Raw genomic sequence first — 112849 nt, 5'->3', positions numbered from 1 at the left:
GCAGTCTGCTATCGCTACCGCGGTCACTTTGAGGGGGATGCCGAGGAGTACCGGACGCGCGAGGAGGTCGAGCGCTGGCAGGCCCTCGATCCCATTCCTCGTCTGGGGGAGCGCCTCAAGACGCTCGGCTGGGCCGATGAGGCGATGCTGAATCGCCTGCGAGATGAGGCTCAGCAGGAGGCGGAAGCAGCCATCCAGTTTGCAGAGAGCAGTCCATTGCCGGAGCCGCAAGAGGCTCTGATGGGGGTCTTCCAATGAGAAAGCTCAAAGGGTTGGCTTTTGCTATTGCTGAGGCCATTGATCAAGAGATGGCTCACAACGAACGCCTTGTGGTGCTGGGGGAAGATGTCACCTACTGGGGGGCCGTCTTCGGCTTTACTATGGGCCTCTTCCCGAAGTATGGTCGTGAGCGGGTTGTGGACACGCCAATCACCGAGCAGACCTTTATGGGAATGGCCGTCGGAGCTGCCTCGGTTGGCCTCCACCCGGTAGTCTCTCTGATGTTCGTCGATTTCTGTGGGGCTGGCTTCGACCAGATGTTTAACCACATGGCCAAAAACTACTACATGTCTGGGGGGCAGTTGCCGATGCCCGTGACGGTCATCACCGCCATCGGCGGTGGTTATGGCGATGCCGCCCAGCATTCACAGGTCCTCTATGGTCTCTTTGCACATCTGCCGGGCTTCAAGATCGTGGTGCCTGCCACGGCTTACGATGCCAAGGGGCTGACGATGCGCGCACTGGCGGACCCAAACCCGGTGATCATCTTCGGGCACAAGCTGCTAACGGGTCTGCCCTTCTTGCCTTTCGAGGGCGAGGAAGAGGAGGTTCCCGAGGAGCGCTACACTGTCGAGTTGGGACAGGCTGCCGTTCGTCGGCAGGGGCAGGACCTGACCATTGTGGCTGCAGGCCTGATGGTTCCTCGCAGTCTAAAAGCTGCCGAACGGCTGGCCCAAGAGGGGATCTCAGCGGAAGTCATCGACCTGCGGACCCTGGTACCTCTAGACGAGGCCACGCTGGTCGCTTCGGCCCGTAAGACTGGCCGGGTGCTGATTGTGGATGAGGATTACATGAGCTACGGGCTGAGCGGTGAAGTGGCCTTCCGCATTCAAGCTGGCGCCCTCCGCTCGCTGAAGGCTCCAATCCAGCGGCTGGCAGTGCCCGATGTGCCAATCCCCTTCTCCGAGCCGTTGGAGCGCGCCGTTATTCCCAGTGTCGAGCGCATCTACGAGGCTGCCCGCAGCCTTGTCGGGGCGCAGGCGCTGGCGTGACAGTCTGGTACATTGCGCCTCTGATTCTCGCTCAGAGAGAGGATACAGGCGGGGCTGCTGACTGACTGGCCGACTGGCTCAGCCCTGCCTGTTGGCGAGGGGAGGGAAACTTGCACCTCTCGGCTCCCCCTGCTATACTGGGCAACAGCCGACGGGCAGGTCCCTCCAGGCAGGAGAACAGCGCCGATCCAGCCTAAGGCAGGATCTGGTGCTGCCCTGCCGGACTCTGCTCCCGGCGTCGGTCGCTCGCTTCCCCGACGGGCGACGGTGGGTCGCCTGCTCGGCTGATGAGGAGTACACTACAGCAAGTAAAGAGCAACGGAACCGTATGGCTGCGAGACACAAACCCGGCCTGCCGGCCCTTCCACCTGTGCAGGCCGGTCCTATTCTACATGCCACACCGCTGGTAGAGCGCTGGTTTTGGCACTACTGGCAGCGCTTAGGGCTGCCCGAGAGCGAGTTAGTACTGTTGGCGCTGACCCAGGATCGTCGTGAGTATCAGCGCTGGACAGGCAAGCGGCTCAACTTCATGGTGCTCGGTTGCTATTGCTACGTGCAGCTTGGCGGGAAGGCCAGTTCTTCAGTAGCCGATCGAGCCAGTCGCAAGCCGGGCCAGCTGGAGAGTGGACGGACCAGCCCCATGCTGCCGCTGCCGGGTTTTGGAGAAAGGGCGTTGTCTCGCTCGGCCTTCGCTGCGGGCGAGGTGCCGCGCCACCGGCACTGCATTTTCATCGAGCCAGATATGCAGCCGCGCTCTATTGAGGTCACGGTCGCTCATGAGCTGATCCATCTTGCTGACCGGGTGCGCGGGACCCCACGGCGCCATCGCCATCATGGCTATGATTCCATTGCCGCTGATGAAGCCGCCATTACCGGCTATGATCTGGAAGAGCTACGGCAGCTACTCTATGAAGAGAGCGCCCGTCGCGAACAGCTGCGACGGGCGCGAGCGCCTCTACGTTATATCTACGTCTGTCCTAACTGTGGCAAGGAATACCCACGGGCACGTCGTTATAGCCGTCCTGTTTCCTGCAGCCTCTGCGACAAAACCTATAACCCGCGCTATAGGCTCTTGCTAGCACGTGAGCTGCTCTAAGCCCTCTGTGGAGCTGAGTTGAGTAAGTCGGACTAGAGAGCCGACGGCTCTCTACTTTGCGTAGCTATGCAAGCTCGGCACCAGGAAACTCACGCCGTAGTAAGTGAAGAGCGTGGCGGCAAAGCCAATGACCAGCAGCCAGCCGATGCGCTTGCCGCGCCAGCCGCGGATGCCGCGGGCGTGCAAATAAACGGCGTAGATCAGCCATGTGATCAGCGCTGATGTTTCCTTGGGGTCCCAGCTCCAGAAATGGCCCCAGGCGTAGTTTGCCCAGTAGGCCCCCAGAATCAGATTGAGCGCCAGCAAGGGGAAGCCAATGATCACCGCCTTGTACCCTAGCTCATCGGCAGCCTCCGCTGAAGGCAGCCAGGCGATACGCTGGCCGCTCCCGCCCTGGAGCAAGATGATCAGGCCGGTCCCGAAGGCCACGCTGAACAGGGCGTAGGCAAAGATGGCCATCGAAACATGCAGCGTCAGAATGGGCTGGTCCTGTAGAGCTGGAATCAGCTGAGCTGAACCAGTAATCAGGTTGTAGGTGGTGCCCACATAGATAGCGATGACCAGTGTCACCACCGAGAGCAGGCAGACATAGAGACCCCAGGCCCGCACACGCTCGTGAAAACGCGCCTCGAAAATCAGATAGCTGAGCAGCAGGGCCGCAGTAAAGCTGACACTGAACTCGAAGAGATTGCTCCAGGGAGCGTGCCTCGTGACAATCGTGCGCAGCACCTGCGAAAGGATCAGGGTCAGGGTCGCAAACCAGCCTACTGTTGTGCCAATGCGTCCGACGGCAACGAGGCTGCGGTTGAGCGGAATCGGCTTCTCCCCGTCGGGCTGTTCATTAAGAATGACCTCGCTGCGCACCAGGGTGGCAACTCCCCCTTCACCGCCTGCGGAGACAGCAGCGGCCTGTCTCGTTCCTTGCGCTAACTTGCCTTTGCTCCGTTGACGCTGCTCCTGGCTGGCGACCTGCCTGGCCAGGCGCGCGGTGCCGATGGTATACCAGAGGTAGGCCACCGTCATGACGCCGATCATACAGAGGCCAGTAGTAAACAGATACTTGGACAAGGTCGCCAGTCCCTGCAGGGCCGCCGTGTCGCTACTGGCCGTCACCATGAAAAGCTGCATCACTAACCTCATTGATCATGTCATATCAGGACTGCCAGGCTGATTCTATTCGTCTCGCTTTCCACTCCTTTCGCGCATCAGAGGCGCGGAAGAAGGAGAGATCAACGGAAGGTTTGGATCTGGTTATTAGAGATAGTAGCATAGCCAGGAAGGGGCGTCAAATGAAAGAAGATGGGGCTGAGCGAGGGAACCGTGTCCCGCTAGGCGTAGCCGGGGAAGAAAGACTGATGATGACCGGTCTGGACGCTGGAGAGGGAGCAGCTTCCTATGAAGACGTGCCCACGAGACGGTAGTCATGTTGTAGCTCTTGCAGCCAGGCAATGAGCGCGCGCGTCTGGTGAATACGGCTGCGCAGGACCACCCGATCGAAGAAGGCCAGGTCCTGAACGGGCGCGAGCTGCTCCTGACCCCCCTGCAATCCTTCGAGGTGATGCAAGAATTCCTGGCAGGCAGAGATCTGGCGCTCAATCAGGGCCGGCATCTCTGCGGGCAGGACATGCCGGATAAAGTAGAGTTTCAGTAAGAACAGGATGCGAATATCACGCGGGCGCTCGACCGGCTCCTTCAACCAATGTCGAAAGTAGTCTCTGCCGGCGGGAGTCAAGTGAAAGACCTTCCGTGGTGGACGCGAGCCTTGCGGCTCCAGCTGCGCTACAATGTAATTGAGCCGCTCCAGCTTCTTGAGGAACGCATACATCTGACTCATTTCCAGGTGGACAATCTGACCCAGGGTACCGCCCTGGAAATGCTGGAACATCTCGTAGCCATGCATGGGGCGCGCCTCCAGCAGCCCCAGAATGGCGTATTCGGCAGGCTCGCTGACGTGCATACACCGCTCCTCTCGTACAACAACCCGGCTCCTCGCAGGCGCGGTCTGTGCTCTCATTATAGTCTACTCATGGAGACGCAGCAAGCTATCTCCGTCGCGAAGAATGGCAGCTCACCCAACGGGATGAGCGATTGGAAGACAGGGCGGGACTGTTAAGCAGAGGGGAGCGCAGCCAGCCCCCGAGGAAGGACGACGTGAGGAAGAGCGCGCCCCTCTTCCGGACCTCATTCATATGAGGGAGTCTGAGCGAGGGTCTTCGCTGGGAGCAAGGGAACTCTGACCCTGGCTGCGGTGGGAGGCTTTCTTCCGAGGAAAGGAGCGCGGACCTGAGCGCCTGCCTCGGCCTCGCCAGCGGTGGCGGCCCAGGTGCCAGACTATCCACCCGATCGCGATTCCGGCCAGCAGCCAGCCGAGGACCCAGCCACTTCTCTGGAGTAGCCGACTCAGAAGAGCGTATTCGCTCGCCAACCAGTAGCCGAGGCCGCAATAGAGCAGACTCCACAGGCCGGCAGCCAGCAGCTCCCAGAGCAAGAAGCGCCAATAGCGCATGGCTAACAAGCCCGCGCTCAGGGCGGCCAGCGAGCGCATGTGGCCGACCAGATGGGAGAGGAGAATAGCCTTCCCACCATGATGCTGAAGCCAGCGCCGGGCCAGTCGCAGACGGGCGGCCAGTCGCCAGCGTCGATCAAGCCATGCGGGCAGATGGTGGAGCAGGGTTCTGGCGAGTAGCAGGCGTCCGATCAGATAATCGCAGTGGTAGCCGAGCACTGTGCCCAGCCAGACGCAGAGGAAAACACTCACGATATTGAGCTGACCGTCTCGTGCCAGGAAGGCCGCTAGCAGAGCCAGGGAGCCACCCGGCAGCAGCAAGCCCAGGAGGGCCGTATTCTCAGCGAAGGCGCCCAGCAGCGCCGCGATATAGCCATACTGCTCGTAGAGCTGCTCTAGTCGGACCAGTGCCTTATCGCTGAGAGCGTTCATCGGGCTTACTCCGCGGCAGGGCCTCATCCCGAGTTGGGCCGCTGGCCGACGGCTGGGCTTCTACGGGGGCCCTCGATGGCGAGGGGGAAGAGGAGGGGGAAAGTGAACGTTGCCGACGGGCGCGCAGGCGTAGCGCGATATCGACAGCCAGTACCAGGCCCAGACAGCAAGCATAGACCGCGTACTCGCTCCACCAGGCCTGCTTCAGGAATGGCCCCAGACGGAGATCTCCCAGGATCATATGGCCTGCCGTCCAGCCGAGCACCAGAGCAGCCACATCAAGGAGCCAGGGCAGGCGTCCGATCAGCTCAGCGACCAGAGCGCTCCCGAAAAGCAGAATAAGCAGGCTAAGCAGAATGCCTGCCACCAGCAAGAGCAGGTTGCCGTGAGCCAAAGCCCCAACGGCAATGACATTGTCCAGGCTCATCGTGGCATCGGCGATGATGATCGTCAGCAGTGCCTGCCACAGCGAGTGTCTGCCTTCCCGCGATATTGCCCTGGCCTGGGTGGAACTGTCAGAGCCAGCTGTCTGGGTACTCTCCGGGTGATGGAGGCGGTCCATCAGCAGGTGTATTGCGATGTAGAGCAGCAGCGCTCCTCCTAGCGCCTGCAGGAGCGGAAAGATCAGCAGCAGCGTCGCGACAATCGCAAAGAGGATGCGCAAGACTACTGCCCCGCCGCCTCCGATCAGAATAGCCAGCCAGCGCTCTCGACGCGGTAGCCGGGCCGCGGCAGCGCCGATGACCAAAGCGTTATCACCGCTGAGCACCAGATCGACCAGAACAATGCCACCGATAGCCCCAAGTAATTCCAGCACCGTCTCTCTATCCTCTTCTCCTGGCTAAAATTGTTCCTCGCAGGCTTGCCTCCCCTGGGCTGTTGTAGAGAAGCTAAGACCGACGCTGACTCAGCCAGAGTGGTCTCCGTCGCGAGATTCCTAGTGGAAGTACGAGGGACGCGCGCCATGAGTTGTCAGCAATCCTACTGACAGCGATGCTGAGGCATATGTTACCTGAAAGTAGTGACTCTCTTCCCTTGTAATTGAGGGTCTCAACTGGCATTTTTAGCAGGTCTATGGTATGCTCTCTAGTGCTAAGACAAGTGCAGGTAGATGTCAACCTATCGCTGCAGCAGAGCATGCAGTCACTCCTTGCATCCGAGCAAAATGCTGTGTTACAATAGGCACATCTTTGCATCGCAAGATGCGAACAAAAGTTCTAAGGGGCCTGTGCATGGCTAACGGGAGCAGCTACGGACGCAACAGCCGATCAGAAGATCAACCGGTCTTATTCGTTCCCCCGCGACGCCGGGCGACCCGCATCCTGCCCGCGGAGGGAGGAGGAGTGACGGAGCCGCCGCGTGTGCGGGGGAGAGCCTCGTCGATACCGGTGACCACCATTGAATTGCCGGAGAGTCGACCCTCGCCGGTGGGGCTATTTGGAGCACACGGGCACTGGCTGGGGCCATTTTTGCTGTGCCTGGGAGCCGTTGTCCTCGGCCTCCTGGTCATGTTGAGCGCCGCCATTTATGAACGGGGTGCGCATCTCGACCTGGTAACCGTGCCTGGCCAGGTCTATCCGGTGCAGATTGGTGGCTCGTTCGACGCCTTCAACACCTGGGAAACCAGCACTGGCCCGTTGCCGCCCAAGCAAAGCATCCCCTCTCATCCAGGACCCTACTCGGTCCTGGGGAAGCCCACAATCACTGCCGACTTTATTAATAAGGTCCTCGCCGCTTATCACTCGCCGGCGGCTGGCAAAGGGCAGGCGCTCTACGACTATGGCGTGCAGTATGGCATCGATCCGGTCTACGCGCTCGCCTTCTTTATGCATGAAAGTACCTTCGGCACCCAGGGAGTAGCGCGTGAAACGAAGTCGCTCGGCAACATTCGCTGCATTCCCACTCGCCCCTGTACCAGTCCCGACGGGCATGGCTTCGCCGTTATGTACAGCTGGGAAGATGGCTTCCTCCAGTGGTACAAGCTGATCCGCAATCTCTATGTGGCCCAGTGGGGACTGGTGACCATTGAGCAGATCATTCCGAAATATGCCCCCGCAGCCGATCACAACGACGAGCAAGCTTACATTCAGGCAGTTGAGCATGCCGTCGACACCTGGCGCGCTGGCAGCATCTATGTAACCTGAATGGAAGCCCGGCTCTGGGGTGACCAACTCGCTGACCCGGCTACGCTACTTCTCTCTGAGACCTGCCCTGTGCTGCGGATATGTATGGGTGCGGGCTGAGAAGTCTGCTCGGCCTGTTTCTTTTCCCTGTCCAGGGTAAGCGCCAGGGCTGAGCGCAGCTTATTTCCTCCCCAGCTTGGCCATCACAGCCCGAGTGAGCAGATGGATCTCCTCAACCCGCAGCACGAGAATGCAGGCGAAATAGACCGCGGCGGCCACCCCTCCGGCCACCACCACTGTCAGGAGGGCGCCCAGGGTCGTCGCCGGGGAAAAGAAGGGCAGATGTCTCAGGCTCATTTGCAGTACCCAGGCAATGGCGCCCATAACGGCAGCGGCCAGCAGGATCTTGCCCAAAGCTGGCAGGGTCTTGCGCAGGCGTAAAGAGCCGTGTTGTACTCGCCAGATCAAAAGCAAGATCAGGGCGTGCGAGGAATTTTGTACGGTATTGGCAAGGGCCAGGGCGGGCATGCCGATCGTACTGTAGCCTGGCAGCGCCACTGCCAGATAGCCCAGAATAGTGATGAAGCCCACGGCCACCGGCACGATGGTATTTTTGCGGGCGAAGAAAGCGGCCATCAGGAGCTGGTCGACAGCCACAAAGGGCAGCTGGTAGGCGTAGTTTTGCAGGGCTGTCGCCGCCAGGATAGTATCGTGCTGCGTATAACGCCCGTGGCGATAGATCAGGTCGCAGATCGGCTGACGCAGAATGATCAGCCCCAGGGCTGCCGGAATCATCACCAGCAGTCCCAGGCGGATACCGGCCATCAGCGTCTCTTTAAACTGCTCCTCCTCGCCAGCGTTGGCCTGGACCGAGAGCAGGGGCAGAATCGAGAAAGCCAGAGCCGAGGCCACCAGCCCAATAGGGAACTGCAGCAAACGGGTGGCATTCTGCAGAGCGGTAACATTGGCCGCGCCGTCGCCGGGCGTCAGCGAAGCCAGGTGCAGATCAAAGTTGGCCAGCAACACGTTGAGGACAAAGTAGCTGACAGCCACCGGGGCATAGAGCTTAAGAATGCGCGGAATGCCTGGATGGCGTAGTTGAAAGGTGAAGAGATAGCCCAGCTTCTGCCGCCGTATCCCTGGTAAAAGCAGGAGAATTTCGCCGACGGCCCCCACTAACACGCCGCAGGCGATACCGTACTGGCCAAAGTGTTGCTCGCCTACCAGCGCTCCAACAATGACGCCAATAATGATGCCGATGTGAAAAGCGGCGGTTGCAAAAGCTGGCCAGCCAAATTCACGGAGGGTATACAGGGCAGCTAGAAGGACCGAGAATGGCCCGAGGCCAACCAGGGAGAAAAAGATGATCTGCGAGTAATGCAGCGTCAAAGTTTTCTCTGCCCCTGTATAACCCTGCGCGATGAAATTAACAAAGAAGGGCGCGAGTAAGGCGTAGCCAGTGGCTATCAAGAGCATGAGAAGGGTGACAACATTCACCAGGGTAAAGACCAGCTGACGGAATTCCTGGCGTTTCTCGGGCGCGACATAGTCGCTAAAGGTTGGGATGAGGGCCTTATCGACCGAGCCGTTAATGACGAAATCATAGAAGGTTTGCATAGAGACGCTGGCGGCTAGAAACGGCCCGGCGACGCTCTTGCCCAGGGCCGCAATGACGATCTGGCGCACCATGCCCATGATGCTGCTGCCCAGGTTACCGAGCATGACCAGTGAGGCCCCGCGCGCAACCTGGCCGTGGGGGCTGGATGAGCCTGCCGGGGCAGAGGCGGATTCCGCCCTCGTCTCGCTCTTCTCCTCTATCTCGACTGGCAGCGGTAGCTCTCCTTCCACTGCTGTGGTCCCAACGGTGATCAGCGGCAGCGGACCAGAAGCGTGCTCCTGTGTTGATAATTCCTCCGCTGCCCCTTCTGCCTGAGCTGGATGATGTGCTTCGTAGTCTGCCATAGGTTGGATCGGTCCTATCTCCGTGCGATATGGGGCCTGCCTGGCTATCTGGTGGGCCACCATGCTCGCTACAACAAGACGATCGGCGTGGCTGGCGAGCGTCAGTGTGAACTGAGCGTTCCCCTGGCCCGCGCGCTTCCGTCCGGGAGAAGCCCATCTGTAGCAGGAGCAGACGAGCTGACCATCCAGCCAGGCGGCAAAAGAAAAGTCAGACCAACAGGCTGCGCAGAGATCATGGCAGGCGCTTGATAGCCATGATCAACTCTGTCGTCGAATGATGTGCCAGGTATGGGATCAGGCGGACGCTGCCGCCGTAGTTCTGGACTACCCGGGCCTCCGGCAGGCGGGTGAGATCGGGCGCGCTGTCCCTGGCCGAGGCCGAGAGCGGAGAGGCGGCGTAGTCGCCTCCTTTGACATAGACGGCCGGGCGGAGCAGGGCCACCAGATCGCAGGCCGTTGGCTCGCCGAAGATAGTCACATAGTCGACGCAGGCCAGGGCCGCCAGAATCTCGGCCCGCTCCTCCTGGGGGACCAGAGGGCGCCCCGGGCCTTTGAGGACCCGTGTGCTCTCATCGCTATTGAGCCCAACGATCAGAAAGTCGCCCAGGGCACGGGCCTCCTGAAGATAGCGCACATGGCCCAGGTGGAGCAGGTCGAAGCAACCATTAGTGAAAACCGCCCGTTCACCAGTCTCCTGTCGTTGGCGCACCAGGGCAGCCAGCTGCTCGCGCTCCATTATCTTGGCGCGTGTTGCCAGAGGTGAGCCGGAGCAGCCCGTTAACGGAGCCGGTCCGGCGGGGCGGACATTGCCGCCCTGAGTTGTCTGCCTGGATTCTCCTCCATTACTCATGCAGCGCATCCATCAATTCTTCGGGCGTATTGCTGGCGCAGCCGAGGCGGCGTACTACCAGCGCAGCAGCTACATTCGACAGGAAAGCTGCCTCGGCCATCGTCGCGCCGGCGGTCAGGGCCAGTGTGAAAGTTGCGGCCACTGTATCGCCAGCTCCATTGGTGTCGACCACCTCGCTGCTATGGCGGTTCAGGCGGTAGATCGGCAGATGCAGCGGCTCCCTGCCGATCTCGAAGAGGCTCATTCCCTCGCTCCCGCGTGTGATCAGCACGCCGCGGGCCTGGCTGCCCTCCAGCAGGCGCCGCCCGGCCTCGTTCAGCTCCTCCTCGTTATGGATCGTCATCCCCAGCGTCGCCTCTGCCTCTGGCTGATTAGGAGTCAGCGCTGTGACGCCCTGGAAGCGGAAGAGTGAGCCATGCGAATCCACGACGATGATTTTGCCCAGCTCACGTGCCAGTGGCAGGCAGGCAGCAATGATATCGGGGCTGATGACGCCGTTCTCGTAATCGGCGACCATGACCGCGTCCATCAAAGGGAGCATGCGCTGAATATAGGCGATAATCTGGCTCTTGCAGGGTTCAGCGACCTCCGATGTGTCGACGCGATCCAGGCGCACGATATGCTGGCGCACTACCTGCGGGCTGCCGGCCAGGATGCGGGTCTTCGTCGAAGTCGGGCGGCGCGGGTCGGTAAAGAGGCCCTCCTGGTGAATGCCCCAATCGCGAATGGCCTGGCGCAGGCGGGCACCGGGGGCATCATCGCCAACCACGCCGGCCAGAAAGACCTCTGCGCCCAGCGCGCGTGCGTTAACGGCCACATTGGTAGCGCCACCTGGAATCGTGCGTTCTTCGCTCAGCTCAAGGATCAGGACCGGAGCCTCGCGTGCAATGCGCGTCGGACGCCCGATCAAATACTCATCGGCGACCATATCGCCGATGACCAGCACGCGCTTGCCGGCGAAGGCTGAAATAAGAGTGTGCAGGCGTTCAAGCCTGCTGGCGCCAAGCTCTTCCTGCATCATGCCTCTGAGTGCCTTCCTCGTCCCTTGAAGATTACCACCAGTGCAAAGCGGGGCAATGCCAGCATCCGGCGCCAGCGCCACGGCTCGTGATAGAGGCGATAGAGCCATTCCAGGCCCAGGCGCTGCCAGGAGCGGGGAGCCCGCTTCTTGCGGCCTGAAAGGAAATCGAAGGCGCCGCCAACTCCCATTGCCACGGCCACCGGCAGGCGTGACAGGTTGCGCCAGATCCACAGCTCCTGAGCTGGCGCGCCGTAGGCCACACAGAGCAGGTCGGCCTGGGCGGCGACCAGACGCTGCAGGATTGCCTCCTCTTCGGCGGGATCGGGCGAACCGGCGTAGGTGCCGGCGATCTGCAAGCTGGGGAAGCGCGCGCAGAGGCGAGCGGCAGTGGCCTCGGCCACACCGGGTGCAGCGCCAAGTAAATAAAGGCGATAGCCGTGAGCGGCGCAGCGCTCCGCCAGGGCCGGAATCAGATCGGTGCCTGTGATGCGTTCAGGGGCGGGCTGGCCCAGATAGCGCGTCGCCCAGACCACGCCGATGCCGTCGGGCACATTCAGCGCCGCCTCATTGATAGCCTGGCGAAAGGCCGGGTTGCGGCGCGCCTCCATAACAAACTCAGGGTTGACTGTCACAACCTGACAGCAGGGCAGACGATTACCACTGGCGCGTCGGCGGCGAATCTGCTCCTCGATAAAGGTGAGCGCTTCCTCCTGCGTAACGCGATCGATGCGCACGCCGAGCACAGAGACAGAACGAGGGCTTCCCCGACTCTGGCTGGGCGTGCTCTCCACTTGCTCTACTGACATAGTGCCTATCGTAACTACTCAGTCCGGTCAGGCGAGCCTGGCAGGGGTGGGCATCACCATCACCAGCTCATAATCTCGGTCCTGGCGTCGGTCACGATCACATCGGGGCGTGTCTCTTCAATGAAGCGCCAGACATGATCAAGGACCTCTTCGGCGTGCTGGCTGCTGGTGCTCACGTAAGACAGCCCCAGGTAGGCGATCTGCCAGCGGTCATGCCCATCTACCTCGGCAATCGCTACCTCGAACTGGTTGCGCACGCGCGCCATAATCGATTTCAGAACCTGCCGTTTCGCTTTCAGCGAGTGGCACGACGGCAGATGCAATGTGATTTGACAGACTCCCACGACCATGAGGCTAGTATAGCACAGTTGGTCGGCTCTCGTGACCTGCTTGTCTGCACTTCACGTACTTCCAGGTCCCGGACCAGCCTGGCCAGTTCCCCGGCAAGCTCTCTGACCGCTGGGACCAGTTTACTCGCTTGCCGCTCGATTACTTGCCACGGCTTCCTCGTTCATCCATTTGTTGGCCTGCGCCAACGGATGGCCTGGAGGCCATTCCTGCGGCGGGGCGTAACGAGCGCACAGAGTAGCGCTGGCTAGGTGGCGCAGGGGCTGGCTCCGCCGTGCCAGCTGCCAGCCAGTCGCTGAGGAGCTTGCTGGCAGCTGGCGGGCGGGATGGGACACTCTCGACGCCCTTCATTATGTCTGATAGTCTATTGTAGCATATTGGCTTGTGGAGCGGGCTGGTTTGGTATTGAGGGATGATTGTGAAGACTATTGTGGTTGGGAGACTACTGTTTGGTACGATTTGGTACCTTGAGGTGGGTCTTGACATTTTTGGGGTTGTTATGGTACCCTTCCTTGTGGAAATTGTTGTTGGTCGTTATGTGGTGAGGTGAGGAAGGAGCTTAGGAGGTGTTTCTGTGGAGGTCCAGAGGTATCAGGATCTTTTGGGTTGGACTGATGCCGATCTTATAAGGAGGGCTGAGGTGACCTATGATACCTTGAGAAAGGTGAAAAGCGGTTTGCCGGTTCGTCGTTTTGTTGCAGTTAAGGTGTGGAGGGCAATTAATCGGGCCTTGCAGGAGCAGGGTTATGATCCTGTTTCTCTAGAGGGTCTGAGGATTGCTATCTCTGGCAGGTGAGTGTGGTGGAGCGCCCAAGTTGGGGCCTTGAGCGCTCCGGTTACTCGCTGATTGCTCGTTGTGTACTGACAAGTATGTGACTTGGCCGGTCAGAGCTTGTCAGCACGCGTGAAGTTGACAGCGAGGTTCATGGGTAATTATGCCATTTGGGCCTGGGGCTGTCAAGCGCAGCGATCAGCGAGCTGTGAGTGATGTCTGTTGATCGTTGGTTGGCAGCCCTGGGCCTTGTTGTCTTTTGGTGGTCTGGGTCTGGGGCTGTGGTCATGCAAAGGAGGTATGTGATGGAGATGCCTGTTGAGCTGCATCGGGATTGGTCGGGAACGGTCTATGTGCTTGGGGTGGCTGAGCAGTGTCAGCGGTTGGTCCTGGTCCGCTTTGGAGAGGGGTGGTGTGAGCTGGTCGAGGCGGTGCCTGGGACTGATCGCTATCCGCCGGGGCGTTGTACGCGGATAGAGCTGTCGGAGGAGCAGCTTGAGCGGTTGTGGCAGTGCTGGCAGCGTTGGCGTGAGGAGCGGGAGCATGGTGGGCAGGTAGGGCAAGAGGGTGAGTTTGATGATGATCAGCCCTTCTGAGGGGGAGTGATGATGTCGTCTGAGAAGCGGCGTGGGTTGTGGCCTGGGGTAGCTGCGGTTGTGGGGGATGCGGCGTTGTGGTGCTTGCCTTGTGCTGATGAGCGCTATGGGGGTGAGGTGGTGGAGGCTCTGGTGAGGGGAGAGGAGTGTGAGGGGCTGGTGGATGACGAGGGGAACCCGTTAGGGGTGGTGTTGGTGGGTTCTGAGGATTTGCATGGGCAGTACTGTGATTGTTGTTGGGAGCCGTTGTGTGATGAGGAGTGTGTGTGTTATCGGAAAGGTGATGCCGATGGAGATGTGTCCTGAGCAGCAGCAGGTGTATCGGCGAGTGGCACGGGTGTTGACCTGGGGACGGTTTCAGCGGTGGGTGAGACAGCAGTCTCTGGAGGGAAAGCGGGTGGTTGCTTGGTCGTGTTCGGGGTGGGCGTGTCCGCTGTCGCGGTTTTTGGCGGAGGAGGTAGGAAGACCGGTCTATGTGGGGCGGACACGTGTGTTTCTGTCGGAGCCAGTGGAGGAGGTTGAGGAGGAGCTGGAAAGGGTGGAGGAAGAGGGGCAGGAAGAGGAAGGGGTGGAGCTGCCTGAATGGGCGAGGAAGGTCGTGGCCTGGGCGGATCGGTTGGGGCAGGGGCGAGAGCTGCGTTTAGCGGATGTGCAGATGATCGTAGGAGAGGTCAAGCGAGAGTTAGCGGCTCGGAGGTGGTAGCGATGTCGACCGCAGGGTTTGTCTGGGGAATAGTGCTCATTTTTGTAGGAATGGTGGTGGCGATGCTGGTGGCACCGGTGACGGTGGTATTGATGGGAGCAGTGGCAGTGGCAGGGGTCTGGTTTGTGGTGGGGCTGGTGATGCTTCGTCGTGGGATGAGGTCAGGGGAGTGCTTCGTGTGTCCATCGTCCTCGGAAGAGGAGGCTGTGGGTGAGCGAGCTGGGGATCGAATGTTCCTGTCGTGAGGGTGAGGGGTGTGTAGAGGGGGTAGCATTGTGGGAGCAGGTGGAGGCGTCTTATCGTGCGCTGCACGCGGTGTTGCTGGTGGGGGAGTATGCGGAGCGGGAACGGGCCTGGCGTGCGTATCAGGCGGCGTTGTGTGCATATGAGCAGCATTTGCGGGAGGGAAACGATGGAGCTGACTCAGTTTGAGGGAGTGCTTCAGCAGTGCGCGGCTGAGGAATGGTGGCCGGAGGAGATGGGTGCGGAAGTCATGATGTTGGCCATCTGGGGCTTGCAGGAGGTGATGGTGATGACAGGGGATTTGGTCGAAGGGATGTGGGTGGTTGATTGGATTGGGTTCGCGGCGCGGGCAGAGCGGTTGGCGCAGTTGTGTCAGCGTTGTGGGCGAGGACGGTGGGCAGAGCGGTTGCAGCGGTTGTCTCGGGAGGCGCTGGAGCAGTATGGCAAGTTGCTGGAGGAGTTTGGGCAGATGGAGCGGCGTGCTCGGCAGCGGTCTCGGGGGGAGTCCAATTGAGTGATGAGCCGGTTGGCAGAGGGGAAGTGTTCCTCTCTGCTGACCTGGCTGAAAGGCGTGGTGAGAGGGATGTTTCTCTCAAAAGAGCATGCGGCGCGGTTCTGGGAGGTATGGCAGCGGTTGGAGAGGCGTTCGGAGCAGGAGGATGGTTGTCTGCTGTATGTGCTGACGGCCTTCTTGGATGTGTGGCGGGAGGCGCAAGCGGTGGGGGTTGATCAGGGGCAGGTGTTGGATTGGAGGCCGGTAGTGCAGATGATTTCGGGGGCTTCGCATGGGCGGCGTGTGTTGCTCAACTGGGCGCTGGGGTTGGCAGCGGTGGCTGAGGACGAGATGGACCCGGTGGTGTTGATGATCCTGGATGAGGAACATTTTTGTGTCGCTGTAGAGGCTCTGTTGATCCGTCGATACGGGCTACGGGTGTTGATGCCTAGAGAGGGAGGTGTGCGATGAGTGAGCAGGAGAAGCGATTGGAAAGGCTCTTTGAGCAGATGCTTGATCGGTTGGTTGCTACGGGGCGTTGGGAGCTGCTGGCCAGGATGGCTGTGGCGCTTCCGTTTCTTGTTCCGGCCTGGTCGTGGATTGATTTGCCTGTGATGCGGGGCGGGTCGAGGCGAGTTCCTGTGGAGAATTTGGCGGGGAGTGCAGCTTGTATGCATGAGTTGCTGATGATTTTCGAGGAGCTGGGAGAGCAAGAGTTGTATCGGGATTACGAGCGTTGGGTGTTGGCGATGCAGCGAGAGGAGGCGAAGCAGGTGGAGTGTCTGGTGGCAGTGATGGAGGGGAAGAAAGAGGCTGAGGCCCTGTTACAGGAGCGCTATCGGGCGATGGTATTGGGAAGCGAATAGCTTGAAAGGAGGATGTGATGCGGGAATGGCTTCCAGTGCAGGGGCTGGTTCATGAGGGGAAGTGGATTGGTCAGGGGGATGAGCGGCGCTGGCGTTGTGAGCGGTGTGGGTATGAGTGGCAGTGGCGTCCACCGGCCTGGCGGCAGTGTCCAGGGGTTCCTCGCTATCGGGATGGGGAGTTTCCGCCTGGGCTGGTGACGGTCTCACAGTTGCGGCGGAAGGGATTGGAGCCGCGGGATCGGCTCCGACCTGTGGGGTGTTATTGGTGTGGTCGTGGGACCCGGTATGTGCCTTTGTATGACGAGCGGGATGCGGTGCGTCTGTCGCGTGTTCGTCGGAAGGAGGGAAGGTCATGATTTTGACTGGGCGAGTGGAGTCGGCGCAGGTAGGGATGTTTGGCGATAGCATCGATCTGGTGGTGGTGGATCGGGAGGTATTGACGCCTCGGGGAGAGCGGCCTCAGTATCATGTCAAGCTGATTGGGGGCTGGCCTGGGTTGGAGGAGCTGCGAGCGTTGCAGCGGGAGGTGAAGGCGGGTCGGAAGTCGCAGGAGGAGCTGTTGCAGATGGCGCAGCGGTTGCAGGTGCCGGAACAGGACCAGCTGATGAGTCTGGTGGTGGTGGATAAGCGGGCCAAGGGGTTCTTGCAGTTGGTGGCGATGGTGACGCGATGAGAGAGGAGGGGACAGATGCGGTGGTTTGATCGGTTGGTGGGTGAGTTGCTGCATGGGTTGTTGCGGCTGGTGGCGTTGGTCTTCTCGGCGGCCTCGGCGGCCTCGATTTACTGGTTGTTTTCCGGTCTGGCGGATGGCTGGGTAGCGATGCTGGAGGCCGGGGCGGTCACCGCGGCTTTTGCGCTGACGGGGTTCTTGGTGATGCGGGCGATTGCCCTGCGGGTGCTTTCTAAGCGGCGGCTTGGGATGTTGCTCGGGATTGCCCTGGTCTATGAGTGGGTGGAGGTGGTGGCCAATGTGTTGCATGCCCTGGTCTCGTTGCCGCGGTTCGGTTGGCTGGGTGGGCTGGTAGGTCGCTGGCCGTTGATCTGGTTGATCGTGGTGGTGACGTTGTCGATTTTGCCGGTGACGACGTTGGTGCTGGCGGCGTTGGATGCCGATCTGATGCGAGAACGTGGGGAGGGACGGACGGTTGTGGGAATGGGGCCGGTGCCGTTGTCGCCGTCGTCTCCGGTGCGACCGGTGTCTCCATCGCCGGGGCCTGTCTCGTCGGTGGGAGCTGGAGGGAATGCTGGTGGAGGGTTGCCGGTCCCGTTGAATGGGTTGCAACGGTATTGGGAGAGTCGGCGAGCAGGTGGCGCGGGGAACTAGGAAGGGAATGGGCTGCCCTGGGCGGGTGGAGTCGGCTGCCCGGGGTGGCCCCGCGCCCTTTTTTCCGCGCCCGCTCCATCTCCACAAGGAAGAGCCAGCCAGGCGCCGGGGTCAAGGCTGCGCGTGGCGCACTTGTCTTGGCCTTGACGCCGGCGGGGGAGGAGAGCGGGAGTGGTGGGGCCTGGCTGGCGGACGCTGGACCGTTGAGCGGGCGCGGAACAGGGGCGGTCTGGGTGGTGGTGGCGTCTTCCAAGAGGGGCCGCTGCGCGCGTGTGGCTGCCTGGCAGACAGCGGGCCGACCCGTCGGGCGCAGACGACCCGGGGGCCTGCGCGTGCGCGGGTTGGCGTGCGCAGTGGCCCTGCCGCTTGGTGTGGGGGAGGGTTGGCGGCGAGCAGCCGCGCGTCAGCGCGGCGTGCGCGCGCGTAGCGCGCGACTCGCTCTCTTTCACTTGATCTCTAGAGGCGTAAGTCACACAAGTGGGTTCGGTGAGGGAGAGCGCGATGGGTGTCTGTGAGGAGGGAGTGTTGACCTGGGTGCGGCACGTGCTGCCGAGAAGGGAGGAGGACCGATGACACCGGGTGAGTTGGTGCAATGGTTGGAGCAAGCTGGTCTTGGGGCATATAAGCAGGTGATGGGTCGGTGCTGTGAGCAGTGGGCAGAGCTGGGGGGAGAGGTGACGCAGTTGCTGCATCGGGCGGTCTATGGGAGGTTGCGCTATGGGGCGATGCTGTTGGTGGATCTGCTGATTTTGTTGGGAGGGCCTGCGGCGTATCGGGTGGCGGTAGGAGGGCGAGAGGTGGTGCTCTATGATTGGGGAGGGTTTCGTCTGGCGATGCAGAGTTTGCGGCTGGAGGCGACGGTACAGCGTAAGAGAGTGGTTGAGGGGGTCTGTGTGATGTTAGAGGCGTGGGCGGAGAGCCGAATGGAGATGCAAGAGGATCTGCTTCGGGGGTTGTGATAGAGAGGAGGAAGCTTGATGGTGTTGGTGCTTGATCCGATCTGGGTGGAAGTTCTGCGTTGGGGAGCGGTGGTGTTGGTGGCAGGTGGGTTGATGTGGAGTTACAGCGGGGTGCGTGCTCAGGGGTGCCGGTATGCGCTTGTAGGGGTGCTCTTGGGAATGCTGATTGGGTGGTTGCTGTTGTGGGCGGCTGGTTTGGTGTGAGAGAAGGAGTGTGAGCGCGATGGCACAGCGGTATGTGGTGGGTCTCCGGTTACGGCCTGGCTGGGGAGAGATGGAGGTATGGAGAGAGGAGGAGGCAGAGACGCCGGAGGAGGCAGTGAGACAGGTGTTGCGTCGAGTGGGAGTGGCTCGGTGTTGTGAGGCAGTGGTGTATTGGGGAGGTGGATGGATGCGCTGGTTTGTTGAGGGGTTGGCAGTGGAGTCGGGTGATGCGGAGAGGTGAGCGGTATTCGAGCTGGCGGCGGCCCTTCCGCTTGCAGCTGTCGGCGGTGGCAGCGCAGGGTTTTTGTGGGCCAGCGGATCGGGGTCGGTGTCAGTGTGAGGGGTGTGGACGCTTTGAGTGGTGTAATGGGGCGCGGTTCTGCCGAGAGCACTGGTTAGAGGTGTATGGGCAGGAGCAGTTGCCGGATCGGTTAGGGATGTGGAGGAGACAGGAGTGAAGCAATGGGGAGAGTGAGTGGAAGGAGCCTGGGGGGAGAGCAGTCAGAGGCTGTTCTCCCCCCATTGGAGGAAAGCGTGGAGGAGCGGTTAGCGGATGGAACGGCGGGTTGGTTTGTCTGTTCGTCGCGTTGGGCGCTGCGGCATCAGTGGATCGATCGGGAAACGGGGGAGGTCAGGCCGGTGCGCTGCGGGCGCTGGGATTGCCGGCATTGTGGGCCGCGGAAGGTGGTGACCTGGGGACGCTTGATCGAGGCAGTGCAGCCTGAGCTGTTTGTGACACTGACGAAGGCGGGCCGGACGCTGCTGGAGGCATCGCGGGCACTGACGACGTTTCTGCAGGCGTTGCGTCGGGGATCGAAGCGGGCAGGGAGGCCAGCGTATGCGGTGGAGTACCTGGCGGTGCCAGAGTGGCATAAGAATGGGTGGCTGCATTGGCATGTGTTGGTGAAGGGAGTGGACTTCTTGCCGCATGAGGTGCTCTCGGAGCTGTGGCGCTCGGCGACGCGGGGGAAGCGGCAGGGAGCAGAAGCAGAGGAGAGAGAAGCATATGTGGTCTATGTGGAGCGGGTGCGATCGACGCGGGTGGTTTCGTATGTGACCAAGTACCTGCTGAAGGTGGCAGGTTGCTGGCAGCGGCGGGTGAGGCGGGTGCGCTACTCGCGGCGGTTCTTTGGGGAAGCAGGTCGGCAGGTGCTGTTGCGCTGGTTGATGGGGCAGGAGGCAGAGCAGGAGCAGGGGCAGGAAGGTGGGCAGGAGGTGGTGAAGGAACAAGAGGAGGATGGTGGGCAGGAGGGCCAGCGGTCTGGGGGAAGTCGATGGCTGTTGTGGGAGCAGGTGCCTGGGAGAGCGCTGGTCAGGTCGACGAGCTATGGGCTGCTGCTGCGAGAGCGGTTGCGCAGGCAGGTGGAGCGGTTCCGGCGAGGGGAGCTGCGGCTATCCAGGCGAGTGCTGTCGATCTGGGAGCGCTGGCGGGTTGAGGAAGAGGGGTCATGAGCTGGGGAAGGTGGTGCACTGATGCGATTTTCTGATGCAGTTGAGCAGTTTCTGTTAGATCTGGAGGCCCTGGGGCGGTCGGAGAGTTTGTTGGGGCAGTGTCGCTTGGTGTTGGGGCAGTTGGAGCGCTGGCTGTATGGGCAGGGGATAGAGGAGCTTGAGGAGGTAGACTTATTGCATTTGAGGAAGTTTGTACAGTTTTTGCGAGGGGCCTCAGCGGAGGAGCGTGGGGTTGAGAAGCGCGGTACTGGGCGGTTGGTGGTTTCGTCGGTGGCGTTGTATGTTCGGCTGGTGAAGCGGTTTTTTCGGTGGTGTTATCAGGAGGAGTTGTTGGAGGAGGACCCTGCTGGTCGGTTGCGTCAACCGCGAGTGGAGAAGAAGGTGAAGCCAACGTTGAGGCCAGAGCAGGTAGAGGCGTTGTTAGGAGTGTGTGATGTGTCGACTCGGGATGGGTTGCGAGATTATGCGATCGTGGCGGTGTTGTTGGATACGGGGATCAGGGTATCGGAGCTGGTGGGCTTGAGGTTGGTGGACCTGGATCTGAAGCATCGGTGTCTGAAGGTGAGGAAGGCGAAGGGGAAGAAAGAGCGGGTAGTTGGGTTGTATCCGTTGGTGGCAAAGGTGTTGTGGCGGTATCTCCATATGTCGAGGCCAAAGTATGGGGTGGCTAGAGTTGATGAGCATGTGTTTCTTGGTGCTCGTGGGCCGTTGAAGGCGCAGGGGGTTCGGGCGATACTGTGGCAGTTGGTAAGGAGGGCTGGTTTGGAGGAGAGTGTCAAGCGCGGGGAGTGTCCTCGGGTGACGCCGCATGTGTTTCGTCATACCTTCTCGAAGCGGTACTTGTTGCGAGGTGGAGATCTCTTCAAGCTGTCGAGGATGTTGGGTCATAGCTCGGTGCAGGTGACGTCTGAGGTGTACCTTTCTGATTTTCAGTCTGAGGATGCGCTTGGGGATCATGATGAGTATTCTCCATCTGGGGAGATACGGTTTCCCTGGGGAGGTCGGAGGAAGAAGCCTCGTTCTTGAGGGGCAGTAGTGATGCTGGGAGTGTTAGGAGTTGTGATGATTATTGTGTGGGGAGAAAGGTAGTGTGTTGAGTTGGTGGAGAAGAGTGGGTGTGCTGAGCTGGCTTTTTTGGCTGGATGGTTTTGGCTTTTTTGGTGAGCTGGGCTGGATTGACTCTATTATGTCTGATAGAATGCATAAAGGCAACCATACAGGCCACTTTTCTTCCGCCACAAGCATGAAGGAGAAGGCAAGATGACAGAAGTTGGTACGCGGAGCGAAGAACAGCCCGTGCTCCCAATGCGGGGAGTGCCACAACCTCGTCGAGAAGAGGTCCTCAATCTACCACGTGTGCATATATCTCGTCACCCTGTAGTGGCGCATAAGATGACAGCCTTGCGCGACAGGCGCACGCCGCCGACCGAATTCTATCGCCTGGTGAAGGAGATCGGGGCCTTGCTGGCCTATGAGGCCACGGCCCACCTCTCGCTAGAGTCGGTCGAGGTGGAGACGCCGCTGCAGAAAACCGTTGGCCAGCGTCTGGCCGGCGGCATCGGCATTACGCCGATTCTCCGCGCTGGCCTGGGGCTGGCGGAGGGGTTTCGCGAGGTCATCCCAGATGCCCAGGTCTGGCATCTGGGTCTGCGGCGCGATGAGCGGACGCTCCAGGCCCAGGAGTACTATAATCGGCTTCCCAGTACTGTCAACCTGCAAGTCTGCTACGCCGTCGATCCAATGCTGGCGACTGGAGGCTCCGCGATCGATGCCATTTCGATCCTGAAGCAGCGGCATATTCCACGCATCTGCTATGTGGGCATTATTGCCGCCCCCTATGGATTGCTGCGGCTCTCGCGGATGCATCCAGATATCGACATCTACATTGCTGCTCTTGATGAGAGCCTGAACGATTACGGCTTTATTCTGCCGGGCCTGGGCGATGCCGGCGACCGGCAGTTTGGAACCTTCTGAGGAGGACAACGAAGGGTGCGATGTCGGATGTAAACCATGACCCGGAACAGCTCCATTCGGAGGCAGCTCAGGAGTCAGACGGGCATGACCAGACAGACGGGGAGGCCGCTGTCTCTGAAGCGGCTCCCCAGGCCAGTGCCGGGGAGACAGTGGCCAGCCAGCCCGCGCCAGTAGAGGCAGCCATGCCAGAGTGGGAAACAAACGGTGGTCCACTGGGCTGCTGTCTGGGTGTGACTGTCGGCCTCTTACTGAGCCTCTGCCTGCCTGTGGCCGTGCGCCTCGCTGGCTCGCCGCTCTCCGATTTCTTCAACGGTGCTCTCCTGCGGGTGATGATGGCTCTGGCCGCAGTGGTAGCTGCCATCATCTGCGGCTACTTTGGCTGGAAGATCGGGCGCCGCCTCTATCGCGAGTATGAGCTGAGTCCCCGCCAGCGGCGCCGTCTGGAAGAGCTGGAGCGCAAATACGCGCAACGTCAGCGACGACACCCCTGAGCGAGCGGCAGCAGTGGCAAGGCTGGGTGAATCTGATCCGTTCTCCAGTTTCCAGAGCAGCGAAGATCGCGAAACTGTAGGAAAATAGGGGCTTTGATTTTTTGCCTTTTGGTCTCCTGATACGTCATATAAGATAGAGAGGGCCAAGATGCTACTGACAGACATCTATAAGCGATTCTACAGTGCTTGAGGGAGAGCTTCCCCTATGCGGATCGTTATCTTTTGCGATATGGAAGGGGTAGCCTGCATTGAGAACTGGGAGCAGGTTACGGCAGGTCGCCCGCTCTATGAAGAGGCGCGCAAGCTCTATACTGACGAGATGAATGCGGCGGTGCGCGGAGCGCGCGCTGCCGGAGCCACAGAAATCATAGTGGTAGACTGTCACGGGGCCGGCGGAGCTTATAACTTCAAAAGTTTTCTCCCGGAGCGTCTGGAGTCTGGTGCTCAATATGTTCTGGGCCACCCCTGGGCACGCTACGTCGAAGCCTTCGAACGCGGCTGTGACGCCGTTCTCTTCGTCGGCGCTCATGCGATGGCCGGCACGCCCGATGGCGTGCTCTGCCATACCGTTTCTTCCGAGGCCTGGTACAATGCCTGGATCAATGAAGTGCGCGTTGGCGAGAGCGGCATCCTTGCTGCCATCGCTGGCTGCTGGGATGTACCTGCTGTCTTTGTCTCCGGTGACGCGGCTACCTGTCGCGAGGTGACGGCCCTTCTCGGCCCACAGGTGGTCACTGCTGAGGTCAAGCGTGGACTGAGCTGCTTCTCCGCCGTTCATATGGCGCCACGCGATGCCTGTTCACTGATCGAGATGGGCGTGGCTCGAGCGCTGAGCACGCGCAACTGGCCCAAGCCCTACAAACCGACCAGCAGGCCGGTCACTTTCAAGGTCGAGTTGGCCGAGCCGGGACGGGCGGGTGACTTCAAGGGCCGCCAGGGAGTGGAAATTGTTGGGCCACGGACGGTCGTTTCAACAGCCGCAACCTTCTGGCAGGCCTGGGACCAGTTTTGGTATCACCACGCTTAACTGAGGAGCGCGCCGGTCCGGTTCGACTTGCTCGAAGCGGCCCCGCTCCGGCTCTCCCAGAGCAGCCTGGGGTGGGAGCTCAGGCTCTGTCGCATAGGGATTCTGCCTGTCTCCAGGCCACATGGCTCCATCCACCTCGGCCTCCGAGCCGGATGCGCGCAGAGTACAACAGGCTGGCAGAGCGCGTAGCCTGCGTTCTACAAGCCTGGCCTGGCGAGCCTCTTCCCCATCTGGAGAGCGACGCACTGTGACGCGACCGCCGCCGAAACAGGCAGTCTGACGCCTTCACAGCTCTTCTTGCACCTTGAACGGTGCCAGGCGTCGGCGCAGGCTCTCGGTTAGACTGACCATGGCATCAACGGCCTGTTTGCTGTGCTGCAGATGCTCGTTGAGTTCCGCGCTCATTCGCGACATTTCCCCTATGGAAGCGACAGCCAGCTGCGAGCTTTTGCTCTGGCGTTCCGTATCGACATGGATCACATCGGCCAGATCGGCGATCTGCTCAGCCACTGTCAGAATGGCATCCAGTTCAATGCCGGTCTGGGTGACCAGATCGGTCTGAGTGATCACCTGCTGCGTATTGCGCTCCACGCTCTGGGAAATGGCCGTTGTCTCGTGCTGCACCGTACGGATGTGGGTAGCAACCTTGCGCGCCGCTTCGGCACTGCGCACCGCCAGGGTTCGAATCTCCTGGGCGATCACCGCGAAGCCCTGACCGTACTCGCTGGCACGCACGGCCTCGATAGCCGCGTTGAGCGCCAGCAGATTCATGCTGGCCGTCAGATCAGTAATGGCCGTCACCGTTTCGTTAATCTCCTGACCGCTCTCGCTCAGTCGTTTCATGAGGCGGGCAGACTGCATGGTCGCCTCGCGCACCTGCCGGATACCTTCCACGGCACGATCCACCGTCTCCTGTCCTTTGGCCGTCACGTCCAGGGCCTCCGAGGTCATCTGCGTTAGCCTGGCGGCGTGTTCACCCAGCTGGCGGATCAGGGTCGTCAGCTGATCGACCTCGTGGGAGAGATGATAGACCTGGCGCTCCTGTTGATCGGCGTCGCGCACCAGCAGCTCGGCGCTTCGCTGCAGGCCGTGAGTGTAGTCATCGAGTGTGCGTGTGCTTTTCTGGAGGTCGGAGACAATAGCATGGAGCTGCTCGATCAACGTATTGAGTACCACCACCACCGGCTCCAGGGAAGCATGGCGAGCTTGTAGTCGGACCCGCAGATCGCCGCGACTGAGCGGCTCCAGATCGGCGCGCAGAGCGGCAATAGCCTCCTGCAAGGAGCGATGTTCGGCCTCTTGCTGAGCGAAGACCTGAGCGTTGTCGATCGCAATGGCCGCCTGGTTGGCAAAGAGTTCGAGGATCTCGATGCGCTCCAGCGTCGGGATCTGGCCATCCTCCGGCTCGTCGAGAGAGATAAAGCCAACCAGCTGCCTCTTGCGCGGACTGTAGAGCGGCACAATCAGCATATCGAGCGGGTGCCAGCCACCGGGCTGATAGTCGCTGAGTGGCATATTGCCGACCAGGGTGACATCAGCAAACTCATGGATATGCTCATGTGAAATAAAGTAGCTCTGGCTGATGCGGAACTCTGGTCTCATCTGGCGCAGCATCTGCTCCACCCGCATTGGATGCTCGATAAGGCGACGCTGGTCCTCGGCGGAGATGCCGGCGAAGGCTACAGCTTTCAGGTACTCGCTATTCTCCTGCAGCAGCTTAATCACGGCGCTGCGGAAGCCAGTGCAGGCGGTGATCGAAGCGGCAATCTGCTGGAGCACCTCCTCCAGGCCCAGCTCAGCGCGCAGCATGTTGCCCAGGCGGATCAGCTCCTTGACCTGGCGCGTATAAAGCGCCTGCTCCTGGGTTGTCGCAGGACTGGCCGTACCGGTCGCGCTGGCGGGGCTGGTGGCGGGCACTGCTGCAGGTACGGCGGACTGAGGTCGTGAGGCGAAGCGTTCGCGCTCCGCTGAGGTATTGAGCGAGGGGAAGGTAGTCATAGCAGCCCTACTCCGTGCATGGTTAGTCTCGTGATGAACGCTCCGTTCCTGGCGTGTCGGCTCGTTGCCGCTGCGCAGGCGTACACGCAGGGGAATAAACCAATTCTGCTGTTTTCTCTCTGCCATGCCAGCATCGTATTCCTTTCCAGTGCGGCCCGCGCGGTCTGGCCTGGCGGCAAAAAGCGAGGCAGCCGGTCTTGCCTCCTGTGCTTCCGGTGGGCGAAAAGGACTCCCATGCCGCGCTAAAAAGTCGCCTCCAGTCTTAGGGTGAGGATAGCATATTCTCATGCAAGAGTACAAGGTGGGTGGGAAGATGGTTTGAAGAAGATCTCGTTTTGAGGAATCCGGGCCTGCCGGCGGCCAACCGGGCCACCTCAGAGCGGCGCTTGCTCAGCTCTTCTCTTGCTCTCAAGATTCGGCGGATGCCAGGGCGTCGAGTGGGAGCAGGCCCTCCTCTATAGCTCGACTGAGGGCCTCGGTGCGTCCCGAGACCTGCAGCTTCTGATAGATATTGGCCAGATGGAAACTCACTGTGCGCTCGCTGACCTGCAGGCGACGCGCGATTTCTTTGTTGCGCAGGCCGCGAGCCAGCAGCAGCAGAACCTGACGTTCGCGAGCTGTCAGTGAGCTGGAGATAGGGCTTACCTCTCCCTGGCTGAGGCGCGTCAGCAGGCGCGCCGCCAGTTGAGGCTGAACCACGGTCTCTCCCCGGGCCACCGTACGGATGGCCTGGACCAGCTCGTCAGGGGCTACTTCCCTGAGCAGATAGCCGTCGGCTCCGGCCCGCAGCGCTGCTGAAAGGTGCTCGGGGCGACTGGAGGCAGAGAGCACAAGAATATGGGTATCGGGACTCAGCTGCTTCATTTGACGCAAGATTTCTACTTCTTGCTCGTCGGGCAAAGGAAGATCGAGCAGTACCACCTGTGGACCCAGTTCCAGGGCTTCGCCGCTAGCCTGGATGCCACTGGCGGCCTCGCCGATGACCTGCAGATCGGGGTAGCTCTCTAGCAGACGACGTAGACCGGCGCGCATCACGGGTTGTGCAGCGACCACCAGCAGGCGCAGGCTCTGAGGGGATGTTTCCGCTCCTCCGGCGGGCAAGAGCGGGCCAGGGCTAGAGCCAGGCGGACGCCTGTAGGGCAGACTGAAACTGATCCGGTGATCCTGGCCTGGCTCGTTGCTGATCGTCAGGCTGCCGCCCAGAGCATGCAGCTGCTGGCTCAGGGCCTCCTGATCAGGGATAGCCGGCGCAAATGGAGGTGCTGCCACAACCGTGCCGGCCTCGTCAAGGGTGCCGTCATCGCTCAGGGTCAACTCCAGCCTCTCGCGGCCATAGTGCAAGGTCAAGCGCAGATGGCGGACGGCGCGATGATAGGCCACCATAGCGAGGGCCGCGCGCGTCAGGCGGTAAAGCAGGACTGCTGCCGAGGGGTCCAGCTGCCGCATCTCGCCGGTCACCTGGACCCGGCTGGCGGCCCCAAGGGCTTCGGCGCGCTCCTCCACCAATCGCTCCAGCGCTTCCGCCAGCCTCTCCGTCTGTTGCGCCGGCTCCCCGTCGCTCGGGGTCTCGCTGGCGAGGCGCAGCTCGGTCAGCAAGATTGTAACCTCTTCCTCTACTAGTGCCAGGCCCTGAGCCAGGCTGGAAAGCTGCTCAGGGGCAAGAGGCTCGGTCACCAGCGTGCGCAAAGCTCGCAGCTGCAAAACGATCGTACTGAGCGCCTCAAGCAAACCTTCGTTGCGCCCGACGGCGTGGGTGCTATCTACTGGTAGCATCGGTCAGCACTCTCCTGAAAATAAGGGAAGCCAGCCGGCCTCTGAGGCTGGTGCTGGCACGTCGGTCCGGCTGGCCTCAAGCAAGCAATACAGGCGGACAAGCAAGCCTTGCTAGTGGTCTGGATTGCCTCAGGCCTGGGCCTGGGCCGCCGCCCGCACTGGCTCGATCACAATCTGGCCATCGCGGGCGTCGATCCGTACCGTATCGCCCTCGCGAATCGTCCCATCCAGCAGCGCACGGGCCAGGCGATTTTCGACCTCGCGCTGAATCACCCGCTTGAGCGGGCGGGCACCGAAATGAGGATCGTATCCCTCGCTTGCCAGCAGCTCACGGGCCGCCTCGCTCAGCTGCAAGCTGATATGGCGCTCGGCCAGGCGCGGACGCAGGCGATTGATCTGGATATCCACGATCTCCTTAATCCGCTCAGGCGTCAGCGGATGGAAGATCACAATCTCGTCGATCCGGTTGATGAACTCTGGGCGGAAGCCCTCCTCGCGCAGGCGCTGGCGGACCTGCCGCTGGGCCTCCTCCTCATCGAGACCCTCGAGCTCGGGCAGCCAGGTGGTGCCCACGTTGCTCGTCATAATGATGACCGTGTTCTTGAAGTCCACGGTGCGGCCCTGGCCGTCGGTCAGACGACCATCGTCGAGCAGCTGTAGCAAGACATTGAAAACATCAGGCGCTGCCTTCTCGATCTCATCGAAGAGCACCACACTGTAAGGATGGCGGCGCACGGCCTCCGTCAACTGGCCGCCCTCCTCATAGCCGACATAGCCCGGCGGAGCACCGATCAGACGCGAGACACTATGCTTCTCCATGTACTCCGACATGTCGATGCGCACCAGCGCCTGCTCATTATCGAAGAGGAACTCCGCCAGAGCGCGGGCCAGCTCCGTCTTGCCGACGCCAGTCGGACCCAGAAAGAGGAAGCTGGCCAGCGGACGGTTGGGGTCCTGCAGGCCGGCACGCGCCCGGCGAATGGCGTCCGAGACCGCGCGCAGCGCATGGTCCTGGCCAACCACGCGCTCCCGCAGGCGCTCCTCCATCTTCAGCAGCTTCTGGACCTCGCCCTCCATCAATCGGGCAACCGGGATATGTGTCCACTTCGAGACAATCTCGGCGATATCTTCGGCGTCGACCTCCTCCTTCAGCATCCGCGCTCCCTGAATTTCACTCAGCTTCCCCTCCATCTCGTGGATGCGGCGCTCCAGCTCTGGAATGACTCCATAGCGCAAGCGGGCCTGCTCCTCCAGGTTATACTCGCGCTCGGCCCGCTCCAGAGCCACCTGAGCCTCTTCTAGCTCCGTCTTCAGACGGCGCAGCGTCTCCACCGGCTCCCGCTCGCGCTCCAGCGAGAGGCGCAGACTATGTAGCTGCTCATTCAGATTGGCGATCTCCTGCTCCACACGCTCGCGTCGCTCACGGCTGGCCGGGTCGGTCTCCTTTTTCAGGGCCTCATGCTCCACCTGGAGCTGACGGATGCGGCGCTCTAGCGCGTCGATCTCGCTCGGCGTGCTATCCAGCTCCACGCGGCGCCGGCTGGCTGCCTCATCGATCAGATCGATGGCCTTATCCGGCAAGAAGCGGTCGCTGATATAGCGCTTCGACAGCACTGCCGCCGCCACCAGAGCACTATCCTGGATGCGGACGCCGTGATGGACCTCATAGCGCTGCTTCAAGCCGCGCAGGATACTGATCGTATCCTCGACCGACGGCTCCTCGACCATGATTGGCTGGAAGCGGCGCTCAAGGGCAGCGTCTTTCTCAATATATTTACGATACTCATCGAGCGTCGTTGCGCCGATGCAGTGCAGCTCACCGCGGGCCAGCAGAGGCTTGAGCATATTCGAGGCGTCCATCGCCCCCTCAGCGGCGCCAGCCCCAACCAGCGTATGTAGCTCGTCGATAAAGAGAATGATGCGTCCCTCGGAATTCTGGATCTCGCGCAGGACCGCCTTCAGGCGCTCCTCGAACTCGCCGCGGTACTTGGCGCCTGCGATCAGCGCGCCCAAATCGAGAGCGATAATCTGTTTATCTTTGAGCGTCTTGGGCACATCGCCGCGCACAATGCGCTGAGCCAGGCCCTCGACAATGGCTGTCTTACCCACGCCGGGATCGCCGATCAGCACCGGATTATTCTTCGTGCGTCGGCTGAGTACCTGGATCACGCGGCGGATCTCCTCATCGCGCCCAATCACCGGATCAAGCTTACCCTGAGCTGCCAGGGCCGTCAGATTGCGCCCGTATTTCTCCAGGGCCTGATACTTCCCTTCGGGATTCTCATCCGTTACACGCTGCGCACCACGAATCGCGCTCAACGCGCGCAGCGTCGTATCGCGCGTCACCCCAGCAGCGCGGAAGGCGCGCTGAATAGTCTCACCACCGACCTCAAACAGCGCCAGCAGCAAATGCTCGACACTTAGATACTCGTCCTTGAAACTGCTCATCTGGCGCCAGGCCTCTTCCAGGACCCGCCGCAGCTGCGGCGAAATACCTGGCTCGCTGCCACCATAGACGCGCGGCATACGCTCCAGCTCGTTGCGTACTACCCGCCGCGCTGCTGCCAGGTCACCCCCGGCCTTCTGAATAACCTCGCTCGTAATGCCCCCTTGCTGCTCTAGCAGGGCATAGAGCAGATGCTCTGGCTCAATCTGGCTATGGTTGTAGCTCCGCGCTAATTCTGAGGCATCCGTAATGGCCTCACGGGCCTTCTCGGTTAAGCGCTCTAACTTCATGGCTCTTGTGGTCTCCCCCTGTTTGCAAACGTCTTACCTTGTTTGTTACTATACCACATTGAGTGACTCATTGCAAGAAGATTTGAGTGGATCATTATCAAAGTTGGGTCGGGAGGGCCGAAATTGCCGGCTATGCTGGGAGGAAGGGCTATGGTATAATGGCCGCGCCGTCTCTCTCTTCTCAGCGGGGGGAGGCGAGCGCGGCGCTCAGGTCAGTCAAGTCAATCAACTAGTCAGCAATCACTCACCCACTATGCGGAGGCAGGACGAGGTGAGCGCGGAGGCGCCGAACGGCACGACAGAAGTGGCGGCACTGCCACAGGCGTTGCAGGGAGATGAGGCGCGCGTTGCCTCGGCGATCGAAAGCCTGCTCTTTGTAGCGGGGCGACCGCTGGAGCAGAACGAGCTGCGCAAGGTCTTGGCTGTCAGCGAGGAGGAGCTGCAGGCGGGTTTGCGGGCGCTGGCACATATCTTGGAAGAGCAACGACGTGGGCTGCGCTTGCAGCGTCTGGGCACTCAGGTGCAGCTGGTAACGGCACCTGAGAATGCGCGCTATGTGGCGGCACTGTTGGGCCTGCCCTTAACTGCTAAACTGACGCCGGCAGCTCTGGAAACACTGGCAGTGATCTGCTATCGCCAGCCGATTACACGCGCGCAGATCGAGGCCATTCGCGGAGTGAATAGCGATCGAGCTTTGGCCAGTCTGATCCAACATGGGCTAGTTGCTGAAGTGGGCCGGGCCCCGACGGTAGGACATCCGGCTCTTTTTGCGACGACGCCGGAATTTCTGCAGCAGTTTGGGCTGACGAGCCTGGAGGAGTTGCCTCATATCGATGGGCTACCTGATGTCCAACGCGCCGTTCAGGCTCTGCAAGAACGGCTGCCCTTGAGCGAAGGCTCTGCCTCACTGGCTGGTCAGGGCGGGCAGACGCCCGGGGCGGCAGAGGGCCATCCTGCACCGGAAGCGACTCCCTGAGCTTCCTCCTGGCCCTGACGAGCAGGAGGAGCCACGTGCCAGCCGGCCCAGGTCGTGCAATCATGCGGACGTGGAGTAGAGAGCACCATGAGAATAGGGCGACATATGCCGCTCAACGGTAGACCGCTGCGGGCGCTGGAGATAGCCTCTTTCCTGGGCTGTGAGACCATTCAGCTCTTTGCCAGCAACCCCACGGGCTGGAAGCCGCCGACTGGCGGAGAAGAGGCAGCACTGGAGTTTGCTCAGGCCGCGCGAGCGCGAGGTCTGGCGCCGCTCGTTATCCATGCACCCTATCTGATTAATCTTGCCTCGCCGCGTGAGGAGGTCTGGCTGCCCTCGATCAGGCTCCTCTCCTGGACGCTGCAGCGGGCGGCTCTGCTCGGAGCCTCCGATGTAGTAGTGCACATTGGCAGCCACCGGGGAGCTGGCATCGAGCTGGGCATTGCCCGCCTGAAGGAAGCCTTGGGCCGGGTCCTGGCCGAGGCTCCCTCGGAGGTGCGCCTCTTGCTCGAAAACGACGTCGGAGCCGGCCATACACTGGGGCAGCGCTTCGAGGAGCTGGCCACCGTGCTGGCGCTCCTACCAGAGGAGCAGGAGCGGCTGGGAATCTGCCTGGATACGGCCCATCTGTGGGGCGCTGGCTACGATATCGGCTCACCCGCCGGTGTGGAGGCGGTCCTGCAGCGCTTCAGCGAGCTGGTCGGTCTCTCGCGGCTCAAAGTGCTGCATTTCAACGACAGTCGGCAGCCATTGGGCAGTCATCGCGATGTCCATGCGCGAGTAGGCGAGGGGCAGATTCCTGTGGAGGGACTGCAGGCCCTGCTCAACGATACCCGCCTGTCCGGCTTGACGGTGGTGCTGGAAACGCCCATCAAGCGCGATGAGCAGGACCGCGAGGACTGGGAACATGATCGAGCGCATCTACAGTATGTGAAGAGCCTGCGTGCTCTTGGCAGCAGCCAGGCTTCTCCGCGGCTGGGGCGGGAGCGGGCGAGCGAAGGAGTAGGAGCGTCTCAGTCAGCGGAGTAAAGAGGACAGGAGCGAGGTTCGTACAAGCGACTCCCTGCAGGGTAGACGCGTGCGGAATCCCGCTCCTGTCCTCCACTGAAGGCTTGGAAATCGGAAAGCCACAGGCGTCACAGCTTGTGGCCGACGCCCGGCTCAGAAGGAGATGTGATCGGCGGCGGTAGTCGGGCGGAAGGTATTGCCATCGTTTAGCAATACAAGGCGCTGCTCGCCGATATGGACGATCAGGTCTGGCCGACCGTCTCCGTTCACATCGCGGACCTCGGCGGTAATCGGGACCAGGTCCTGATTGGGGCCGAAGAGCACCGGGCCATTGTAGACGCGCGCGTTGTTGCCATCCCCACCAGGAAATTCAATGATCTCAACATGTCGATTGAGATTGATAAAGACAAAGTGGGTGGGATGACTTGGGCTATCGTTGTGCCCAACTACAGCGTCCATCTGCCAGGTGCGTGGGCGCCCAAACTGGACATCTTCCTGGTGAAGCTGCCACCAGGAGCCGAGATAAGCCAGGCCCAGGCCGAGCAGGGCGATGAACAGGAGGCCCAGAAGAAAGCTGCGCAGGACCCAGGAGCGACCCGTGCGCCGGGCCTTGATGCGCGTCGGGGCTACTGTGCGCAGCCCCTCGGGCACCACGGCCTTGGAGGTCGTGCCATATTCCGGCCTCATCTGGCTACTGGCACGCCTCCGCTGGATGAAAATCGCCGGCTGCGGACCAGTAATGCCACTCAGCGGACCAGCCACGTCCGCGTTGGCGGGTGGCAGGGGCTGATAGCGGCGTGTGCTGCTCGGCAGCCGCGGCGTAAGGTAGATGGCATCATCCTCCTCCTCCCCGGTGATGACCTGCCTCCTTCTGGTCACCCCGGGCGGCTGACGAAGCTGTATCGTCATGGAGTATTTTCCCCTTTTTCGCCGGCCCATATGGGCCTAGAATGCATGTTCTATATACTAAGGCTATCACCGTTCGTTTGTCAAGTCCCCCGGTAGGAAAATCTTAGATGTTGCCTGGCGTGAAACAACGTATAACAATGTGAGACAGGTGCAGCTGCGTTGCAGCGCCAATGTCTGCTTTGCAGGGATTCAGACTTGACTCTCTTGATTTGTCTATGCTATAGTTGATTGTGTCTCGGGTTGCTTACCAGACGTGAACCTCAACAATTCTTCTGAAGAAGCCAAAGTCCATCCCTGAGCGGAAGTGTCTATCGCGAGCCTTATTAGAACAAGGAAGCATTCAGTGCTCTCAGGGAAGAGCTGGTCCCTGCACGTCGTATCGTTAGCGCGTCTTGTGCTCATGAGGTGGGACGACGGACCGGCTGAGGGCTTTCCGGCTGTGCTGTTTACATCGGAACCCCTTATCCGCTCCTTTGTTGGTGCTTTAACTACTTCGTCGCTGTAGTGTGCGCCCTTCATGCTATCTGTAAGCTGGGCCCAATGAGTTCGGGCTGAGCTTTCTCCTACTAGGCCTTGCCGCTTGTCTTGTTGCCCTGGTGACCAGCGCTGCCCTTCGCTCTCCTTGCCTGGCAGCCTGCTGGGAAGGTAGGAAGAGAGTGCGCTGTCAGTCCTGGCCTGACTGGAGAGAGGTTTCCTCCTCTGTGCTGTTGGCACTCTGGTGGTGGCGCAAAAAGAGGGGCTGTATCTTGTGCTTTGTGCTCAAAGTGCTCAGATGGGACAGGGGCAGCAGACGCTGGTCTGGTCCAGGCTCAAGCCAGGTCGATGCTCGTGAGGGTGCGCTGCACGGATATTTGTCTGCCGTGCCTGCCAGGAATGGTACGTCAAGTTTTCTCCCTCTCTCTCCCTGGCGATGCCGTGCGCTTGCCCTGGTATCCAGACGGGGAGGCTCGCGATTTGGGGTAGCTCGCTATTCTCAATATAGGGGTGCTGGAGGAGAGGAGAGGAGTAACTAAAAGAGTTAGTTTGTTAGGTTGAGCACGGAAGCCCGGGATGCGCTGCATCTAGCGGCAGCGAAGGCATCGTGTGCGTGTGTCTATGTTGTTTGTCTGCGTGCCGGTTAGTTCATCAGGCAGTGAGTGACTGTCCTGACTGAGGGCAAGCACTGGCGCGCTCTTGTTGAAGGAGGCACCGCTATGACCAGGACGCGCGTGGAGGCGGTCCACATCGTCTGGATCACCGCGGGCCTGGGCTGTGATGGCGACTCGGTCTCGATTACGGCGGCCAGCCAGCCAAGCCTGGAAGATGTGATCCTGGGAGCGATTCCGGGACTTCCCCGCGTCTATTTGCACAATCCTGTCCTCGCCTATGAGCTGGGCGGCGACAGCTTTATGACCTGGTGGTACCAGGCTGAACGCGGCGAGCTTGATCCTTTTGTGCTGGTGGTCGAAGGCTCGGTCCCCAATGAGCGCATTAAGCGCGAGGGCTACTGGGCTGCCCTCGGTACCGATCCGGCGACCGGGCAGCCGATCACGACCTGCGAGTGGATCGATCGGCTGGCGCCGAAGGCCTGGGCGGTGGTGGCCATCGGGACCTGCGCCACCTACGGCGGCATCCATGCGATGCAGGGCAACCCCACCGGGGCGATGGGCCTGGCCGACTATCTGGGCCAGGGCTGGAAGTCGTGGGCTGGCATCCCCATTGTCAATGTCCCTGGCTGCCCTGTGCAACCGGACAATTTCATGGAGACGCTTCTCTATCTGCTCTATCAGGCGGCAGGCCTGGCACCGATGATCCCCCTTGATGACCTCGGACGCCCCACCTGGCTCTTCTGCAGAACTGTACATGAGGGCTGCGATCGCGGTAGCTACTATGAACAAGGCGATTTTGCTACGGAGTATGGCGCTCCCCAATGCCTGGTAAAGCTCGGCTGCTGGGGTCCGGTAGTGCAGTGTAACGTGCCGAAGCGGGGGTGGATGGCCGGCATTGGTGGTTGTCCCAATGTGGGCGGGATCTGTATCGGTTGTACGATGCCCGGCTTCCCCGATAAGTTTATGCCCTTCATGGATGAGCCACCTGGCGCCAAGCTGTCTACGGGGATCGCCGGCGCCTATGGTGGTGCGATTCGGGCGCTGCGCAGTATTACGAAGTCAACACTCAATAAAGAGCCTTCGTGGCGCCGTAAGGGCCGCGAGCTGGCGACCGGCTATCAGCCGCGCTGGTAGAGAGGGAACGAGCGCCCAACGCCTCTGACGGGCGACAGCGCCCGAGCTTTGTTTCGCTCAGGTTGCTGTGTGCAGGTGTGTGCTGCTCCCTTCGTCTTGTTTGCTTGTCTGGACGATTGCTTACGGCGGCAGGAGATCAGCAGCTGTTCCCGCTCTCTTGCTGGCTGGTGCCTGTTCGGCAAAGGAGAGAGCACGATGACCACTGAGGTGCGACGTCAGGCTGCCCCGGCTGAACCTGGCCAGATCATTGAAATGGCCTGGGACCCGATTACGCGTATTGTCGGCAGCCTGGGGATCTATACCAAGATCGATTTTAAGAAGCGGCAGGTGGTGGAGTGCTACAGCACGTCGTCGATCTTCCGCGGCTATAGCATTTTCCTGAAGGGCAAGGACCCGCGCGATGCCCATTTTATCACCAGCCGCATCTGTGGGATCTGCGGGGATAATCACGCCACCTGCTCGGTGTATGCCCAGAATATGGCCTACGGCGTGAAGCCGCCGGCCCTCGGGGAGTGGATTCTCAACCTGGGTGAGGCGGCGGAGTACATGTTTGACCACAACATCTTCCAGGAGAACCTGGTCGGGGTCGATTTCTGCGAGCAGATGGTGCGGGAGACCAATCCGGGCGTTTGGGAGCTGGCTCAGAAGACCGAGGCCCCGCATGCCAAGGACCACGGCTATCGCACGATCGCCGATATTATGCGGGCGCTCAATCCCTTCACGGGCGAGTTCTATCGCGAGGCGCTGCAGATGAGTCGCCTGACGCGCGAGAAGTTCTGCTTGATGGAGGGGCGCCATGTGCATCCGTCGACGCTCTATCCTGGCGGCGTAGGGACGGTGGCGACGGTCCAGCTCTTCACCGATTATCTGGTGCGCCTGATGAAGTATGTGGAGTTTATGAAGAAGGTCGTGCCGCTGCATGACGACCTCTTCGATTTCTTCTATCAGGCCCTGCCGGGCTACGAGAAGGTGGGCCAGCGGCGCGTGTTGCTGGGCTGTTGGGGATCGTTCCAGGACCCCGAGGTCTGCGACTACGACTATCGCACGATGGAGAAGTGGGGACGGGCGATGTTCGTGACGCCGGGCGTGGTAGTCGATGGCGAGCTGGTGACGACGAGCCTGGTCGATATCAATCTGGGCATTCGCATTCTGCTGGGCAGCTCCTACTACGAGGACTGGGAGAACGAGCGGACCTTTGTGGATCGTGATCCGCTGGGCAACCCGGTCGATCAGCGCCATCCCTGGAACCAGACGACGATTCCGAAGCCGCAGAAGCGCGACTTCAAGGGGAAATATAGCTGGGTGATGTCGCCGCGCTGGTACGATAAGCGCACGGGGCAGTACCTGGCGCTGGATACCGGTGGGGGGCCGCTGGCGCGCCTGTGGGTGACGGCGCTGGCGGGCCTGGTCGATCTGGGCGGCTACATCAAGGCGACTGGGCACAGTGTGAAGATCCGCTTGCCGAAGACGGCCCTCAAGCCCGAAGTCGAGTTTGAGTGGAAGATCCCCAAGTGGAGCAATGCCCTGGAGCGTGATCGGGCCCGCTCGTACTTCCAGGCGTATGCGGCGGCGGTGGCGCTCTATTGTGTGGAGAAGGCACTGGCGGAGATCCGCGCGGGCCGCACGAAGACGTGGAGCGATTTTACGGTGCCCAAGGAGGCGATCGGCTGCGGCTTCCATGAGGCGGTGCGCGGGGTGCTCTCGCATCATCTGGTGATCGAGGACGGCAAGATTGCCAACTATCATCCCTATCCGCCGACGCCCTGGAATGCCAGCGTGCGCGATATCTACGGAACACCAGGCCCCTACGAGGATGCGGTGCAGAATACGCCGATCTTCGAGGAGAACGGTCCCGACAAGTTTAAGGGCATCGATATCATGCGGGCGGTGCGCAGCTTCGACCCGTGTCTGCCCTGTGGGGTACATATGTATCTCGGCGACGGCAAGGAGCTGCAGGTGGTGCATTCGCCGACCTTTGGACGGGTGCCGTAACGTCAACGTAGAGGGGCTGAGAGGCCCGTGCCGACGCGGGCGGCGTTCATTCAGGAGGAGGAGAAGGCCATGAGCGGCGACATGCAGGCGCGTCAAGAGCTGCAACCGCCTCACGAGATCGAGCGCTTGCTGGCAGAGATCGAGCAGCTGCCCGATCCCCAGATGCGCGCCTTCGCGGAGGAGCTGGTCCGGGCGCTGGTGGCGCTCTATGGCGAGGGCCTACGACGAATCGTGGAGCTGCTAACGGCGGCGGAGAGCACGCGCACGTTGTCCCCTGCTACCGGGCCACGCTTGCTCGAGCTGCTGGCGAGCGATGAGCTGGTCGCTGGTCTTTTGCTCTTACATGATCTGCATCCTGTCCCGCTCAAGGAGCGGGTGGAGCGGGCGCTGGAGGCGCTGCGGCCTGTGGTGCGCGGACATGGGGGTGAGCTGGCGCTCCTGCGTGTGGCCGATGGCGTGGCCTCGCTGCGCCTGAGCGGGAGCTGTGGCGGCTGTCCCGCCTCGCTTCAGTATCTGCGGCAGAGGATCGAAGAGGCGGTCTATCGTGCGGCTCCCGATCTATGCGGGTTGGAGATTGAGGGGATCGGGGAGGCGGAGGGTGGAACGGTGGAGCCGATGCCGTCGCGGGCTGGAACACCGCTCCCGGTGGTCTTTGTCCCGCGGCGGCGCGGTGGATCTCTAGCAGCGGTGGCGACGCCCCAGACCGGAACCGGCCTGAGAGGAGAGTGAGCGGTGATGGTCAGGAGGAGCGTGGGTAGCTGGCGTCCCGAGTCGGCACCTGGGCTGCTCAGCTGGCGCGAGGAGGCGGGCCGCCCGGGCGAGCAGCAGCCAGGTCAGGCCCCTGTGGCGCTCCCGTTGGGCGCGCTGCGGCGCTTCGTGTCGCGCGAAGGCCAGCCGCAGCGCCGCCCCCTGGAGCGCTGCGAGCTGTGCAGCGCCCTCCTGTTGCCAACCCATCGCCATCTGTTGGCCCCCGAGCGGCGTCAGGTGCTCTGTGTCTGTGATCCATGTGCGCTGCTCTTCCGTGCCGGGAGCCAGGCGGGCCAGGGGCAGTATCGACTGATCCCCGAGCGCTATCGCTGGCTGCGCGATCTGGAGCTGACTGACGCCGAGTGGGAGGCGCTGGGCTTGCCGGTGAACCTGGTCTACCTCTTCTACAGCAGCCCAGCCGGGCGGATGCTGGCCTTCTATCCCGGGCCGGCGGGTGCAACGGAGTCCTTGCTGGATCTCGATGGCTGGCAGGGGCTGGTGGCCCGCTACCCGCTGCTGGGGGAGCTGCTGCCCGATGTCGAGGCTCTGCTGGTCAATCGCGTCCGCGGGGCGCGCGAGACGTATCTGGTACCGATCGATGTCTGCTATCGCTTGACGGGCCTGATCCGCGCCTGCTGGCGCGGTCTGAGCGGCGGCCTGGAGGTGGAGCAGGTGCTGCGGACCTTTTTCGCCGAGCTGCAGGAGCAGGCCGAGATCGTGACGACGGCGGCTGGACGAGCGGCGCCGGACCTGGGGGAAGGGGAACATGATACCGGATCTTGAGTTTGCCATTCTGGGCGCAGAGGTGCCAGCCTATGCCGCCGCTCCCATGCTGCTCTTCCGGCTGCAGGTGAGCAATCGGGTGCCCACGCAGCCGGTGCAGAGCGTGGTCGTACGGGTCCAGATCCAGATCGAGGCCACGCGCCGCCGCTACAGCCCGACGGCTCAGGCGCGCTTGCTGGAGGTCTTTGGCGAGCCGGAGCGCTGGGGTGAAACCGTGCACCCACTCCTCTGGACCCATGCCGGAACAGTGGTGCCGGCCTTTGGTGAGCGTACCGAGGTCGAGCTGGCGGTGCCCTGCACCTACGATTTCGAGGTGGTCAGCACCAAGTATTTTGCCGCCCTGGAAGGCGAGGAGGGAGTGATCCCGCTGCGCTTCCTCTTCAGCGGTACAGTCTTCTACGAGAGCGAAGAGGGGCGCCTGCAGGTCGCTCCGATCTCCTGGTCGAAGGAGGCCGCCTTTGGGCTGCCGCTGCAGTGCTGGCGTGAGCTGATCGCCCGCTTCTACCCCGGGAGCGCCTGGCTTCGTCTGCAGCGCCAGGTCTTCGACCGGCTCTCTGCCTACAAGCTGGCCCAGGGCCTGCCGACCTGGGAGGAGACCGTGCTGCGCCTGCTAGAGGCGGCAGAACAGGAGGAAAGGGAGTCATGAAGCTGGAGGAGATCCAGGCCATTGCCGAGGCGGTGCTCTATGAGGGCTATCTGCTCTACCCATACCGTCACTCCGCCCTCAAGAACCGGCAGCGCTGGACCTATGGGGTGCTCTATCCGCGCGCTTACAGCGAAGCGGGTGGCGAGGTGGAACCCTGGCGCATGCAGACGGAGTGCCTGCTTGAGGCCGAGCCGGGTCGGGGGGGCAAGGCGCAGCTCTCGGTCTCGGTGCGCTTTCTCCAGCTGATGCGCTGCAGGCGCGAGGATGAGCAAAGCCCAGGAGGGCAGACGATCGAACGACCCCCGGAAGGAGCGCCCATCTGGGCAGAAGCTCCCTTTGAAGGCGTCTGGGAGGAAGGCGTCGAGCGCACGGTTGGGGCGGCAGCGCTCTCGCTGAGGGAGCTGCTTCAGGCTGAGCGGAGCCTGCCCTTCGCCTTTCCGGCACGGTGCCTGGTGGAGGAGGAGCCGGCCAGTAAGGCAACAAGTGGATCAAGGAGGGTGGTGCGCGAGGGGCGCGCGCTAAGCGGGGGGGTCAGCATCGCAGCTGAGGCCATGCCCGAGCACGCGGATCTCTTCAAGCTGCGCGTCACCATTACGAATACGACCCCTGTGGAGCAGCCGGCAGAGCTACGGGCGCAGGAGGCCCTGCTCGCGGCCTGCGTCTCGACGCATACCATCCTTCAGGTAGAAGGAGGCGCCTTTGTCTCCCTGATAGAGCCGCCAGAGGAGCTGCGCCAGGTGGCTGCTTCCTGTCAGAACCGTGGCACCTGGCCGGTGCTGGTTGGCGAGCCAGGTGAGCGTGACAGCCTGCTCTCCTCGCCGATCATCCTCTACGACTATCCGCAGATCGCCCCGGAAAGTCCAGCTCCGCTCTTCGACGGCACCGAGATCGATGAGTTGCTGGCCCTGCGTATCTTGACCCTGACCGACGAGGAGAAAGAGCAGATTCGCCGTGGCGATGCCCGCGGACGGGCGGTGCTGGAGCAGATCGAGCACCTGACGCCGGAGCAGTGGCTGCAGCTCCACGGCACCATTCGCGGGCTGCGCTCCCTGGGGGAGGCTGAGCCATGAGCCTCACAGACGACAGCCGTGGCTGGACCTTTCCCGGTGAGGATTATCCTCCCCCGGAGATGATCATCATCGCGGGACGTCAGGTGAGGGCGGGCACGCGTGTGCGTCTCTGTCCGGGGCGAGCGCGTCAGGGGCACCTGGCCGATGCCTTTGATCTGCTGCTAGAGGGACGGATCGGGCGCGTCGAAGTCATCCAGCAAGACTTCGAGAACCGCCTCTATCTGGTGGTCACCCTCGATGATGATCCCGGCAGAGAGCAATGGGACGAGCGCGTCTTACCAGGTCATCGCTTCTTCTTCTTCCCGGAGGAAGTGGAGCCGCTCGGGGAGGGGGAATGAGGTGGGCATGGAGAGAGATGAGCACCAGCAGGGACTACTGCAGGCTCTCGAAGCCGCTTTCGAGCAGGCAGCCCGCGGCGGGCTGCGTCGCCTGCTGGTAGCTGGCATTGGCAATATCTTTCTGGGCGACGACGGTTTCGGCTGCGCGGTGGCTCAGCGGGCACGCGGGCGCTATCCACCGGGAGTTGAGGTCATTGACTTTGGCATTCGTGGTTTGGAGCTGGCCTATGCGCTTCTTGACGGCTACGAGGCGCTGATCCTCATCGATGCGGTGCCGCGTGGTGGCAGCCCGGGAACGCTCTATCTGCTCAAGCCGCTGCTTCCTCCGGAGGATCAGGCAGCCGATCTGGCTGCTGGCAAGCTGGGCCTGGAGGCGCACAGCCTCGACCCGGTGCGCGTGCTGACCTATGCCCGTGCGCTCGGGGCGCCTGCTGTGCCGACCCTACTCATCGGCTGCGAGCCAACCCCTTGGGAAACAGATACCATCGAGGAGGAGCTGCAGATGGGGCTCAGTCCCCCCGTGCAGGCGGCGGTCGAACGCGCCCTGCACATCCTCGATACGGTGGTCAGGCAGCTCTATCAAGGCTCAGATTCGACTGAGACTGCATAGTCCTCGTTTCGCGGACGAGCTTGGCTCTCACTGACTGAAAGGAGGCGTGTACTAATGGTCAAGTGGATCACAGGCGCCATTGTGTCGGTGCTGTTGCTCTTGGTGCTCAGACAGCAACTCCCTGATATTCAGCGTTATTTGCGTATTCGCTCGATGTAGAGAGAGGAAGGAGGCTGTGCGTGGCGCCGGGCGTGAACAGGCGCTGAGAAGAGGGCGGAGCCAGCATAGGCCCCGTTCGGTCGAGGGCGAAAGGTGGGGGTAGCGATGCATGAGCTAGCGCTTGCTGAGAGCATTATCGAGGTGGTAGAGGCCAGGGCGGAGGAGTGCGGTGTACAGCGGGTGCGGACGGTGCATCTGCGCGTGGGCGAAGCCAGCGGGGTCCTGGTGGAGGCCCTGCAAGCGGCCTTTGCCATGCTGGCTTCGCTCTCGCCCGTCCTGGCCGAGGCGCGGCTGGCGATCGAGATCAGCCCGCATCGGGCCTGGTGCGAGCCATGTGCCAGTTCTTTTGCCGTCGAGGACTTCATCGCGCGCTGTCCCGCCTGTGGCACCTGGTCCACGCGCATTCTCTCGGGCACCGAGTTGCAGATCCTCGACATGGAGGTTGGGGCTGACACCCAGCAGGGAGGCCACGAGCAGGCGCATAACGGATGAGGAGCGGTAGCTATGCCCAGAGTGACCATTGCCAGACATATCCTGGCGGCCAATGAGGAGGTTGCGGCAGAGGTGCGCCAACGGCTGGCGGCGGCTGGCGTGCGCTGCATCAACCTGATGAGCGGTCCAGGGGCAGGGAAGACCACCCTGCTCGAACGCAGCGTGGCCCGGCTGCGTGGGCGGCTGGCCATAGGGGTGATCGAGGGAGATATCGAGACCAGCCTGGACGCTGAGCGCATGGAGGCCGCCGGGGCCCAGGTGGTACAGATCAATACGCGCGGGGCCTGCCATCTGGAGGCGCAGATGGTGCGCGATGCGCTGGAGGCGCTTGATCTGCAGCGGCTCGACCTGCTCTTCATCGAGAACATCGGCAACCTGGTCTGTCCGGCGGCCTGGGACCTGGGCGAGGACCTGCGGGTTGTGGTGGTCTGCACAACCGAGGGGGATGAGAAGCCAGCCAAGTATCCGCAGATCTTTGCCGCTGCCCAGGTGCTGGTGCTCAACAAGCTGGATCTCTTGCCCTACGTGGACTATGATCCCGAACGCGTGCGTGCTCAGGCGCTGGCCGTCAACCCAGGGCTGCAAATCTTCGCGCTGAGCTGCCGCAGCGGCGAGGGACTGGACACCTGGTGTGACTGGCTGCTGGCCTTCGCTGGCAAGTCCTCAGGGGCCGCCGTCAGCGAAGCGCCCCACGCCATGGGAGGCGCAGTATCATGAGCGAGCGTGTGTCAGGAGGAGCGCCTGCCACCATGCCAGCACGACTGCGGCAGCGTCTCACCGTGAAAGGCATTGTGCAGGGGGTGGGCTTTCGCCCCTTCGTCTATGCACTGGCCCAGCGTCTCCACCTGGCTGGCTTCGTGCGCAACGATAGTCGCGGTGTCACCATCGAGATCGAAGGGCCGGCGGAGGCACTCGCCCAATTCCGCGAGCGACTGCAAATGGAAGCACCGCCGCTGGCGCGTATCGAGAGCGTGACCGTTGAACCGCTTCCGCTGCGGCAGGAGACGACCTTTGTGATCGCAGAGAGCCGGGAGAGCAGCGAGCGTGCTGCGCTGATCTCCCCCGATATGGCCACCTGCTCTGATTGCCTGCGCGAGTTATTTGATCCCGCTGATCGTCGCTATCGCTATCCTTTCATTAATTGCACCAACTGCGGGCCGCGCTTCACCATCATCCAGGATGTTCCCTACGATCGTGAGCAGACGACCATGCGCGTCTTCGCCATGTGTCCTGCCTGCCGCGCTGAGTATGAGAACCCGGCCAATCGGCGCTTTCATGCTCAACCTAATGCCTGCCCGCAGTGTGGGCCGCAGGTTCGTCTGGAGCTGTGGGCTGAGGGGGAGCTGGTGCTCTCGGCCAGCGGCGCGGAGGTCGAGGAGGCGACCCCTATCGAGCAGGTGGCTCAGCAGCTGGTCCGGGGGGCGATTCTGGCCATCAAGGGTCTGGGCGGCTATCATCTGGCTTGTGACGCCCTCAACGCCGTGGCTGTCCAGCGGCTACGGCGGCGCAAGCATCGCGAAGCCAAGCCGTTCGCCCTCATGGTGCCCGATCTGGAGACAGCGCGGCGCCTCTGCTTCGTCAGCGAGGGCGAGGCCGCCCTGCTGCAATCGCCGCGCCGGCCCATTGTCCTGCTCGAGCAGCGTCCCGCCTGCCCAGTGGCGCCCGAAGTGGCCCCAGGCTACCGGACCCTGGGTCTGATGCTTCCCTACACGCCGCTCCATCATCTCCTGCTGCACGCCTTTGCCCGGCTCATTCCCGCTGATCGCCCGCCGGTGCTGGTGATGACCAGCGGCAACCACAGCGAGGAGCCGATTGCCTACCGCGACGACGAGGCCCGTCAGCGTCTGGCCGGCATCGCGGATGGCATGCTCAGCCACAACCGCGTCATCCACATGCGCTGCGACGACTCGGTCACGCGCCTGGTGGCTGGAGGCGAGCAGCTCTTCCGCCGCTCGCGGGGGTATGTGCCCGAGCCGATCACGCTGGCCTTTGATCTGCCGCGTCCGCTGTTGGCCTGCGGGGGCCATCTCAAAAACACCTTCTGTCTGGGTAAAGGGCGCCAGGCGTTTGTCGGGCACCACATCGGCGATCTAGAGAACCTGGAGACCCTGGCCTCCTTCCGCGAGGGCATCCGCCATTTCCAGCGCCTCTTTGACATTGTACCCGAGGTCGTGGCCTATGATCTGCATCCCGACTATCTGGCGACCAGGTACGCGCTGGACAGTGACATCGAGCAACGCATCGGTGTCCAACACCATCATGCCCACATTGCCAGCGTGTTGGCTGAGCATGGCCTGAGCGGGCCAGTCATTGGCATTGCCGCCGACGGCACGGGCTACGGTACCGACGGGGCCATTTGGGGCTGTGAGATCCTGCTGGCCGATCTCTGCGGCTTCGAGCGTCTGGCCCATCTGGCCTATGTGCCGCTTCCGGGGGGAGAGCAGGCCGTTCGCCAGCCGTGGCGCATGGCGGCGGTCTATCTGGCGCGGGCGTACGGCGAGCGCTTCTTGACCCTGGACATTCCTCTCACGCGGCGTCTCGATCGCAGCACCTGGCGCATTCTCACGCAGATGATCGAGCGCGGCCTCAACTCGCCACTGACCTCCAGCCTGGGGCGCCTCTTCGATGCCGTCGCCGCCATCCTCGGCCTGCGCGACGAGGTGCTCTATGAAGGCCAGGCGGCCATCGAGCTGGAGATGCTGGCCAGCAGTGTGCCGCCCGACGAGCAGCCGCCCTATCCCTACGCCCTGCTCCGCTCGGGTCAGGGGCCGCTCCAGATCGATGTCTCCCCGTTGCTCTCAGCCCTGGTCGAGGACCTCCAGCATGGCTACGAAAGAGCACGTCTTGCGCGCCGCTTCCACCGCTCGCTGGTGGCCATATTCGTCGACCTCTGTCAGCGCATCAGGGAGGTCTGCGGCCTCTCCCAGGTTGCCCTCAGCGGCGGCGTCTTTCAGAACCGCCTGCTGCTGGAAACCCTCGTCGCTGAGCTAGAAGCCAGCGGCTTCGCGGTCTATCTCAATCGCCGTGTGCCCCCGAACGACGGCGGTCTCAGTCTGGGACAGCTGGCAGTGGCCGCGGCCCGCCTGGCGGCAGCAGGCCGGAAGGGAGAGCCTGATCTTATCTCGTGAGAATGTGGACCAGAACCAGGCCCTGGTTGTTCAGTAAAGGAGCTGCCGCGCATCTTGCCGGACATAGTGTGCTTCGCAGCAGAAGGAGACTAGAGAAAAGAGAGGAGCCAGTGCGATGTGTCTGGGAATTCCCGGTCAAGTGCTTGAAATCGTCGATGATGCCAACTCGATCGCGCGCGTCGATGTCTCGGGCGTCAAGCGCAACGTCAGCGTCGCCCTGGTGCGCTCCGAAGGGATTGCCCCCGGCGACTGGGTGCTCATCCACGTCGGCTTTGCCATGAGCAAAATCGATGAGGCGGAGGCGCACGAGACGCTCAAAGCGCTCCAGCAGATGGGCGATGTCTACACCGATGAGCTGAAGCTGCTGCACTCCAGCCAGATCGAGTAGTGAGAGAAAGGAAGGGGAGGAGGTGGTTATCTCATGCCTCAAGCGATGCCCGAAGCGCTGGAGGCCGTGCTAGAGCGGCGCTTTGCGCTCAGCACCAGTCTGCCGGCGACCTTCTTTGAGCACGAGGCGCCGCGCATTGCCGAAGCCTGCTGGGCGATGGCCCGCCGCTTCCATCAGGGGGGGCGCCTGCTGGCCTTTGGCAATGGGGCCTGGGCCACCGATGCGCAACACGTCTCCGTCGAATTCGTCCATCCGGTCATCGTGGGCAAGCGCGCCTTACCAGCTCTGGCCCTGACCAACGATAGTGCCACCCTCAGCGGTCTGATGGCGGGCGGACGACCTGAGATGCCCTTTAGCGAACAGCTGCGTGTCCTGGCACGGCCCCAGGATATTGCCCTGGGCTTCTCGCCAGACGGGCGCTGCCCCAACGTCCTGGCCGCTCTCAGAGAGGCGCGGCAAATGGGACTGCTCACGCTGGCCATGCTGGGCGGCGATGGGGGCTTGCTCAGCCAGGAGGCGGTCGACTATCGCTTTGTCGTGCCCGCTGATGACCCCTTCATTGTGCAGGAGGTCCATGAAACGCTCTATCACGTCTTGTGGGAGCTGGTGCACGTCTTTTTCGAACACGAGGGGTTACTGCAATGAACCAGGAATCTGAGCGCATCGTTCTGTCGCCATCCGTGTCACTACGACCGTTCTGTCAGCCCGATCCCGAAGGACACTGTCCCACCTGCGCAGACGAGGCCGTGGTGGCGACGGTGCTCAGTGTCGACCAGGCCACCGGCATGGCCTGCGTCCGTCTAGGACTGGGCGAGGCTTTGATCGACATCACCCTGCTTGGCGAGGTGCAGCCGGGCGACCGTCTGCTCGTGCACGGAGGCGTCGCCTTGGAGCGGCTTGACGAGTCGGTAACGTCTGCCAGGGAGTGAGTAGAAAAGTCCCTTTGCCTGAGCTATGTGGCCAGGTCGGGGGCACGAGGAAAGGGAGCGAGCCATGAGCGCTGACCTTGAGACCAACGATCAAGCCCAGGGATCGGAATACGATCGCCTGTTTTATCCTTACCTCTTTGCGGGCGGAAAGGTCAGCCTTGAGGAGGTCCTCAGTCAGGTCCAGCACTCCACCCTGGAGAAGTGCCGCGACGTCATCGCCCTGCGCCGCGCGACTCTGGCCACCGCGCGCGAGGCGCTGCTGGCGGCGGCCCAGGCCATGGCGCGGGCCTTCGCAGCGGGGGCAACGCTGCTGGCCTTTGGCAATGGGGGCAGCACGACCGACGCCCAGGACCTGGTGACCGATCTGCTCCATCCGCCGGTAGCTCACTGGCGTCCCTTGCCGGCCATTGCCCTCACCAACGACATCGCTGTCGTCACGGCGGTGGGCAACGACGTCGGGTTTGAGAATATCTTTACGCGCCAGATCATCGCCTTCGGGCGACCCGGCGATATTGCCGTGGGCATCTCCACCAGCGGCAACTCGCTCAACGTCCTGCAGGCCTTCGAGCAGGCCAAGAAGCAGGGCCTGCTCACTGTGGGCCTGGCTGGTTACGATGGCGGCAAAACGCGGCGCTCGCCGGCGGTCGACTTCTGCATCGTCTCCCCCGGCGATCACATTCCGCGCATCCAGGAGGCGCAGGCCACCGTCTACCATGCGCTCATTGAACTCGTGCAAACCTGCTTAGCGGCAGAGAAAGGGAGGGCTGACAGCGATGAAGTTCGTCGATGAATATCGTGATCCCGAGCTGGCCAAACGGATCGCCGCCGAGATCGCCCGTCTCAGCGACGGGCGCCCGCTCAAATTCATGGAGGTCTGTGGCGGCCACACCCATACGATCTACAAGCATGGCATCGAGGATGTCCTGCCGCGCAGCATCGACCTGGTGCATGGCCCAGGCTGCCCGGTCTGTGTGCTGCCGATGGGGCGCATCGATGATGCTATCGCCATTGCCCGCACGGAGGGCGTCATCTTCACCACTTTCGGCGACATGATGCGCGTCCCTGGCTCGAAAGGTAGCCTGCTCGATGCCAAGGCCGAAGGGGCCGATGTGCGCTTCGTCTACTCGCCGCTGGACGCCCTCAAGCTGGCGCGCCAGCATCCCGATCGCCAGGTGGTCTTCTTCGCCATTGGCTTCGAGACCACCGCGCCCTCGACGGCAGTGACCCTGCTGCGGGCCAGGGCCGAGCGAGTCAAGAATTTCTCTGTTTTCTGCAATCATGTAACGATTATCCCGGCCATCAAAGCCATTCTCGACTCGCCTGATCTGCGTCTGGATGGCTTCATTGGTCCAGGGCACGTCAGCATGGTCATCGGCATGCGTCCTTACACCTTCATCGCCCGCGACCATCACAAGCCGGTGGTCATCGCGGGGTTTGAGCCGCTGGACATCATCCAGGCCGTCTACCTGCTGGTCAAGCAGATCAGCGAGGGACGAGCGGAGGTCGAGAACCAGTACACGCGCGTGGTGCGGCCCGAGGGCAACGTACGCGCTCTGGAGGCGATGGCCCGCACAATGGAGCTGCGGCCCTTCTTTGAATGGCGCGGCCTCGGCTTTATCACCCACAGTGCTCTCAAGCTGCGGCCCGAGTTCGCCGACTGGGATGCCGAGCTGCGCTACGAAGTGCCGGGCCTGCGCGTGGCCGATCCCAAAGCCTGCCAGTGTGGCGAGGTGCTCAAGGGGGTCATCAAGCCCTGGGAGTGCAAGGTCTTTGGCACGGCCTGCACCCCTGAGACGCCTATCGGGACCTGTATGGTCTCGCCCGAAGGGGCCTGTGCGGCCTACTACAATTATGGCCGCTTCTCGATGGCCGCCGAACGCGACCACTTGCGCAGCCTCTCGCAGACCCCATAAGTAGAGGCGAGGGCCAGACAGGACAGGTGGACAAGGGAAACGGAGAGGACAAGCAACTCAGGCGAGCAAGACAAGAAAGGAAGGGAGAGAGAAATGGAAGGAAGGCCCAACCCAGAGCAAGAGGCGACAGCGGCGCGGCTCGACGCGGTCCTGCAAAAGATGGAGCGCGTCCGGCAGGCGCGCCGACACAAGTTCTATTTGCGCGATGAGCGCATCACGCTCAGTCACGGCAGCGGCGGCAAGGCCACCCATAATCTGATTGAAGGCGTGTTTGCCCCGGCTTTCTCGAATCCTCTCCTCGATGCGATGGACGATGCGGCGGTCTTCTCGCTCGATGGGGGCGAGCTGCAGCTGGCCTTTACGACCGATACCTATGTGGTCAGTCCCCTCTTCTTCGCTGGCGGCGACATTGGCAAGCTGGCCGTGCACGGTACCATCAACGATCTGGCGATGGCCGGGGCCCAACCGCTCTACCTGTCGGCGAGCTTCATCCTGGAAGAGGGTTTCCCCATTGCGGAACTACGACGCATCGTGGCCTCCATGCAGGAGGCGGCCAGCGCTGCCGGGGTGGCCATCGTCACCGGCGACACGAAGGTCGTGCAACGTGGCAAAGGGGATGGCGTCTTCATCAATACGGCAGGCGTCGGGCTACGACGTGCGCACTGGCCACTCGGACAGACCTGCCTGCAGCCTGGGGACGTCGTGCTCCTCAGCGGTAGTGCTGGCGACCACGGGATTGCCATCATGCTGGCGCGCGAGGCTCTGGAGATCGAGACCGAGATCCAGAGCGATACGGCGCCGCTGCACACGCTGGTGGCGGCCTTGTTAGAGACCATCGGTGAGCGCCTGCATTGTCTCAAAGATCCCACGCGCGGCGGCGTGGCCACGGCCCTCAACGAAATGGCCCTGGCCTCGGAGGTGGCCATCGGCCTCGACGAGCAGGCGATCCCGGTGCATGCCGGGGTGCGCGGCGCCTGTGAGATCCTGGGACTTGACCCGCTCACCATTGCCAACGAGGGCAAGCTGCTGGCCGTGGTGGCTCCCGAGGCGGCAGAGCAAGCCCTGGCCCTCATGCGTGAGCATCCCCTGGGACGGGAGGCGGCCATCATTGGCAGCGTGCAGGCGGACCCGCCGGGCCTGGTCTTTCTGCGCACCGAGATCGGAGGCATGCGTGTCCTCGATATGCTCGTCGGTGATCCGCTCCCTCGCATCTGTTAGGTTTCTGCACCGTCTGCCCTCCTCGCACACTCCAAGCGCTCGCCTGAAGCTAGAAGGTGAGCGCTATGCTCATTCCCGGAAGCCCTTCTCCACCTGTGAACAGTTTCCCACATCATCAGAAGGCACAGATATTGACCAATATAAATGGAGGAGGTCTAGCGTTTATATTACGCAAAAAGCTCGCTGTCGTAATATGCTTGCAAGAGAACAACGCGCTAGAATCATCGTTTCTATTGCCTGGCAGGCGCCAGACCAATACTTCCCAGCAGCTGCTCGCTGGAGGAGAGCCTGACCGGGGCCTCATCGTCTGAAGCATGGTCAGGTAGCGCCAATCAAGGCTTGGATTGGGCACTGGTGGCCTGGCTTGGCTGTTTCGGGATCTCTGTTGTCGTCATTTTCTTCTTGGCCGTTGGGGCTGCTGCCAATGCGGATGCCGCTCAGCGGCGTAGGGGTTATCGGGTAGGTGAATCCAGCACTGGTTTTTGAGGAAGCAGCTATGGAGGGAGCTTCAGTGACAGCGGTGGGAAGCGGATGGCGGCTTTTAGCTACCGCGCTTCACTATGGTATGGGGCCGGCCCTGCTATCAGCTTTCTCTGTCAACCCAGCCATCGGCCCATCCGTATAAATAGCGTGGCATGGAGCAACAGAGTGCGGCATGATAGGGCAAAAAGAGGAGGGGAACACGTTCATGAGTCTCATACGAGCGCGTTCTGCCAGACGGAAGACTCAGGAGAGTCCTGAACCTTCTGCTCGGCATGCTCATATTATAAGATCAAAGCTATTGAAGCCAGCTCTAGCTCTTTTGCTTAGTGGTTTGCTGCTAATGCTGACTAGTGTAGCTGCGCTGGCCGATAGCGTGACCATCAGTGACGGGGCCGGTGTCCTTGATAAAGGCCGCGTCCAAAGCGAAGCGGCAAAACTGCCTTACCCCATTGCTATCTATACGACCAACTCTTTCACTGGCAGCCAGGCCGACTTTGAGGCGCGCACACAAAGCCATGTCACCAACTCGCGTCTCATTGTCATTGCTGTCGATACCGTCCATCATTGGATGTACATCAAGTCTGGATCGCAAGTGCCGCTTTCCAGTAGTGCTGCTGAAGACGCCTACAATGCCTTCAAAGACAACTACAACAATGGAGACTATACCGGGGCCACCCTGGCGGCCATTCGCTCGCTGGAGGATTCGCTGGCGGCTGCCAGAGGAGGCGAAGGTAGCTCGCCGGCCAATTCTGGAACTAGCGGCCTCCTGTCAAGCGGTCTTGGCACACTTTGCTGCATTGGTCTGCTAGTACTGATCATTGGTGGAATCCTCTTCGCAGTTGTGCGTCGGCGCTCTGGCCAAGGCTGGGGTTGGGGCTGGGGTCGTAGCAATGTACCCTATGAACCAACTCCGCCGGGGGGTGGCTATCCCTACCAAGGTCCATATCAAGGAGGCTATCCTCCTAACTATTATCCACCCAATCAGGGTGGAGGCATGAATCCCTGGGCTGCTGGCGGCCTTGGTGCCCTGGGTGGCGGCCTGATTGGTTACGAGCTTGGCAAGATGGCTGGTGAAGAAGAGGCCCATCATCAAGAGGCTGGCTTCGCCGGTGATCCTGGCATGGGGGGAGGGGGTGACTTTGGCGGAGGAGCTGGTGGTGACTTTGGCGGCGGTGGTGACTTTGGTGGAGGAGCTGGTGGTGACTTTGGTGGCGGTGGTGACTTCGGTGGTGGCGATGGCGGCAGCTTCTAAACCCTCTCATTGCGGCCCCATCGCATAAGGTCGCACTGATCAGCGATCAGCGAACAAGCCAAGGTTAACAGAACAGAACAAAGGAGAACGCCAGCTAATGGCGTTCTCCTTTTACTTCTTACTTAAAGAGCCTATGAGCAACTTCCGCTGGCCCCATCCATACCTTGAAGGCCAGGGTTTCTCAGCGGAAGAGGGCTACTCTTCCTCCGTACTCTGGCGAATACGCCGAGTATGGCGGCGACGCGCTAGCTCTGCCACGCGCAGGCGGCTCACCGCCTGCTCCAAGGCCGCCTGTAGCTCGGCGCGCTCCACATCCGTCTGCGCCTGCTCCAGACGCTCCAGGGCCTGGCGGCGGGCCTCCTGAGCACGGGCCTCATCGATCTCCTCGGCGTGCTCAGCGGCATCGGCCAGGACCGTGACCTGATCCTCGAAGACCTCCAGGAAGCCACCGGAGACAAAGATCGGCTCCTCAGCGTCTCCCAGGCGGATCAGCAGCTCGCCCGGTGCTAGCACGGCCAACAGCGGCGCATGGCGCGGCAGAATGCCCAGGCGACCCTCCGTCCCCGGAGCGTTCACCTGGTCCGCCTCGCCGCTGTAGAGCGCCCGCTCGGCGGTCACTACCTCGACATGCAGTTTCCCAGCCATCTTAGAGTGACCTCTGCTCGCGCTCGTGACGCTCGATCACCTCATCGATCGTACCCGCCATGTAGAAATGCTCCTCGCGGATATGATCGTACTTCCCCTCGAGGATGCCCTTGAAGCCGCGCACCGTCTCCTTGAGCGGCACATACTTCCCGGGGCGGCCCGTGAAGACCTCGGCCACAAACATCGGCTGCGAGCAGAAGCGCTGAATCTTGCGTGCGCGCGAGACGATCAGCTTATCCTCCTCGGACAGCTCGTCGACGCCCATGATAGCGATGATATCCTGCAGATCCTTATAGCGCTGTAGCACGCGCTGCACACCGCGAGCCGTATCGTAGTGCTCCTGACCCACGAATTGCGGATCAAGCACGCGGCTGGTCGAGGCTAGAGGATCAACCGCCGGGAAGATGGCCTGTTCGAAGATCGCGCGATCAAGCACGATCGTCGAATCCAGGTGAGCGAAGGTCGTCGCCGGAGCCGGATCGGTGTAGTCGTCCGCCGGCACGTAGACCGCCTGCATCGACGTAATCGAGCCGCGCGTCGTCGAAGTGATGCGTTCCTGCAGCTCGCCCATCTCCTCCGCCAGGTTCGGCTGATAGCCCACCGCCGAGGGCATACGCCCGAGCAGAGCGGACACCTCAGAACCGGCCTGCGTGAAGCGGAAGATATTATCGATGAAGAGCAGCACGTCCTTACCTTCCTCGTCGCGGAAATACTCCGCGATCGTCAGGCCGGTCAAGGCCACGCGCAGGCGCGCCCCAGGTGGCTCATTCATCTGGCCGAAGACCATCGCCAGGCGATCGATCACGCCGGCCTCCTGCATCTCATGGTAGAGATCGTTTCCCTCGCGCGTGCGCTCGCCGACGCCAGCGAAGACGCTATAACCGCCGTGGGCCTTGGCCACGTTATTGATCAGCTCCTGGATGATCACCGTCTTACCCACACCCGCACCGCCGAAGGCGCCAACCTTACCGCCGCGCATGAAAGGACAGATCAGATCGATCACCTTCAGGCCGGTCTCGAAGACCTGCACCTCCTTGGCCTGCTCCTCCAGGCTTGGAGGGGGACGATGGATCGGCAGACGCGGCACATCGACCACTGGTGGCTTATTATCAATCGGCTGACCGAGCACATTGAAGATGCGTCCCAACGTCTTGGGGCCGACCGGGACCGAGATGGGCTGGCCACGATCGATGACCTCCAGGCCGCGCTGCAGACCATCGGTCGGTCCCATTGCCACGCAGCGCACCCAGTTATTGCCCAGGTGCTGCTCCACCTCCAGAGACAGCTCCTGATCGGAGCCCTCGGGGCGGACTACCAGCTCATTATAGATAGGAGGCAGCTGCTCGGGGGGAAACTCCACATCGACCACGGCCCCGAGCACCTGGACCACCCTCCCCTTGGCAAGTGTCTTTGTCGTCATGTATCTCTTCGCCTCCTGCGGAAGCTTCGACAGAGCAGCCGCTCACGGCCTGCAAGGCCAGCGTGCCAGCCTGCATCCATCTCGCTTCCGTTCAGCGTTCGTTTCGTTACAGACTGTTAGGTGGGACTGACAGGAACGCGTAATGAACTGTCGCCCACGGCAATGAACTCGCACCGGCTGGTGACGGCGGCGGCTATAGCTCGCCGGCGCCGGCCACCACCTCAAGAATCTGAGTCGTAATGCTAGCCTGACGGGCCTTGTTATAGGCCAGCGTCAGATCATCGACCAGCTCGTTCGCATTATCGGTAGCGTTCTTCATCGCCACCATACGCGCCGACTCCTCGCTGGCCCGGGCCTCAAGCAGCGCCAGGTAGACCTGGACATCCACATAGCGCGGCAGCAAAGCCTCGAAGATGGCCCGCGGGTCCGGTTCATAGATATAGTCAATGCGCTGACGCTCGCTGCTGCCTGCGCTCTGCGGCGGCTGCACCGGCAGCAACTGAATCGCCACCGGCTGCTGGGAGGTGGTGCTCACAAAGCGAGCGTAGACCAGATAGACTACATCCACCTCGCCGCTCAGGAAAGCATCTATGGCCACCTGAGCCACTGCCGATGCGTCGTTCATCGAAGGATTGTCGCTAAGCTGCGTAAACTCGGCCAGCAGGTGCTGCTGCGTCCGCACAATGAAATCGCGTCCCTTGCGACCAATGGCCACAAACGAGACTGCGGGACGCTGCCCCTCGGCTCGCTGCACCTCTTCCTGGATCTCCAGCGCCGTTGAAGCTGCCTTACGGTTAATATTGCTCGGCAGCGCGCCGCAGAAACCGCGATTAGGCGAGATCACAATGAGGCCGACGCGCTTCACCGGACGGCTGCGCAGCAATGCCACCTCATTGCCCAGATCCTCGCCGGCCACCGTTGCCAGGCGTGACACCAGCTCCCGAATCTGCTCCGCATAAGGGCGCGCCCGCTGCACCCGCTCCTGAGCGCGCCGCATGCGGCTGCTGGCGATCATCTGGAAGGTGCGCGTGATCTGCGCAATATTCTTCACCGTCCTGATGCGCCGCCGAATCTCGCGGGTTGATGGCATAGCTCTCTCCGCCTCCTAGCTAGCTAGCTGCTGCTTGAGCCTTCTGCGGCTGCGGTGCGGCGGTCTTCTTGAACTCCTCAATGGCGGCTCGCAGACGTGCCAGCAGATCGTCGGACATATTGTTACGCTGCTTCACCGACTTCTCGATAATCTCCTGACCGATCTCGGGATGGTTTGCCTCCATGTAGCGATGGAAAGCCGCCTCCCACTCCTGGATCAGCTCCAGCGGTACATCGTCCAGGTAGCCCTGTGTTGCAGCGTAGATAATCATGACCTGCTTCTCCACCTCAAGCGGCTGGTACTGCTTCTGCTTGAGGATCTCTGTCAGGCGCTGACCGCGTTCGATGCGGGCCCGCGTCGCCTTATCGAGGTCGGAAGCAAACTGCGCGAATGCTGCCAGCTCGCGGAACTGAGCCAGATCCAGGCGCAGCGAGCCAGCCACCTGGCGCATAGCGCGCGTCTGAGCGCTGCTTCCCACGCGAGAGACCGAGATACCGACGTTAATCGCCGGGCGAATACCGGCGTTGAACAGGTCCGTCTCCAGGAAGATCTGGCCGTCGGTGATCGAAATGACGTTGGTCGGAATGTAGGCCGAGATATCGTTGGCCTTCGTCTCGATGATCGGCAGAGCTGTCAGCGAGCCACCGCCGTAGTCCTCGTTCAGGCGAGCCGCGCGCTCCAGCAGGCGCGAATGCAGGTAGAAGACATCACCAGGATAAGCCTCGCGGCCCGGCGGGCGACGGATAATCAGAGAAATGTTGCGGTAGGCCTCGGCGTGCTTGGTCAGGTCATCGTAGACGATCAGCGCATCGCGGCCCGACTCCATAAACTCCTCGCCGATCGCGCAGCCAGCGTAAGGCGCGATATACTTCATCGGAGCCGGATCAGCCGCGCCGGCCACCACCACGATCGTATGCTCCATCGCCCCATACTTCTCCAGGGTCGCGATGGTGCGCGCCACCGAAGAATTCTTCTGGCCGATGGCCACATAGATGCAGATCAGATCTTTGCCCTTCTGGTTAATAATCGTATCGATAGCGATGGCCGTCTTACCGGTCTGGCGGTCGCCAATGATCAGCTCGCGCTGGCCGCGTCCGATGGGGATCATCGCGTCGATCGCCTTGATACCGGTCTGTACCGGTGTATTCACCGAGCGGCGCGTAATCACGCCGGGGGCCACACGCTCGATCGGGCGCCGCTTATTGGTAATGATCGGCCCCTTATTATCGATTGGCTCACCGAGCGCATTGACCACGCGTCCGATCAGCGCATCGCCGACCGGGACCGAAATCACCTGACCGGTCGTGCGCACCTCATCATCCTCGCGCAGCTCGGTATAGTCGCCGAGAATGATGATACCGACCGTCTCCTCCTCCAGGTTGAAGGCCATGCCTTTCAGCCCGGTGCGGGGGAAATCCACCAACTCCAGATATTTCACATCCTGCAAGCCATAGACGCGGGCGATGCCGTCCTGGACGGCGATCACGGTCCCGACGCTGGCCGTGGCAGGCTGGCTTTGATCGAAGCCAACAATATTGCGTTCGATGATGGCACTGATTTCATCTGCCCACGATGCCATCGTCTTTCCTCCTCAGGTAGTCTCTCCTCGCCATAGAGGCCAGCCGGAACAAGAAGCCACTTCCACCCCACCACCACAGCACACACGCAGGGGCCAAACCCAAACCAAGCCGCAGATTGAAGCTGCGTGCAAAACCAGCCCGACACAAGCCTGCTGTGCCGGCCTCAAACCCGGCGGACGGCAGGCAATCACAAGGCAGACCAGTAGACAGGGCAGCCGGCCCATTACGGACGAGAGCGAGCGATGGGCAAAACGCTAAAGTACAGATTAACTAACTGGCGAACGAGAAGCAAACAAATGAGCAAGCAAACACAAGAGCAATGGCCAGCAACCAGAGAGTTGGAGAGCCAGCACGTAAGCCACCGGGCCTCGCGACCTGCAGTCCAGTCAGCCGGGCAAGAGCAGACAGACAAGCAAGCAAGTAGTCCTGGCCCTTACTGAGTGCGTGTCGGCTCAGGGCGATCCCTGGCTGGTGGATCATTGACCGTCGCCAAAGCGGCGGGCAGTTCCAGCGATGCCAGCAGTTCAGAGCTATGGGCGGCGGTCTCCTGCAGCAAGCGCTGCTGAAGCGTAGCCAGCCGATGCTGGACGCTGGCATCGATGACCTCGTCGCCGACGCGAGCGATGATCCCTCCCAGAATCTCCGGCTCGACCTTTGTCTGCAAGATAATCTGTTTTCCTGTTCTTCGCTCTAACGCCTGCTTCACACGCTGAAGCGCGGCCTCATCGAGAGGCGCCGCCGTGATCACCTCGGCGATTGCCTGGTTTTTGTAGCGGAGCACGAGCTGTTCGAGTTCGCGCGCGATATTCGGCATCAACTCGACCAGATTACGCTGGACCACCAGCAATGCGAGATTGAGCGACGTCGGCAGAACCCGCGACGCAAGCGCCTGGCGCAACGCCTGCTCTTTGCGCGCCAGTGGAATTTTCGGCTCGCTCAGCAGATAGGCCATCTTGCGCTGGGCAAACAGCTCGGCAATGGAGCGCACCTCGTCGAGGGTGCGATCTAGCGTCTGCTGCTGCCGCGCGATGTTGAAGATAGCTTCAGCGTAGCGGCGTGCGATCGCTCCCTTAAGCATTACTGTCCCTTCGTAGCCTGGCTGGCGTTGACGAACTCTTCAACCAGGCGGCGGTTATCACTGCTATCGACGGACTTACTGATCACCTTACTGGCAGCAGCAATAGAGAGATTTACCACCAGGCGGCCCAGGTCGGCGCGCGCGCGGGCGGCCTCCTGGCGGATATGCTCGATTTGCTGCTGCTCGATCTGGCGGGCGCGCGCCAGGGCCTCCTCCTCGATGCGGCGGGCCTCGCGCTCAGCGGCGCGCTGCGCGTTAGCGATGACCTCCTGGGCCTCGCGACGTGCCTCGGCCAGCAGCTGCTCTGCGCGGGCAGTGGCATTCTTCAGCTCCTCCCGCGCGCGCTCGGCGTTCTCAATGCCCTCGCGGATAATGGCGGCGCGTCTATCAAGCATGCGCTGAACAGTGGGCAAAGCCCACTTGCGCAGAAGAATCAGCACGATAATGAAGCTAACGAGCTGCGAGAGGAAAGCAAAGGTATTGATACCCAGGCCCTCCAGCGGACTCGCTGCGAGAATCAAAGTCACGCCGACCCCCTCCTTCTTTCTTCAAGGCGTTTGGTTCGCGCCCTCAATGCGGGTAAGCCAGCGGAGGGACTGATCAGCAAGATCCTCTCGAAGATCTCATCCCTCGGCTCGGAGAGAACTGAGGCCACGGCCTTGATAGGCGTGTGATGCATTGGACATACCCGCATCATCAGGCTCACTGGGTGCACTCCGGCAGGCGGGACGAGCGGCCCGCCTAGCACCGCGAACGGCGCCGGGGCCAGCGATGTACAAGGAGACTTGGTCACGACAGCTTCTCACTGGCTGGCCGAAGCACAGGCCCGGCGCTGAGCAGGGGTGTGCGTGCTCGGCTCGTCCTCACCTGTCCCTGCTGCCTTACTTCACGAACTGGAGCAGGATGGCGATAACCAGAGCGTAAATGGCGATGGCCTCGGCGAAGACCAGACCCAGGATCATATTGATACGGATCTGCGGCTCCGCCTCGGGATTGCGTCCGATAGCTGAGGCCGCCTGACCGGCAGCGATACCAATACCCAGACCTGGGCCAATGGCCCCCAGACCGATAGCCAATGCGACAGCTAACTGCTGCATAGCTGAATATCCTCCTTTAAGGACAAAGCTTCGTCGGTTCGTTCCTGTTTGTTTGTTGATGTCAAGCGGGCAGGTAAAGTACGGATGAATTGAACGGTAGCAAGCAATTCAAGAGCGCCTGCCTTGTGGCCACACTCGGCCAGACAAGCGGCGCCTCCTCGCTCTGCCTGCTCTGCACCCGCGCCAGAGTGAACCCGCGGCACTCAGAGTAATCGGGCGGGCGCGTTCACAAGAGAACCTCCCCGGCCAGGCCAGGCGGCTGAGGAGGCTCGCAGACGGCGAGGTGCAGGCACTACGCGGCGGCCTTCTCCCCTTGTAGTACCTTCTGCTCCTCTTCGACAAGATGCTCTTCATGAGCCTCGTGGCTGGTGGTGCCAATCTCCATGAAGACTAGCGTCAGCAAGGCGAAAATCAGGGCCTGCATCACCGCGACGAAGATCTCAAAGGGAATAAAGATGATCGCGGCGACGAATGGCAGGATGAAGGCAAACGCTGCCAGCACAAGGCTACCGGCGAAGATATTGCCAAAGAGACGGAAGGAGAAGGAAATGATACGCGCAGCTTCGGAGATAATCTCCAGCAGCCCGACGACAACATCGATGAGGCCCATCGGGCCTTTGCGTAGTGCTCGGAAATTGAAGTACTTTGACAGGTGCTCTTTGGCACCCAGATGGTAGAAGCCGAAGAACTGAGTTGCCCCCACTGAAAGCAGAGCCATCGCCACCGTCAGGTTAAGATCAGTGGTCGGCGGGCGGAACCAGGGGATGATCAGGTTCGAAATGTTGCCAAAGAGGAAGTGAATCGGTCCCAGCGAGAGCGGCTGACACGAAGGCAGGAAACCCAAGACCGGCGCACAGTTCCCTCCAACATGGGCGATCTCCTCTCCTTTGAGGCTGCCAATGGTGTCGATGCCCGGCAACACGTCCATCAGGTTGGCGCAAAGAATGAAGATAAAGAAGGAAGCGACCCACGGGAAGAAGCGCGCCGCTTTGTCCTTCCGCGAGCCAACCACACCGTTGACCAGATTCACCAGGAACTCGACGATCCACTCAACGAAATTTTGAAAACCCGAGGGGATCAGCGAAGCGTTGCGTGTGCCAAAGTAGAAAAAAGCAACCAGAGCAAGAATGGTGATCCAGGTGCATAAGAGTGTATTGGTTATTGGAAAGATACCGCCTGGATTCCATATGACCTCTGGTGCCAGCGATACCTCAGGAAATTTCCAGAGCACTCAATATCCTCCATCTGAATCGTGCTCTGCGTGGCCCGGTCTGTCAACGTCGACGCCGTCTATCTTATGCTTGAGAAGAAGATTTTAAATAAACGGTACGCGCCGTATATTCCCGTAATCAGGCCAAGCAGCAGCCCGAGAAGTATACACAACGGTGCGGTACGCAACACGCCATCCAGGTAGTGACCGAGAATGGCTCCTGCGGCAATGGGGACTGCAATTGTGAACCCCAATCCTCCCACTGGCCCCACGATTTCCCACAGGGTGGGGGGAGGCTTCTTACTCATCCTTATGTTGTCCCGCTTGTCTCACGATTATATCATACCGTGAGGATTATAGCATAAGGCTGACTGTCTGTGCAACGCAATCACAGCATCCCTCAAGCGCCTTCGCTCCCGGCTCGCTTCCTGTCCCAAGCCGCTTTCTCGCCTTCAGAGTGCAGGCACCCGGCGAGCGTTGCCCTCTCCCGATTGCGTATTTCTACGGATAGCCTCACTCAAGTGCCAGCTGCCCGGTTTCCGAAGGCCAACGCCGCTCTTGCCTGCTTGATTCCTCTCCCCAGAGATCGTATCTATTATTTGTGCACCCTGGCTGTGAGGCACTCCCTTGTCTGCCCCCGCCCGCTCATAGCCTGCTTGCTTGCTAACCAGATCCGCTCAAATCAGCTTGCGCTCGCGGGCCTTGCTCGCGGCCTGCGTGCGGTTAGTCACCTGCAACTTGCTCAAGATGTTGGAGACATGATTTTTGACAGTACCCTCGGCCAGGCACAGTTGCTGGGCGATCTCGCGATTGCTGGCTCCCTGGGCCAGCAATCGCAGTACATCTAGCTCGCGGGCGCTCAGCTCCTCCCCCCCGCTCTCGGCGCTCTGTGGCTGGTTCCGGTCTCCTTTCGCGCGCCGGCCAAACTCGATGAGCAGCTTGCTCGCGATGCTCGGCTGAATGAACGGTTCCCCCTGAGCGACATGGCGAATGGTGGCCGCTAGCTCTTCGGCGGGCAGGTCCTTGAGCACATAGCCCGCCGCTCCGGCTTTGATAGACTCGAAGACGTAGTCATCATAGTCGAAGGTGGTCAGCATAATGACCCTGGCATCCGGGTAGGCGCTCAAAATAGCGGCAGTCGCTTCAACTCCACTCATAAGGGGCATCTGGATATCCATCAAGACAATGTCTGGCCCCAGCCCGGCCTGTCGCAGCTCGCCGTAGCGCCTGACCGCTTCCTCACCATTAGCGGCCTCGCCGACGACCTCCATACCAGGCTCTAGATCGAGAATGGTGCGCAGTCCCTGACGCATCAGGGTCTGGTCCTCGCAGAGGAGAAGCCGGATAACTGGTGATGACAATGCTGACCTCCCTCCTCTTCATAGCTGCCAGCCTCGCTGGTTAGCGGGACGCCTTCGTGGTTGCACAGCTCGCTGCTGGGTGCCGCGCAGCCCTTTCGCCCTCTCTCTCCCTCCCTCCTTCTGCCACGGCTTTCTCCCTCTATGGATATTCTATCTCCTCTGCTGACAGGTGAACAGTGATATCTCAGCTGCGCGCACAAATTTTGTCCAGGCTTAACGGGATCTTTGAGGGAATTTTACACAGCTATAACGCTGCTGACTGAAGATTCTCCTTGAAGGGTGCCGCTGTGAGGATCTGAAGGCAGGCGAAAGGTTGGTTGTTGGTGAGCAGGCAGCGAGTGAGGCGTGAAAGCAGTGAGATGCAGTGCGGGGCAGAGCAGGCGACAAAGGAGGATTGCGATGCGGGTCGCGATTATTACGGAGAATTTCTTGCCCAAGCTGGATGGGGTGACGCGTACGCTGGCGCGGCTCCTCTCCCATCTAGAGGCTGCCGGCCACCGGGCGCTCTTGTTAGGCCCGCGCTGTGGGATGCACGAGTATGCTGGGGCGGAGATCGTGACGACGCCCGGTCTCCCACTTCCTTTCTACCCAGAACTCAAGTTTAACTTTTTCCGCCCCCTCTTTGTGAAGAAGCTCCAGGAGTTCCAGCCTGATATTATTCATGTTGTCGATCCCGTTGTGCTGGGGGCTGTAGGGGTAGCCGTGGCCAGGCTGCTGCGCCGTCCCCTGGTCTCTTCCTACCATACCAATCTCGCGGCCTACTGCCGTCATTTTGGCTTTCCCTGGCTGACCAGCCCCATGTGGCGCTACAATCGCTTTCTGCACAATCATTGCTCTCTGACCTTCTGTCCGTCTCCTTCAACAGCCAGAACTTTGCGCTATCAAGGCTTCCAGCGTGTGCGTCTCTGGCCCCGCGGAGTGGACAGTGCTCTCTTTCGACCAGAGCGTCGTCGCCCGGCGTTGCGCGCTGCCTGGCTGGGTACTGAAGCGAAGACGGACGAACGCTGTGTCCTGCTCTATGTAGGGCGCATCTCGCGGGAGAAGAATCTCTTGTTGTTGGCCAATGCTTATCGCCAGCTGGATCATCGCCGTTGCCATCTGGTTGTGGTTGGTGGAGGGCCGGCTCTGGCTGAATTGCGCCAGGCTCTGGCCGGGCTGCCGGTGACGTTTACCGGCTATCTGAGCGGCGAGGCCCTGGCTGAGGCCTACGCGTCTGCCGATGTCTTTGCCTTTCCGTCGACCACCGAGACCTTCGGACAGGTGGTGCTTGAAGCAATGGCTTCCGGCTTGCCGATCGTCGCTCTGCAGGCCGAAGGGGTCTGTGATCTGGTGACCCCGGAAGAACAGGGTCTGCTGCTGGACCCCACTGGCCTTAGCCCGACGGCGCAGGTCGCTGCCTATCGGCACTTACTAGAGCGCCTGATCTGTGAGCAGGCGACGCGAGAACGCATGCGCGCCGCAGCGCTCGCTCAGGCCGCCAGATATAGCTGGTATGAGGCGATGGAGTCGCTGCTGCGTGGCTATGAGGAAGTGATTCGACAGAGAGAGCAGGCGCTGCTGGCAGCTTGATGGGTCCACCTACCGGGTGGTGGGCCATCCTGAACCTGGACCGCTGCCGGCCTGCGTAGGATGCGGCCATGAAGTTACCGGAAGAAAGAGGCCCGATGTCCAAATTGTTACCTGAAACTGCCCTCGATAGGGCTGACGGGCGCCTGGCTCTGGCGACAGAAGAAGATGCCCAGACCTTCGCCCATCCTCAACTGCTGACTGGTGGATCTTCGACGCTCGTTTGGCGCCTCGCTCGTGGCATTTCTTTGGTGTTTTCACCTGCTACGATCTCGGTGCCTTTTGTTCTGCTTGTGTCCCTCTATCGCTCCTCATCGCTCTGGCCTTCGCTCGGCTTCGCCCTGCTGACGCTCGGCTTCGTCTGCGCGGCTCCTCTGCTCTATGTAGTCCTGGCCGTGCGTCTGGGGCTGGTGAGCGACCTGGATCTCACGCGTCGCCATGAGCGCTGGCACCCCTTCCTCGTCAGCCTGTTCTCCTATAGCCTGGGACTGCTCTTGTTACTCCTACTGCATGCTCCGCAGAGCCTGGAGCTGGCGCTCTGCCTGACCTTGCTCGTGGGTCTGCTCCTCCTGCTGATTACCCTCTGGTGGAAGATCAGCATCCATGCGGCGGCGCTAGCCGGGGTGGCCACGGTGTTGACTGCCCTCTATGGTCTGATTTTTCTGCCATCGTTCCTTCTGCTGGTACTTGTCTGCTGGTCGCGGGTAGTTTTAGGACGTCATACTCCTGCGCAGGTTATCGGCGGAGCGCTCCTCAGCATGGGCCTGGCTCTGAGCGTGCTGCTGCTGGTCGGCCTCTAAGACCGCGCCGCCTTCCTCCTCCTCCTGCCCCTGTTCGCCTGGGCTTGATCGGGCCAGAAGCTGGTGCTGAGAAGGGAGACCGTCCCCTTTCTCTTGACTTTCCATGCTCTTGCTTTCTATACTGCTCCAGAACAATTTCTAGAGCCTGAACAGCTAATGTGTCCGTGTTTCTCACTGGCCATGAGTGAAGGCTATTTATGGTCCGAACCCTTTCTCGCTGCTAGAGCTGATCAAGCAGGCTTTTCTCTATCCGCTTCTGGTGCCCACTGGTGGGTGGGACCGCTGGCGTTGAAGGCTTGGCCAAATGCAGAGCAGCCCAGACGACGGCTTGCCAGAAAGCTGCCAATTCGGATAGACTGAGGAAAGAGACGCGGTGACGCTCAGCGAGCCTGTTTTCACTGTAGCATTGTGCTGTCTCAGCAAATGCTCGTCTGATCTGATAAGGAGAGTCTGGCTGTGAGTCAACATCAGGGTCTGAAAGTGCTCTGTACCTTCCCCTTCGATGAAGAAGCGCTGAAGAAGATTCGCGAAGCAGCCCAGGGCGAAGTCGTGATTGCCACACGGGACGAGGAGCTAGCGGCGCACGCGGAGGATGTTGAAGTCATCTGCGGCTTCTGGCTACCCAAGAACATCCGCCAGCTCGCCCGGCGTTTGCGCTGGCTACAATTTGCTGGGGCGGGCGTTGATGGCCTGCGCGACACGGGCCTGCTTGATCCTGCCAGCGGGGTAATTGTGACCACTGCTTCTGGCATCCATGCCTCAACCATTGGGGAGTATGTCTTTGGCAGCATGATCATGTTCAATCGTTCCTGGCCCGAGCTAGTGCGCCTGCAGGATCGCCATATCTGGGGCAATACCGCCTGGTATCATCTGCGCACGCTGGAACTCTGCGGGCAGACGCTGGGGATCATTGGGGTGGGCCACATTGGGCGCTACGTTGCGCGCTTGGGACGGGCTTTCGGCATGCGTGTCCTCGGGGTGAGGCGCTCGGCCAGGGGAGGCGAGCAGGATCAAGAGGTCGAGCGCTATTATGCTTTCAGCCAGCTGCGGGAGATGCTGCCGCTATGCGACTACGTTGTGATCGCGACGCCGCTGACGCCTGAGACAGAGCGCCTGATCGGCGAGCCGGAGCTACGTGCCATGCGCCGCACCGCTTATCTGGTCAATGTGGCCCGCGGGCGCGTCATTGATGAGCAGGCCCTGATTCGCGCCCTGCGCGAGGGCTGGATTGCCGGGGCGGGCCTCGATGTGACCGAGATGGAGCCGCTGCCTCAGGACAGTCCGCTCTACTCGCTGCCCAACGTCATTCTGACGCCCCATATTTCGGGTGAAAGCGTTCACTATGGCGCCCGACTGGCCTCCCTCTTTGCTGAGAACCTCCAGCGTTATCGCCGTGGCGAGCCGCTGCGCAATCGCTATGATCCACAGCGCGGCTACTGACACCGCCTACTAGGCTACGCCAGGAGGGCGTCGGCCCAAGTTGAAAAGGCGAGGCGGTGAGCGAACAATGGCAGGCTGGTAGATAGCTAGATAGAAGAGCGGGAGTCACTCGGCAGGGGCGCAGGTCAGCGAGCGCAGGAGCAAGCTGCGTCTTGTGGCTGATGGCTGGCGAAAGCCTGCTCTGGCTCTCACCAGACGTCCAGGTCCGTGATCTGAGATATCGCTCTCTCTCCGGCCCTGTTCTCTCTGGCAGGCAGCATTTACAATTGCTGAAAGAGGGCAGGGTTACCCTGTCCCTCCGTTGCCTGTCTGACGTCGGGTAGCTCGGGTAGCCAGGCGCAGGCCAGGGGAGAGAAGACGGAGGCACGCAGCAGCCGCAGCGCGCAAGCGGCTGCAAAGACAGGCGTATCGATCATCAGAAGGAACCAAGACACTCTTCACGTAGGGGCAAAGAGGAGGTCCGATGAGCAGAGATTTAGGTCTGGTGGAACTACTGGGCGCGGATGCTGTTGGCCCACCGGGACAGCGCCGCTTTCGCCTGTTTGCTCGCAGCGAAAGTGGCTCTGCCATTATGTGGATGGAAAAGATGCAGCTCAACGAGCTGGGGCTGGCTATTGATCGCCTGCTGACCCAAGTGACGCAAGGCAAGATCCTGCGCGTTGAGGCGCGGGCTCGGCAGGAAGGCGAGGAAGAAGAGGAGATACCACTGGGCATGCCTGCCGATTTCCCGCTGATCCCCGACGAGGAGTTTCAAGTAGCCCAATTGAAGCTGAGCTACGACTTCCGGCGAGAGCTGATCATTCTCATGGCGGTTCCCCTGGAGATTATCATGGAGACGGGCCAGGAGCTGCGCGGACGTGTCCGTGAGGATCGAGCAGTTACTTTGTCCTTCACACAGGCCCAGGCTCAGGCTCTGACCAGCATGATCACACGGGTCGTCGCCGCGGGGCGCCCTGTCTGTCCTTTCTGCCATATGCCGCTGGAAGAGGGGCCGCATATGTGCGAGAAGCAGAATGGCCATCGTCAGATTATCCAGCTGCTGGAAGAAGACGACGATGACGACGACGAGAGGGAAGAAGAGGGCGACTAGCAGGTGGTGATTCGGCTGGGCTGGCGGCTGGGAGAGAGGCTCACGCTGGCATGGCGCAAAGATGGTGCGTGTGCGAGCAGGCGGTCATCCTGGGAAGTCGGCCTGCGGTAGTAGCTGGCGACCCAGAAAGGTGCGAAGGAGAACAGCGAACAGGTGAGAGGAGCAGGGGAGCGGGCCGTATGACGATGGAACAAGCGGCCTGGCTCGCTGGCGGAGGGCAGATCTCTGTGGTGTGGGGAGGGCCTGCTGGTCAGGATGCGGCGGGCAGAGAGCAAAAGCAGGCCAGGAACCCGTCAGCCCTGTTCCTCACCCCTGCTAAGGGAGGGAGAAGCTCCGCCGGGCCCAGGCCCGCATGCGAGCAATCACGCTGTGGCTGCTACGAAGGGCTGGTGGGCGGACGAATCAGCCCGCGCCATCGGTTCATCGAGCGATCGATCAATCGGTACAGAGATACTTATTGGCTTTTTGCAAATATAGCTCCTCGTTCCCCTCAATCATCAGTTTATGGAGCACTACAATGTCGGCGTCCGGCAGATTTTCCACTGGCTGAAGGCAGAGGCGCATCGTCGCGCGGCCATTTTCGATGACCTGGACGAAGCCTTTACCGCGGGGCACGCGATAGATGCGCTGGGGGGCAGTAGGGCTAGGCACCTCCAGATAGCCGTGCCAGAGGAGCTGGCGGAACTGCTCGGGCGTCAGAATATCGCGCAACAGATCGGAGGCGCGTCGTTCGGCCCGCGACCAGCCCCGTAAATATGGCTGAGTGATCAGCCAGACAACGGCTCCCATCGCAGTGGCGATGATCACCCAGTCCAGGATGGTCAGGATTTCAGAGATCAAGCTCATCCACCGACAACGCGCGGAACCATAATGATCTGCTCGGCGGTCGCGTCAAACTGGTCAATGCGCTGAGCAGGCTTCCCGGGCTCGACACGAAAAGCAGTGGCTCCCCTGGCGCGCTCCTGGGCGAAAATGCGCTCAGCTTCTCGCACGGCGGCCAGTGCTTCGGGGTCACCTGCTAACACCTTCTGCTCATCCCAGGTGACACGATCATCACCGCGCCGTGACATCACCCGTAGCATTCCCACGGTTGTTCCTCCTTCGTCGCTTGCACCATCTGCGATGGTGGCTGACTAACGAACCTTCCAGTGAGTGAACGCATGATCTTCTGGCTACAAGCTCCCGCTCAGGTTCCCCACCTACCCTGTGTGCGTTGGCCTCGCCCTGTCTATTGCTGTCAAGCCTGCCAGCGTGTACGTTGTGCGGCTCGACGGGCGATCAGAGGTACGCACATAGAGCAAGCCCTGCAGTGCCTGCAGCACAGCCCTTTCTGGCGTGGGTAAGCGCTCTACTACCTACTATTGTACCGACGAAGATGCAAGTCGTCAATGGTTATCTCATAATGTATCAGCTTTATTGCATCAGATAACCTCATGCCGTCCAACCGCGCCGCCGGGCGGGCCGATCGACCTGCCTGCCCGGCGGGCCTCAGACGAGAGGGCAACTCGTCTAATGTGCCGTAATAAAGATAATACCCACCGTACCGGGTCCCGTATGGGTACCGAGCACGGCGCCCAGCTTATAGCGTGGAATCGGCTGAGGGTGGACCGCCTGCATCGCGGCGGCAAGCTGCTCCCCCAATTCGTCGCTCGACTCCACAATGACCACCTCTTCCACTGGGCTGGCCTCCTGGAAGAGCTGCGCCACCCGCTCGTAAGCTTTGGCGCGTGTGCGCGGGCGCTCAATCGGCACCACCTCGCCAGCCTGAATACCGATAATCGGCTTGAAGCTCAACATCGTGCCCAGGAAGGCGCTGGCGCGTCCGATGCGTCCTCCACGGCGCAGATGCTCTAGACTATCCAGCACGCCCAGGATGCGTGTGCGGCGCAAACGATCGACCAGCCGTGCTTTGATGGTGGCCAGGTCGTCGCCGCGCTGGGCTTCTTCGGCGGCGTGCATAACCGACATACCGATTCCGAGGCTGATGCTCTCCGAGTCCACAATCTCGATGGGAATGTGTTGCAGTTCCGCTGGCAGCGCTGCCCGAGCGGCGCAGGCCGACTGGTAGGTTCCGCTGAATTTTGCTGACAGATGGACCGAGAGAATGGCCTCGGCACCTTCTTCGATCAGGCGCTGGTAGGTGGCGAGAAAATCGGCGGGTGTTGGCTGCGAGGTACGGGGGAAATCCTTGCTCTCCGCCAGCTTTTTAAAAAAGCCCTCTGTATCCAGATTGACTCCGTCCAGATATTCTTCACTGCCAAAAATAACCTTGAGGGGAACAACGCTGATTCCCAGGGCCGCGGCCCGTTCTTTAGGGAGATCCGCTGTACTATCGGTGACGATGCGGACGGCCATGAGGCACCTCCTGAACGCGAGAGAATTGTCTGCACTATGTGCGTCAGCGCACCTGGCTGGTTGTGAGAAGCGTGGGTACGTTTCGCTAGAGTAGCGGGAAGAGCGCTGGGACGAGACGACCAGCCATCTCGATCTAAATCCTGATTGTCTCCGGGTTTCCGCGCGGGCCGGTCTGGCCTGACTTACGGCTGTTGTGCACCGGGCGTGCGCTCTGACCGGCTGCTGCTGTCTATTGCCTCTTCATTCAACCGAGAAAATATAGGTGTAGTAGGGTTGGCCGCCATCCACTACCTCTACCTCCAGGTGGGAATAGGTCTGCTTGATGCGGGCCGCGGTTTCCTGAGCGTGGGTCTCGCTGGTTCCCTCGCCGTAGTAGATAGTGAGCAGCTCGTAGCGCTCGACGTGCATACGCTGGAGCAGGTCGTTAATGACGCCGTCCAGACTGCTGCCGGCCACGGCCAGATTGCCGTTGATCAGGCCGATGATATCCCCCTCTCGCACACGCAGGCCATCGATCTGCACGGCGCGCACTGCCGTGGTGATCTCGGCAGTCTGGATGCGTCGGGCGGCGGCGCTCATGCTTTGAACGTTGGTGGCCAGATCGGCGCTGTAGTTGAAACTCATCAGGGCGGCGATTCCCTGGGGCAGGGTCTCGGTTGGGATGACCTCCACCTGTTTGCTGGTGAGGCGTGGAATCTGCTGCGCGCTGAGGATCACATTGCTGTTGTTGGGCAAGATAATGACCTGCTCGGCCTCAACGGAGTTGACCGCCGCCAGCAGTTCTTCGATGCTGGGATTCATGGTCTGTCCGCCGGGTACAATGGCGCTCACGCCCAGGCCGCGATAGACCTTCTCGAAGCCAGAGCCGGAGACGACGGCGACTGTGGCGATGGGAACGCTGGGAGCCGCGACCTTGCTGCCTGCGGCTGCATCCTGGCCCCAGCCTTCGACCTGCTCATGCTCGGCGCGACTCTCTGCCGCGTAGGCCAGGCTCTGCTCCTGGAGATTCTCAATATTGATATCCAGGAGACTACCCAGGCTCACGCCATAGTCCAGGATTTTGCCAGGCCATTGAGTATGCGTATGCACTTTGAGCAGCTTTTCATCTCCGGCCACGACCGTGGAAACGCCGCCCATGTCGATGATCGTCTGGCGGATGCGCTCTACGTCGAGGTTCTCGCCGCGTAGCAGGAAGACCACCTCATAGCCGTATTGCTCCTCCTCGACATTGACTCTTCCTCGCCGCGGGGTGGCTTCGGTCGTTGCTGATGAGAAGGGGCGTGCCTCTCGTCCCTCGCCACGCAGAGCGTGCCAGATTCCTTCGAGAATCACACACAGCCCCTGGCCGCCGGCATCGACTACTCCCGCCTGCTTGAGGATGGGCAGCAGCTCGGGCGTGCGGGCTACCGACTGCCGCGCAGCGGTCACTACCTCGTGCATCAGGGTCACCAGGTCGTCGCCGCGCTGCGCACTGGCCAGCGCCGCCTCGGCGCAGTCACGTACCACGGTCAGAATAGTGCCCTCGACCGGCTTGATGACGGCTCGTGAGGCCAGCCGCGAGGCTTCCATCAAAGCATTGGCCAGGTCAAGTGAGGTGAAGGTCTGCTTCTTCTCTAGTCCCTGGGCCAGGCCACGGAGCACTTGCGACAGAATCACCCCCGAGTTGCCCCGCGCGCCCAAGAGGGCATCGTGGGCGAGGCGGGATGCAATCACCCCCGCTGCTCTCTCCTGGCTATCGATGATCCCCCGAATGGCGGCCTGCATGGTGGCGGACATGTTCGAGCCAGTATCTCCATCCGGGACGGGGAAGACATTAAGGGCGTTAATGCTCTCCCGCCGCTCCTCCAGCCAGGCGGCCCCCGCAATCATTGCCTTCTTCAGGTCCTGGCCATCCAGGACACTGATCCGCCGCGGGCGGCTAATCCGCTGCATCTGTTGCTGGCTTTGCGCATCTTGCGCGTGTAGAGCACCTGATGCCTGTTCCTGCATAGATCACTTACCTTATGTGGTGGTGGTGAGGTAGGTGGTGCCCACACCTTGTCGTTAGTGCTCGCGCCTTGTGGTAGGGCTGTGTTCCAGCCCCTGGATATTGACGTTCACCTGCTGCACGGGTACCCCGAGCATCTTTTCAACCGAGAACTTGACGCTGCTCATGATATTGTGGGCGATCTCAGACATGCGCAGCCCGTATTCCAGCACGACGTAGACCTCAATGATTAGGCGCCCGTTCGCGATGCGCACCTGGATGCCCTCGCCGCTTCGTTCGGGGGGAAGGAGGATGGCCTCGCCATTGCGCAGGCGAGGCGCGGCGATACCTACGACGCCGTAGCTTTCGCTAACGGCGCGGGCCGCGATGGTGTGTATCGCATGGGGAAGGACCTCGATCCTGCCTAGAGGACGCGTTCCGTGCTGCGGTTGAATCGTCGATGGCTTCGGCATACCCATGTCTTCTCTATTCTTTCTTTGCTCTGCTGGTCTTCTGGCCTACGCACTTGCCAAAGCGAGGGCAATCTGCTATACTCGCAGAGCGTACTCAACGCTTACTAACGCTTTGCTCTCTACTTACTGGAGTGCAAGGTCTGCGTTCTGTTGCAGTATATCAAAGGCCCCCGTCAGAATCAAGGGCGCAGACATCTGCCCTGTAGCTCTCGTGGGTTCGCTTCGCCGTCTCGTCTGCTTGGTTGGGAGTGGGCTTCAGCCCCAGCAAGGCGCTCTCTCTTTACATGAGAAGAGCGACGTCTGGTCTGGTGGCCGGGCGGGAAGGGAAGCCGTCAGACCAAGGGGAGTGGCTCGTGTTGAAACCTGTCGCCTGGTTGGTTGAGAGATCCTGGCGGGAGTGATGGCATCTGGTATCTCTTATTCTGGTCAAGCGGCCTCTGGGCAGCCCCTGGCTCGGCTCGGCAGAACAGCGGAAGCCGTGGTCAGTGCCTGCATTGCTAAGGCGGGTGGGTGAGTGTGGAACCTGCGGTTCTCTGCCGCCTCGCGCGCGAAGCAGGAGCGGGACCTATCCAGGTGCCAGGGTGAGCACCCAGACGGCTAAGAAAGAACAGAGAGGAAGGGAGATTGCTATGGCTGGTCGTTGTGACCTCTGTCAGCGTAAACCGATGTATGGCAATAAGGTGTCGCACTCACAGCGTCATACACGGCGGCGTTTCGTGGTGAACGTGCAGCGGCGCCATCTGGAGATTAATGGGGTGCGGCGCACGGTGCATGTCTGCACGCGCTGCCTGCGCACGATGCTCAAGGTCCCCAAGGCATAGCGCTGGCCGGAGGCAGGTAAGAGCGCCGCTCATGCGGCGTTCCCGCCCCGGCCTGCCCGGCTGCTACCTGCCGCGCGTTCAAGCAGGCTCTTATTCCTGCGCTTCCTCCTTACCTCTTTTCTTTTTTTTTGGGCACTGTGAGGTCACTGATGGCGGGCCGGCTCAGGCTCAGGCCGGGAACTGAGTGCCAGGGCGATGCGCTGCTGGGCTACGAAGCGGGTGCGCAGCTGCCCACAAGCTGCTGCAATGTCATCTCCGCGTTCGGCGCGCACGCTGTTGCTGACGCCGTGCTCGAAGAGGATGTCGCGGAAGCGACGGATGACCTCCGGGCCAGGTGGACGGTAGTCCGCCGCGGTCTTGTTAACTGGAATGCAATTGACATGCGCATACTGCTTAAGCGGAGATAACAGCTCGCCGAGCTGGTGAGCACAGGCGGGACTATCGTTGACTCCGGCCAGCAGAACGTACTCGAAGGTGATCTGTCGTCGAGTGGCGGCGATATAGTCCTGACAGGCTGCCAACACCTCGGCCAGCGGATATTTGCGATTGACAGGCATGGTCTGCGCGCGTAGCTCGTCGTTGGGCGCGTGCAGCGAGATGGCCAGATTGACCTGCAGCCCCTCCTGGCTGAGCCGCCGGATGCCATGCGGCAACCCTACGGTGGAGATGGTCATATGCCGCGCGCCCAGGTTGAAGCCCTCGGCACTGTTCAGGATGCGCAAGGCATGGATCACGTTATCGTAGTTGTGCAGCGGCTCGCCCATGCCCATAAAGACCAGGTTGGTGATGTGGTCGATGGGCTGGCTACCGGGCAGGCCGCGGGCACGCCAGGGAGCTGCTCGCAACTCACGCGCAAAGTGCAGCACCTGGGCAACGATTTCTCCAGCGCTCAGGTGCCTTTCAAATCCCATCTGGCCGGTGGCGCAGAAGGTGCAGCCAAAAGCGCAACCCGCCTGACTGGAGACACAGACGGTGGCGCGCGCGCTGCTCCCCCCTAGCGGTGGATAGAGCATCAGCACCGATTCGATGAGTCGGCCATCGGCCAGCTCCAGCAGGATCTTGCGCGTGCGGTCATCCTTGGAGCGCTGCTCGCTGCGAACGATGACCTGACCAATGGTGGCTTCGCGCGCCAGGCGCTCCCGCAGGCTGAGAGGCAGGTTGCTCATGGCGGCGAAATCCGTGACCAGGTGCTTATAGATCCAGTTGTAGACTTGCCTGGCACGATATGCTGGCTCTCCCAGCTCCTTGAACCACGCTTCAAGCTGCGTAAAGCTCAGCCCGAGCAGGTCCCGCTGAGGAGCACTGGTCTCTGTTGTTTTCCCTCTGATGCTCATGCCTTCATTATAGCATGTCGGTTCGCCGCGGGCCAATCCGATGACGTCGCCTCCCCTTTCTTACCCTCAACCTCTCACCCCAGGAGCGTCTGGCATGCTGACTGTGACAGTGAGCCTGGAGCCTCGTTTGATTATATATCAGGAGGTTCGACTTTCTATTTCATTACTTCTCATTCATGATATTGGGAGGAAGAAGTAAATGTCTCTTTCGTTTAACTGGATCGATCTTGCCTTTCTGGCTACAGCCATTGTACTGGTCATCAATGGTTTCCATAATGGCCTTATTGCTAGCTTGATTAATCTGGTTGCACTCCCGCTGGCGTTGGCTGTGGCCCTACTCTTCGGTCCCTCGTTCACCACCTTACTCGCTGGGAATGGAGCCGTGGCTGCGCCTCTGCTGGCCTATATCTTGCTCTTTTTCGCTACCGTCCTCATCGTTCATATTGTCACCACGCTGATTCGGGCCTTTGTCCATAGCATTCCGATGCTGGGGATCGTCGACGAGCTGCTTGGGATGGTGCTGGGTTTTGTTGAAGCCTGGCTCCTGTGGCTGATTCTGTTGCTGGCCCTACATAACGTCCTCAGCGCCGTCCAAAGCATTCCGGTGCATGATCCAGGTCAGTTCAGTGCCTGGCAGCGGGCTTACAATGAAGCCATTGCCCAGAGTCTCTTTGTGCATCTCAATCAGTGGCTGCTGGGTCATCTGCCTTTAAAGTAGGGTCTGTGATGGTTGCGCCGGGCTGTCCGTTTACTTGCTGGCCTGGGCTGGGCTGGCCTTCCTACCAGGCAGGGCAGGAGGCGCTGCCTCTGGGCTTGCGCTCTGCGGTCAAGGCGCATACAATGTATAGTCAAGGGGTATTCTACGTATTCTAGAGCTGAGTAGATTTTGCTTGAACAAAGGAGGCATTTTACGGCAAGAAACGATGCTGTGCTGATCAAGCAGAGAAGCACGGAGGGGCCGGAGCGGGCCTTTCTCGTCGCGGTGGCCAGTGAGCGGCAGGAAACGCTCTGGAGCGCTGAGGATTCGCTCAACGAGCTGGAGGCCCTGGCCAGAACTGCCGGGGCCGAGGTGGTCGGCAAGATGCTGCAGCACCTGCGTCATCCTGATCCTGCTACCTATCTTGGTAAGGGAAAGGTCCAGGAGCTGGCTGCTCTGGAGCAGGAGCTGGGCTTTGAGCTGGTGATTTTCGATGACGAGCTGTCACCCTCTCAGCAGCGCAATCTTGAAAAGGCTCTCAATGCGCGTGTGATCGATCGGACAACACTGATTCTCGATATCTTTGCCCAGCACGCGCGGACGCGCGAGGGGCGCCTGCAGGTTGAGCTGGCGCAGCTGGAGTATCGCCTGCCTCGTCTGAGCGGGCGCGGTATCGAGCTGTCGCAGCAGGCTGGTGGCTCGCTTGGAGCGGCTGGCGTGGGCGGTGCTATTGGAGTCCGCGGCCCTGGTGAGACGCGGCTGGAGATCGATCGTCGCCGCATTCGCAATCGCCTGGCGGAGTTGCGTCGCGAGTTGGAGGAGGTGCGTGAGCAGCGCACGCTCCATCGTCGTCAGCGGGCGGCTTTGACAATGCCGGTGGTGGCTGTGGTGGGCTACACCAACGCTGGTAAGTCGACGCTCTTTAATGCTTTGAGTCAGGCCGATGTTCTGGTCGAAAACAAGCTGTTTGCGACGCTTGATCCGACGACGCGCCGCGTGGTACTGCCGGGCAACCAGGAGGTCTTGCTGACGGATACGGTGGGTTTCATTCAGCGCCTGCCGACGCGCCTGGTGGCTGCTTTCCGGGCAACGCTGGAGGAGGTGGTTGATGCCGATGTGTTGCTGGAGGTGGTGGATGTCAGCCATGAGAATGCCATCGAGCAGAGCGAGACGGTCAACGAGGTCTTGCGCGAGCTGGAGGCCCATGAGAAGCCGCGGGTGACGGCCCTCAATAAGATCGATCTGCTGCCTGATCCCGACCGTGTTGATCCTTCGCTCTATCCCAATGCTGTGGTAGTCTCGGCGCTGCGTGGCTGGGGCCTGGAGGCACTGCGCGAGAAGCTGGCTCAGGTGGTGGCTGAGCAGATGGTGCCTTTGCAGGTGCTTGTGCCTTACGCGCGCGGCGACCTGGTGGAACTCTTCCATCGTCGCGGGCGCGTCGAGCTAGAAGAGCATCGCGCCGAGGGGACACTCCTGGTTGGACGCCTGCCCTCGCCCCTGGCTGGTTACTATGCGCCGTATCGCCTTCAGCAACGCAGAGGCTTGCTCAGGGCCCCTAGCGCCCGCCCCTAGCCGATGCCCTAATGGGCGGGGCGGTGAATGGGAAAGCAAGAAGAGACTGTTCCTGGAAACGTGCCTGCCACTGCCCTGAGCTGGTGAGCTGGGCGGGGGAGATAGGCTTGCGCTCGCTCAGCTCAGGTCTGCTTGCTTTTCAACTCCTGGATGACCCGATACAGCTCATCGGCGATCTCCTTCATGGCTGCGTCACGGTCCCTGCTTTCCGTGATAGGTTGCCCGGAGCGCGGCAGGGCCTGCAGCTTGCCGAAGGGAGAGCTGGCCAGCTCCACAGTTGGCCGCAACTTGATCGGGATGATGCGCGCCGTGCCGGCCTCGTGGCGCTGCATGGCCCGCTGCATTTCTTCGTTGTAGCATTGGTCGGAGCTCATGTAGTCAGGGCTGATAAGTAATAGAATGATGTCCGCCTGCTCTAGCAGGCGCTGGCTCTCGCTCCGTTCACGCCCCGCGCTTAGCTGCTCGCTGTGGTAGCTTTCGATCAGTTGATTCCGTCTAAAGGAAGCCAACTGCTTCTCAAGTTCCTCTCTCAGTTTGCGATCCCGCTGGCTGCCGGAGTAGGATATAAAGACTTTGAGGGCTTTGGTGTTCTGCTGGAGCAGCGGCTGATACTGGGGACAGCACTGCCCGAGGCGCTGACGTTGCTCGACTGAGAGAAGCTCCAGCCAGCGGCGGTTTTGCCGGTGTGCGGCCAGTTGATGATTGACAAGATCAGGAAGCTGAGCAAGGATGACGCGCGCCTGCAGACCCTGGCCCCCGCGCTCGCTATGGAGGCCCAGCGAGAACTGGATCATGCCGCAGACGCAGCCGCTTTCCCGGTCGAGCAGCGGGGCGCCGCTCATGCCGGGGTCGACCGGGCCGCGTTGGAAGGTGACCCACTGGTTCCGCTCGCCGGCTGGCCCGGCGGCGTCGAAAATGAAAGAGGTGCCTCCAGGCACTGAGCCTGGGTAACCATAGGTGTACAGACGGCTGTAGGGCTGAGCCTCACCGCAAAGTAAGACACAGGGATGATCCTCAAGAGGGACCGTTAACAGCGCCAGATCCAGATCCCGATCTGGGGACGAGTCATCAGTAGACACTGTAGTGATGGCCGCCTCGTAATATCTCTCCTGCCAGTAGATCTGGAGGCTGGAAGTTGCCTTGTGAACAGATGGGATGACGTGGGCGCAGGTCAGAATCAGGCCCGGCCCCACAAAGAAGCCTGTACCCCTGGGATTATGGTCGGCGTCGATGCGAACAGTGGCCCGCTGGAGGAGCGCCGCTAAGCCGTCGATCATGTCCATTTGTTCCTCTTAGCGCAGATTATAGCCAATGGCAGGCGAGCTGCTTCTATTCTAAAGCAGAATCCTGCTCTTCGTAAAGGTCGCTTTTGTTGCTGTCGGACGAAAGCTGAGGTGCTCCCTGGGGAGGCCAGGCCGCAGGATTGCTGGCTGTCAGCAGAAGAGACATGGACGCCCATGAGGAAAGCGTGCTAGACTAGGACCCAAAGCACCAGGATAAGAAGAGAAGAAGAAAGAAGGAGGCGCAAAGCGTGTATCCCTGGTCGCACGACTTCAAAGGGCGCTTTGACGAAGTGACCTTTGAGAGCCAGGTGCTCAAGAACAATCCTCTAGGTGACCCCTATCAGCGCCCGCTCTGGATCTATCTGCCGCCCGGCTACGACGAACAGCCAGAGCGGCGCTATCCCAGCATCTATTTGATTCAGGGGCTGACGGGCCAGCTTGACATGTGGCGCAATCGCTCGGCCTTCCGGCGCAACTTCCCGGAGCTGGCCGACGAGCTGTTTGCCAAAGGGGAAGCTCCGCCGTGCATCCTCGTCTGGGTCGACTGCTGGACCTCCCTGGGAGGAAGCCAGTTCCTGGATTCACCCGCTGTCGGATACTACCACACCTATCTCTGCGATGAAATCGTCCCTTGGGTCGATGCCCACTATCGGACGCTGGCAGCGCGCGAACATCGGGGAATCGCCGGCAAGTCCAGCGGTGGCTACGGCGCGATGGTCACTCCCATGCTACGACCAGATCTGTGGGGAGGCCTGGCAACTCACGCGGGCGATGCTCTCTTTGAAGTCTGTTATCAGCGCGACTTTGCCAGGGTGGCCCGGGCCTTGCGTGATCACTACGGCGGTTCGTACGAACGCTTCTGGCAGGACTTCCGCAGCCGTCCGGCCTTCTCCAAAGAGAGCGATGCTGACCTGCTCAACGTCTGGTGTATGGCCGCCTGCTACTCGGCGGATATGGACGGTACGGTGCATCTGCCTTTCGATATCGCCACCGGTCAGCTGGTTCCCGATGTCTGGGAGCGCTGGCTGGCCTGGGACCCGGTGCGGATGGTTCCTCTGCACGCCGAGGCCCTGCGCTCACTGCGAGCCATCTATATCGATGCTGGCAAGCGCGATGAGTACTATCTCGACCTGGGAGCGGAGGCTTTCCGCCGCGCCCTGGCTGAGATTGGAGTCACTGATGTCTTCTTTGAGCTGTTCGACGGACGGCACGGCGGAATCGAATATCGCTATCCGCTCAGCCTGAAATACCTGGCCGAACGGCTCTCCCCATGACCAGCGCCAGCGAAGGGAGGTGGTCCCTTCGCCACGCGGGCCAGCCATGAAGTGAAGTAAGGAAGGCCAGGCAGAGTCCGGTGCAGAGTCCAGTCTGGCACTGCACTCGCTAGTGTAGGCGCGCAGACTGGCCGGCGGCTGAGACGCCGAGCGGCTTGCGCAGGTGTCGCCGGGCAGTACTCAAGGCAGAGCGATAGCGCTTCAGCTCAGCCTGACTCTGCGGCGGCGGCACCTGCTCGGGGTCCAGGCCCGCCTTGCGCAGCGCCGCGATCACGGGCCGTAGTTCGAGGCCGCACTCACGAATGCGCCAGAGCACAGCTGCCTGTTCACGGGCAGACAAGCTGCGAATGGCCTGGATGTAGAGCGCAAGGCGCTCTTCTGGAAAATCCTGCAGCTCACACTCATAGGCTGGATCACGCGCTCCTTCGTTGGTGGCGGCACACTGCTCGCTGAGAGCAAGAACCTCGGGCTGCTCTGTCTCTAGGGGAAGAAGCAGAGGACGACGGCGAAGTCGTCGACAGGTATCGCGTGCGCGATTCTGGACAATGACGCGGATCAGCAAGGCAGGTTTGTGCAGTGGCCCTTTCCGACTCACTTTCCAGAGGGCGAAGCGCACCTCCTGGCATTCGTCTTGACAGAGTGCTTCCAGATCTTCCCACTTGCCAGAGCGGATGCGTGAGAAGTAGCGACGTACCTGAGTCACAACCCGAGCGTCGCAGGCGTGTAGCAAGGCTTCATCTTCAGAGTCGCTGTCGTCAACGGAAACTCCGAGCGAAGTTAGTGAGTTCACAAGACTCCTCCTTCACGAAGAAACAAAGAAGCAAACCTATAAGATGCCGTACTCTGTCCAGTTCTGGAGCCGGCAAGCCTGACGTTGCCTCACCTGGGTCAAGTCGTGTCGGTCTATTCGCTTTATCAGCCATCGCGATGACCAGCGAGCAATGAGTTCGGAAGGAGAACAACCAGCGCTGCTCAGGCCGGCCTGTGGCAAGGTAGCTGGAGGAGTTGAGCTTATCGCTCGCCAGTTCTGTAGCAGAACCTGAGAGGATAGTGAACATTCAGTTGTTCTCTATAGAACAGTATACAGTGTTCACTCGTGTTTTTCAAGAGGGTTGAGAAGATGAAACGATGAACGATTGTTCATAAATGTGCAATTGAGCAGAAAGAGAACGGCACTCCTCTTTACAGGCGTGCACTTCTGTTCTATACTACCCAGTAGAACAATCAACGTAACCCGCCGTGGTGGGCAGCGAGGAGACTGTAATGGCTGAAAACAGACACGCTCCTGCAACCGCTATTGGGACCCGTATGCGTCACCTGCGCCAGCAGATGGGTAAGAGCCTGAGCGAGGTAGCGCGCGCGGTGGGCTATTCAAAGAGCTATCTTTCTGCCGTTGAAAACAATTTGACTCTGCCATCGCTCCAGCTTGTGCAAGAGTACGAGCGTGCGCTGCAGCTACGCAGCGGCGAACTGGTTGAGGTATTAGTGGGTGGGCAATTGGAGCAGCTGCCGCGCGGGCGCCGGCGTACTATGTCCTCCCCTCTGGTGCTGCCTGCTACTGCGGTGGCCCTGGATTCCCTGGCTGCCCGTCCACGCTCTGATCTAGAGGAAGCGCCCCACGTCTCTCGTCTCTATGGCCGTGATGAGGAGCAAGAGCTGCTCTGGCGTTGGGTGACGCAGGATCGTTGCCGCCTGATCGCCATTGTGGGCATAGGCGGAGTGGGTAAGACCGCCCTGGCGGCGGCTCTGGTTCAGCGTCTGCGCAGCTCCTCCGATTTTCAAGGCTTGCTCTGGCTTTCGCTCCATACCCCTTTGTCCCGTGGGCGTCTTCTCGATCGCTGCCTGCGCTTCCTCAACGGGGAGGAGGAGCACCAGCCGACCCCCCTTCCCGAGAGTGAGGAGGATCGCCTGAAGCTGCTGATTCAGCGGCTGGAGCGCGAGCGGTTTCTGTTGGTCCTTGATGACTTCGACTCGCTGCTGCAGAGTGGTGCTCTGGCGGGCCACTACCAGGGGGATTACAAGGGCTATGAGGAGCTGCTCTATCTATTGGGGAGCCATGCCCTGCAAAGCTGCGTCCTGCTAACCAGCCGCGAGAAGCCCGATGGCATTCCTCTCCAGGAGGGAAAATATGCCCCGGTGCGCACCATGACCCTGTCAGGCGTCTCGCCCGAGGCTGGGCGTTTGTTGCTGGCAGGTGAGGGGTTGGAGGGCGATGATGAGCACTGGGCCGAGTTCATTCGCCGCTATGCTGGCAATCCCCTGGCTCTGAAACTGGTCTCTCCTACCATTCGCGAGGTCTTTGATCGTCAGATCGCTCGCTTCCTCGATCAGGAGGTGCTGGTTCTTCAGGGTATTAAAGATTTGCTTGATAAGCAGTTCGAGCGCTTAACCCCTGATGAACGGGATGTCTTGTACTGGTTAGCGATTGGGCGCGAGGTAGTGACGCTCTCTGAGTTGCTGGAAGATCGCCTGGCGCATACTCCCAAAGGAGCGCTGCTTGAAGTGCTAAAGTCGCTGCGCCATCGCTCACTCGTCGAGGTGCGTGGGGCCGCGGGCTATACGCTGCAGCCGGTGATCTGCGAATATGTGACGGATCGTCTGGTGCAGCAAGTGGCTGCTGAGATTCTCGAAGAGCAGCCTCTCTCTCTGTTGCAAAGTCATGCCCTTCTCAAGGCCCAGGCCCGGGACTATATTCGCGAGGACCAGGTCCGCTCGATTCTTGAGCCACTGGCTCACATCTTGCGCACTGCCAGGGGAGGAAACGGTTGCGAGCAACTGCTGCGCTCATTGCTGGCCCGGCTGGAACGCGGCAGGCCGGGCTATGCGGCTGGTAATATTCTCAATCTGCTCCTCCACTTGCAGTGCGATCTCCGTGGCTGGGATTTCTCGGGTCTGGCGGTCTGGCAGGCTAATTTGCGAGGCAAAGCCTTACCGAACGTCAATTTCGCCTGGGCCGATCTGACTGGCTCGGCCTTCACCGAGATCTTCGGAAGCATTCTCTCGGTGGCTCTTAACCACGATGGCTCGCTCATAGCGCTCGGTACGACTACCTGTGAGGTGCGTATCTTCCGCGTCCGCGACTATGCGCCGCTGGTAACCTGCCAGGGCCATGCCGATTGGGTGCGCTCGGTCCTCTTCAGCCCTGATGGACGTATGGTGATCAGCGGTAGTGAGGATGGAACAATTCGTCTCTGGGATGTGGAGACTGGCCAGTGCCTGCAGACCCTGCGAGGCCATCAAGAACGCATCTATTCGCTGGCCGTGAGCGCCGATGGTCACCTGCTCGCCAGTGGTAGCGGCGATCAGACCGTGCGTCTCTGGCGCCTTGATATGGCTTCCGGTCTCGCTGAGTGCCAGCGCGAGCTGACTGACCAGGGTCAGAGCGGCAGAGTCTATGCTGTGGCCCTCACTCCCGACGGCAAGACGCTGATCAGCGGCGGAGAGGATGCAATTCTGCGCCTCTGGGATGTAGAGAGCGGCGCCTGCCGGGCCCGTCTCCCCGGTGCCAACGACAGCATCTGGTCGCTGGCGCTCAGTTACGATGGTCGCTTGCTCGCCTGCGGCTGCGAGGAGCGCATCATGCTCTGGGACTTGACTTCCCTGGCACTGCTGGCTTCCTGGGATGCCCATCGTGAGCAGGTCTATGCGCTCTCTTTCAGCAGCGATAGCCGCTTCCTCGCCAGTGCTGGCGGTGATCGCCTCTTGCGCCTCTGGAATATACGCGACCTCTCTTGTATCAAGACGCTGGAGGGGCATAGCCGGCGTGTCTATTCGCTGGCCGTCAGTGCTGATGATCGCTTATTGGTGAGTGGAAGCGACGATCAGACGGTGCGTTTCTGGGATCTTGAGCGTGGGCGCTGTGTCCGTATGTTGCAGGGCTATAGCAGCCAGGTGCGCACGGTGGCGACCAGCCCCGATGGTCAGCTCTTTGCCAGTAGCGGCGATGATGGCCAGGTGCGGCTCTGGGACCTGGGTGAGCTACGCTGCTTGCGCACGATGGAGGGGCACACGGCCAGTGTCTGGACGGTGACCTTCGATGGACAGGGTCGCCTCCTTGCCAGTAGCAGCGAGGATGGCACGGTGCGCCTCTGGCAGGTGGAGACGGGCCAGAACTTCCGCATTCTCAAGGGCCATGCGGCTCGTGTCTACATGGTGGCTTTTTCTCCCGATGGTTCGCTCTTGGCCAGCGGCGGAGCCGATCGTACATTGCGTATTTGGGAGGTGGCAACCGGTCAGTGCTTGCATATTCTTCGCGAACATCGGGGGCGTGTCTACGCTGTCGCCTATAGTCCCGATGGCCGGCTCCTGGTGAGTGGCGCTGAAGATCAAACCATCTGCCTCTGGGATACTCGCGATTACAGCTGCTGGCGAAAGCTCTCTGGCCATAACGGGGCGATCTATACGCTGGCCATCAGTCCTGACGGTCGCTGGTTGGCCACGGCAGGAGCTGATCAGCAGGTGCGTCTCTGGGATCTGACCCATCTGGAGCAAGGTCTTCCGCGGGCGATTCTGAAGGGGCATCGAGAGCGGATCTGGACGCTCTCCATCAGTCCCGATAGCCGCCTGCTGGCCAGCGCTGGAGATGATCAACTCGTCTGCCTGTGGGATCTGGAGACCGGCGAGCTGCTGAAAATCGTCAGTCACTTTGATTATCGCATCCGCGAGATCGCTTTCAGTCGCGGTGTGCAGCCCGTGCTCTTGGTGAGCGGCAGCCACACAGGGACGATTGAGGTCTGGGATGTGGAGCGTGCTCAGTGCCTCCGCGTGCTGCGCAGCGACCGACCTTATGAGGGCATGAATATCTATGCAGCAACTGGCCTCTCGCTCTCGCAGCGCTCTATACTACGCTCCCTGGGCGCTGTGGAGAATCCAGTGCTTCAACCGAGGCTGGCAGGGCAGGAAGACCGGAGCTGACAGCGGGTAGGTAGGCGCGAGACGGTCCGCCTCCGCAGCCTGCTAGGCCGGCTGATAAACGGTTGGCCCTTGCTGCCCGAAGTATTTTCCGCGGTATTCGCGCAGGCAGAGACTGCTCAACTGATGAATGAAGAGCTGGCAGATGAAGAGGCCGGGATAGAGGACGACCGGGATACTATTGAGGTTAGTGATTTCGAGCGTCAGCACATGGTCGCTCCCCGGATCAACATGGCCATCGCCATTGTGCACCTGCAGTCCAGCCCGCGCAACGTCCCCTTTGGTTTCGATAAAGCCCTGGTAACCGTTGGGAATGCGGACCCGCTCCAGCGTGCAACCCAGGATGAACTCGCCCGGGCGCAGCTCATAGCCGTGATGAGGATCGATCATAATCTCCTCACTGGCAGGTGGGGCCTTGCCCAGCTCAAGACGCTCTCCGCGATACTTGACGAGACGCGCGCCGAGGCGCAGATCAATGCTGGTTGGCCCAAGCTGCCGTTCCTCCCACGGCTCGACTACCAGCAGACCGGCGGCCAGCAGGGCTTTGAGATCTCTATCGCTCAGGATCATGGTGCTCTTCCCGCGGCATGGTGTCGGTCGGCAGAGGAACCAGGGGACCAAGTAGCTGCTCCGCCGCCATAATATGGCTACAGGTCCCGCGCTCTCGATAAAAGTCGCAGGTGCAGTGCCAGTCTCCTTCCGCATAGCTGATCAGGCGCACACCATGTGTCGAGCGCATCTGCAGCTTGATCTCTAGCAAGGTGAAACGCTCCGGCTGCTGAGCGTAGTTCGCAGCCTTCATTTGCTTGCGCTGTAGCTGCTCATCTTGCATCAGAAACGACTCCTGTCATGGCTGGCAGAGACTGCCTGCTCTCCTGCTCCTGCTCCTGCCTGTTGACCGCAGCAGGTTGGCCGGGTAACATGGACATCTCTCTCTTCATGATACCTGAACTGTAGTTTGTTAGACAAGTGCACTACCCACCGTTATGCTGGGGCCCGAAGCCATTCTTCGATCTCCCTCTCCAGGCCAATGCCCAGCAAGCGGCAGAGTGCCAGCGCTTCCTGAGCCTGAGAAAGGGCTTCCTGCCGCTGGCCCTGGTACCAGAGGAGGCGGGCCGAGCGAAACTGATTGTGAACGATCCAGAAGCGGTCGTTTAGCTCACGGGCGAGCTGCATCGACTCTGCATAGTAGGCGTTGGCTTGCGACAGATTACCGCGATCGAAGGCCAGCAGACCCAACTGATGGAGCGTTGCCTGTTCGCCTACGCGGTCACCTATCTGCCGGCGCAGGCTCAGGCTGAGTAGATAGAGGGATTCGGCTTCATCTAGTTTGGCTGGTTCCTGGCTGCGCAGAGCCAGCTCGTGCTGAAGGCGCCCCTGCTCGTGCAACGTGCGGGCCAGGCCCTCCTGATCGCCCAGCTGTTCGCGCAGTCGTCGAGCCTCGGCGAGCAACTGCACAGCACGCTCGAACTGGTGCCGGCGGTAGGCCAACCGCCCTAGCTCATGCCATGCGGCTGCTTCCTGCCAGAGATCTCTTCTGGCCGCCGCCTGCGCACGCACGGCCTCAAAGTGCTCTTCTGCCTCGTCATAGCGCGTCAGCCGATAGCAGACGCGCCCAAGCTCCAGCTCCGCCGCACTGATCAGCACTGCGTCAGTGGACTGCCGGGCTAGCTGCAGGCTGGCGACCACATCCAGGTAAGCTGGCTGGTACTCCGCCAGGCGATAACGACAGATACCACGCTGAAGCAGAAAGCGCGCTTCCTGCAGAGACTGCTTGAGCTGCTGTGCGGCCTCCAATGCTACCTCCAGGATCTGCAACGCCTGTTTCAGCTGGTAGCGCTTCAGCAGTGGTGTCCCTCTCTCTCCTACCAGTGCTTCTGCCAGGGTAAGCAGGTCCTGCCACAGACCCAGATGGCGCGCCCTCTCAACCGCCAGGGCAATGTTGTCCCAGTCAAAGAGCAGCTCAGCCTCTACCCCTTCTTTTGATTGATATACTTCTATATAAAAGAGAAGATGACGGCGCTGGTATTCGGCGCGTTTTGCCTGAGAAAGGGCCTGCCAGCAATGAAGACGCAGGTAATCGCTGACGAGGGGATGCATGCGACACTGCAGGCCGCTAGGGCCTTCTGCCCGTTCCAGGATAGCGGCGCGCTGGATCGCTTCCAGGGCCTCATTTTGCTGTTGCCAGAGGCTCTCGCCTGGTTGGGGGAGCCTGCCGGCCTGGATAAAGCGCCAGGCGGATTCTGAGGAGGCTTCAGAGAAGACCGGCCAGCATTCGAGGAACTGGCTAGCCAGCGGCGACTCTCTGGTCACGCGGGCAATTGTCAAATGTAAGAGTTGCTCCATTTGCTGGAGAGGTTTACCGGAGAGCTGTCGGAGCTGAGTGGCCAGCTCCTGCCAGGGAATGCCCAGCTGGAGAGCCGAGGTAGCCAGGGTCATGAGCTTGGGGTGGTAGTAGCAGAGGCGTGGCAGCTCTTGCAAGCGGCGGCCCAGCTGCACGCGAGCGATCTCCTTGCCGCCCAGGCGCTCTTCGACGAACTCGTAGGCTGCCTGTGCGGGGAGCTGGCCCACGGTGAGCCAATTGGTCTGCAGCAGTTGATCGAATTCGGGGCGGCGATGGCGCATGAGCAGGAGCGCCCGGCCTCCCAGCGAAGTGTCCCAGGCGCTCAGCAGGTCGCAGAGGTCCTCGACCTCCGCCGGCGTCGCCTCTTCCAGGTCATCCAGGACAAGCAGGAGGGGACCGCGTCCCATTTCGTAGAGGGCGAGGCCGCGCTGGCGGCTGCCGCTAGCTTCTTCTAAACCCCAATCGAGATGGGCCAGCAATCCGACCAAGTCGAACGGGCGCATCCGGCGCAGCGAGGCGTAGGCAATCCCGCGTGTGAAGCGCCAGCTATAGCGATGGGCCAGTTCAATCGCCAGGGTTGACTTACCGCTGCCGGCCAGGCCGATCAGGCCGATGAAGGGGGAGGGGCCACTGCTCTGTAGCGCGGCCAGACGTTGCAGTTCGTGGACGCGGTCGCAGAAGCTGCGCGCCCGCGCAGCGGGCAGGTTATGAGGTGGCTCACAGGGGAAATACTCAGGGTCGCCCACCGGTAGGGCTGGGCGTAATGGCTCCTCGGCGCCGGGGCCGAGCAGCGTCACTACCTCATCCTGGGCCGCTGGCAAGCGAGGCTCCCGCTGTAGTGTTCTCCGGATGAACTCCAACGCCTCTTTCAGGCTGGTGCCACGGGCCAGCGCTGCATAAAGCGAGCTGGCCAGCACGCTAGCAGTTTCGCTATGCAGCTGGCGGGTTGTCGCCATTACTGCTGGCACACCCTGCCTGACCAGCTCATCGCCCAGGCGCTCGCTGCTGCAGCTATTAAGCACCACCAGCCCCACCCGTGTATCCTGAAAGAGGGCCGCTAACTCAGCGGCTGCTACCCAATCGCTGCTTCCATCTTCCTGCTCAAGCTGCAGTTTGCTGCTGCGGGCGTGGCCAATGATATGGACGATGTCGAAAGGGCGGGCGTGCAGTGTGGCCTGCAAGAAGCGCCAGGTTGGCGGATGCAAGCGAATGAGAGCCGCTGGCACGCGTGACCACAGAAGCTGGCGATAGATCTCCTGGATCTCAAGCTCGGCATTGATCCGTACCGGCTCATCAATGGGTGAACTAACCACCAGCAAGATGCGCAAGCGCTCGCCCGCCCGTTCCCAGGCTTCAATAGGGCTACTGGCCGGTCGATAGCTGCCTGTCGCTGTCTGATGGGCCGTCTCCATACCCCTCTCCCTCTGCGGCAGAGCGAAAGCTCTGGATTCCTCGCTGACTGTCTTCTCCTCCTTCTCTTCCTGCTTGCTCCTCCCCTCTCTTTAGCATACCTTGCTCTCTCAGTTTTTGCAGCAAGAAGGTGACCAACTCCTCTGTCAGCCGGTCGCGATTGGTAGTAGTCAGTTCCAGCAGATGGGTAGCGGGTCGTCGCTTCAGCTCATCGGCCCAGGGATAAGGCCGCAGAACAATGGTGCCCACGAGTATCCTGGAACTCTCCAGAACGGCGCTGACGGCTTGGCGAAAGGCCGGAGAGAGCAGTTCCATAGGCCCGATCTCATCGATGATGACAACGGGACGTGTCTGGAGAGCATTCTGGATGGCGGCCAGGCCCAGCGACTCCAGTGCCGTCAGATCGACGCCATAGCGGCCCACACGGGGCGGGCCGCTATGGCTCGCGCTGGCGAGCAGGCCGCGCTGCCCGTCGAGGGTGACAATTTCAAAGCCGGTGCGCTGGCCACAGACACGCACCTCCTCGGTATAGAAGCCGCCGCAGTGCTCGGGGCCGAGTGCCGCAACCACCTTCTTGATAGCTGTCGTCTTGCCACTGCCTGGTTCTCCTGTGAGCAGGTAGACCTCTCCCATCTTGTTATTCCCTTCTCCTTCCTTACCAGACTAGCGCTCTGGTGGTCTCAAGAGCGGCAGACGGGCCAGGCTCAGGCGCCCATTCAGGACCGGGTGCTGGCGACCTCTGGTAAAGGCGACAACTGCCATCGCTACACGATCGTAGAGCGTGCTCAAGCTGATCGTGCGCTCCTCTGGCTCGCCGGGGCCGGAACGGGAAGCGGAGGCTTCTGGGCCGCTCAGGGCCTGTAACAGGAAATAGGTAAAGATACCCTGGCGTAGCCCCTCGTCTTCTCCTGCGACCTCATCGTCGTCGCAGGCAGCCAGAATAATCCGCCCTTCTCCAAGCGGGAGATCCTGCAGCCCCGCTACGAGCGCTGCCGGACCGCGCAGCTCTGTGCGATGAGTGCGCAAGAGCGGTCCCTCAAAGGTACGCCCCCCAGCCCGCCCACTGAAGCAGGTATCGAGGATGGCCACTACTAGCCGCGCTGGAAGCCGCTCTAGCAGCCGAATCAGGTCGTGTTCCAGGTCCAGACCTGTCGCGAAGATCGCATCATACTCGGTATCGTGAGCGATCAGGTAGCGCGAAAAGCGGTCTGGGGCTTCGCTGGTCTCCGGGGACCCATGACCAGCGAAGTAGAGCAAGACCACGTCTTCACGCCCTACCTGTCGCGGTAAATGCTCGCCAATGGCGGTAACGATGGCCTTGCGCGTGGCCTGCTCGTCAATCAGAAGTCGTAAACTGAGATCCTCTGCTGCCAGACTGCCGGCAAGCTGACCGTAGAAACGCTCGGCATCACTGGCTGCATACTGCAGTGCACTGATGCGGGCGTCCTGATAGCGGTTGATGCCAACGAGAACGGCGTGTAGTTTCATGAAGCTGCCCTGGCTACTCCGATCGCTGTCGGTGCCTATTGCTGCCGCGATAGGATAATACATCTTGTAAACAAATTGTATTAATTTATATGCTTTTTCGTAAATATAGAAAGAGCAGAATAGATCGCAGGAAGGCTAGTATTTGGTGATTTGCGATGTATAAAATGATGAGAAGATATCTATTTAATTTAGACAAACTTGTCAGTCCTAATTTGAAGTAGGGACTGATACAGATAAAGGAGAGAGAAAAGAGCACTGGAGTCAGGTATGGAGAAGGGCTTCATAGGTATGAATTTGGACTTGGGACCAGTCCAGGAGGTCGGCCAGCTCTTCCTGAAAGGCGGCCAGGTCGCGCTGGCGCGTGGCCTCGTCGGGCATCTCCGTATCTTTCCAGACCAGGAGGATGCGCAGCATCTGGAAAGTCTGTTCGTGTTCATCTTTCAGAACGTAGCGCGCCACCGTACCGGGGAAGAGATGGCGGTCCTCCTGCTGGATAGTTCGCAGCTTTTCGAGCAGGCGGACCTGGCAGCCGGGGCGCACCGCGACAGCGATATCGGTCACCAGCAGGGTACCGCGGCTACGATAGACGCGCCAGGAGGGGGAGCGTGTCCGGGCGCGTCCGGAGGGCTGCGGCCTGAATCTCCGCACCTCTTCGACAGGTAGAATAAGCATATGGCCGATACGTCTGGCCGGGAGGCGCCCCGCCATCACGTACTGGTAGACGCGCTTATCGGAGACCCCCAGCATCTCGGCGGCCTCTTTGACGGAAACGTAGCCTGGTAGACCAGGTATGGTGACTCCATCTGACATGCACCTAGTATAGTAATAGCTATACTTGATTGTAAAACTACCTATTGAGATATTCATAGCGTTACTTCCTAAATATCTATACTTTTTGAAAAATATAGAAATATGGTGCTGGCGGGGGAGAAGGAAGGCTGGAGCCGGGTTGGGAGTCAGAGGGTGAGGAGATATCAACAGCCTGGAACTTCTGATATAATGGGTACCCACTCTGGAGCATCGAATCGTTCGGTAGACTGATAAGAGATCTATCATGGAAATGTGGGATGCCTGGCTCTGGCTGGCTGGGCGTCCAGGAGGCAGCACATGGCGGAGCAGCAGGATCAGGCATTGGTGAGACAGGTGATGGAGACCATTGAAAAGGAGCATGTGCGCTTCGTCAACCTGGAGTTCACCGACGTTGTTGGTATGGCGAAATGTGTCACGATTCCAGTGGAGCAGTTCCCCGATTGCCTGGAGCGCGGCAAATGGTTTGATGGCTCCTCAATAGAGGCCTTCGCGCGCGTTGCTGAGAGTGATATGTATCTCTTCCCCGATCTACGTACTTTTACCGTCCTCCCAGTACATGTACGGCCCCAGGCCCTTAATCGCGAGATTGCTGACCAGCTAGATGCTAGCGACGTCGTGGCCAGGGTAATCTGCAACGTCATGACACCTGATGGGGAGCCGTTTGAGGGTGATCCGCGGGCGACGCTCTTGCGTTCACTGGAGCTGGCCGAATCGATGGGCTATCGCTTTCAGGTAGCGCCCGAGCTGGAGTTTTTCCTCTTACGTTTCGAAGATGGCGGGCCGACTCCGCTGCCCCATGATCGTGGTGGCTACTTTGACCTCTCAACCGATCTGGCTGCTACGGTGAGGCGCCAGATGGTGCAGGCCCTCCAGCAGATGGGTATTGTCATTGAGGCCAGCCACCATGAGGTCGCGGCGGGCCAGCACGAGCTGGATTTCCAGGCTGGCGATGCGCTCTATATTGCTGATAGCCTGATGACCGCCAAGTATGTGCTCAAAGCGATCGCCGCCCAGCACGGCCTCTACGCCACCTTCTTGCCCAAACCCTTCTACAATGTCAGCGGCTCGGGCTTACATACCCATCAGCAGCTGATCGATGCCCGCACAGGAAAAAACGCCTTCTTTGACGAGCACGGCGAATATGGCCTATCTGAAGTGGGCTGCCATTTTCTGGCTGGCCAGCTCGCACATGCCCGCGGCATGTGTGCCATCGTGGCCCCACTGGTCAACTCTTATAAGCGGCTTGTACCAGGCTATGAGGCTCCTGTCTATGTCAACTGGGGCCGTGTTAATCGTGAGGCGTTGATCCGTGTTCCCCGCCCTGGCCGGGACCCCCAGCACTCGGCGCGTATCGAGTTGCGCAGCTGTGACCCCAGCTGCAACCCCTATCTGGCCCTGGCAGTCATGCTGCGCGCTGGACTGGATGGCATCCAACACCGCATGCCGCTGCCGCCTGCAATGGATGAAAGCCTCTTCCTGCGCGATGAGGGGGAGCCGATCAGTCGGCTCTCGCGCCTGCCTGCTACCCTGGGCGAGGCTCTCGACGATCTACGTCAAGACGCCCTCATCCGCGATACCCTGGGTGACCTGATCTACGAGGGTTTTCTGGAGGCCAAGTCAATCGAGTGGAACGAGTATCGCAAGCATGTCCATCCTTGGGAGCTTGAACGCTATTTGCCGATCTTTTAAGGCAAGCATGAGCGAGGCGCAGCTCTGCAATCGTGGTGTGAGCGAGGGCGAGGCGGCTGGGCCGTAGGGCCTGGCTGCCAAGCGGCCCGGAGCCGGGCCGCTCCGGGTCGCTCATTCATCATTGCGGCCAGGCCCGCCCTATTTCCCTACGAAGGCCACCAGGCGGCAGAAGGCCGCCTCGCCTCCATTAAATTTCCAGGGAAAGCAGCCAATCCAGACACGCTGGTCCAAGACCTCGTCAATCATGCCGCCAGCGTTCTCGACATGAAAAACCCCGTGGGGGAAGAGATCGTAGTGCATGAGCTGCAGATCCTCCTCCGGCCAGATCTCTTCCAGAGGGCGCCCTAATTTCTCAGCGCACTTGGCCGCCAGGTCCGGGCGAACCTTGCGAATGACGGTATTCATCGGGTGGTCCATTGAGCCGGCATCGATAGCAAACCAGGAAATCTTCCGATCGAGGACCCACTGCACGAACTCTCGCGTTGGGCCGGGATGTTTAATAAAATAGCGCGTCTCGTCCGGCTGGGTCTCGCCGTACCAGTTGCTGGGATAATACTTGTGGTAGCCGGTATGTACAACCACAATATCGCCAGGCTCGATGCGCAGGCCCGTCTTGCGCTCCCACTCCTCGAAGTGGGCCGAGGTGTAAATATCGTAGTCACCGATCCCCATCGCCTCCAGATCGACCACGACCCCGGGGCCGACCAGCTTCTCCAGCGGGATGCTGCCGATATCCTGACCGTTGGTAATAAAATGTAGCGGTGCATCAAGATGGGTTCCGACGTGCAGAGTCGACGAAATATGTTGACCCCCGACTTTATCAAAAGCTACGCGCTTGATCCACTTGACCGTTGGTCCCTCATAGGTCGCAAAGCCCGGCGTATGGATATCCCAGTTCTGAGAAAGGTCAAGCACGCGCACATTGCTCAGATCAATTGGACTAAAAGGCATCCGCTTTCCTCCAGCATAACAGATTTAAAGCTGTAGTATGCTCTATCAGCAACAGCGGCGCCGAACCAGACCTTGCGCAGTGGGCGCTGGTGAGCAGTCACTCGTCGCCGCTGCGGATAGCATCAAGGATCATCTGATCGATGAGCTGCTCGATCGGTGAGCGGTCATCGGTAAAGAAGACATGGCGACTCTTTTCCTCGCGTATATTGCCAAAGGCGAGGCTCTCCTGAGCGACGCTGGTCAACAGCGGGTTCGTCAGCATGGCCGTATTGCGGGCAAAATCGCTGAGAGAGGTCGCTGCGTTCGTGCCGACGATGATGCTATTGGTGAAGCGCGCTGTGTCTATAATATAGACATTCGGAAAGACCGCGTGCATCGTCTGGGCAAGCGTCTCCACAAGGCGGAAGTCATGGGTCGTACGCCCGGCGTTGATCACGGCCACGCCGGTCGGCGTCAGATGGGCGCGCACCTCGCTGAAGAACTCCTCGGTCGCGAGCTGGAAGGGGACGTATGGCTGCTGGTAGGCGTCGATCCCAATAATATCATACTTCTGCGCTGTTGTGCGCAGAAAATAGCGCCCATCCTGGATGATCACATGCAGGTTCGGCTCGTTCATAGCGAAGTAGCGGCGGCCCAGTTCGACGATCGTCGGATCGATCTCGACGCCATCAATGGGAATGGGACCGTAAGCCGCCGTGATTTCGCGGGGAATGGTTCCGGCGCCCAGGCCAATGATGGCGACGCGGTGAACCATCGCCGGGGTAAACGGCGGCCTGTTAAAATAGGGTGCAATCATAAAATAGTCCCAGGGGCCGCCGGTAAGGATCGAGGTAGGATCATAGACCGAGTGTACAGCCTCACCCTCGTTGAGAATAAGCTGCATCTCGCTGCCGACGCGCACCACCTGAATATAGTTATAATCAGATTCTCGCTCGGCAATGAGGACTCCGCCGCCATCGGTGCCCGAGGCCGGCTTAATAGGGCCGCCCAGAGCCAGAAACTCCAGGCCCAAAGGGATGAACAGCAGCAGGGAGAGCAGACTCTTCTTATCGAAATGTCTGGCCTGTTTCCCTTCCCGCGGGTGCCAGCCGCTACCGCCTGGACCAGCACTGCTGGCCACCAGGCCGATGATTGAGACCAGCAGCAGCGTAATGGCTATCACCAGGAATGTGAAGCGTGTACCATAGTTGGGAATCAGCCAGAGTACGGGTAGAAAGGTGCCCACAATGCTGCCCGCGGTCGAAATGGCGTAGAGCTGGCCTGCCAGTCTGCCGGAGCGGCCTACTTGTTGCAAGAGCAAGCGAATAGCAAAAGGTGAGACGCAGCCAAGCAGAATGACAGGGATGGCGAAGAGCAGGATCACTGCGGCGAGAGAGCCGATGAAGACGCTGGCCGAGTAGGTGGCGAAGGCCTTGAGCGACCAGAGCAAGATTGGACGCGAGATATAGGGGATCAGGCCGATAGTGAAGGCAGCGATAGTAGTGATCAGATAGAAGACAACAGGCCGGGGAAAACGATCGGCCAGGCGTCCGCCCAGATAGTAACCCGAGGTCAAATAGAGCAAGATGAGGCCGATCAGGGCCGCCCAGACAAACTGCGAGGAGCCAAAATAAGGGGCAAGCAGACGGGAAGCGGCCATCTCGACCCCCAGCGAAGCAGCCCCAGCCACAAAGACAACTAACACCAGCAGCCACTTTTGCAGAGGATGCGCTGCCGCTGGTGCAATGCTCTCTTCCTGGTGTGGCTTTTGCTCATCTGAGGTGACCGTTGTCATGACAGCAACTCTCTCTTTCGACAATTTGGCAATCTGACACAAAGCCTTTCTTCTCGATCGGCGTGCTGAGAGCGAGGGCCGAGGGCCGGCGCTGCCGGATCGGCGCGGTGAGTCGGCCTGTGAGGATAGTATAGTAGTGAAAATCAGGCAGGCAGATAGACAGACAACCGTGATATTCAGCTGCAAGCACGGATGTGCACGTGGCCCCCAGCTCGGCCTCTGGCTTGACTGGGGCACGGCTGGAGTTGGGCTTGAGCCGCTGGCACTCCGTGCTGTGCTCGACTGTCATTTCTGCTCCGCTGCGACCCTCGCCAGTGGGGGGGCCGCTGGTTGATGTGCATAGCTGGCTAGCGCCTTGCTCTCCTTCGCTGCTACCTATGATATCATGCTGGCTCAGACTTTGCCCACCAGCCCGCTGCTCACTGCACTGGCAAAACAGTAACAGGCTGCAGCGCACACGCTACAGCCTGTCTGAAGTGCTCATCCTCCATCGCTGCCAGTGCCTCGCTGCTCCAGCCCGGCTGCACTGCGATGAGTGCGGGAAGGGCCAGAGTCGCCGGAAAGACATGGGGGCGATACTAACGCTGCTCTGCTTGCCGGCGTGCCTGTAAGAACGAGAGGATGAGTGACCCAATCAAGATGCCTAACAGAATAATTTCCATTGTACTGAAAGTACGGCGTCCCCTCATGAGGTGGCTCCTTTCTACTTGTCTCTGCTCGCCTGCACTCCTTGCTGTCTTTAGCTGGACGTGATCTTGTCGGGCCTTCTTCAGCGCACCCATAGCTCTTGGGGATGGCCCGTGCTATCCTTTCCATAAGTACGTACCAGGTGGAAATGCTGTGCCACCCAACTATGATAACCCTCTACCTCTGGTAGATGAAAGCGGGAACTGAAGAAAAGCACGGCTCGCACCTGGGGCGCCTGACTGGCGGTGATCAGATCCTGGAGGGTCAGATAGCCGGTATGAATGCGGACCGAGGAGGTGTCGACAAGCCAGGGAGGAGTATCTCGTCCAGCAAGCGCCACCGCCAGTGGTTCATCGCTGATCACCATATCTCCCGGCTTCGTGAAGTGCTCCAGGTCGGTGGCCACGCGCTGAAGCGGCCCCACTGGCGTCACAGGGTGGGGCGGCTGACGAAGATAGAGAATATCCTGGCCGAATGCATAGGTACAGCTGAGTGCCAGAACGATCACCATGATCGAGCTGACAAGCGCAAGGTTGCGCTGACTCTCGCTGCTGCCTGCCTGGAGTCGGCGGCTGAGCGCGGCGAGATCGGGGGAACCCAGAGCGCTCAGACCCACAAGCGGTGGCACCAGTGCGATCAGGTGGTGGGCAAAGAGGGGTCGTTGCTCTAGCAGGACTGCCAGCGTTCCCCCCAGCCAGAGCAGAAGCGGCATAACACGCCAATCACGACGCAAACAAGCTATGATTGTTCCTGCCAACCCTGCCAGTGTCAGAGGAGTCAGCAGACCCTGTGCTAACAGCGGTAGTGTAAGTGTACGGAAGGTATAGCGGAAGCTTTCACTCGATTGAGTATGGAAAGAGAAGATACTCTGGAACATCACAGGGAAGGAACCGAGGAATGGCAAGAAGAGCAGGAGCGTGACCAGCAAGAAAGCCAGGATACCGGCCACTGGTGCCCAGAGGGCGAGGCGCTGATGCGAAACCGGGGAAGCCTCTCCTTGCGGGGAGCGTCTCAGTTGCCAGTAGCGAGCCAGTACCAGGCTAGCGACGGGGAGGAGAGCGGGCACTACCAGGAATTTGGTGAAGATGCTGAGCGCCAGGGCTGTCCCACTCAGGATCGCCAGCAGCAGCCCGCGCCAACCAGCAGGCTTTTGCCACCAGTGAAAAGCTAGGCCGACAGCTAGCAGTGAGAGCGCGACTGATGGGCCATCTGCCTGGAGAACACGCGATTCGTTGAGAAACGAGACGCTGGTCAAGGTTAAAAGCAATGCGATGAAAGCGCCCGTATAGCCCTGGAGCGCCTTGCCGAGCAGCCAGGCTCCGATCAGGCCGCAGAGCGAAAGCAAAGCGATAGCCAGGCGTCCCGCCCACAGCGTTTGACCGGCAAGGGCGTAGATGGGAAAGACCGATTCCAAAAAGAACGGCGGCTGTGAATAGAAGGTCTGGCTATAGAGAGCAAAGCCGTGGCTCATAGCGCGCAACGACTGCAAGTAGACCCCTTCATCGAAGTCGCGCTCTAGGGGCTGTCCCAGCTGATAGAGACGCATACCCAGGCCGATGGCGAGCAAGAGGCAAAGTCCTGCTCTACTCAGCCAGCGGCTGCGCGCCCTCTGGGGTCCAGGAGTCGTGGATACGGGGGCCAGCCTATCCACGATGACCTCGTTGGTCATAGTCTTGTAACCCTCAAGCAGTTCTGGACTGTCTCATCGAGAGAGACGCATTTCACTATACGTTACAATAGCACAAAGGTCACGGTTTTGAGAGAAATGGTCTGGTCTGCTTCGAGGGCATGTAAGAAGGACATACTGCTGAGGTAACGGCCTGAGCACCAGATAGCAGTGGGAGAGGAAGAAAAGCACAGCAGTGGCAGACTTTCCTTCCTCTCCGCTGCTTGCGTCAGAGCGGGCTCATGATTGCGTGGCCTCGGGAGGTGCGGTCTCAGCCGAAGCGTGCCCGTTGCTGGCTGGCAACATAGCGAGCGTGGCTAGATGGCCATTGCCATCCGTCTGCTCCTGGCTCAGGCCAAGTACCGGTGCCAGCTCGGGCAGCAGCTGGACGGTGACGCGATGGGCGTCGGCCTGATTGATCAGCTCCTCGATCTCCTCGGGAGTCAGCTCGTCGCGCTCAATCAGCGACTCTGCCACAGCGATCACAGCCTCGCGGTGCTCTTGCAACAGGCGCTTCACAGCCTTAAGCTGGGATTGAAGCACGGCCTCAACGCGCTCCTTGAGTTCAGGCAGCTGTGCTGTCGCGGTGGGAGCGCCTGGTTCTGAAGGCTGATGGGCAAAAGCGCCATAGGAGGCCAGTGTGCCGTCCATGCCATAGAGGCCGATGTAAGAGGCGGCCAGCTCGGTGGCATGCTGCAGATCGCCGACGACCCCACTCAGCTGAGTATTGAGAAACAACTCCTCAGCGGCGCGAGAAGCGAGGTCCACCTGGATGTGAGCGAGCACCTCCTCCTTGCTCATGGTGACGATCGTCTCCTTGGGCCGGGGAAGGGCAAAGGCTGCCGCCCCCTCCAGGCCGCTACGCTGGTGGATCGTCACAAATGGCGGCAGAAAACGCTCTAGCAGGTAATAAGAGGCTACAGCGTGACCCGCCTCGTGGTAGGCAAGGCGCCGTCGCTCCAGGAGCGAGAGGTTGCTCTCTCGGCGATAGCCCAGCTCGTGGATATCCTGGGCCTCGATAATATCCTGATAGTGCACCTCATCGCGCCCAGAGAAGTAGGCGATGATCACGGCCTCGTTGATGACATGCTTGATCTCCACTGGCGTGTAGCCTGCCATGCGGTAGACCAGCGCGCTGATCGAGATGGTGGGATCATGCTTGACTTTTTGCAGGTAGTACTCAATGACCTCACCGCGGTACTTGTCCGTTGGTGGTGCCACATGGATGCGCCGATCGAAGCGTCCCGGGCGCAGCAGTGCCGGATCAAGCGCCTCGGGCAGATTGGTAGCTCCGATAGTCAAGACCGGCTCGCGCTGGGCCCGCCCGTGATAGAGGCCGAGGACGCGCAGCATCTTCTTAAACCAGCCAGTTTCGACCGGTGGCGGGTCCAGCTCCATCAGCAGCTGGTTGAGAGAGCCACCGGTGCCCATAAAGCCAAAGAGACCGCCCCCCATGCCGGGGACTGGTGTGCGGCCCTGATTGGTGCGCGAAGCTCCCAGGGCATCGATCTCGTCCAGGAAGAGGATACAGGCCCCATACTCTCGCGCCAGTTTGCGCGCCCGTCGGTAGAGACGCATGATGATCAGGACATCGATGCCCCAGAACATATTGCGAAAGCTCGCGGCGCTGGCGTAGCCAAAGGGAACCTGGGCCTCGCTGCTGATACACTGGGCCAGATAGCTTTTACCGGTGCCGGGTGGGCCGGAGAGCAGCAGCCCGCGGATCGGTTGGCCGCCCATCTCGCGAAACTCTTTGATTCCCTGGAGAATAGCCACAATTCGCCTGGCCTGCTCCAGTACCTCGGGGTTGCCCTTATAGTCCTGAAAGCCAACGCCCGTCTCGCCAGGCATCAGCCAGTAGAGGCGGGGGCGCCCCAAAAACCAGAAGAGGGCAATGAACTGGATAAGGATATAGAAGATGGCAAAGGCAATCTGCAGCAGGTAGGCGAAGAGTGCTCCCGGGGAAGGGGCGCTCAACTGGGGGAAGATAGCATTAAAAAAGTACCAGAGGATAAGGGCCCCGAGCAGGAGCCAGAACCAGTTGTGACGCACAAAGCGTCCAAACTGATCGAGACCCCGGTCGATTGACTTATCCAGCTCGGTCTGCTTCTCAAATTGTTTCTCTGTCGCCATGACAGTCCCCTTTTCTTTCACTAACTGGGGTCGGCGAGCGACCGCTGGCTGTAGCCGACATAATTAACTCTGACCGTCTCGCCTGTACTCAGGGAGTTGCAGATGCGAGGCGCAGCCTTGTCATAGACGAACTGAACTGACCTGACTAGCTAAGGGCATTCCGGAAACTCACAAGGTCGATAGAGAGCAGCAACCCGCCGTTCTGGGCTACAGTGGTGAAGTGCCAGAGCATATAGCCGCTGGTGCCTCCGCCCGGTCCGCGGGCCCCGAGGCTCACGCTCACCAGACTGTCAATGGTCGTGTCTGACTGCTGGTAGACTCCCACGACGTGGATGTCGCGCCAGATCAGGTTTGTTTGCTTCTCACTGTACTGGCTGACCAGCTCTGCGGGATCGGGGGGCTGAGGCATAATCAGCGTCGATTGCAGCATGCGCATTGTGGCCACGTCGCCATCGCGCAGCGCATAGAGCCAGTCTTTGACTTTATCGCCGCCGCCATTGCCGCCATTGATATGGAAATTGAACTGATCCTGGGCAATTCCCAGCGGCCACTCCCCCGTCAGGACGTAATTGGTAAGGGTAGCGGCAGCCAGAAAGATCACCACCACTCCCAGGCTGAGCAGCTTATGGCTGCGAATCTGGCTGATCAGGTAGTAGATGGCTTTGATCGGTGGCCGCAAGAAAGCTTTGATCTTGCGCGCCAGTGGTCTCTGTCCCAGACGTGGGCGCAGAGGTGTGGCTCTGGGCTGCTTTGGCTCGCTCTGCTTCGTTTCTGGTAAGCGCGGGTATGTGGGTGAAGGGTGAAGCATAGGACGTGCTCCTGCAGATAAAGTCGGGGCGGCTGAAAGGCCCACTTCAGTAATCCGCTCGCCGTGACGTTCCCCCGGCCTGCTGTCGCTGCCGTAACTTGTTCCCCGGCTCCTGATCCTGACGACCCGTTCGCTGTGACCCCCTTCCCTGGACGGGAGGGCGCCTCATTTTTACTGTATTGTACGGTCTGCTAGTCTGCCTGACAAGTGATTCCTGAGTGCAATTCGCCCACTGCTTTCAAAGTGACGGTCACCTGACAAGCGACTGGCGTTTCTCCCCTGACTCGTGCGATAATAGCCCCCGGCAACAAGCTGACCACCGTCTTTGGCTGTAGGATAGATGGAGCATGATGCGCAATGAGAGCTATCGTAGGAGGAGCCGGAGGAGTAGCCAGGGCAGGAAGAAAGGGAGCCGTCGCCGCTATCGGGGTGATGGCGGACGAAAATCACAGCTGCCGGGTCATTGGCTGGTATTGGCACTGGCCGCTCTGGCCGTAGCTGCCCTGCTTTGGCTCTTCTTTGACCCCGTGGCCCTGGAAGAGGAGGGTCGCTATGCAGTTGTGGGCCAGCCCTCAGTGTCGGCAGACTTCATTGATCAGGTGCTGACGGCTTATAACTCGCCGGCGGCGGGCGAGGGGCAGGCCCTCTATGCCGATGGGATCACTTACCATATCGATCCTGTCTATGCCCTGGCCTTCTTCCTGGAGGAGAGCCGCTTTGGTACCGCCGGGGTAGCGCGTTTCACCCATTCGCTGGGCAATATTCGCGCCTTGCCGGGCCAGGCGAGCTATGCTGGCTATCGTCGCTATGCCAGCTGGGAAGAGGGCTTTAGCGACTGGTATCGGCTGATTGCCAATGAGTACGTTGCTCGGGGGCTGGTCACAGTTGATCAGATTGTGCCCGTTTATGCTCCTGCCGCTGACGGTAACGATGTGGCCGCCTATGTGCGCACGATAAAACTGGCCGTTGATACCTGGCGCACTGGCAGGCTTCTCGTTTAGCGAATCGCGGTTGAGCACTGCTGGCTACCGGGCAGAACCTTCTCATTTTGGTATAATGGGAGAACAAAAAGTACCACGCTACCCGCTACCAGCGCCGTGGGCTGACCTCCTTCCTGTGGCTGCTGGTTACATCGACGGCTGCGTGCCAGAGAGGCAGGTGTTGCTATGGATGAGGCTGTAGAGAAGGAGAGAACCTCCACCGATGGGGCCTATATCTGGTTCCACTATAAAACCCAGTTTGCGGCTCAGGGGCGTCTCCATGTCATCCAGATGGAGGTGCCGGTTCCTGTAAACGCCAGCGTCGAGGAGCGGGAGCGTCTCCTCCAGGAAGCGCTGGCCGGCCTTGATCAGTTCAGCGCTCGCCTTGAGCAGCGCCTCAATCAGACATCTACGCCGCGTAAGGCACCTGGTGAAGAGGGAGGACGCAACGGACCGTCACGTCCCACAGGCCCGCGTGAGCCGCCGGCAGAGATGCGCCCCTCAACCTCAGCGCGACCGGCCTCAGCTCCTGTTGCTCCAGTCGAAAACCGGATGCCGCCCTCTGCCTCGCAGCTCCGGCGCCGGATGGCGCCCGCCTTGCCCTCAACCCCAGGCGTCTTCGGCAACCTCAATAGCGATCTCACCCTCCCGCAGTTTTTGCAAATTTTGCGTGATAACTTCAATATCGATTCAAAGCATGCTATGAGGCTGCTGGGTGTCAGGAGCCTCAGTAACATCAATCTGCGTGAAGCTCTAGATCAACTTCGCTACCTGCTCGCCCAGCACAGTTCGGCGGCGGGCCGCACGGCGAGCGCCAGCACCTCCGCCCCGAGCAGTTCGGCCTCCGCGTCGGTTTCGCTCTCGGAGCAAGCCTATCCCGCGGTTTTCTCGCAGCGCGAATTGAGTCAGGGGCGAGTTCGGGAGGAGCTGATAGTCGAGGGCGAGAGTGAAGAAGAAGAGCAGGCATCAAAAGAGGCAAACGAGCCTTCTCTTCCATCACAGGAGCAGCAATTTGAAGACGAAGATAGTCAGCGAGAAGGGCAGGAATATGTTTTTGATGAGGAAGAAGATGAACCTGACCAGTGGGACCAGGAGAGTGGAGGCGGATATGAGCGTGAGGATGGTGGAGAGGGAGAGGAGTTGAACCTGGAGGGCACCGGTAGGAGGCAGCTTTCGCTCCAGGAGCGTATTCATGCACGCACACTCTTAAACAAGATGCGCGAGGCTCGTGGCGGCACACCAGCCAGCCAGGCGCGTCTGACTGTCCTCTGGAACGTCATTGGTGAACAGATCAGCGAGGATGAGCTGCGCGAGCTGATAGGCCGTATCTGGGGAGTCACAGCTCTCAAGCAGCTCAGCATTGACCAGGTCGAAGCTCTGATTTCCTGGGCGAAGCAAGACAACTTTGACCGTGACGTTGCTGCCATCCTGGCTCTCCATTGAGCGACCTTGATAGGAGAGAGATGACCATGCGCGTTGTTGCCGGAGAGGCCAAAGGGCGGCGCCTCAAATCCCCTCGCACGCCTGGCACCCGCCCCATTATCGACCGCGTGAAGACGGCGCTCTTCGATATTCTGGCTACGCGCGTCGAAGGCGCCCGCTTTCTGGATCTGTTTGCCGGTACCGGCGGCGTGGGTATTGAGGCGCTCAGCCGCGGCGCAGCCTTTGCTACCTTTATCGAGATTGATCCGCGCGTCCTCAGAGTACTGCACGAGAATCTCCGGCTGACTGGGATGCACGAGCGAGCTGAGACGCTGCGCGCCGATGCCTTCAAGTGGTTACTGGCTCAGCAAGAGGCTGGGCCAGCCAGCGGCAGTGCAGGGGTGGGAGTGCACCCGTCGCGGCGAGCAGCGTATGATATCATCTATGTAGCCCCGCCGCAGTATCATCACCTGGCCGCTCGGGCCCTGGCCCTTCTCGATCGCTCGCCACTGCTGAGCGGGGAGGGCCTCGTCATTGTCCAGATCCATCCACGCGAGCGAGATGAGCTGCTAGCGGTGCCGCTAACACACCTGATCCTCGAAGACGAGCGGCGCTACGGAAGTACGCTCTTGCTGTTCTATGGCGCCAAAGCTGAGAAGGGGTATTCTGACTATGACAATCAAGCTGGAGAAGCCTGATTATATTGTAGTGTATGTAAGCGATATGGAGCGCTCGACGGCCTTCTATCGCGATATCCTGGGCTTGCCTCTACGCTTCAGCTCGCCAGGCTGGACAGAATTTGAGACTGGCTCAGTGCGCCTGGCCCTTCATCGCGCCGGCGGCCAGGGGCAGGCTCAGTTCTATCCAGGTCGACCGCCGGCGGGCGTTGCTCACCTGGCCTTCGTGGTCCCCGATATCCAGGCCGCCTACGAAGAACTGAAGGCGCGCGGTGCAACCTTCTCTCAACCGCCGGAGAAGCAGGTCACCGGCAATTTGATCGCTGTCCTGCATGATCCCGATGGTCTGGGCATTACCCTGCAGCAGCGCCTGACAGGCTAACAAGAAGACGGGGAGAGCAAGACGGCAAGGGAAAGAGGCCTTCGCTATCGAAGCGGAAGCAAAAGGAGTGCAGACTATGACCACCGGTGGAACGGCCAGAGGCCGCTTTGCCTTTCTGGATGCTGGCGAAGCGGCCCGCCGCCTGGGTGTCGATCGACGCACCCTCGATCAATGGGTCCAACAGGGCCGGATTCGAGCCTATAAGGGGGTAGGGCGCGACTACTTTTTCAAAACCGCCGACGTCGAGGCGCTCTACAAGGAGCTGCATCCAGAGCCTGAGCTGGCGCAGGCCATCGCCGCCGATGAGCAGGAAAGCGCAGTTGCTACCGGCGGCGCGCAACCGCTCCAATTCGTACCGCGGCGCAAGCAGCAGGACCCGGCTATGCGCGTCTATCTGCGCCTGCAGGCCGACACCAAGTGGTATGATGTCTCTGAAGAAGACATCCGCACCTGGTTTTTGCAGCTGGCTCCAGAAGGCTACGAGCGCAATCGGCGCAACGCCCTGCAGGCCATTCAGAAACTGCAGTACCTGGTCAGCCTCATCGAAGAAGCTCAGAAGCGCACACCCTGAATACGGCGGCTGACTGCTGGAGAAGAGAAAGAAGCGAGACAGCGAGCAGCGGGCCGTATTCGGACGAGGAGCGCGGCGCAGCCCCTGTGGCAGCCAGACGGCTCCCTTCCTGGCGAGTCCTGCCGATGGAATGGGGCCGCTGGCTGGCATTCGAGAAGCTTCCGCTTAGTGAGCAGGCAGGACGGTGAGCAGCTCGGCCACCTCGCGGATAATCAGATCGGCGCCGCGCTCGCGATAAAGAGCGATCTCATCGGGGAAGACGCGCATCACGGCCAGGAAATCAGGCTCGTCTGGCGTCTGAGTACGGCGATAGTTCAAAACCAGATCCAGATCGTCAGCCGTATCACCCACGTAGAGGCCGCCACTGGCCCCCACAGCGGCGATGGCCAGGCGCAGTGCCTGGGGATCAGGCTTCAGGCAATCGTCGCCGCTGATTACCACATCCCACCATGCGCCCCCGCTGTGAGCGGCCAAGCGCTCCAGAGCACTATCGACCTCGGGGCCGATGCGGCCAGTAATCAAGCCCAGCTTCCGCAGACCGGCGTCGTGCAAACGCATTGGCAGATCAGGAGGCAGTAGCAGCGTCTCGCGATGCACGAAGCCGGGCCAATCGGGCAGATAGCGTGGTTCGCGCCCGAAGCGCCGGCGGTACTCAGCCGCCCCCCAGTAGTATTCGTGACACAGCTCGCCCACCAGCTCATAGTCCGGGAGAGCACTGGCCGGAATCACCGAGCGCACCCACTTCAGACCGCCGTGTCCTTCCAGCATCGCCGCCCGTGCCAGCTCCATCCACTCGCGAGTACTGCGCTCCGCCAGCGGAGTCCCCTGCCACTCGCGCAGCTTCGCCGTATAAAGGCCGGCCAGCAGATAGCACATGTGCCAATCGTCGTTGAAGCCGCCAGCCTGCTTGAAGAACTTCACATCATCGAGCGTCAGCAGAGGGCGGCCCTCAGCACGGCCCCAATCCAGGCCGTGGAGGGTTCCAACAATATACTCAGCCACTGCAATATCGGTAGCGCGGAACGATTCGCTTGTTTTGATCAGAACGCCATCGACATCGAAGAAGAGCGTATCGCAAGGAACGGGAAAGCGCAACCCATTGCGTCTCCACGGAAGAGCAGATTCCATAGAATAAAGATAATCCTTTCTCTCAAAGTTTTCTCGCTCGATTGAGAAAAGCAGGACCAGGAGAAGGCGGAGCTTGGCCTGACGAGATGAGGCTAACACCAGTCAGGGATCGATCTCGATCGTCGCCTCCATGTCGTCCTCATTGAGCACATAGACGCGGTCCCACTGCTCGGCAGGAATCTCCTGCAGCGCCTTTTGCAGGAGGCGGATATGGTATTCAATCACCTGCGAACCGACCTGGCGCTCGCGCAGGCGATCACGCTCAAGGCAGGTAGCTAGCGAGACGTTGAAAACCACCAGGCATTTCAGGTAGCCGAAATGAAAAGCCAGCTCCCAGAGCTTGCGCCGCGCCTCCGCGTGGAGAGCTGTGCTATCGGCCACCGTGAAGCGCCCGTTGAACAGGCGCTTCCTGATTATATAGTGGAAAACGTCGAAAGTGTCGCGGTTGACCTGCTGATTGGTCGGATCATCACAGATCATGGCCCGGCAGTAATCCGAAGAGACCACCATCGTGGGTATCGCGCTGAAGTAGCGCGCGGCGAAGGTACTCTTGCCGGAGCCGGCAGGCCCGCAGAGGACCAGCAGCGTACGACGGGGAAGCTTCATCGAAACAGGCATGCACCTCGCTCCTTTCCACAGGCATTGCGATAGGTCCCTGGCTTTGATATAATGCCCGTGCACAAATGGCTCTAGTATGACCTATGCCCGATCTGGCGGGACGCGGCATCGTGCTGGGGAGGACGCTGGTTCTATTATCCACACCGGATCTCATCTACTTATAGCGATCTGGACTAATGAAGTGGTGCGCTTGAGCGCTCGCTCTACCAACCAAGACCAAGGCGCTGAGTCTATCAAGCAAATTTGTTTTGGATTGGTAACTTCCAAGCCGTCCCGCTCAGGTGCCGCGGGTGAGCCCAGCCCGATTGTACTAGTGAGGAGGCAGCTGTGTCTGTAAAAGTGCAGCCTACCACTGCAGAAATTCGCCAACGCTTCCTGGACTTCTTTGTCCAGAAAGGTCACTATCTGATGCCCAGCTCGTCGCTCATCCCGCGCGACGATCCGACGGTGCTCCTGACCACCGCCGGTATGCAGCAGATGATTCCTTTCTTTCTGGGGCGCGAGACGCCTCCCGCCACGCGGCTCACCTCGGTGCAGAAGTGTTTCCGCACGACGGATATTGATAAAGTGGGCAATGAGCGCACGCTGACCTTCTTCGAGATGCTGGGCAATTTCTCGGTGGGAGACTACTTCAAGCGAGAGGCCATCGCCTATGCCTGGGAATTTCTGACCCAGGTTGTAAAGATCCCTCCCGAGCGTCTCCATCCAACGGTCCATCCCGAGGATGACGAGGCCCCCCGCTACTGGACGGAGATCACCGGCATTCCTGATGAGGCCATTGTGCGCCTGGAAGATAACTGGTGGGGACCGCCGGGAGCCGCTGGCCCCTGTGGACCGGATTCGGAGATCTATTACGATCGCGGCGTCGAGCATGGCTGCGGTAGACCAGACTGCAAGCCCGGCTGCGAATGCGAACGCTTCCTGGAGATCTGGAACCTGGTCTTTATGCAGTTCTATCAGGATCTCGATGGTAAGCGTACGCCGCTGCCGCGCAAGAATATCGATACAGGCATGGGCCTGGAGCGCCTGACGATGGTCCTCCAGGGCAAGCAATCGGTCTTTGAGACGGACGTCTTCCGGGCAATTATCGACCGCTTCGCCACTCTGGCCGGCACGGCCTATGGCCGCGATGCCCGTACCGATACCTCGCTGCGCGTCATCGCCGACCACGGGCGCGCTCTGGTCTTTCTAGCCGCCGATGGCGTGCTGCCCAGCAACGAGGGCCGCGGCTATATCTTTCGCCGCATCCTGCGTCGCGCCGTCCGTCACGGTCGCTTGCTTGGACTGGAGAAGCCCTTCCTGGCCGAGGCAGCCGATACCGTGATCGAGCTGATGGGCGGCCACTATAGCGAGCTTCGCCAGCACCGCGATCGCATTGTGGCTCTGCTCAGTATGGAGGAGAAGAAATTTAATCAAACGCTCTCTACCGGTTTGCAGCTGCTGACCGAGCTGCTGGCTGAGCTAAAGGAGCGCGGCGCGACGGTTATCCCCGGGGTCGAGGCTTTCAAGCTGTACGATACCCACGGCTTCCCTCTGGAATTGACTCAGGAGATTGCAGCGGAGCAGGGCTTCACCGTTGACGTAGAGGACTTCCAGGAGGCCATGCGTCAGCAGCAGGAGCGCAGCCGCGCGGCCAGCCCCTTTGCCCAGGCCCGTAACGACCAGCAGCTCGCCGAGGTTGCAGCTCGCGTCACCCCAACCACTTTCCTCGGCTATGAAACCACCAGCGCTAGCGGCACTGTTGTGGCGCTGCTGGTCAATGGTGAAGAAGTCGAGAGCGTCAGTGCACCGCAAGAGGCGCTGGTGATTCTGGATCGCACCCCATTCTATGCCGAGAGCGGCGGCCAGGTTGGCGATCGGGGCCTGCTTAAAGGAATGGTAGGAACCTTTGTCGTCGAAGATACTCAACGCCCCCTCAAAAGCCTGATCGTCCACTATGGCCGGGTCACGGAGGGCTACCTGCGGGTTGGCGAGACGGTCCAGGCAGAGGTCGATGCCCAGCGTCGCGAAGACACTATGCGCAACCACAGCGCCACTCATCTGCTGCATAAGGCCCTGCGAGACCTGCTTGGTCCCCAGGTTGAGCAGCGCGGCTCGCTGGTTGAGCCGGAGCGCCTGCGCTTCGACTTTGCCTCTCCCCGTGCTCTCACCAGCGAAGACCTGGTCCGTCTGGATGAGCTGGTGAATAGCTGGATTCGCGCCGACTATCCGGTGATCACCGAGATTATGCCGCTGCAGGAGGCGCTCAAGACGGGCGCGATGGCCCTCTTCGGAGAGAAATATGACGAGCAGGTGCGCGTTGTCTCGATGGGGAGCAGCAAAGAGCTGTGCGGAGGTACGCACTGCCGCGCCACCGGGCAGATTGGCATCTACGTCACAACCCAGGAGACAAGCATTGCCGCCGGTATTCGCCGTATCGAGGCTCTCACCGGACGTGGCGCCGAGCAGTATCTGCGCGGGCGTAAGCTGCTCGTCGAAACCCTGGCGAGCCGCTTGCAGACCCAGCCAGACCATCTGATCGAGCGCGTTGATCAGCTACGCGACGAGCTGGCGGCACTGCGTCGCCAGCTGGGGCAGTATCAGCGAGAAGAGGCCAGACGCCAGGCGGCCTCTCTGGCGGAGCAGGCGCGCGAGGTCAACGGTGTGCCGGTGGTGACAGCCAGCCTTTCGGCTCCCGACGATCGCGTGCTGCGTGAGATTGCTGAGATGACGCGCAATAAGTTGGGGCGCCCAGGCGTAGTAGCGCTCGCTGCTGCCTACGATGAACGAGTAAGTGTGCAGGTCCTGGTCGCTCCCGAGCTGGTCCAGCGTGGTTTGCACGCTGGCAAGATCGCTGCCGCCGTGGGCCAGCGACTCGGCGGAAAAGGCGGCGGTCGGCCAGAATATGCTCAGGGTGGCGGACGCGAGAAAGAGGCCCTCAGCGCAGCGCTGGCCCTGGTGCCTTCGCTCGTTGAGCAGGCCCTGAGTTGAGCGCCGGCGCAGGCCCCTGCTCGGGCCTGCCCGGCCTCGCCCAGGACAACATCAGCAAGCTCCTACTCGGGAGAGAGCTGGCTCCATAGTGAAGAGAAAGCCAGCAGATAGACTCGCTCGCTGGCCCAGCCAGGACCAACCAACCGACCAATCAATCTGGCTGGAATGAGCCAGGCGTAGAGCAAGGACGCTGCCACACTGATGCCAGACCCGGGTGCTGCCTACCGCAGGAAGACCGGCAGCAGCCTCGCAGTCAGGAAGACGAGGGAGACAGACTCATCATCGCAGGGCAGGCGGTGCACACTGGCTGAGTGAGGAGGCCCACAGAAGGTGCGAAGCTGGTGCCCCTTGTTGTCCAGCAGGCATTGTGTTATAACGTACGTGTAGTGCTCGTGTTCACCTATTAAAGCCTGGACCGAAAGGCGGCATGTTCTCTGTGGCATGCATCAACAGGGGATGTTGTGAGTTCTGATGGTAAAGCTCTTTGACCGCTTGCGCTCTCTCTTCCGGGGACAGATCAGAGAAGGCAGCTACGAATATGTCCCCGAGGACGGCTACGAGGAGCAGTATGGTGACGGGAGTGGGCGCCAGTTCTATACTGCCCTTGATATTGGCACGGAGTACGCGAAGGCGATCGTCTTCGAGGTTGTAGATGACCAGGGCATCGTGCTCGGCGTGGGTCGGCATCGCCAGAGCTACTCACATATGTCCGATGGCATCGTCACGGATATCGAGGGAGTCATTCAGGGCTGCAATGAGGCTCTGATCCAGGCTGAGCGAGCTGCCGGCGATATCGTGGCGCCGGATGCAGTCATTGGCATTGCTGGCGAGCTGGTCAAAGGCAGCTCGATCACGGTGACCAAGACCCGTCAGCAACCGAACAAGTTCATTACGCCCGATGAGCTGGAAAGCCTGATCGGCATGGCTCAGCAGAAACTGCTGAAAAATGCCCGCGATCGTATTGCAGCTGAGACGGGATATCAGAATATTGAGGTGCGTCTCACCAACGCTGCGGTGATCTCGGTGCGCGTTGATGGGCAGGTGGTCACGAACCCCATTGGTTTCCGCGGGCGCCACCTCTCTCTGACCCTCTTCAGCGCCTTTGCTCCCCTCATGCAGTTAGGGGCGCTGGAGACCGTAGCCCAGGGTCTTGATCTGCGCCTGGTGGCTATCGTGGCGGAGCCGTATGCCCTGGCGCGCTGTCTCAGCACCAACGCGAGTGCTGATAGTGGGGCGATCTTCATTGACGTGGGGGGGGGAACAACCGATATCGCCCTGGTGCGCCAGGGTGGCATCGAAGAGACACGCATGTTTGCCCTGGGAGGGCGAACCTTTACGCGGCGCCTGGCGACGGGCAAGGGTCTCTCGTTGAAGGAAGCGGAGAAGCTCAAGGTGCTTTACAGCAATGGGATGGTCAAGGGTCACGAGCGCGATGAGATCAGAGCCATTCTGGCTCCCGAGTGCCAGACCTGGATGGACAGTGTGGAGCTGCTCATCGAGGAATTGGCGAAGAACGAGCTTCTACCGCCAGCGATCTATATGGTTGGTGGTGGCTCAGCTCTACCAGATCTGCAGGAAAAACTACGGAGCTTTCCCTGGACAGAACGCCTACCTTTCGCCCGTCCGCCGCTGATTGAGACGGTCCAGCCGGATATGGTCACCAGCATCCTTGACCCGCGTCAGCTGCTACGCGATGCACAGGATATCACGCCGATGGCCCTGGCCTACCAGGCTATCGAGCTTCAGAACGAGAACAGTACTCTGGAGCAAGCGCTCTACAAAGTGATCCAGAATATGCATCTCTGAGGCGTGAGCGCGCGGCAAGTGGTCAGGTGGGAGAGGAGAGCCGTCGCGCATTGCCACTGGTGTTTCGCCCTGGCTGGCAACCAGCCGAAAAGCACAGACAGGCATGAGACAACGACAGAAGACAGGGCCCACGTAGAAGCAGTCGCGTGCTGGCCTGCATGCAGGGAGTAGGGCACATGTCTGACGAGCAGCAGATCATTTATCTTGGCCCCGAAGAGGAACTGACCGACGTGCGCCAGCGCCTGGAGAAGGTTCCGGCGCGGCGTCTCATTCTGGTGGTGCCCCCGCAGACCAAATTGCGCAGCCACGTGGGTTGGCGGCTGCTGCATGCACGCACGCGCGAGCTGGGCAAGGATGTGCTCGTCGTCAGCTCGGATCGTCAGGTCCGAGTGGTGGTCAAGGCTGCAGGCTTCAAGGTGGCCGAGTCTCTGACCTCTCCTCCCAGCAGTCGAGCGCGCCCGGGCAGCCGGCCCGCACGTACCCTGCAACATAGCTCTAGCTCACGGTCATCGACACGCGGCCTTGCGGCGCGTACTCGCGCTGAGCAGCAGCGCGCTCTCTCTAGCGGAGCTGAGGAGAGGGAGGAGAAACCGTTATTGCCGCGCGCGCCGGCGCCCGGCCCGAGATCGCTGAAAGGGGTGGAGGAGCCTGGCTCATTGTCAAGCTCTTTCGAGCGCCCACGCGAAAGCCGGGAACCACTCATCGAAGACCTGGCCAGTCCTCAGCGCCCCGCTGAGGCAGGCGGCTCCGTCCGCCGATACTCTCAGCCATCGACCGAGCACTCTTATGACTTTCATATCGAACCAATCGATGCCGCCGCGGAGATCTCTCCACTCCTCCCGTCTGGGCAGGAGGAGGATGAAGCTGAGGATACGCTGCTGGAGGATTTCCGCACCGCCCAGCACATTCGCCAGGCCGCGCAGCCGGGTCCCGCACACGCTGCGCCTGCCGGCATGGATCGGCAGTCCTATACTACTGCCCCCCTTGAAGCAGGAGAGCGCCAGGAGGAAGAGGAAGCAGCCGATCCCTTCAGTCGTATCGAGGAGATCTCCCCCAGCTCTCTTCCCGAACAACGTGGTGCCTTCGCTCCCATCGATGAGGTCGAGGACGATATTCCGGCGATCTCGGGTCGGCGCGGAACGCTGCTGGAAGCCGAAGTCGAGGATCTGGGTGATCAGGGGGATATCGCCCTGCCAGCGACACACCTTTCTGTCGAGCGCTGGAGTACCCCTGGTGGCGAGGAGCCAGCGGAGGAGGAGGAAGACTTCCCGTCCTCCGTGTCCGGGTTGGGGCCGCGGAGCTATAGCAGATCATCCCCTTCGCGAGTGAGTGGCTTTGACGGAGAGACGGCTATCCCTGACGCTGAAGAGGAGGAGAGCGAGCTGGGTCTGCCCGATATTGAGGCGTTGCCCACGCGTGCGTTGCCTCCCCGTTCTGTTCCTGAGCCTCCACGTGTGATCAGCGGTTCACTGGTAAGGGGACCAGCTGGCTCGGCTGCCCCCAGAACAGCTTTGCCGGGAACAGCGCCCCGTGGGCCGGGCGAGTTGGTTTCGGGCCGGCCTCAGAGCAAAACGGCATCCACCACCGGCGCCGGTGCACGGGTCACCGCAGCCCGTTCCCCCCGTCGACCAGCCAGCACACGCAGCGCCAGCGCTCGTGGCCCGTTGCTCTTCGTGGGTCTGCTTGTGCTCTTGCTAGCTCTTATTGCTGCTCTTGCCTATTATGTTCCCTCCGCTGAGGTGAGTTTCACGCTCCCTGCGCGGGCCTTTAGCCAGAATCTCCAGTTCACCGCTAGCTCTACCACGCGTTTGGATGTGGCGGCTCATACCTTGCCAGCCCAGGTGCTGCTCTTTAGCCGCAATGTCCAGGCTCAGGGACGGGCGAGCGGGCTGGCGCGGGTTGGCGTGGTTAAGGCCCACGGGACAGTTGAGTTTACCAATGAAGGCAACCACTCGCTCGTCATCCCGACAGGCACCATCGTGGCAACCCCCTCGGGTATCCAGTTCAAAACGACCGCCGAGCCGCTGATTACGCCCGGAACTACCTATCCGGTCCAGGTTGAGGCGGTCAATCCCGGCACCAGCGGCAATGTGCCGGCCAATAGCATCACGGTCATCCCCCCCGAGAGTCTGCAGCAGATCGGGGCCTCTGCCAACGAACTGACGGTCACCAATCCTCAGCCTACCTCGGGCGGTGGCCTGGGCAGCGTGCCTCAAGTGACCAATACCGATGTTGATACCATCAAGAGTCAATTGGATACTCGATTGCAGCAAGAAATGCGTGACTGGCTCAAGCAGCAACTGCATAACGGCGATATGGCTGGTCAGCCAGTGGTGCAGGAGCAGGTCAATGCGACGCCTGCCGTTGGTCAGGTGACCCCTGGTGGGAGCTTCACAGCGACCCTTACCTTCCAGGCAGCGGTCCTGGTGGTCCGCGCTGCCGATATTCAGGAGGCGGCCCGCGCTGCTCTCAATGCTGCTATCCAGAAACTGCAACAAGGGTATGAACTGCTCAGCGAGAAACCTGTCTCTATTACAAGCTTGAAAGGGACGTCCCATAACAGCGGCAGCTCCTTGACGCTGACTTTGACGGCCACAGGGCTGGTTGGACCGGCGATCAGTGACGAAGAGCTGCAAAGCCAGCTCAGCGGGAAGGCCAAGGATCAGGCGCTCAACGATCTCAACAGCCTGCTGGCCACTCGCCTTGGAAAGCAGGCCGTGGATATCCAAACGGCCATCTCCGTCAATCCGAGCTTCTATCCCTGGATGCCCTTGCTACGCGATCATATCCATATCCATCGGAACATCGTGACAGTCTCCTGATCTCGTAGGAGAAGCTGTAGACGGAGGCAAGAGGAGCGCCGACGGCAGATGGGCCCGTACTGGCTGGCCACGCTGTCTGTCGGCGTTTTTCTTGAGCCAGGCCAGTGGCGAGCGCCGCGGGAGGCTTGTTGACTGACCAGCGAGCTGCTCGGCGGAATGGCGCTGAGAAGAGGGGAAGGCTGCGTAGACCAACCCTTGCTATTCTTTCCCTTGCGACGTAGACAGTGAAGGCTTCCTTCGTTAGAATGCTATGGATACTGCTCTCTTCTATAGTAAGAAGTAGTAGCAAATAAAAGATAGCAGGCTGGTCTGACTTTTTATGATGGCTCGCATACTGGCTTTAGACGTGGGAGAGGCTCGCATCGGAGTGGCCGTCAGTGATGCCTCGCAGATTCTGGCCTCGCCCTATACGACGCTGGAGGTAGGCGGCAACGAGGCCCGGCTGTGGGAGGCGCTGCGGCGCATCATTGAGGAGAACGAGGTTGAGGCGCTCGTGGTGGGGCTACCGATCAGCCTTGATGGGCAGATCCATCAGCAGGGAGAGCGTGTGCTAGCCTTTGTCGAGCGCTTGAAGCGCCATATCAAGATCCCAGTCGATCTGTGGGATGAGCGCCTCTCGACCGTGGAGGCGCAGCGTTTGCTCGCAGAGCGGGAGCAGGAGGAAGGAGGGAGGCGTTCCAGGCGTGGTGGTCATCGAGGTGGTCAGGGAAAAGGAGGAAGGAACCGGCAGGGAGTCGATGCTCTGGCAGCGGCGCTTATTCTGCAGCAGTACCTGAATCACCGGCACCAAGCTCCAGAGGAAGCGTCACAATGAAAGTACGAGGTCCTCACCCTCCTCGCTCACGGGGGGCCATTCTCAGCGTCTTTCTGGTCTTTGCCCTGGTTCTGGGCCTCACCTATGTCTCGTGGAACCTGGTCACGGCGGTCTTAGAGCCTGTCAGCCCGCCCGGCCAGGGGCATACGGTAACGATCATTGTCCAGGAGAATGAGACGGTACAGCAGCTGGCGAATGATCTGCAGGCCAAGGGACTGATCCGCAACACGCTGGCCTTTCGTTTCTGGGCCAAGATCAAGGGTCTGGACCAGCATTTGCAAGCTGGCGTCTATCGCAACCTGAACAGCAGCATGAACATGAGCGACATCATCGATGCGCTCATGACAGGGCAGCCCGATGAGATTGCCATACGTGTCCCCGAGGGCTGGCGTCTGGAACAGATTGCTGACAAGATTGAGGCAGCGGGCTTGCCACGTTTCAGCAAGCAGGACTTTCTGACCTACACCAAGAATCCGGCCAAGTTCCCCGATCGCAACAAATTTCCTTTTCTCAAGCAGCTCCCCTCGGGGGCGACGATGGAGGGGCT

The 112849-nt window shown here is 60.8% G+C and carries 106 protein-coding genes and 1 pseudogene (2 of these 107 running past the window's edge); 62 read left to right on the top strand and 45 right to left on the bottom strand.

The genetic code is table 11. The features are described 5' to 3' along the window. From KTAU_RS06520 to KTAU_RS06510, 3 genes are all read left to right on the top strand, one after another. Positions 1-258, top strand: the 3' portion of a protein-coding gene (locus tag KTAU_RS06520; protein WP_151727557.1) for a thiamine pyrophosphate-dependent dehydrogenase E1 component subunit alpha. It extends 780 nt beyond the left edge of the window; only the last 258 of its 1038 coding nucleotides appear in the window; its start codon lies beyond the left edge, outside the window; its stop codon occupies positions 256-258. After that, positions 255-1271: an alpha-ketoacid dehydrogenase subunit beta gene (locus KTAU_RS06515; protein WP_151727556.1), complete on the top strand. Its 1017-nt coding sequence runs from the start codon at positions 255-257 to the stop codon at positions 1269-1271. Before KTAU_RS06520 ends, KTAU_RS06515 begins: the two co-directional genes overlap by 4 nt. Before the next feature lie 328 nt (positions 1272-1599). Further along, on the top strand, positions 1600-2367 hold the full coding sequence (locus KTAU_RS06510) for a hypothetical protein (protein ID WP_151727555.1): 768 nt from the start codon (positions 1600-1602) through the stop codon (positions 2365-2367). Positions 2368-2418: 51 nt separating this feature from the next. Here KTAU_RS06510 and ccsB read toward each other — a convergent pair whose 3' ends face one another. The 4 genes from ccsB to KTAU_RS06490 all read right to left on the bottom strand — a co-directional run bounded on the left by ccsB (position 2419) and on the right by KTAU_RS06490 (position 6122). Beyond that, entirely contained in the window at positions 2419-3495 is a 1077-nt protein-coding gene (gene ccsB, locus KTAU_RS06505; RefSeq protein ID WP_170293100.1) for a c-type cytochrome biogenesis protein CcsB, read from the bottom strand. 265 nt (positions 3496-3760) lie between these two features. After that, on the bottom strand, positions 3761-4324 hold the full coding sequence (locus tag KTAU_RS06500) for a PadR family transcriptional regulator (RefSeq protein ID WP_170293099.1): 564 nt from the start codon (positions 4322-4324) through the stop codon (positions 3761-3763). A gap of 228 nt (positions 4325-4552) precedes the next feature. Further along, on the bottom strand, positions 4553-5305 hold the full coding sequence (locus KTAU_RS06495) for a DedA family protein (protein WP_170293098.1): 753 nt from the start codon (positions 5303-5305) through the stop codon (positions 4553-4555). Beyond that, positions 5286-6122, bottom strand: coding sequence for a YjbE family putative metal transport protein (locus KTAU_RS06490; protein ID WP_151727551.1), 837 nt, complete (start codon positions 6120-6122; stop codon positions 5286-5288). Before KTAU_RS06490 ends, KTAU_RS06495 begins: the two co-directional genes overlap by 20 nt. Before the next feature lie 415 nt (positions 6123-6537). Between KTAU_RS06490 and KTAU_RS06485 the strand changes: the two genes are divergently transcribed. Beyond that, positions 6538-7449: a glucosaminidase domain-containing protein gene (locus tag KTAU_RS06485; protein WP_170293097.1), complete on the top strand. Its 912-nt coding sequence runs from the start codon at positions 6538-6540 to the stop codon at positions 7447-7449. Between the two features lie 159 nt (positions 7450-7608). On the opposite strand, the gene murJ is transcribed toward KTAU_RS06485, so the two are convergent. The 5 genes from murJ to KTAU_RS06460 form a co-directional block, all read right to left on the bottom strand. Next, positions 7609-9390: a murein biosynthesis integral membrane protein MurJ gene (gene murJ, locus KTAU_RS06480; protein ID WP_170293096.1), complete on the bottom strand. Its 1782-nt coding sequence runs from the start codon at positions 9388-9390 to the stop codon at positions 7609-7611. A 232-nt stretch (positions 9391-9622) separates the two neighbouring features. Beyond that, a complete protein-coding gene (locus KTAU_RS06475; protein ID WP_228026334.1) occupies positions 9623-10240 on the bottom strand; it encodes an adenylyltransferase/cytidyltransferase family protein in 618 nt (205 codons plus the stop codon). Continuing rightward, complete coding sequence (locus tag KTAU_RS06470; RefSeq protein ID WP_170293095.1) at positions 10233-11261, bottom strand: bifunctional heptose 7-phosphate kinase/heptose 1-phosphate adenyltransferase; 1029 nt, start codon at positions 11259-11261, stop codon at positions 10233-10235. The genes KTAU_RS06475 and KTAU_RS06470 overlap by 8 nt, the downstream gene beginning before the upstream one ends. Then, the gene (locus tag KTAU_RS06465; RefSeq protein WP_151727547.1) at positions 11258-12067 is read right to left on the bottom strand and encodes a WecB/TagA/CpsF family glycosyltransferase; all 810 of its coding nucleotides are present in this window, start codon (positions 12065-12067) and stop codon (positions 11258-11260) included. Before KTAU_RS06465 ends, KTAU_RS06470 begins: the two co-directional genes overlap by 4 nt. A 59-nt stretch (positions 12068-12126) precedes the next feature. Beyond that, the gene (locus KTAU_RS06460; protein WP_069804186.1) at positions 12127-12417 is read right to left on the bottom strand and encodes a DUF503 domain-containing protein; all 291 of its coding nucleotides are present in this window, start codon (positions 12415-12417) and stop codon (positions 12127-12129) included. Positions 12418-13055: 638 nt separating this feature from the next. Between KTAU_RS06460 and KTAU_RS21500 the strand changes: the two genes are divergently transcribed. The 17 genes from KTAU_RS21500 (at position 13056) to KTAU_RS06375 (ending at position 23519) form a co-directional block, all read left to right on the top strand. After that, positions 13056-13211 (top strand): hypothetical protein, encoded by a 156-nt coding sequence (locus tag KTAU_RS21500; protein WP_170293094.1) that lies wholly within the window; start codon positions 13056-13058, stop codon positions 13209-13211. A gap of 281 nt (positions 13212-13492) precedes the next feature. Then, the gene (locus KTAU_RS06455; RefSeq protein ID WP_151727546.1) at positions 13493-13783 is read left to right on the top strand and encodes a hypothetical protein; all 291 of its coding nucleotides are present in this window, start codon (positions 13493-13495) and stop codon (positions 13781-13783) included. A 9-nt stretch (positions 13784-13792) separates the two neighbouring features. Then, on the top strand, positions 13793-14089 hold the full coding sequence (locus tag KTAU_RS06450; RefSeq protein ID WP_151727545.1) for a hypothetical protein: 297 nt from the start codon (positions 13793-13795) through the stop codon (positions 14087-14089). A 184-nt stretch (positions 14090-14273) separates the two neighbouring features. Further along, positions 14274-14486 carry a hypothetical protein gene (locus KTAU_RS06445; protein ID WP_151727544.1) on the top strand — a complete coding sequence of 71 codons (213 nt, stop codon included), beginning with the start codon at positions 14274-14276 and terminating at the stop codon, positions 14484-14486. Positions 14487-14488: 2 nt separating this feature from the next. Then, positions 14489-14731, top strand: a complete 243-nt coding sequence (locus KTAU_RS06440; protein WP_151727543.1) for a hypothetical protein — start codon at positions 14489-14491, stop codon at positions 14729-14731. 167 nt (positions 14732-14898) lie between these two features. Further along, positions 14899-15243 (top strand): hypothetical protein, encoded by a 345-nt coding sequence (locus tag KTAU_RS06435; protein ID WP_151727542.1) that lies wholly within the window; start codon positions 14899-14901, stop codon positions 15241-15243. Between the two features lie 69 nt (positions 15244-15312). Next, positions 15313-15693 carry a hypothetical protein gene (locus tag KTAU_RS06430; protein ID WP_151727541.1) on the top strand — a complete coding sequence of 127 codons (381 nt, stop codon included), beginning with the start codon at positions 15313-15315 and terminating at the stop codon, positions 15691-15693. Between the two features lie 200 nt (positions 15694-15893). Beyond that, entirely contained in the window at positions 15894-16088 is a 195-nt protein-coding gene (locus KTAU_RS21495; RefSeq protein WP_170293093.1) for a hypothetical protein, read from the top strand. 352 nt (positions 16089-16440) lie between these two features. Continuing rightward, entirely contained in the window at positions 16441-16761 is a 321-nt protein-coding gene (locus tag KTAU_RS06420) for a hypothetical protein (RefSeq protein ID WP_151727539.1), read from the top strand. Positions 16762-16776: 15 nt separating this feature from the next. Next, complete coding sequence (locus KTAU_RS06415) at positions 16777-17412, top strand: hypothetical protein (RefSeq protein ID WP_151727538.1); 636 nt, start codon at positions 16777-16779, stop codon at positions 17410-17412. Positions 17413-17981: 569 nt separating this feature from the next. Then, positions 17982-18371, top strand: a complete 390-nt coding sequence (locus KTAU_RS06410; RefSeq protein ID WP_151727537.1) for a hypothetical protein — start codon at positions 17982-17984, stop codon at positions 18369-18371. Positions 18372-18389: 18 nt separating this feature from the next. Then, positions 18390-18575 (top strand): hypothetical protein, encoded by a 186-nt coding sequence (locus KTAU_RS06405; protein ID WP_151727536.1) that lies wholly within the window; start codon positions 18390-18392, stop codon positions 18573-18575. Between the two features lie 462 nt (positions 18576-19037). Then, positions 19038-20027: a rolling circle replication-associated protein gene (locus KTAU_RS06395; RefSeq protein WP_151727534.1), complete on the top strand. Its 990-nt coding sequence runs from the start codon at positions 19038-19040 to the stop codon at positions 20025-20027. Between the two features lie 21 nt (positions 20028-20048). Then, the gene (locus KTAU_RS06390) at positions 20049-21053 is read left to right on the top strand and encodes a tyrosine-type recombinase/integrase (protein ID WP_151727533.1); all 1005 of its coding nucleotides are present in this window, start codon (positions 20049-20051) and stop codon (positions 21051-21053) included. Between the two features lie 279 nt (positions 21054-21332). Next, positions 21333-22001 carry a uracil phosphoribosyltransferase gene (upp, locus tag KTAU_RS06385; protein ID WP_151727686.1) on the top strand — a complete coding sequence of 223 codons (669 nt, stop codon included), beginning with the start codon at positions 21333-21335 and terminating at the stop codon, positions 21999-22001. 20 nt (positions 22002-22021) lie between these two features. Further along, positions 22022-22492 (top strand): hypothetical protein, encoded by a 471-nt coding sequence (locus tag KTAU_RS06380; RefSeq protein WP_151727532.1) that lies wholly within the window; start codon positions 22022-22024, stop codon positions 22490-22492. 205 nt (positions 22493-22697) lie between these two features. Next, positions 22698-23519 (top strand): M55 family metallopeptidase, encoded by an 822-nt coding sequence (locus tag KTAU_RS06375; protein WP_151727531.1) that lies wholly within the window; start codon positions 22698-22700, stop codon positions 23517-23519. A 285-nt stretch (positions 23520-23804) separates the two neighbouring features. Here KTAU_RS06375 and KTAU_RS06370 read toward each other — a convergent pair whose 3' ends face one another. The 3 genes from KTAU_RS06370 to clpB all read right to left on the bottom strand — a co-directional run bounded on the left by KTAU_RS06370 (position 23805) and on the right by clpB (position 30026). Next, complete coding sequence (locus tag KTAU_RS06370) at positions 23805-25643, bottom strand: methyl-accepting chemotaxis protein (protein WP_170293092.1); 1839 nt, start codon at positions 25641-25643, stop codon at positions 23805-23807. Positions 25644-25925: 282 nt separating this feature from the next. Next, entirely contained in the window at positions 25926-27290 is a 1365-nt protein-coding gene (locus tag KTAU_RS06365; RefSeq protein WP_151727529.1) for a helix-turn-helix transcriptional regulator, read from the bottom strand. 129 nt (positions 27291-27419) lie between these two features. Further along, positions 27420-30026: an ATP-dependent chaperone ClpB gene (clpB, locus tag KTAU_RS06360; protein WP_151727528.1), complete on the bottom strand. Its 2607-nt coding sequence runs from the start codon at positions 30024-30026 to the stop codon at positions 27420-27422. 253 nt (positions 30027-30279) lie between these two features. Between clpB and scpB the strand changes: the two genes are divergently transcribed. Together scpB and KTAU_RS06350 are read left to right on the top strand one after the other, a co-directional pair. Then, entirely contained in the window at positions 30280-31002 is a 723-nt protein-coding gene (scpB, locus tag KTAU_RS06355; protein WP_151727527.1) for an SMC-Scp complex subunit ScpB, read from the top strand. Between the two features lie 87 nt (positions 31003-31089). Next, positions 31090-32031, top strand: coding sequence for a deoxyribonuclease IV (locus KTAU_RS06350; RefSeq protein WP_151727526.1), 942 nt, complete (start codon positions 31090-31092; stop codon positions 32029-32031). A 132-nt stretch (positions 32032-32163) separates the two neighbouring features. Here the strand turns inward: KTAU_RS06350 and KTAU_RS06345 are convergent, their stop codons facing one another. Then, the gene (locus KTAU_RS06345) at positions 32164-32919 is read right to left on the bottom strand and encodes an FG-GAP repeat domain-containing protein (RefSeq protein ID WP_151727525.1); all 756 of its coding nucleotides are present in this window, start codon (positions 32917-32919) and stop codon (positions 32164-32166) included. A 1193-nt stretch (positions 32920-34112) separates the two neighbouring features. Between KTAU_RS06345 and KTAU_RS06340 the strand changes: the two genes are divergently transcribed. The 19 genes from KTAU_RS06340 (at position 34113) to KTAU_RS21785 (ending at position 51289) form a co-directional block, all read left to right on the top strand. Beyond that, on the top strand, positions 34113-35141 hold the full coding sequence (locus KTAU_RS06340; RefSeq protein WP_151727524.1) for an NADH-quinone oxidoreductase subunit B family protein: 1029 nt from the start codon (positions 34113-34115) through the stop codon (positions 35139-35141). A gap of 195 nt (positions 35142-35336) precedes the next feature. After that, the gene (locus tag KTAU_RS06335) at positions 35337-37133 is read left to right on the top strand and encodes a nickel-dependent hydrogenase large subunit (protein WP_151727523.1); all 1797 of its coding nucleotides are present in this window, start codon (positions 35337-35339) and stop codon (positions 37131-37133) included. A 69-nt stretch (positions 37134-37202) separates the two neighbouring features. Then, positions 37203-37862, top strand: a complete 660-nt coding sequence (locus tag KTAU_RS06330; protein WP_151727522.1) for a NifU family protein — start codon at positions 37203-37205, stop codon at positions 37860-37862. A 6-nt stretch (positions 37863-37868) separates the two neighbouring features. Then, entirely contained in the window at positions 37869-38663 is a 795-nt protein-coding gene (locus tag KTAU_RS06325; protein ID WP_228026333.1) for a DUF5947 family protein, read from the top strand. Next, positions 38647-39309, top strand: coding sequence for a DUF6084 family protein (locus KTAU_RS06320; protein WP_228026332.1), 663 nt, complete (start codon positions 38647-38649; stop codon positions 39307-39309). The genes KTAU_RS06325 and KTAU_RS06320 overlap by 17 nt, the downstream gene beginning before the upstream one ends. After that, a complete protein-coding gene (locus KTAU_RS06315; protein WP_151727521.1) occupies positions 39306-40379 on the top strand; it encodes a hypothetical protein in 1074 nt (357 codons plus the stop codon). The genes KTAU_RS06320 and KTAU_RS06315 overlap by 4 nt, the downstream gene beginning before the upstream one ends. Continuing rightward, a complete protein-coding gene (locus KTAU_RS06310) occupies positions 40376-40717 on the top strand; it encodes a hypothetical protein (RefSeq protein WP_151727520.1) in 342 nt (113 codons plus the stop codon). Before KTAU_RS06315 ends, KTAU_RS06310 begins: the two co-directional genes overlap by 4 nt. Positions 40718-40724: 7 nt before the next feature. Next, positions 40725-41327 carry a hydrogenase maturation protease gene (locus KTAU_RS06305; RefSeq protein ID WP_151727519.1) on the top strand — a complete coding sequence of 201 codons (603 nt, stop codon included), beginning with the start codon at positions 40725-40727 and terminating at the stop codon, positions 41325-41327. Between the two features lie 54 nt (positions 41328-41381). Continuing rightward, positions 41382-41486, top strand: a complete 105-nt coding sequence (locus tag KTAU_RS22325; protein WP_371875054.1) for a DUF6893 family small protein — start codon at positions 41382-41384, stop codon at positions 41484-41486. 105 nt (positions 41487-41591) lie between these two features. Further along, positions 41592-41978, top strand: coding sequence for a hydrogenase maturation nickel metallochaperone HypA/HybF (locus KTAU_RS06300; RefSeq protein WP_151727518.1), 387 nt, complete (start codon positions 41592-41594; stop codon positions 41976-41978). Positions 41979-41990: 12 nt separating this feature from the next. Continuing rightward, positions 41991-42695 (top strand): hydrogenase nickel incorporation protein HypB, encoded by a 705-nt coding sequence (hypB, locus tag KTAU_RS06295; RefSeq protein ID WP_151727517.1) that lies wholly within the window; start codon positions 41991-41993, stop codon positions 42693-42695. A gap of 32 nt (positions 42696-42727) precedes the next feature. Beyond that, complete coding sequence (gene hypF / locus KTAU_RS06290; RefSeq protein WP_151727516.1) at positions 42728-45106, top strand: carbamoyltransferase HypF; 2379 nt, start codon at positions 42728-42730, stop codon at positions 45104-45106. A 115-nt stretch (positions 45107-45221) separates the two neighbouring features. Beyond that, entirely contained in the window at positions 45222-45494 is a 273-nt protein-coding gene (locus KTAU_RS06285) for a HypC/HybG/HupF family hydrogenase formation chaperone (RefSeq protein ID WP_151727515.1), read from the top strand. 33 nt (positions 45495-45527) lie between these two features. Beyond that, a complete protein-coding gene (locus KTAU_RS06280; protein WP_151727514.1) occupies positions 45528-46139 on the top strand; it encodes a D-sedoheptulose-7-phosphate isomerase in 612 nt (203 codons plus the stop codon). Then, positions 46136-46423, top strand: a complete 288-nt coding sequence (locus KTAU_RS06275; RefSeq protein WP_151727513.1) for a HypC/HybG/HupF family hydrogenase formation chaperone — start codon at positions 46136-46138, stop codon at positions 46421-46423. The genes KTAU_RS06280 and KTAU_RS06275 overlap by 4 nt, the downstream gene beginning before the upstream one ends. Positions 46424-46487: 64 nt before the next feature. Further along, entirely contained in the window at positions 46488-47213 is a 726-nt protein-coding gene (locus tag KTAU_RS06270) for a D-sedoheptulose-7-phosphate isomerase (protein ID WP_151727512.1), read from the top strand. Further along, complete coding sequence (gene hypD, locus KTAU_RS06265; RefSeq protein ID WP_151727511.1) at positions 47197-48336, top strand: hydrogenase formation protein HypD; 1140 nt, start codon at positions 47197-47199, stop codon at positions 48334-48336. The genes KTAU_RS06270 and hypD overlap by 17 nt, the downstream gene beginning before the upstream one ends. Before the next feature lie 93 nt (positions 48337-48429). Further along, positions 48430-49554: a hydrogenase expression/formation protein HypE gene (gene hypE / locus KTAU_RS06260; RefSeq protein ID WP_308789041.1), complete on the top strand. Its 1125-nt coding sequence runs from the start codon at positions 48430-48432 to the stop codon at positions 49552-49554. A gap of 823 nt (positions 49555-50377) precedes the next feature. After that, entirely contained in the window at positions 50378-51289 is a 912-nt protein-coding gene (locus KTAU_RS21785) for a hypothetical protein (RefSeq protein ID WP_176601354.1), read from the top strand. Between the two features lie 195 nt (positions 51290-51484). Here the strand turns inward: KTAU_RS21785 and KTAU_RS06250 are convergent, their stop codons facing one another. The 10 genes from KTAU_RS06250 to KTAU_RS06205 all read right to left on the bottom strand — a co-directional run bounded on the left by KTAU_RS06250 (position 51485) and on the right by KTAU_RS06205 (position 60770). Continuing rightward, positions 51485-51934 (bottom strand): F0F1 ATP synthase subunit epsilon, encoded by a 450-nt coding sequence (locus tag KTAU_RS06250; protein ID WP_151727510.1) that lies wholly within the window; start codon positions 51932-51934, stop codon positions 51485-51487. 1 nt (position 51935) lies between these two features. Then, positions 51936-53354, bottom strand: coding sequence for a F0F1 ATP synthase subunit beta (atpD, locus tag KTAU_RS06245; protein WP_112429952.1), 1419 nt, complete (start codon positions 53352-53354; stop codon positions 51936-51938). Positions 53355-53547: 193 nt separating this feature from the next. Then, on the bottom strand, positions 53548-54444 hold the full coding sequence (atpG, locus tag KTAU_RS06240; RefSeq protein WP_151727509.1) for an ATP synthase F1 subunit gamma: 897 nt from the start codon (positions 54442-54444) through the stop codon (positions 53548-53550). A 19-nt stretch (positions 54445-54463) separates the two neighbouring features. Further along, positions 54464-56023: a F0F1 ATP synthase subunit alpha gene (atpA, locus tag KTAU_RS06235; RefSeq protein WP_112429948.1), complete on the bottom strand. Its 1560-nt coding sequence runs from the start codon at positions 56021-56023 to the stop codon at positions 54464-54466. A gap of 434 nt (positions 56024-56457) precedes the next feature. Further along, on the bottom strand, positions 56458-57102 hold the full coding sequence (atpH, locus tag KTAU_RS06230; protein WP_112429946.1) for an ATP synthase F1 subunit delta: 645 nt from the start codon (positions 57100-57102) through the stop codon (positions 56458-56460). After that, entirely contained in the window at positions 57102-57629 is a 528-nt protein-coding gene (atpF, locus tag KTAU_RS06225) for a F0F1 ATP synthase subunit B (protein ID WP_112429944.1), read from the bottom strand. The genes atpH and atpF overlap by 1 nt, the downstream gene beginning before the upstream one ends. Positions 57630-57983: 354 nt before the next feature. Continuing rightward, positions 57984-58199, bottom strand: a complete 216-nt coding sequence (atpE, locus tag KTAU_RS06220; RefSeq protein ID WP_112429942.1) for an ATP synthase F0 subunit C — start codon at positions 58197-58199, stop codon at positions 57984-57986. Positions 58200-58491: 292 nt separating this feature from the next. Further along, positions 58492-59430 carry a F0F1 ATP synthase subunit A gene (gene atpB / locus KTAU_RS06215; protein ID WP_151727508.1) on the bottom strand — a complete coding sequence of 313 codons (939 nt, stop codon included), beginning with the start codon at positions 59428-59430 and terminating at the stop codon, positions 58492-58494. A gap of 59 nt (positions 59431-59489) precedes the next feature. Continuing rightward, a complete protein-coding gene (locus tag KTAU_RS22320) occupies positions 59490-59717 on the bottom strand; it encodes an AtpZ/AtpI family protein (protein WP_151727507.1) in 228 nt (75 codons plus the stop codon). Positions 59718-60086: 369 nt separating this feature from the next. Next, positions 60087-60770 carry a response regulator gene (locus tag KTAU_RS06205; RefSeq protein WP_151727506.1) on the bottom strand — a complete coding sequence of 228 codons (684 nt, stop codon included), beginning with the start codon at positions 60768-60770 and terminating at the stop codon, positions 60087-60089. Between the two features lie 399 nt (positions 60771-61169). Between KTAU_RS06205 and KTAU_RS06200 the strand changes: the two genes are divergently transcribed. The 4 genes from KTAU_RS06200 to KTAU_RS06185 all read left to right on the top strand — a co-directional run bounded on the left by KTAU_RS06200 (position 61170) and on the right by KTAU_RS06185 (position 65666). Beyond that, on the top strand, positions 61170-62339 hold the full coding sequence (locus KTAU_RS06200) for a glycosyltransferase family 4 protein (RefSeq protein ID WP_151727505.1): 1170 nt from the start codon (positions 61170-61172) through the stop codon (positions 62337-62339). 95 nt (positions 62340-62434) lie between these two features. Next, positions 62435-63136, top strand: a complete 702-nt coding sequence (locus KTAU_RS06195; RefSeq protein ID WP_151727504.1) for a phosphatase PAP2 family protein — start codon at positions 62435-62437, stop codon at positions 63134-63136. A 456-nt stretch (positions 63137-63592) separates the two neighbouring features. After that, positions 63593-64576 carry a D-2-hydroxyacid dehydrogenase gene (locus tag KTAU_RS06190; protein WP_151727503.1) on the top strand — a complete coding sequence of 328 codons (984 nt, stop codon included), beginning with the start codon at positions 63593-63595 and terminating at the stop codon, positions 64574-64576. A gap of 463 nt (positions 64577-65039) precedes the next feature. Continuing rightward, a complete protein-coding gene (locus KTAU_RS06185; RefSeq protein WP_151727502.1) occupies positions 65040-65666 on the top strand; it encodes a DUF3090 family protein in 627 nt (208 codons plus the stop codon). Between the two features lie 435 nt (positions 65667-66101). On the opposite strand, the gene KTAU_RS06180 is transcribed toward KTAU_RS06185, so the two are convergent. The 5 genes from KTAU_RS06180 to KTAU_RS06160 all read right to left on the bottom strand — a co-directional run bounded on the left by KTAU_RS06180 (position 66102) and on the right by KTAU_RS06160 (position 70460). Further along, on the bottom strand, positions 66102-66506 hold the full coding sequence (locus KTAU_RS06180; RefSeq protein ID WP_141727757.1) for a hypothetical protein: 405 nt from the start codon (positions 66504-66506) through the stop codon (positions 66102-66104). A 2-nt stretch (positions 66507-66508) separates the two neighbouring features. Further along, positions 66509-66748 (bottom strand): hypothetical protein, encoded by a 240-nt coding sequence (locus KTAU_RS06175; RefSeq protein WP_228026331.1) that lies wholly within the window; start codon positions 66746-66748, stop codon positions 66509-66511. 427 nt (positions 66749-67175) lie between these two features. Continuing rightward, positions 67176-68021 carry a DegV family protein gene (locus tag KTAU_RS06170; RefSeq protein ID WP_151727501.1) on the bottom strand — a complete coding sequence of 282 codons (846 nt, stop codon included), beginning with the start codon at positions 68019-68021 and terminating at the stop codon, positions 67176-67178. A 240-nt stretch (positions 68022-68261) separates the two neighbouring features. Beyond that, the gene (locus tag KTAU_RS06165) at positions 68262-70010 is read right to left on the bottom strand and encodes a DAK2 domain-containing protein (protein WP_151727500.1); all 1749 of its coding nucleotides are present in this window, start codon (positions 70008-70010) and stop codon (positions 68262-68264) included. Between the two features lie 54 nt (positions 70011-70064). Further along, positions 70065-70460 (bottom strand): Asp23/Gls24 family envelope stress response protein, encoded by a 396-nt coding sequence (locus KTAU_RS06160; RefSeq protein WP_052887556.1) that lies wholly within the window; start codon positions 70458-70460, stop codon positions 70065-70067. A gap of 629 nt (positions 70461-71089) precedes the next feature. On the opposite strand from KTAU_RS06160, the gene rpmB reads away from it, so the two are divergent. Beyond that, positions 71090-71281 carry a 50S ribosomal protein L28 gene (gene rpmB / locus KTAU_RS06155; RefSeq protein WP_112429918.1) on the top strand — a complete coding sequence of 64 codons (192 nt, stop codon included), beginning with the start codon at positions 71090-71092 and terminating at the stop codon, positions 71279-71281. A gap of 143 nt (positions 71282-71424) precedes the next feature. Here the strand turns inward: rpmB and rlmN are convergent, their stop codons facing one another. After that, positions 71425-72615: a dual-specificity RNA methyltransferase RlmN gene (gene rlmN / locus KTAU_RS06150; RefSeq protein ID WP_151727499.1), complete on the bottom strand. Its 1191-nt coding sequence runs from the start codon at positions 72613-72615 to the stop codon at positions 71425-71427. A gap of 199 nt (positions 72616-72814) precedes the next feature. Here rlmN and KTAU_RS06145 point away from each other — a divergent pair, with 199 nt between their 5' ends. Further along, on the top strand, positions 72815-73333 hold the full coding sequence (locus KTAU_RS06145) for a CvpA family protein (protein WP_151727498.1): 519 nt from the start codon (positions 72815-72817) through the stop codon (positions 73331-73333). A 210-nt stretch (positions 73334-73543) separates the two neighbouring features. Then, positions 73544-74884 (top strand): GTPase HflX, encoded by a 1341-nt coding sequence (gene hflX / locus KTAU_RS06140; protein WP_228026330.1) that lies wholly within the window; start codon positions 73544-73546, stop codon positions 74882-74884. A gap of 122 nt (positions 74885-75006) precedes the next feature. On the opposite strand, the gene KTAU_RS06135 is transcribed toward hflX, so the two are convergent. After that, positions 75007-76161 (bottom strand): trypsin-like peptidase domain-containing protein, encoded by a 1155-nt coding sequence (locus KTAU_RS06135; RefSeq protein WP_170293091.1) that lies wholly within the window; start codon positions 76159-76161, stop codon positions 75007-75009. A 254-nt stretch (positions 76162-76415) separates the two neighbouring features. Here KTAU_RS06135 and KTAU_RS06130 point away from each other — a divergent pair, with 254 nt between their 5' ends. After that, positions 76416-77441: an alpha/beta hydrolase gene (locus KTAU_RS06130; RefSeq protein ID WP_151727496.1), complete on the top strand. Its 1026-nt coding sequence runs from the start codon at positions 76416-76418 to the stop codon at positions 77439-77441. A 109-nt stretch (positions 77442-77550) separates the two neighbouring features. Here KTAU_RS06130 and KTAU_RS06125 read toward each other — a convergent pair whose 3' ends face one another. After that, positions 77551-78231, bottom strand: a complete 681-nt coding sequence (locus KTAU_RS06125; RefSeq protein ID WP_151727495.1) for a hypothetical protein — start codon at positions 78229-78231, stop codon at positions 77551-77553. Between the two features lie 473 nt (positions 78232-78704). On the opposite strand from KTAU_RS06125, the gene KTAU_RS06120 reads away from it, so the two are divergent. After that, a complete protein-coding gene (locus KTAU_RS06120) occupies positions 78705-82355 on the top strand; it encodes a WD40 domain-containing protein (protein WP_151727494.1) in 3651 nt (1216 codons plus the stop codon). A gap of 42 nt (positions 82356-82397) precedes the next feature. Here the strand turns inward: KTAU_RS06120 and dcd are convergent, their stop codons facing one another. From dcd to KTAU_RS06095, 7 genes and pseudogenes are all read right to left on the bottom strand, one after another. Then, the gene (gene dcd / locus KTAU_RS06115) at positions 82398-82922 is read right to left on the bottom strand and encodes a dCTP deaminase (protein WP_170293090.1); all 525 of its coding nucleotides are present in this window, start codon (positions 82920-82922) and stop codon (positions 82398-82400) included. Further along, positions 82906-83184, bottom strand: a complete 279-nt coding sequence (locus tag KTAU_RS21490; protein ID WP_170293089.1) for an SWIM zinc finger family protein — start codon at positions 83182-83184, stop codon at positions 82906-82908. Before KTAU_RS21490 ends, dcd begins: the two co-directional genes overlap by 17 nt. A gap of 152 nt (positions 83185-83336) precedes the next feature. After that, the gene (locus KTAU_RS22315) at positions 83337-84452 is read right to left on the bottom strand and encodes a tetratricopeptide repeat protein (RefSeq protein ID WP_371875062.1); all 1116 of its coding nucleotides are present in this window, start codon (positions 84450-84452) and stop codon (positions 83337-83339) included. 1074 nt (positions 84453-85526) lie between these two features. Beyond that, positions 85527-86108, bottom strand: a pseudogene (locus tag KTAU_RS22310) (CHAT domain-containing protein); the annotation flags it as partial. Beyond that, the gene (locus KTAU_RS06105) at positions 86059-86739 is read right to left on the bottom strand and encodes an NTPase (RefSeq protein ID WP_151727491.1); all 681 of its coding nucleotides are present in this window, start codon (positions 86737-86739) and stop codon (positions 86059-86061) included. The pseudogene KTAU_RS22310 and the gene KTAU_RS06105, both read right to left, overlap by 50 nt. A gap of 30 nt (positions 86740-86769) precedes the next feature. Then, positions 86770-87594 (bottom strand): caspase family protein, encoded by an 825-nt coding sequence (locus tag KTAU_RS06100; RefSeq protein WP_170293088.1) that lies wholly within the window; start codon positions 87592-87594, stop codon positions 86770-86772. 261 nt (positions 87595-87855) lie between these two features. Further along, entirely contained in the window at positions 87856-88461 is a 606-nt protein-coding gene (locus tag KTAU_RS06095) for a helix-turn-helix domain-containing protein (RefSeq protein WP_170293087.1), read from the bottom strand. Between the two features lie 240 nt (positions 88462-88701). On the opposite strand from KTAU_RS06095, the gene KTAU_RS06090 reads away from it, so the two are divergent. Next, a complete protein-coding gene (locus KTAU_RS06090) occupies positions 88702-90093 on the top strand; it encodes a glutamine synthetase family protein (RefSeq protein WP_151727488.1) in 1392 nt (463 codons plus the stop codon). Between the two features lie 138 nt (positions 90094-90231). Here the strand turns inward: KTAU_RS06090 and KTAU_RS06085 are convergent, their stop codons facing one another. From KTAU_RS06085 to KTAU_RS06065, 5 genes are all read right to left on the bottom strand, one after another. After that, entirely contained in the window at positions 90232-91044 is an 813-nt protein-coding gene (locus tag KTAU_RS06085) for a cyclase family protein (RefSeq protein WP_052887571.1), read from the bottom strand. Positions 91045-91141: 97 nt separating this feature from the next. After that, positions 91142-92818, bottom strand: coding sequence for a spermidine synthase (locus KTAU_RS06080; protein WP_151727487.1), 1677 nt, complete (start codon positions 92816-92818; stop codon positions 91142-91144). A gap of 769 nt (positions 92819-93587) precedes the next feature. Continuing rightward, complete coding sequence (locus KTAU_RS06075) at positions 93588-95174, bottom strand: glycosyltransferase family 39 protein (RefSeq protein ID WP_151727486.1); 1587 nt, start codon at positions 95172-95174, stop codon at positions 93588-93590. Positions 95175-95411: 237 nt separating this feature from the next. Further along, the gene (locus tag KTAU_RS06070) at positions 95412-97304 is read right to left on the bottom strand and encodes an AAA family ATPase (protein ID WP_151727485.1); all 1893 of its coding nucleotides are present in this window, start codon (positions 97302-97304) and stop codon (positions 95412-95414) included. Between the two features lie 145 nt (positions 97305-97449). Next, the gene (locus KTAU_RS06065) at positions 97450-98112 is read right to left on the bottom strand and encodes a hypothetical protein (protein WP_151727484.1); all 663 of its coding nucleotides are present in this window, start codon (positions 98110-98112) and stop codon (positions 97450-97452) included. Positions 98113-98459: 347 nt separating this feature from the next. Between KTAU_RS06065 and KTAU_RS06060 the strand changes: the two genes are divergently transcribed. The 5 genes from KTAU_RS06060 to KTAU_RS06040 all read left to right on the top strand — a co-directional run bounded on the left by KTAU_RS06060 (position 98460) and on the right by KTAU_RS06040 (position 102144). Continuing rightward, positions 98460-99113: a glucosaminidase domain-containing protein gene (locus tag KTAU_RS06060; protein ID WP_151727483.1), complete on the top strand. Its 654-nt coding sequence runs from the start codon at positions 98460-98462 to the stop codon at positions 99111-99113. Between the two features lie 165 nt (positions 99114-99278). Continuing rightward, positions 99279-100535, top strand: coding sequence for a hypothetical protein (locus KTAU_RS06055; RefSeq protein ID WP_151727482.1), 1257 nt, complete (start codon positions 99279-99281; stop codon positions 100533-100535). Between the two features lie 20 nt (positions 100536-100555). Beyond that, positions 100556-101212, top strand: coding sequence for a 16S rRNA (guanine(966)-N(2))-methyltransferase RsmD (gene rsmD, locus KTAU_RS06050; protein ID WP_151727481.1), 657 nt, complete (start codon positions 100556-100558; stop codon positions 101210-101212). After that, complete coding sequence (locus KTAU_RS06045) at positions 101187-101573, top strand: VOC family protein (RefSeq protein WP_170293086.1); 387 nt, start codon at positions 101187-101189, stop codon at positions 101571-101573. Before rsmD ends, KTAU_RS06045 begins: the two co-directional genes overlap by 26 nt. 76 nt (positions 101574-101649) lie before the next feature. Further along, entirely contained in the window at positions 101650-102144 is a 495-nt protein-coding gene (locus KTAU_RS06040) for a helix-turn-helix domain-containing protein (RefSeq protein ID WP_151727479.1), read from the top strand. A gap of 165 nt (positions 102145-102309) precedes the next feature. Here the strand turns inward: KTAU_RS06040 and KTAU_RS06035 are convergent, their stop codons facing one another. Both KTAU_RS06035 and KTAU_RS06030 read right to left on the bottom strand, forming a co-directional pair. Next, positions 102310-103272 carry an HAD family hydrolase gene (locus tag KTAU_RS06035; RefSeq protein WP_151727478.1) on the bottom strand — a complete coding sequence of 321 codons (963 nt, stop codon included), beginning with the start codon at positions 103270-103272 and terminating at the stop codon, positions 102310-102312. Between the two features lie 102 nt (positions 103273-103374). Next, positions 103375-103890 (bottom strand): AAA family ATPase, encoded by a 516-nt coding sequence (locus KTAU_RS06030; RefSeq protein ID WP_151727477.1) that lies wholly within the window; start codon positions 103888-103890, stop codon positions 103375-103377. Positions 103891-104217: 327 nt separating this feature from the next. On the opposite strand from KTAU_RS06030, the gene alaS reads away from it, so the two are divergent. The 5 genes from alaS to mltG all read left to right on the top strand — a co-directional run. Further along, positions 104218-106860 (top strand): alanine--tRNA ligase, encoded by a 2643-nt coding sequence (gene alaS / locus KTAU_RS06025; protein WP_151727476.1) that lies wholly within the window; start codon positions 104218-104220, stop codon positions 106858-106860. A 471-nt stretch (positions 106861-107331) separates the two neighbouring features. Continuing rightward, the gene (locus tag KTAU_RS06020) at positions 107332-108666 is read left to right on the top strand and encodes a cell division FtsA domain-containing protein (protein WP_112429873.1); all 1335 of its coding nucleotides are present in this window, start codon (positions 107332-107334) and stop codon (positions 108664-108666) included. 176 nt (positions 108667-108842) lie between these two features. Then, positions 108843-111488: a baseplate J/gp47 family protein gene (locus tag KTAU_RS06015; RefSeq protein ID WP_170293085.1), complete on the top strand. Its 2646-nt coding sequence runs from the start codon at positions 108843-108845 to the stop codon at positions 111486-111488. Between the two features lie 319 nt (positions 111489-111807). Beyond that, the gene (gene ruvX / locus KTAU_RS06010; protein ID WP_151727474.1) at positions 111808-112302 is read left to right on the top strand and encodes a Holliday junction resolvase RuvX; all 495 of its coding nucleotides are present in this window, start codon (positions 111808-111810) and stop codon (positions 112300-112302) included. Beyond that, a protein-coding gene (mltG, locus tag KTAU_RS06005) for an endolytic transglycosylase MltG (RefSeq protein ID WP_151727473.1) crosses the window boundary here: on the top strand, positions 112299-112849 show its start. 559 nt of this gene lie beyond the right edge of the window; only the first 551 of its 1110 coding nucleotides appear in the window; the start codon lies at positions 112299-112301; the stop codon falls past the right edge of the window. The genes ruvX and mltG overlap by 4 nt, the downstream gene beginning before the upstream one ends.

It is taken from the genome of Thermogemmatispora aurantia, from assembly GCF_008974285.1.
Classification (GTDB): domain Bacteria; phylum Chloroflexota; class Ktedonobacteria; order Ktedonobacterales; family Ktedonobacteraceae; genus Thermogemmatispora; species Thermogemmatispora aurantia.
This window is presented reverse-complemented; position numbering and strand designations above follow the sequence as displayed.

What these genes read in the sequence shown, in the direction of transcription:
- KTAU_RS06515 (WP_151727556.1), top strand. Translation starts at nt 255, where the DNA reads ATGAGAAAGCTCAAAGGGTTGGCTTTTGCTATTGCTGAGGCCATTGAT.
- KTAU_RS06510 (WP_151727555.1), top strand. Translation starts at nt 1,600, where the DNA reads ATGGCTGCGAGACACAAACCCGGCCTGCCGGCCCTTCCACCTGTGCAG.
- ccsB (WP_170293100.1), bottom strand. Translation starts at nt 3,495, where the DNA reads ATGCAGCTTTTCATGGTGACGGCCAGTAGCGACACGGCGGCCCTGCAG.
- KTAU_RS06500 (WP_170293099.1), bottom strand. Translation starts at nt 4,324, where the DNA reads ATGCACGTCAGCGAGCCTGCCGAATACGCCATTCTGGGGCTGCTGGAG.
- KTAU_RS06495 (WP_170293098.1), bottom strand. Translation starts at nt 5,305, where the DNA reads ATGAACGCTCTCAGCGATAAGGCACTGGTCCGACTAGAGCAGCTCTAC.
- KTAU_RS06485 (WP_170293097.1), top strand. Translation starts at nt 6,538, where the DNA reads ATGGCTAACGGGAGCAGCTACGGACGCAACAGCCGATCAGAAGATCAA.
- murJ (WP_170293096.1), bottom strand. Translation starts at nt 9,390, where the DNA reads ATGGCAGACTACGAAGCACATCATCCAGCTCAGGCAGAAGGGGCAGCG.
- KTAU_RS06475 (WP_228026334.1), bottom strand. Translation starts at nt 10,240, where the DNA reads ATGAGTAATGGAGGAGAATCCAGGCAGACAACTCAGGGCGGCAATGTC.
- KTAU_RS06470 (WP_170293095.1), bottom strand. Translation starts at nt 11,261, where the DNA reads ATGATGCAGGAAGAGCTTGGCGCCAGCAGGCTTGAACGCCTGCACACT.
- KTAU_RS06465 (WP_151727547.1), bottom strand. Translation starts at nt 12,067, where the DNA reads ATGTCAGTAGAGCAAGTGGAGAGCACGCCCAGCCAGAGTCGGGGAAGC.
- KTAU_RS06460 (WP_069804186.1), bottom strand. Translation starts at nt 12,417, where the DNA reads ATGGTCGTGGGAGTCTGTCAAATCACATTGCATCTGCCGTCGTGCCAC.
- KTAU_RS06455 (WP_151727546.1), top strand. Translation starts at nt 13,493, where the DNA reads ATGGAGATGCCTGTTGAGCTGCATCGGGATTGGTCGGGAACGGTCTAT.
- KTAU_RS06450 (WP_151727545.1), top strand. Translation starts at nt 13,793, where the DNA reads ATGATGTCGTCTGAGAAGCGGCGTGGGTTGTGGCCTGGGGTAGCTGCG.
- KTAU_RS06440 (WP_151727543.1), top strand. Translation starts at nt 14,489, where the DNA reads ATGTCGACCGCAGGGTTTGTCTGGGGAATAGTGCTCATTTTTGTAGGA.
- KTAU_RS06435 (WP_151727542.1), top strand. Translation starts at nt 14,899, where the DNA reads ATGGAGCTGACTCAGTTTGAGGGAGTGCTTCAGCAGTGCGCGGCTGAG.
- KTAU_RS06430 (WP_151727541.1), top strand. Translation starts at nt 15,313, where the DNA reads ATGTTTCTCTCAAAAGAGCATGCGGCGCGGTTCTGGGAGGTATGGCAG.
- KTAU_RS21495 (WP_170293093.1), top strand. Translation starts at nt 15,894, where the DNA reads ATGCATGAGTTGCTGATGATTTTCGAGGAGCTGGGAGAGCAAGAGTTG.
- KTAU_RS06420 (WP_151727539.1), top strand. Translation starts at nt 16,441, where the DNA reads ATGATTTTGACTGGGCGAGTGGAGTCGGCGCAGGTAGGGATGTTTGGC.
- KTAU_RS06415 (WP_151727538.1), top strand. Translation starts at nt 16,777, where the DNA reads ATGCGGTGGTTTGATCGGTTGGTGGGTGAGTTGCTGCATGGGTTGTTG.
- KTAU_RS06410 (WP_151727537.1), top strand. Translation starts at nt 17,982, where the DNA reads ATGACACCGGGTGAGTTGGTGCAATGGTTGGAGCAAGCTGGTCTTGGG.
- KTAU_RS06405 (WP_151727536.1), top strand. Translation starts at nt 18,390, where the DNA reads ATGGTGTTGGTGCTTGATCCGATCTGGGTGGAAGTTCTGCGTTGGGGA.
- KTAU_RS06395 (WP_151727534.1), top strand. Translation starts at nt 19,038, where the DNA reads ATGGGGAGAGTGAGTGGAAGGAGCCTGGGGGGAGAGCAGTCAGAGGCT.
- KTAU_RS06390 (WP_151727533.1), top strand. Translation starts at nt 20,049, where the DNA reads ATGCGATTTTCTGATGCAGTTGAGCAGTTTCTGTTAGATCTGGAGGCC.
- upp (WP_151727686.1), top strand. Translation starts at nt 21,333, where the DNA reads ATGCGGGGAGTGCCACAACCTCGTCGAGAAGAGGTCCTCAATCTACCA.
- KTAU_RS06380 (WP_151727532.1), top strand. Translation starts at nt 22,022, where the DNA reads ATGTCGGATGTAAACCATGACCCGGAACAGCTCCATTCGGAGGCAGCT.
- KTAU_RS06375 (WP_151727531.1), top strand. Translation starts at nt 22,698, where the DNA reads ATGCGGATCGTTATCTTTTGCGATATGGAAGGGGTAGCCTGCATTGAG.
- KTAU_RS06370 (WP_170293092.1), bottom strand. Translation starts at nt 25,643, where the DNA reads ATGGCAGAGAGAAAACAGCAGAATTGGTTTATTCCCCTGCGTGTACGC.
- KTAU_RS06365 (WP_151727529.1), bottom strand. Translation starts at nt 27,290, where the DNA reads ATGCTACCAGTAGATAGCACCCACGCCGTCGGGCGCAACGAAGGTTTG.
- clpB (WP_151727528.1), bottom strand. Translation starts at nt 30,026, where the DNA reads ATGAAGTTAGAGCGCTTAACCGAGAAGGCCCGTGAGGCCATTACGGAT.
- scpB (WP_151727527.1), top strand. Translation starts at nt 30,280, where the DNA reads ATGCGGAGGCAGGACGAGGTGAGCGCGGAGGCGCCGAACGGCACGACA.
- KTAU_RS06350 (WP_151727526.1), top strand. Translation starts at nt 31,090, where the DNA reads ATGAGAATAGGGCGACATATGCCGCTCAACGGTAGACCGCTGCGGGCG.
- KTAU_RS06345 (WP_151727525.1), bottom strand. Translation starts at nt 32,919, where the DNA reads ATGACGATACAGCTTCGTCAGCCGCCCGGGGTGACCAGAAGGAGGCAG.
- KTAU_RS06340 (WP_151727524.1), top strand. Translation starts at nt 34,113, where the DNA reads ATGACCAGGACGCGCGTGGAGGCGGTCCACATCGTCTGGATCACCGCG.
- KTAU_RS06335 (WP_151727523.1), top strand. Translation starts at nt 35,337, where the DNA reads ATGACCACTGAGGTGCGACGTCAGGCTGCCCCGGCTGAACCTGGCCAG.
- KTAU_RS06330 (WP_151727522.1), top strand. Translation starts at nt 37,203, where the DNA reads ATGAGCGGCGACATGCAGGCGCGTCAAGAGCTGCAACCGCCTCACGAG.
- KTAU_RS06325 (WP_228026333.1), top strand. Translation starts at nt 37,869, where the DNA reads ATGGTCAGGAGGAGCGTGGGTAGCTGGCGTCCCGAGTCGGCACCTGGG.
- KTAU_RS06320 (WP_228026332.1), top strand. Translation starts at nt 38,647, where the DNA reads ATGATACCGGATCTTGAGTTTGCCATTCTGGGCGCAGAGGTGCCAGCC.
- KTAU_RS06315 (WP_151727521.1), top strand. Translation starts at nt 39,306, where the DNA reads ATGAAGCTGGAGGAGATCCAGGCCATTGCCGAGGCGGTGCTCTATGAG.
- KTAU_RS06310 (WP_151727520.1), top strand. Translation starts at nt 40,376, where the DNA reads ATGAGCCTCACAGACGACAGCCGTGGCTGGACCTTTCCCGGTGAGGAT.
- KTAU_RS06305 (WP_151727519.1), top strand. Translation starts at nt 40,725, where the DNA reads ATGGAGAGAGATGAGCACCAGCAGGGACTACTGCAGGCTCTCGAAGCC.
- KTAU_RS22325 (WP_371875054.1), top strand. Translation starts at nt 41,382, where the DNA reads ATGGTCAAGTGGATCACAGGCGCCATTGTGTCGGTGCTGTTGCTCTTG.
- KTAU_RS06300 (WP_151727518.1), top strand. Translation starts at nt 41,592, where the DNA reads ATGCATGAGCTAGCGCTTGCTGAGAGCATTATCGAGGTGGTAGAGGCC.
- hypB (WP_151727517.1), top strand. Translation starts at nt 41,991, where the DNA reads ATGCCCAGAGTGACCATTGCCAGACATATCCTGGCGGCCAATGAGGAG.
- hypF (WP_151727516.1), top strand. Translation starts at nt 42,728, where the DNA reads ATGCCAGCACGACTGCGGCAGCGTCTCACCGTGAAAGGCATTGTGCAG.
- KTAU_RS06285 (WP_151727515.1), top strand. Translation starts at nt 45,222, where the DNA reads ATGTGTCTGGGAATTCCCGGTCAAGTGCTTGAAATCGTCGATGATGCC.
- KTAU_RS06280 (WP_151727514.1), top strand. Translation starts at nt 45,528, where the DNA reads ATGCCTCAAGCGATGCCCGAAGCGCTGGAGGCCGTGCTAGAGCGGCGC.
- KTAU_RS06275 (WP_151727513.1), top strand. Translation starts at nt 46,136, where the DNA reads ATGAACCAGGAATCTGAGCGCATCGTTCTGTCGCCATCCGTGTCACTA.
- KTAU_RS06270 (WP_151727512.1), top strand. Translation starts at nt 46,488, where the DNA reads ATGAGCGCTGACCTTGAGACCAACGATCAAGCCCAGGGATCGGAATAC.
- hypD (WP_151727511.1), top strand. Translation starts at nt 47,197, where the DNA reads ATGAAGTTCGTCGATGAATATCGTGATCCCGAGCTGGCCAAACGGATC.
- hypE (WP_308789041.1), top strand. Translation starts at nt 48,430, where the DNA reads ATGGAAGGAAGGCCCAACCCAGAGCAAGAGGCGACAGCGGCGCGGCTC.
- KTAU_RS21785 (WP_176601354.1), top strand. Translation starts at nt 50,378, where the DNA reads ATGCTGACTAGTGTAGCTGCGCTGGCCGATAGCGTGACCATCAGTGAC.
- KTAU_RS06250 (WP_151727510.1), bottom strand. Translation starts at nt 51,934, where the DNA reads ATGGCTGGGAAACTGCATGTCGAGGTAGTGACCGCCGAGCGGGCGCTC.
- atpD (WP_112429952.1), bottom strand. Translation starts at nt 53,354, where the DNA reads ATGACGACAAAGACACTTGCCAAGGGGAGGGTGGTCCAGGTGCTCGGG.
- atpG (WP_151727509.1), bottom strand. Translation starts at nt 54,444, where the DNA reads ATGCCATCAACCCGCGAGATTCGGCGGCGCATCAGGACGGTGAAGAAT.
- atpA (WP_112429948.1), bottom strand. Translation starts at nt 56,023, where the DNA reads ATGGCATCGTGGGCAGATGAAATCAGTGCCATCATCGAACGCAATATT.
- atpH (WP_112429946.1), bottom strand. Translation starts at nt 57,102, where the DNA reads ATGCTTAAGGGAGCGATCGCACGCCGCTACGCTGAAGCTATCTTCAAC.
- atpE (WP_112429942.1), bottom strand. Translation starts at nt 58,199, where the DNA reads ATGCAGCAGTTAGCTGTCGCATTGGCTATCGGTCTGGGGGCCATTGGC.
- KTAU_RS22320 (WP_151727507.1), bottom strand. Translation starts at nt 59,717, where the DNA reads ATGAGTAAGAAGCCTCCCCCCACCCTGTGGGAAATCGTGGGGCCAGTG.
- KTAU_RS06200 (WP_151727505.1), top strand. Translation starts at nt 61,170, where the DNA reads ATGCGGGTCGCGATTATTACGGAGAATTTCTTGCCCAAGCTGGATGGG.
- KTAU_RS06195 (WP_151727504.1), top strand. Translation starts at nt 62,435, where the DNA reads ATGTCCAAATTGTTACCTGAAACTGCCCTCGATAGGGCTGACGGGCGC.
- KTAU_RS06185 (WP_151727502.1), top strand. Translation starts at nt 65,040, where the DNA reads ATGAGCAGAGATTTAGGTCTGGTGGAACTACTGGGCGCGGATGCTGTT.
- KTAU_RS06175 (WP_228026331.1), bottom strand. Translation starts at nt 66,748, where the DNA reads ATGCTACGGGTGATGTCACGGCGCGGTGATGATCGTGTCACCTGGGAT.
- KTAU_RS06170 (WP_151727501.1), bottom strand. Translation starts at nt 68,021, where the DNA reads ATGGCCGTCCGCATCGTCACCGATAGTACAGCGGATCTCCCTAAAGAA.
- KTAU_RS06165 (WP_151727500.1), bottom strand. Translation starts at nt 70,010, where the DNA reads ATGCAGGAACAGGCATCAGGTGCTCTACACGCGCAAGATGCGCAAAGC.
- KTAU_RS06160 (WP_052887556.1), bottom strand. Translation starts at nt 70,460, where the DNA reads ATGCCGAAGCCATCGACGATTCAACCGCAGCACGGAACGCGTCCTCTA.
- rpmB (WP_112429918.1), top strand. Translation starts at nt 71,090, where the DNA reads ATGGCTGGTCGTTGTGACCTCTGTCAGCGTAAACCGATGTATGGCAAT.
- rlmN (WP_151727499.1), bottom strand. Translation starts at nt 72,615, where the DNA reads ATGAGCATCAGAGGGAAAACAACAGAGACCAGTGCTCCTCAGCGGGAC.
- KTAU_RS06145 (WP_151727498.1), top strand. Translation starts at nt 72,815, where the DNA reads ATGTCTCTTTCGTTTAACTGGATCGATCTTGCCTTTCTGGCTACAGCC.
- KTAU_RS06135 (WP_170293091.1), bottom strand. Translation starts at nt 76,161, where the DNA reads ATGATCGACGGCTTAGCGGCGCTCCTCCAGCGGGCCACTGTTCGCATC.
- KTAU_RS06120 (WP_151727494.1), top strand. Translation starts at nt 78,705, where the DNA reads ATGGCTGAAAACAGACACGCTCCTGCAACCGCTATTGGGACCCGTATG.
- dcd (WP_170293090.1), bottom strand. Translation starts at nt 82,922, where the DNA reads ATGATCCTGAGCGATAGAGATCTCAAAGCCCTGCTGGCCGCCGGTCTG.
- KTAU_RS21490 (WP_170293089.1), bottom strand. Translation starts at nt 83,184, where the DNA reads ATGCAAGATGAGCAGCTACAGCGCAAGCAAATGAAGGCTGCGAACTAC.
- KTAU_RS22315 (WP_371875062.1), bottom strand. Translation starts at nt 84,452, where the DNA reads ATGCATCCCCTCGTCAGCGATTACCTGCGTCTTCATTGCTGGCAGGCC.
- KTAU_RS06105 (WP_151727491.1), bottom strand. Translation starts at nt 86,739, where the DNA reads ATGGGAGAGGTCTACCTGCTCACAGGAGAACCAGGCAGTGGCAAGACG.
- KTAU_RS06100 (WP_170293088.1), bottom strand. Translation starts at nt 87,594, where the DNA reads ATGAAACTACACGCCGTTCTCGTTGGCATCAACCGCTATCAGGACGCC.
- KTAU_RS06095 (WP_170293087.1), bottom strand. Translation starts at nt 88,461, where the DNA reads ATGAATATCTCAATAGGTAGTTTTACAATCAAGTATAGCTATTACTAT.
- KTAU_RS06090 (WP_151727488.1), top strand. Translation starts at nt 88,702, where the DNA reads ATGGCGGAGCAGCAGGATCAGGCATTGGTGAGACAGGTGATGGAGACC.
- KTAU_RS06085 (WP_052887571.1), bottom strand. Translation starts at nt 91,044, where the DNA reads ATGCCTTTTAGTCCAATTGATCTGAGCAATGTGCGCGTGCTTGACCTT.
- KTAU_RS06080 (WP_151727487.1), bottom strand. Translation starts at nt 92,818, where the DNA reads ATGACAACGGTCACCTCAGATGAGCAAAAGCCACACCAGGAAGAGAGC.
- KTAU_RS06075 (WP_151727486.1), bottom strand. Translation starts at nt 95,174, where the DNA reads ATGACCAACGAGGTCATCGTGGATAGGCTGGCCCCCGTATCCACGACT.
- KTAU_RS06070 (WP_151727485.1), bottom strand. Translation starts at nt 97,304, where the DNA reads ATGGCGACAGAGAAACAATTTGAGAAGCAGACCGAGCTGGATAAGTCA.
- KTAU_RS06065 (WP_151727484.1), bottom strand. Translation starts at nt 98,112, where the DNA reads ATGCTTCACCCTTCACCCACATACCCGCGCTTACCAGAAACGAAGCAG.
- KTAU_RS06060 (WP_151727483.1), top strand. Translation starts at nt 98,460, where the DNA reads ATGATGCGCAATGAGAGCTATCGTAGGAGGAGCCGGAGGAGTAGCCAG.
- KTAU_RS06055 (WP_151727482.1), top strand. Translation starts at nt 99,279, where the DNA reads ATGGATGAGGCTGTAGAGAAGGAGAGAACCTCCACCGATGGGGCCTAT.
- rsmD (WP_151727481.1), top strand. Translation starts at nt 100,556, where the DNA reads ATGACCATGCGCGTTGTTGCCGGAGAGGCCAAAGGGCGGCGCCTCAAA.
- KTAU_RS06045 (WP_170293086.1), top strand. Translation starts at nt 101,187, where the DNA reads ATGACAATCAAGCTGGAGAAGCCTGATTATATTGTAGTGTATGTAAGC.
- KTAU_RS06040 (WP_151727479.1), top strand. Translation starts at nt 101,650, where the DNA reads ATGACCACCGGTGGAACGGCCAGAGGCCGCTTTGCCTTTCTGGATGCT.
- KTAU_RS06035 (WP_151727478.1), bottom strand. Translation starts at nt 103,272, where the DNA reads ATGGAATCTGCTCTTCCGTGGAGACGCAATGGGTTGCGCTTTCCCGTT.
- KTAU_RS06030 (WP_151727477.1), bottom strand. Translation starts at nt 103,890, where the DNA reads ATGCCTGTTTCGATGAAGCTTCCCCGTCGTACGCTGCTGGTCCTCTGC.
- KTAU_RS06020 (WP_112429873.1), top strand. Translation starts at nt 107,332, where the DNA reads ATGGTAAAGCTCTTTGACCGCTTGCGCTCTCTCTTCCGGGGACAGATC.
- KTAU_RS06015 (WP_170293085.1), top strand. Translation starts at nt 108,843, where the DNA reads ATGTCTGACGAGCAGCAGATCATTTATCTTGGCCCCGAAGAGGAACTG.
- ruvX (WP_151727474.1), top strand. Translation starts at nt 111,808, where the DNA reads ATGATGGCTCGCATACTGGCTTTAGACGTGGGAGAGGCTCGCATCGGA.